Here is a 92,115-nt window from a genome sequence, read left to right as displayed (position 1 = left end):
AGGTCGCCAAAATCGGTCGTGCCGCGAGCCTTTTTGTTACTTTTGCGGCGAGGCAAAAGTAAGCCCCGCTGGCAGGCGACGAATCAAAATCAAAGCCTGCGGCAGCGCAGCTGCCGAAAGAAGCAAAAAAGCGCAGCTTTTTTATTTACGCTTCGAGAGTGGGCAAGATTTCCGGCCTCACAGGAAATTTATCAAGGAAAAAATTAGCGATAAACAATCTTATCGGACAAAAAAAAATGCGAGTCAGAAAAAACCAACTCGCACCTCAATATAAAAAAACTAAAAATTATTCCTTAACAAAACGTTTAGCAAAAAACTTACCATCGGCAGTAGCAGCCTGCAACAAATAAATCCCACTACCCAAACCAGAAACATCAATGCTGTTATCAAACTCCGAAGTAATCGTCTTCACAACAACCCCACGAATGTCATAAAAACTGATAGAAACGATATCCTGGGAATTCTCGATCTGGAAACTATTCTTAGCAGGATTCGGGAAAACCGAAAAAGTCTTAGCCTCGAAATCTTCGGCTTCAAGATTCGTAGAAAATTTCACCAAACCACCTTCCTGCGTTCCCGCCCAAACTGTGGTAGATGAAGTTGCGTCGATCGAAGTGATGTGAGGATTTGGCAGCGCTGAATTCTGCGGAGAATAAGTAATACAATCGGTGAAACGCTGCACGCCGCCATTCGCGCAATTCGGCATAAGACCAAGCCACAAATCGCCCGTGTTGTCTACATCTGCAGTTGACAGGCCGCAATCTGCAAGACAGCTGTTCCCGCCCATCCAATGCAAATATTCGTATTGGTTGCCCACGATTTTACCGAGTCCGTCGCCTGTGGAAATATAGATACCGCTGGTCGTGGCTCTCAGGATTTTGTACACGCCATCAGTAACGTCAGCAATAGCGCCGTTCGCGTTGATCTTGCGGAGCATTCCGTTGATCGCGAAATAAACATTGTCGCTTTGATCGATACCCAAACTGTTCACTTGCGCTCCAGACATGTAAGTCGTGAACGTCGTGCCGTTGAATTTGACAAGTCCGTTTGGACACGCGAGCCAGAGATTTCCGGCGCTGTCAGTGGCCATGTCGTTGATGCTGTTGTTAGGAAGTTGGGAATTCGACGTCGTATAAGTCGTAAAAGCCGAACCGTTGTACTTGATGAATCCCGTGGCATAAGTCGACATGAAAACATTGTTGTTCGTGCCGATCGCCACTTTGTTCAAAGGATCAGAACCAACCGGAACGTTGTTGTAGTTCGTGAAAGTCGTCCCGACCATTTTGGTAAGTCCGGCGTTGGTGACGATCCACATCGTTCCGTTCTTGAGCTTGAAATCCTGGATGTTGTTCGAGGCGATTCCCGAATTCTGAGTGTTGTAAACCGTGATGGTGTACGTTTGGGAAAACAACTGCAGGCAAATCGCCGACAGCAAAAGAGTAAAAGTTTTTTTCATTGATGATGATTTTAGATTGCGGGCGCGAAAGTAGGAAAAAGAAGATTAATTTTTTCTACTTGAGGCTTTTCGGATCCAAAAATAATCAGATGAAAAATGCTTTCTGATGCAAATGAACAAACGTGGCAATCGGGTTCACAAACGTCGGCTTTGGCCTAAAAAGCGTTTTTTAAGTTCAGAAAGTCCTTAAACGCTTCGGCTTCCAATCCACGAATTGCCCAAAATCACGTCGAGACTTTGCAGGATTTTGTCCGAGTCGAATTCGGGCGTAAAAATCCCGACGCTGCCGTTCCCGTAAGGTTTGTACTTGTCGATGTTGAGGAATTTGAAAAGTCCGATAACGGGAACATCGGTCGCGCTGGCCAAGTGCATCATTCCGCAATCGCCGCTGATGTAAACCTGCATGGCGTTCATGATCGCGGCCAATTCGCGCAAGTCTTTTCCGTAGAAACTCGTCGCTTTGAAGTTGATCTGCGATACATTTTCTATCGGAAGAATCTCGACAATGTTGAAACTCGTGCCGTATTGGTCAACCAGTTGGTTGTAAAATGCCGTCCAAGCTTCGGGCGAATAACATTTGTTCGACGTCGCAAATGTATAGATTCCGATGGTCGGTTTGTCGTTGCCGTTGAGTTCACGCAACTTCGCCTTTCCGATTTCGATTTCCTTTTCGGACAATTTCAGATCCATTTTCGGAACCGATTCGTCGCTTCGGTCGATGCCGTTTTCGACAAGAAATTCCCGGAAAGTGTAAACCGGTTTTTTGGCGAAGTGGAACTTGTCGAATTTGTCGTTGCCCGATTCCACGAAATCGAGATCGCCCGAACAAGAATTTTTCCCGCGTGCCACGAGTGTCGCCAATCGGCCGGAAGACGAGCCTTCATCGACATTCACGACTAAATCGTACTTTTTCCCGGACCTGATTTTTATCCACGTATACAAATACTGTCCGAGTTGCTTGAAGTGTTTCTTCGGAAGCAAAATCATTTTGTCCACAACCGAATATTCCTTGAAAAGTTCCAATCCGAGATTGCCCTTGAGGAAAAGATCGATCTTTGCGTTTGGAAAAACCTGCTCGATCTCGCGAACCAACGGCGTGATCAAAAGTTGGTTGCCAAGCCTGTGATTCGGACGGCAAACCAGCACATTCCGAACATTGTCGGCGTTGAGGTTTTCACACGAATCCGATTTCGCAGGTTCAAGCGCGCGCACGATTCTTTTGGTCAGGCCGCGTCGAAAGCTGTCGGTTCTCTTGAGGAACTTTTTTGTTTTGGACATATTTTGGGCGATTTGTCGTAAAACAAGCATGCGATTTGGGATTAATTTTGGAGAAGCGCACTCTGGTCGAAAAATTCTCGAAAAATTAACAATAGAGTAAAATTCCAATTTTCAAATCTCATCCCGATATCTGAAAATCCGCAAATCCAAAAAACAAGAAATCCGAACTTCTTATCTTTAGCCGATGAAAATCCTGATTGTAGAAGACGAAACCCTTTTGGCCGCGAGCATTGCCGAATATCTGCAAGGCAATGATTTCGTTTGCGAGTGGGCGAATACTTTTGCGTCGGCTCAAGCCAAGATTGCCGAATACGACTATGAATGTATTGTGCTTGACATCGGTTTGCCCGACGGAAGCGGTTTGCGGCTGTTGCAAAACCTGCGGGAAAGCGGAAAAAACGACGGCATCATCATCATCACCGCCAAAGATTCGCTAGAGACGAAAATCGAAGGATTCAACCTCGGCGCTGACGATTACATCGTGAAACCGTTCGCGTTGGCCGAACTTGCCGTAAGAATCCAAGCGCTTATCAGACGCAAGAAATTCGACGGAAACAATGTCATCCAAATGGACGGACTGGCGATAAACGTGTTGGCGAAAACGGTCAAGTTCGAGGAAAATCCGCTCGATCTGACCAAAATGGAGTATGTGCTTTTGTTGTATTTGGTAGGAAATTCGGGCAAAGTGCTCTCGAAAGGCGCGATTGCCGAACACTTGTCAGGCGATATGGCCGACATGCTCGCCAATTATGATTTCGTGTACAGCCACATCAAGAACCTCAAGCGCAAATTGCTGGAAGTCGGTTTCAAGGACAAGATCGCGACTGTTTACGGCGTCGGATACAAATGGGAAAATGACTAGGAAACTCTTACATAAAACCTCGTTTTACTACCTCGCTTACTTTTGCGCGATCATGGCCGCGGCTTCGGTTTTGTTCTATTTTGTAGCCGATGCGCTGCTCATGGACGATGCCGAGGACGAACTTTTGCACCTCAAACAAGATTTTATCGTGAACAGCGGAAAGTCACTTCGGGACGCGGAAATTGCCGATTGGAACCGCTACAACAGCGACCGAAAAATCAGCGAAATCGACGCCAATTTCAGCAAAGACACGCTTTTTTACCAGCAATTCTACAACATCGCCCAAAAGGAAAACGAGCCGTATCGCGTGTTGCAGACGCGGGTTTCTATCGACGGTAAAGATTACTTGCTGTCGGTGAAAAGCAATATCATCGAGCGCGAAGACTTGATCGTGAGCCTTGTCGGATTGTTTGTCGTCGTGCTGGGTTTGATCCTTATCGGACAACTTATCCTGACGCGCAATTTGTCGCTTCGACTTTGGCAACCTTTTTATCAGACGCTTGCCGCGATCGAACGCTTCGAGATCGATAAGAAGAATTTTCCCGCTTTAGGCCGAAACAGCATAGAGGAATTCACGCGATTGAACGCCGCGATCAACAAACTCGTGCACAAGAACCTGATCATTTACGCCAACCAATCGGAATTCATCGAAAACGCCGCCCACGAATTGCAGACGCCGCTCGCGATCTTCAAAGGCCAGGTCGACAATTTGCTGCAATCGGAAGACTTGACCGAAAGCCAGGCCGATCGTCTTGGCAACATGCTCGAAGCATCCGAAAGGCTCATAAAACTCAACAGAAACCTGCTTTTGCTGTCCAAACTCGACCAACAGGTACTGCCGACCGAAACGCTCCAATTGTCTGAAGCCGTAAGGAAACACGCGATTTTTTTCTCGGAACAGGCCGAAAGTTCAGGAATCGCCTTCAGGATCGAATGCCGAGGCGACCGCGAGATGGAAATCAACCCGGAAATGATGGAAGTCGTGCTCAACAATTTGTTCAACAACGCGATTCGACACAACCAAAAAGGCGGAAACATCGTGGTGACGCTCGACAGTAATTTCCTGCAGATCGCAAATTCCGGTTTGCCCGAAAAACTCGACGCAGATCTTATTTTCGAAAGATTTGCCAAAGGCCGAAGTGGTTCGGTCGGCAGCGGTTTAGGACTTGCGATCGTCGAGAAAATCGCGGCCGGTCGCGGTTGGGGCTTGTTTTACGATTACGTCGATGGCATGCATTGTTTTCGGATTGTCTTTTAGCGGATCAAATCCGGAAAGCGATTCCGCCTCTGAGGAAAAAGTCCGAAGTGTGAGTCAGCGCCGTTCCGCCGGCCAAGTCGAGTTGCAGGTTTGGCGTTAGCAAATACAGGATTCCCAAATCAGCCGTGTGAATCGCGTGCCGATTGACGGGCGCAAAACAATATTCCTCGGCATAAAACTTGACTTTTTTCGACACTTCGGCGTCGCCAGAAATAGTATACACATATTCCGGTTGCCGATTTTCCGAATTCCACAACATTCCCAAGTTATAGCCCAAATCGAGTTTGTCGGTCAATTCGTTCTTGAGCAACAGTCGCAGTTCGGGTTCGTAATATCGTTCGTGGAAGCGACCGTCGGCCAACCACGGAATTTTCACCATCGCCATTGCCGAAATTTCGGGCAACCAATTTTTTCCGCCAAACAAATGATATTTCGCGCCAAGCCGAATCGGGTCGAATCCCGCAGACGTCGTGTCGGTTCCGGCCAAAGCGATATCGGCCCGCAGTTCGAGATTCTTGAAAAGCCCGAAACGCAAAAGTGATTCGGGAAAATAGTCGGTGAATTCGCCGTTTTCGCGTTCGACCGCGATGTCGCTTTCGGCTTGGAATTTCATTGCCGTAATCGTGTGCGGTGCTTCGGTTTCAGACGTTCCGTCCGTATCGATTTCCTGGGATTTCGCTTGATGGACGATAGCAAAAATCAGCACGATCAAAATCGGTGGAAATTTAAAATTCGCGAACATGACAATTGGTTTAGGTCGACTGAAATTACTGTAATTGACGCGATTGGATGTTATAGGATTTCACGCAAAAACGAGTATTTTGCGGTAGGATTTCCGATGCGAAAAACAGAAATTCCTGAATCGGATGAGAAAATTTTTGCTTTTTTTTAATGGGATAATGATTTGGAAATGCAGTTTTCGGCGCGACTTTTGAGTTTGTTTTTTTTGGTTTTCCTTTTCGGATGCCAATTCGTACAAAGCCAGAAAAAAGGTGACAGAGATGTCGAGATAGCGATTCTCGACGATGGCGGCGTTTTCGCTCACGGCGATTCCCAAACGATGTCGATTGCGCCAAAAGACCTATATAAGTACAAGGAATTCAATTCGCTGGAAAAGGCTTTGAAAAATCCCGATGCTGTTTTTAGGCTCGATCTTTCGTCGAAATCGCTTTCCAAAATTCCCGAATCTCTCCGGAAATTCAAGAACCTGAAGTCGCTGAATCTGTCTTTCAACAAAATCGATAAATTGCCTATTTGGTTTTCCGAACTTGAAAATCTTGTGGAATTGCAACTCTCGTGGAATAAGTTAACGCAATTTCCGGACGCGATTCTCGAACTCAAAAGCCTTACGCATTTGTCGATCGAAGCCAACAGGATCCCGGAATTGCCAAGTGATTTTGGTAAATTGAAAGGTTTGGTCGTTTTCCGATGCAACAATAATCTGCTTACGACTTTGCCCGAATCCATCGGAAATCTTACGAAATTGCACATGCTCGAAGTCTATGCGAACAAGCTCACGAGTTTGCCGGAAAGTATCGCCGATTGCCAAAATCTCGTGACTTTGCACACTTCGTACAATAAGCTCAAAGCGCTTCCGAGCTCGCTTTCGAAATTGCCGAAACTGACTTGGCTTTATTTCGAGGACAATCAGGTTGAGGTTTTGCCCGAGAATTTCGGCGCGCTCAAAAATTTGGTTTACCTCGGATTCGAAAAGAACAAGATCAAGGTTTTGCCCGACAGTTTCGCGAATCTCAAGAAACTTTACGGCTTGAACATGAACGAAAACCAACTTGAGAATTTCGCTGATTCGTTTTACGAAATGCAGTCGATCGGCGATCTTCACATCCAAAATAACAAATTGTCAGAAGCGACCAAAACGCGATTGAAAGCGGTTTTTTCGAAGATTCCTTTGTATCTTTAATTCGCGTCGGAAATCAAATCTGAGCAAAAAAAAGCCCCACAATGTGAGGCGAATCTTTATCCTTTGTCTTCCTTGTCGTGGCCTTCGAGCTTGACGAGTTTGTTGTAAACGCCTAAAAGCAGAAACGGTGCCGCCCATTGTCCGACGAACAACGCCGTGTGTTTGTGTCCTGCGATTTTTAGTCCTGCCGAAACGCCCATCGACGCCAATGCAGTCCACAAAAATACGTCCGACGGCAATTTGGCCGTTTGTTTTTCTATCACTTTCGCAACTTTTCCTTCGCTTTGGTCTTGGTTCTGTAAATCCATGATTTTTAATTATTTGTGAGCAACGAAGCTACCATTTTGCATTCGCGTCAGCTTACAGCATTGCGTTATTCGGGTGTACTATTGTTATGATTTTCCAGATGCGAAATCAGTTGTTTTTCATCGTTTTGTCCTGAACGCTTGCAATCAGTTTGGGAAATAATTTGAGCAGCAAAATCGCAGTACATAATAAGGTAGAAATTGCGTTGGCGACCAAAATCGGAACGTCTTGTTTGAGAACGCCATAAACGAGCCAAAGCGCATTTCCCAAAACCAAAGCCGAATAGGTAAGCACGGAAATCGATTTGACATCGCCCGATTTGACGATTTTCACAACCTGCGGAACATTAGCCACCGTAATGAAAAGCGCCGCGGCGATTCCTATCCAAAAAACAAAATCATACATATTATTCGGTTTGGTTTGCAGTTTATTGAGGAGAATTTTCACCAAAAGTAGAATTCGAAACTTACCCTTGGTTACATTGCGCAAAAGGTTTGATACACAATTGCATAGCCTTTTAAAAGTACGACTTATAATCTTGGCGGTCAATTCTTCAATACTATATCGTTCGCCCCGAATTATGTAACCGCGTTGGCTCGAATAAACGTCCATTTGATTCACCATAAAACGCACATTATGAAGAATCAGCAAAACCCGTCAAGCGGACAAGAAGCCAAGCAGCAAGACTTGGGACAAAACAAGTCTGACGCCACAAACAAATTCATGACGACCGACCAAGGCGTCAAAATAAACGACGATACCAATTCGCTCAAAGCGGGCGAGCGCGGACCGTCTTTGCTCGAAGATTTCATTCTTCGTGAGAAAATCACGCATTTTGATCACGAGCGCATTCCGGAAAGGATCGTACACGCAAGAGGTTCGGGCGCTCACGGCTACTTCGAGGTCACAAATCCGATTCCGCAGTTTACCAAAGCCGGATTTTTGTCCGAAGTAGGAAAAAAAACGCCCGTATTCACAAGATTCTCAACCGTTGCCGGATCAAGAGGTTCAACCGATTTGGCTCGCGACGTAAGAGGATTTTCGGTCAAATTCTACACCGAAGAAGGTATTTACGATTTCGTAGGAAACAACATTCCGGTGTTTTTCATTCAGGATGCGACCAAGTTTCCAGATTTGATTCACGCCGTTAAACCAGAGCCTCACAACGAAATTCCACAAGCAGCCTCGGCTCACGACACGTTTTGGGATTTTATTTCGCTTATGCCAGAATCGATGCACATGATCATGTGGACGATGTCAGACCGCGCGATTCCCAGAAGTTACCGCATGATGGAAGGATTCGGCGTACACACTTTCAGGATGATAAACGAACAAGGCGAATCGCATTTCGTCAAGTTCCACTGGAAACCAAAATTGGGCACGCACGCAGTGGTTTGGGACGAAGCCCAGAAAATTTCGGGCAAGAATCCGGACTTTCACCGCGAAGATTTGTGGGAAGCCATTGACATGGGACATTTTCCGGAATGGGAATTCGGAGTGCAAGTGATTCCGGATGCCGATGAACACAAATTCGGATTCGATTTGCTCGACCCGACAAAACTCGTTCCCGAAGAACTTGTTCCGGTAACGATAATCGGAAAAATGGTACTGAACCGCAATCCCGACAACTTTTTCGCCGAAACCGAACAGATCGCGTTTCACCCGGGACATGTCGTGCCAGGAATCGATTTCTCGAACGATCCGCTTTTGCAGGGCCGACTTTTTTCATACACCGACACGCAGTTGTCGCGACTCGGAAGCCCGAATTTCCACGAAATCCCAATCAACCGAACCATCAGTACGATGCACAACAACCAGCGCGACGGCCACATGCGCCAGGAAATCAACATCGGTCGCGTGAGTTATCACCCAAATTCGCTCGGAGGCGGATGTCCGTACCAAGCCAAAATTGCCGAAGGTGGTTTCTCGAGTTTCAACGAGCGCATCGACGCCCACAAAATCCGGGAGAGAAGCGAGAGTTTCTCTGACCATTTCAGCCAGGCGAAAATGTTTTTGGACAGCCAGACGGAAGTCGAAAAACTGCACATCGTACGCGCTTTGCGATTCGAACTCGGTAAAGTCGAAACCACGGCAATTCGCGTAAGAATGCTCGGGCTTTTGTCGCAAGTCGATGAAAAACTGGCTTCTGATGTCGCTTTTGGTCTTGGCCTCGAAGTTCCGTCAAGTCCGGAAATGCCAATGAATCACGGCGTTTCGGCCGACGACGACCATACCAAACACGAACCGACTTTGCGCCAACAAGATGCGGGAACGTCCGACGCTTTGAGCATGATTAAAAATGCAACGATCGAACCTACTATCGAGTCGAGAAAAGTCGCGTTTTTATGTGCCGATGGCGTGTCCGAAGAACAGGTTGCAACCCTGAAATCGGCATTGCTTGTCGAAGGTGCGAAAGCTTGTATCATCGCGCCACACTTGGGTTACATTGATACGGACAAAGGCGGGCAGTTGCCGGTCGACTTCACTTTCCTGACGGCTTCATCGGTTTTGTTCGACGCGGTTTACGTGCCCGGCGGACTCGATTTGAACGAGCTGTCCGAAAACGACGACGTGCTCGATTTTTTGAACGAAGCTTTCAAGCATTGCAAGGTCATCGGAGCCGAATCGGAAGGAATCGAACTGATTTCGGGAACGCGATTCGCCCAAAAAGCTGACAGCGACGACGAAGGTTTGGTCTTTGGCGATTCTGACTTGGCGTCTTTTGTAGAAAATTTTATCGCTGCCATGTCGCAGCACCGTATTTGGGCGCGTGAAGCCCTGCAATAATTCATAAACACAATCATGGAAAACACAAATAATCCTGAAAAAGGAAAAGTAGTACAACCGGCAGACGACGCCGCAACAGATTTGAGACTTTTGTTCGTAGACGGATTGAAAGATATTTATTGGGCCGAAAACGCGCTGGTCACGGCACTTCCGAAAATGCGCGACAACGCCACTTCGCCCGCTTTGGCTTCGGCAATCGACGATCACTTGGCCGTTACGGTGAATCAGGTGGAAAGGCTCGAAGACATTTTTGACATCTTGGGCGAGGAAGCCGAAGGGAAAAAGTGCGAAGCGATGACCGGACTGATAAAAGAAGGCGAAAACATCCTCGAAGAAACCGTTCCAGGACCGGTTCGCGACGCCGGAATAATCGCCGCTGCACAAAAAGTAGAGCATTACGAGATCGCGAGCTACGGAACTTTGGTCTCGTTCGCCAAAACATTGGGTGAAAACGAGGCTGCCGAGCTGTTGACGCAAACGTTGGCCGAAGAAAAAGAAGCCGACACTTTGCTGAGCGACGTAGCTACGGGATCGGTGAACGCCGATGCGATGGAAGAAATAGAATAAATTATTCCCTTGAGTTGACTAAACCTGCTTTTCGAGGCGGGTTTTTTTATGGAACTCACTCAATGCTACTACTTTCGCCCTCAATTGTGTAAGCGAATGCCTTGGTCTCCGGCTTACATTTGTTTGCCATTTATGCCAAGACAGGCCTTTTTTCGCCTGACGGATTTTCCTACGCTTTCGCGCATTTCTCTCCTTTACTTCAAGCAAATCTGACGTTCCCGGTTCTGTCGGGATTTATTCGTTACACCAAAAACACACACTTATGAAGAATTTGCAAACCGCAGCGCCGGCGTTGCCTCACCGTGAATCCAAGCGAGAAAATCGCGGGTACGATCTGGTCGTTTTTTGTCATCTCAGATGGGATTTCGTCTACCAACGTCCGCAGCACATCATCTCTCGACTTTCCAACGATATGAAAATCCTTTTTGTCGAAGAGCCGATCGGTTTTTCGCCAGAAGAGGAGCATTCGGCAAAACTGACAGAGATTTCAGAAACGCTTCACATCTTACAACCGAAAGTCCGCAATATCGAAGCCATCGGTGCGATGTTATCCGATTTTCTCGACAGCGAAAAAATTTCCGTCGGATGGTTTTATTCCGCTGCATTCTCGCCAGTGATCGATGCGCTCGAATTCGGGACGATTGTCTACGACTGCATGGACGAACTCTCGCTGTTCAAAGGCGCGCCCCAAGCCTTGATCGATCAGGAGAAATTTTTGATCGGTCGTGCCGATGTGGTTTTCACCGGCGGAAAATCGCTGTATGACTCCAAAAAATCCTTGCACCAAAACGTGTTTTGTTTCCCAAGTTCGGTCGACCAACCGCATTTTGCGCAAGCGTTGAACGGGATTTTGGTGCCTGAGGATATTGCGTCGATCGCGCATCCGATAGTCGGCTATTTTGGAGTGATTGATGAAAGGATCGATTTGGAATTGATCGCAAAAACAGCGTCCGAAAACCAAAACGTGTCGTTCGTGATGATTGGTCCGATCGCCAAAATCGATGAAAATGAACTTCCGAAAGCCCGAAACATACAGTATCTCGGAATCAAATCGTATTCGGAATTGCCCAATTATCTCAAGGCGTTCGACATCGCGATGATGCCGTTTGCGTTGAACGATGCGACGAAATTCATCAGTCCGACGAAGACGTTGGAATACATGGCCGCCGGAAAACCGATCGTTTCCACGAGAATCGCCGATGTGGTTCGCGATTATTCCGAAGTTGTCGAATTGATCGAATCTGAAGCAGATTTTACATCGGCCATAGCCAGAATACGCTTGTCTGCCGATGCGAAAAATCCATCCGATTACTCAAAAATCCTCGAAAAAACATCTTGGGACGCGACTGTCTCGGCCATGAAAATCCATCTGAAACAACTCGCCTCATGAAAAAAGCAGACATCGTAATTATTGGAGCAGGCATTTCAGGATCGGTTTTGGCCGAACGTTATGCGTCGATCGGGAAGAAAGTCCTGGTCATTGAAAAACGCAATCACATCGCTGGAAATTGCTACGATTACGTCGACGAAAACGGAATTCTCGTCTCAAAATACGGAGCGCATCTGTTCCATACGAACGAAAAAGACGTTTGGGAATACGTAAACCGCTTTTCGGATTGGTACAAATGGGAACACAAAGTCATTGCGAGAGTCGGCGATAAAACCGTGCCGATTCCCGTGAACATCACAACTGTAAATACGTTGTTTGACGCCAAAATCGCATCGGAAACCCAAATGCAGGATTGGCTCGAGCACAACAGAACGGTTTTTGCCGAACCTGCGAATGGTCGCGAGGCGGTTTTGGATCGCGTGGGCGAGGCACTTTACGAAAAGATGTTCCGGCATTACACCAAAAAGCAATGGGACAAATATCCTGAGGAACTCGATGCATCGGTTTTGAATCGCATTCCGGTGCGCCATAATTTGGACGATCGCTATTTTTCGGATGAACACCAAGCTTTGCCAAAAGGCGGATACACGCAACTTTTCGAGAAACTGCTCCAAAATCCAAACATCGAGGTTTTGCTCGACACCGATTATTTCGACATAGCCGATTCGATTTCGGACTACGACAAATTGTTCTACACCGGTCCGGTCGACCGCTTTTTCAACTTCAAGCACAGTTTGGTCGAAAAACTCGAATATCGATCAATCAATTTCGTATCCGAAACGCATGAGATGGAGTTTTTCCAGGAGAATTCGGTCGTGAATTATCCCGGAACTGAGGTCGATTTTACGCGAATCATCGAATACAAGCACTTCGGAGACCAGAAATCCCCGAAAACCACTGTTGTCAAGGAATTTACAGTCGATGAAGGCGAGCCGTATTACCCGGTTCCGAATCCTCGCAATCAGGAAATTTACGCCAAGTACAAGGTCGAAGCCGACAAATTGCTCGACGTGCATTTTGTGGGAAGACTCGCCAACTACAAGTATTTCAACATGGATCAAGCGTTCAAGAATGCGCTCGATTTGTTCGAAACGCTGCAACTTTCCTCAAATCCTACAGCCGCATGAGCCTTTTCCAAACCTTCATCATGGGCGGTTACGAATGCGCCGACCACATCAACCGATCGGGAAACCGCGTGAATTTGCTGCGCGAAACCGAACATGACACGAGGGTTTACGAAGATTACGGATTGTTGACGCAGGCCGGCGTCAAGGTCGTGCGCGAAGGAATTTGTTGGAGCGAGGTCGAAATCGAGCCTTTTCAGTTCGATTTTTCCGAAGTACACAATCGCATGAAAGCTGCCGAACAACACGGCATCCAACAAATCTGGGACTTGATCCACTTTGGTTATCCCGATGGCCTGTATCCGACGCATCCGCATTTTTGCGACCGGTTCGTGGCGTTGTGCGAAGCGTTCGCGATCTTTTACAAAGCCAATTCGTATCAGCAATTGTTCGTGGTTCCAATCAACGAAATCAGCTTTCTTTCCTGGCATTCGGGTGAAGTTCGAGGCACAGTTCCGTTTGCTGAAAACTGCGGATGGGACATAAAATACCATTTGTGCAAAGCGGCGATTTTGGGAATTCACGCCTTGCGCGCCAACGACCGCGATTGCAAGATCGTGTTGGTCGAGCCTTTAGTCAAGATTCACCCAAGCGATTTTTGCGAAGACGAACATCTGCACGAAATAAACAGCCATCAATTTCAGGCTATGGACATCATTTTGGGAAGGATTTGTCCCGAATTGGGCGGAGCCGAAAACCTCGCGGACATTCTTGGGTTCAATTATTACTGGAATTGCCAATGGTACGAATATTTCGGTCCGCTTGACTGGCCGGACGAAGCAGGCGAGCGCACGCCGCTTTGGAAGTTGCTCAAGAAAGCATACGTTCGTTACGGAAAACCGATTTTTCTTTCAGAGACCGGACACTTCGGCTCCGGAAGAATCGAATGGTTGGATGAGGTCGTCGCCGAATGTCTTACGGCCTTGGACTACGGCGTGGACTTTCACGGCATCTGCATTTATCCCGTAACAGACAGACCGGATTGGGACGACCTTTCCTCATATTGCCAATGTGGCATTTGGGATCTTGACGCAGCAAAAAACCGCATCGTGCACCAGGAGTATTTCGACAGGATTTCGTCTTTGCAGTTCGAAACGGAATTGTCCAAAAAACAAGAAGACCGATAAATATCGATCTTCGTTTTAAATGCCTCTCCAAAAATCTTCTTCGCTTTGGGAGCAATGGTCGTCTGAAATCCGGTAGCTTATCATGGGTTCTTCCTCGTCGATTTCGATTTCTGGAATTTCCTCGCGATTTGGTTTCGGTTCCTGTTCGTAAGTTTGGTCATCGTCTTCTTCCGAGTTCGGGTCTGACGTTTCGCATAGAACGGTTCTCAACAACCCAAAATTACTTCTTGGATTTTTTTGCATCAGCTTTTGCGTCTGTTTTCGTGTCAGTTTTCGTATCGGCTTTGTCTGACGATTTCTCTTGTTTCTCAGCCTTTTGGTCGGCTTTTTTCGTACTTGTAGCAGGTTTTTTGCTGCTGTCGTTCTTCGAATCTTTCATGGTCTTATCTTTTGTGATTAGAGGTGAAGGTAGGCCTGAAATCTACTCAGAAGTTATACAATTCGGGTATGCTGATAGACAATTGAGACAAATACGGTTTTCCGTTTTTTCGCTTATGCGGACTCAGTCCAGAGCCAACACATAGCCCAAATTGAAGTAAGGAAGCAGTTCTTTGTTCAAATCCGAATACATCAAACTAGCTTCGATCGGACCCAAAAAAGTCTTGTAGCCGCCAGTCACCGAAAATCCCGTGCCATGCGAGGAATCGCGCAACTTGAGATTGCTGTCGATAAAATCGTGATATAAAGTATTGGCTTTGAAAATCAGGTAAAGATTGCTCACGACATTGTACTGGTAACCGATTTGTGCGCTTATTACGCTAGGCGAAAAAATCGAACCTTCGGGCAATCCGGCAAAGGTGATCTGGTTTCGGATAACGCTCGTCAACCCGCCGATAATGAAGTCGTTCATCACGAATTGCTTGTAGCCGAAATTCATGCCAGACTGCACGTTCAGCAACAAAGCATGCCGTCCGAAAGGGAAATATTGCTCAAACGAAAACTTGATCTGGCCGTAAGGATGCGTGTCGAAATAAGGCGAATTTTCATCGGCGACGATTTCTCCGTCCTCATAAATGCTGAAATCGTTTTTCTGGCCATAAATCACGCCGCCTTTGAGGTAAAACCGACGGCCTTTCGTAGGATAAACGTCGGCGTTGAGCGTGTTGTGATGCAAAGTCAAATAGGAGTTCAGGAAGTAAGTATTGCCTTTTGCCTGAATGTCAGACGCGATTTTGGGACGGTAATCCAAATTCGTCAACTCGCTTCCCAGCCCGATCGTCCAGCGATTTCCGGGTTGCCACAAAACCTGCAGGTCGCAATTCTGGTTCGACTGTTGGTAAAGTCCGTTTTCGGTAAAATTCGTGCCGTCGTAAGTCGTAAGGTCGATTGCCGAAAAATTGACTTCGGCCTGAACCGAAATGTTGCGTCGTGTGTTCAGATAATCGGAAACAATCGCCTGCCCACGCGGATTTTCTCCAATCGCAACCATAGCGAAAGCGGTAGAAAGCGGACTGAAAATGCCTCGTTTCTCGACTCCCGTTTTGAGTGCGATTCCGGTCGTGGTGTTGTAGTGCAAACCGAAAAGTGCCGTCACGCGAGTGGCTTTTTCCACCTCGAACAAAATCGTGGCTTGCCCGTTTCCGCTTGGTTTGAGCGAATATTGCAGCTTGTCGTAAATGCGCGTCGAAAAAGTCGATCGTACGCGTTCCGAAATTTGTTTGGCGTTGTAATCGCGTCCGGTTTCGAGCGCAAGCATTCTCAGGAAATAGTCTTTTTCGGATGCCGAAATTCCCGTGACTTCCACATTTGAAATCACGACGGTTTCCGGTTTTTTGACAAATTCTTTTTTGGGCAAACTCCCGAATTTCAAATCTAGCGAATCCTTTAGCCGCTTGAGTTTCGGATACAATTCCATCGCCTTTTTGTTCCCGATTTCAATGATCTTGTCAGACGCGGCAAAACTGCTTGTCCCAAATTTTTCCAACGGATAATTCACGTAGAAATCGACGAGTTTTTTCTGGGTTTCCAAATCGGTTACGGCGTTGTAGAACGGCAATCGGCTTATCACGTCCATGGGCGATTTGATCTGTTCGACAGGTTCCAAACTGCCCGAAACGTCGCTTCCTATGATAAAATCGGCTCCCATTTCCTTGGCGTTTTCGACCGGGAAATTCCGGATCAATCCGCCGTCGACGAGAATTTTGCCGTCAATCTCGACAGGTGTGAAAATCGACGGGATCGCCATGCTCGCGCGCACTGCCGAAACGATGTTTCCGTCTTTGAGAACGACCATTTTTCCGGTGGCCACGTCGGTTGCGATGCACTGGAAAGGTTTGTCGAAATGGTTGAAATCAGTGGTTTCGTAATACGGATAGAAAACCTCCGACAAAGCCAGCCAAAGCTCGTTCGATTCGATGAAACCGCGCTTGAGTTGCAGTCGGCCTTTTCTTATGGGTAGACCGATGTATTTGCCAAGGTTTTTCTTTTCGGACAAACTCAAAGCCTCGACGCTGGGTTCGTTCGACATCAAGGTCTGCCAATTGAGCGCGCCCATCATTTTTTCGATCTCTTTTCCCGTGTAACCCGCGGCATATAAAGATCCGACAATCGAACCCATACTTGTTCCGGTCACATAATCGACGCGAATTCCGGCCGAATCGATCGCTTTCAAAAGCCCGATGTGCGCCAAACCTTTCGCTCCGCCGCCGCTCAAAGTAAGTCCGATTTTGGGACGTTGTTGGGCAAATGACGAAAAGGAGCAAGTGAAAATCGTGAATAAGACGAAAATTGGGGCGAGGTTTCGGTTCATGCGCAAAATTTGCCTAAAGTTAAGAAATCGCGATTTGACGGGAATCGTGTTTTTGCGAAATCCGCAATCGTTTGAAACTGTAATTTTCGTTTGGATTTGCCTATATTTGAGAGTTAGCGTTTCCGTACAAAAAACGGTCAAGCCGACACTTTCCAACGACAAATCAAACCGCGACAATGACATTTTTCTCCCGATTCTACAATCGATCCGTCCAGTTTTGGCTGCTCGCGGCATTGGTCGGGATTTTGGTTTCGTGCTCCAAATCGGAACAGGAAAAACCGGAAAAAATTGTCGCTGCGAGCAAGATCCAAAACCTGCGTCAAGACACGAAAATCAAGTATTCGCTTGAACAACTTGACAATACGAAAGGCCTTTCCAACAGTTCGGTCAACTGCATTTTCCAGGACTCGCAAAATCTCATTTGGATCGGTACTTGGGACGGACTGAATCGTTACGACGGCAACAATTTCCAAATTTTCCGTCCGCAGCCTGATCCTGTCAAATCACTGAGTAATCAGGTGATTCTCAAGATAGGCGAGGATTTCCAAGGTCAGATTTGGGTTTTGACGATGCACGGAATCAATCGGTATGACAAAAAAACCGGAGATTTCCAACAGTTTTATTTCTCGAGAAAGAACAAGCCGCCGTTGTCAGAAAGCGAATTCAACATGGCATTGGATGCCGACAAACGCGTGTATTGCGCCGTAAAAGATTGGGGAATCGGGTATTTCGACGGACAGGATTTTCGTCAGCTGCAAATCCCGGGATTGCCCGCGGCCACGGTTCGAAAGCTCGAATTCTCGAAAAACGGGGAAATGCTCGCGCTTTTTGCCGACAACCGCTGTTTCTCGATCCCGATCGAAATTCCCGAAAACAAAATTCCAACCGCTTCCGAACCCAAATTGATCTCATCCGAAATGCGCACATTCGACATTGCTCCAAACGGAACGATCGCCGCGATTGGAACGTCGGGAAAAGTCGATTTCCTTACTTCGGATGTCAATCCAAAAGCTGACAAAACCCCGAAAATCGCCACTTCAATCGTCGGTCACGTGCCCGAAGGTTTCGTGTTTTCGGGTCGTTCGGGCTATTTTATTTCAGATGAAAACGGAAATCTAATAGCGAGTCCGTGGCTCGATTATCTCAAAAAACAAAAGGTAACCACGCTTTTGCAAGCCAGCGAAAACGTGCTTTGGACGGGAACGGACGGCGATGGCGTGTTCAAGATATATCCGCGAAAAAAGTCATTCAGTTTGGTGTCGGCTTTGCAAATTCCCGAACTCGACGGCGGAATCGTGCGCTCGTTTCTCGACGACGGCGACTCGTTTTGGGTTGGGACGAAAGGTCGTGGCTTGATCAAGATCGCATCTGATTTTTACCAAAATCCGGACAAACCGCTTGTTTACAAGACTTTTACCGAAGCGACTGACGCAATTGACAACGCCGTTTTCGCGCTGTGCAAAGGCAACGACAACCTCATATACATAGGAACGGACGGCGACGGAATGACGGTTTACGATCAAAAATCGGGTAAAATCGTAGGTTGGCGCGACATCGACGGCAGCAAAAGTGTCGATTATTTCAAGTCGACTTACGCGATTTATCAGGACAAAGAGGGATTCATCTGGCTTGGGACGAACGGCTACGGAATCGTGCGTTTGAAGATCGAACGTCTCGGCGACAATCTCAAAATCGTCGGTTCGAAGCGCTATGTTGGCGGAAACGGCGCGAACTCGTTGAGCAGCAACATCGTGTTTTCGATCGTTCCGAAAGGCGAAAATGAACTTTGGATTGGCACGCGCCTTGGCGGACTCAATTTGTTCGATAAAAATTCGGGAAACTTCAAGGCTTTCAAGAATGTGGCCGGCGATGCGAAAAGTTTGTCGAACAACGACGTTTTGTGTTTGATGAATGACGCGTCGGGGAAACTTTGGATCGGGACGAGTTTTGGGTTGAATCGGTTGGAAAAACTTACGTCTGATTCGAAAGCCGAATTCAAAAGTTACACGGTCAAAGACGGTTTGCCCGACAATACGATCCATGGCATCGTGTCTGACGGAAAGTCGAACCTGTGGATTTCAACCAATTTCGGACTGTCGAATTTTGTCGTGAATCCTGAGAAATTCATCAACTATTCAAGAGTCGACGGACTTCAGAACAACGAATTCGCCGACGGAGCTTTTTATTTCGACAACCGATCGCAACTCGTTTTCATGGGCGGAATCAAAGGTTTCAACTACTTTTTGCCGCAACAGATCACCGAATCGACCGTTGTTCCAGATTTGTTCATCGACAAGATTTCGGGACAGAACCAGGCCGAACCTTATTATGAAAGCTTGGTCGTTTCTCCAAAATCGGAAACGCATCCTTCGATCGTTTTGAATCACGACCAGAATTTCTTCGACATCCAACTTTCGGCCTTGACTTACATCAACAGCGACAAGTGCCGCTACGCCTACAAACTTGAAGGTTTCGACAAAGAATGGAACGCGATCGACAACCGCAAGATCATTTCGTTCACGAACGTTCCCAGAGGAAATTACGAGCTTTTCATGAAATGGTCGAACAGCGACGGCGTTTGGAGCGATCCGGTGCGCGCGATCGACATTCGCGTCAAGCCCGTGATTTGGCAGTCGAATGTGGCTTTGGCGATTTATCTGATCTTGGGAATTTTCTTCGTTTTGTTCGTTAGAAGTTATTATCTCAAGAAACAATCGCTCAAGCAGAACATCATTTTCCGACAGAAAGAGGAAGAAATCCACGAGAACAGATTGTCGTTTTTCACGAACATCGCCCACGAATTCCTGACGCCGCTTACGTTGATCGTCGGGCCAATCCAAAAGTTGTCCGAAACCTCGAATCTAGACGATCGCAGCCAAAAATTCGTGAACATGATCCAGCGGAACTCGTCGCGATTGTTGTTCCTGACGCAGCAATTGCTGGAATTCCGAAAAGCCGAATACGAATACCTCGAAGTCACGGTCAAAAAGTTCGATTTCGTGAATCTGATCGAACAGATCGCCGAGCTTTTCGACGATTGGGCTTTCGATAAGAAAATCGATTACAACCTCGAAATTCCGCAGTCGCTTTCGGGTTGGTTCGACAAGGACAAAACCGAGAAAATCGTGTTCAATTTAATGTCGAATGCGTTCAAATACACGCCAATCGACGGGAAAATTTCGGTCAAGGCCGAGTTCGAGGATGAAAATCGAAAACGCATCCGCTTGACGGTGACAAATACCGGGAAAGGCATTCCGAAGGAAAAAATGGACTCGCTTTTCGATCGCTTTTTCCTGTCGGATATTTCTTCGGACAACGAAATGTTCCGAACCGGAATCGGGTTGGCTTACATCAAGAAGCTTGTCACGGTTTTGAGAGGTGAGATTTTGGTCTCGAGCGTAGCCAACGAACAGACGGTTTTCACGATTTTGTTGCCTTGCGACCAAAGTGCGTTCACCGAAAAAGAGATCGATCTTGAGAGTTCGCCGGTTCAGATCTCGCACCATCTGAAAAACATCCTGGAAGAGATTTCGGACGCGCCAGACGAGAAATTGCCCGAGAAGATTTCGGCACTCGAACAGCTCGAGAACGACAAACAGACGATTTTGATCGTGGAAGACGAAAAGGAAATCCATGCGTTCTTGCACGATCTACTCTCGTCGAAATACAATATCACGACGGCTTACAACGGAGCCGAAGCCTTGGAAATCGTGGGCTCGGCGATTCCAGATTTGATAATCAGCGATGTGATGATGCCAATTATGGACGGCGTCGAACTTTGCCGAAAGATCAAGACCGATTTGCGCACTTGTCACATTCCGTTTATCATGCTTACGGCCAAAGATCAGGTCGTGCACCGCATCGAGGGCTTGGAAAGCGGCGCCAATTCGTACATTCCGAAGCCTTTTTATCCCGAACATCTGCTCGTGAGAATCCACAAACTGCTCGAGGAAAAGAGCTTGATTTTGAGACATTTTACCGAAGATTTGATTGTGGATGCGAGTCCGTCGGATGCGCCGGTGACTTCGCGCGAAAAAGACTTTATCCGAACTCTGATCGAACTCATCCGGAAAAACATCGACAGCGAAAACCTCCAAAGCGGCTTCATCGAACGCGAACTCGGCATTTCGGCTTCCCAACTTTTTCGCAAGACAAAAGACCTTTTCGGGCTTACTCCAACCGATCTCATTCGAAGCATGCGACTCAAATTTGCCGCCGAATTGCTTCGGAAAAACGTGTTGACGGTGTCTGAAGTTTGCTACAAATCAGGTTTCAACAACAGATCTTACTTCTACCGCGAGTTCAATAAGGTGTACAAAATGACTCCGAAGAACTATCAATTGCACTACAAATCGAAGACTGTCGCGTTTTCAAAAAACTGATTATCAATTTTTTAACGGCTTGTGTACACTTTTGACGAAATAGTGTACACCGGTTTTTGCATCCTCGGCCTACTTTTAACCTATCGACGAAAACGTTGTAGCAAACCAAAATGACAAATTAACTCTGCAAAATTTAGCAACATGAGAAAAAAAGTACGAATTATCAACGAATCAGGAATTTTGATATGAAGAGGAATTTTATCTGCCAACTATTCTTGATCTGCGCCATTGCCTTCTCTGGAGCGATGAGTGCGCAAACCGTAAAGGGAACCGTTTCGGATAAGGCCGGGCCGCTTCCTATGGTAACCGTTATGATCAAAGGAACGAATACGAATGCGGTTTCTGACATAAACGGCGAATACACCTTTTTGGAAGTTCCTGCGAATGCGGTTTTGGTTTTCAGTTATATCGGATACCAAACCAAGGAAGTCGCGGTAAACGGACAACCTATAGTAAACGTGGTTTTGGCCGATGACGCGCAACAACTCAACGAAGTTGTCGTGACGGGTTATTCGAGCCAGCAAAAGAAATCCATTTCGGGTGCGATCGTGCAGGTCGACCTCGAAGATATGTCGAAAACCCGCGTTCCAGACGTGACGCAAGCCTTGCAAGGGCAAGCGGCCGGTGTTTTCGTGGCGGCAAGTTCAGGTGCGCCGGGCGACGGGATCCAGATTCGGATTCGCGGCCAGGGCACACTTGGAAACAACGACGTGCTTTATGTAGTAGACGGCGTTCCGACGCGTTCCATCGGATTCATTCCCGGAGGCGACATCAAGAATCTTACGGTCTTGAAAGATGCAGCGTCGGCCTCGATTTACGGATCACGTGCGGCCAATGGCGTTGTGCTCATCACGACCAAAAAAGGTCAGGACGGAAAAGGAACGTTCGAGGCAGAAGCTTTCACGGGCGTCCATTTTGTGACGAATCTTCCGAAGTTGCTGAACACTTCACAGTATTTGGATGTTATGGAAACGTCTTACAACAATACGACGGGCAACGATCCGGCCCTTCCGAATCCTTACACGTCTTTGCGCGGCCGTTCAGATTTGTCCGATACGGACTGGCTTGACGAGTTGTTCACGACCGGTTACAGCAACAGCGCCCACGTTTCGGCAAGCGGCGGATCTGACAAACTTTCGTATTACATTTCCGGAGGCTATTTTGGCGTTGACGGCGTCGTCGTCGAGAATAATGACAAGTACAAAAGAGCGAACTTCCGCACGAATGTTCTCGGGCACGTAAGCGAAAGATTCACTGTCGGAAGTAATTTGCAGCTGACTTTCATCAAACAGGACAAACTTTCGTCTACGGGCGATGCGCCGGGCGTGATTCGCCATGCGATGATTCGTCCGCCGGTTCTTGGCGTTTACAAAGATCCGTCTGATCCTACCTGGTCTGCCGACGATCCTTACACCGATCTTCCGTTTTACATCGGGCCTGACAATTTCAACAAATTTCTGGAATACAGCTCGAATCCGATTGCAATCGTACATTTCACCAACGACAAACGCGAGTTGTTCAACACTTTCGGAAACGTGTTTGCCGAATATGCTTTCCTTGGAGACAAATCGCTTAAGTTCAAGACTTTGCTTGGCGTCGACGCGAAATTCATCCACAACAAACGATTTGCGCAGAATTATGGCGATCAACAAGCGGTATTGCCTGATGACAGCCCGTATATCGGAATGGGACGAAACAACATGCCAAACAATCTAAGTGAAGATCGCGGCCAGGACGTGACTTTCAACTGGAGCAACACCTTCAATTATATCAAGACTTTTGGCGATCACAGCATCAATGCGCTCGTAGGAACCGAATACATTACCAACAAATACGAGCAAATGGGCGGAACACGTTCGGCTTACGACATTACGCTCGACCCGTTTCTTTATCTCGATTACGGACAGGTCGGAGGCGGAACTACAGGTTTGCCACCGGCATACGCAGGCGGTTCGGGATCGGCTTGGACGTTGTTCTCTTACTTCGGGACAGCAACTTACGGTTTCAAAGAGAAACTGTTCGCCACGGCCACTGTGCGTGCTGACGCGTCTTCTCGATTTGGACCGAACAAGAAATGGGGTTATTTTCCATCGGTATCGGCAAATTACATCTTGACCAACGAAGATTTCATGAAAGACGTAACTTGGTTGAACAGCCTGAAAATCCGCGCCAGTTATGGAAAGAACGGAAACCAGGAAATTCCTAACTACGCTTACCAGAACCGATATGTGAACACGCCAAACGGCCCGCAACTCGCGCGTCTCGGAAATCCAAATCTGCAATGGGAAACGACTACGCAGACCAACGTCGGGCTTGACTTTACGTTCCTGAGCAACAAATTGTATTTCAGTGCTGATTATTTCATCAAAGATACTGACGATATCTTGCTGAGCGTAACACTTCCTGCCACGTCGGTTGGACAGCTGGAACCTTCTTACTTCAATACGGCATCGGTGAGAAACAAAGGCTTTGAGTTCGCTTTGGGTTACCAGAACAACGATCGTGATTTCAAATACGGATTCAACGCCAACGTGGCAACTTTGAGCAACAACGTCACGAAATTGTACACTTATGTACCTAATCTTGACGATCCGATCAATTACACACGTTCTGTCGTCGGTCAACCGATCAACGCTTATTACGGCTACCAATTCGTAGGAATTTACCAGAACCAATCCGAAATCGACACCCATCTTTTTGCCGATGCGGGAACGACGCAACCCGGTGACATGAAGTTCCGCGATGTGAACGGAGACGGACGCATCAACGCAAACGACCGCACGCACATCGGAAACCCAATTCCCGAAGTGACTTATGGTGTGAATTTGAACATGTCTTACAAAGGATTCGATATTTCCTGTTTGTTCCAGGGCGTATCCGGCGTAGACCGTTACAACGATTTGAAGCAGATTCTCGACTACGATTCGCGTCCGTTCAATTCCACGACTGCGGTTTTGAATGCCTGGGATGGAGAAGGCACAAGCAACACCATGCCGCGATTGACTTTCAATCCGAACGGAAGCGAGAGAATCTCCAGTGCCATGGTTGAAGATGCGTCTTACCTGAGACTCAAAAATCTTGAGATCGGATACACTTTCAATAAGGTATTCAAGGCCGTCGACAATTTGAGAATCTACGTTTCAGGTCAGAATTTGGTGACTTGGACGAACTATTCAGGACTCGATCCGGAATCTACATTGGTGAAAGATCAGGGAACTTATCCGCAAATGACATCGGTAATCTTCGGTGCCAAAATCAAGTTATAATAAAAAAAATCATGAAAAAGTACATACCAATATTTTTGCTCGTCGGTGCCTTGTCGCTGACAGCTTGTGAAGACGAATTGGATCAGGATCCGATTGGAAACCTCACGCAAGACCAAGTCGATTTGGCGCCAACATTGGTCGGAATCGAAAACCAGACAAGATCTTCGTACGACCTCTTGTCAAGCCGCCTCAACATTCTCGCACAATGGAACTGGAACGGCGGACTCGTCTTCCAAAACGACTACGTGCTTCAGGACGTGGCCAGTGACGACGCCCAGAAAAAATGGAACGTAGATGGCGACCAACCGTGGATAGACGAACTCAACAGTTTCACTTTCGTCTCGACCAACGGCGGCCCGAACGGACTCTGGAAATACAACTATGAAGGAATCAAGCGCTGCAACACGGTTTTGAAACACCTGACTAATCCTCAAATCGAGTCGTTGACAGGAATCACGACAGCACGCAAAACCCAGTTGACAGCCGAAGTCCTGTTTCTTCGTTCTTACTACTATTTTGCGTTGGTGACCAATTTTGGCGACGTGCCTTTGATCCTGCAACCGGTAACGAGCATTGGAGAAGCTTATGCCGTGGCAGTTCGCGCCGACAAAAATCTGGTTTGGGATCAAATCAAAGCCGATTTGAACGAAGCGGCGACATTGCTTCCGAACACTAAATATTCGTCCACGACCGAACCTTGGCGGGTATCGAAAGCCGCAGCGCTAGCTTTGTTGGCCAAATCTGAATTGTACACCCAAAATTGGGGCGCGGTTCCGGCGTTGGTCGATCAGGTAGGTGCTTTGGGTTATGCGTTGAACGCCAATTATTTCGACGCTTTCAACATGAACACCGAATTCAACGAAAACGAAGACGTTTTTGTGTTCGACCACCAAACGAATGTCGTTCCTGCAAGAGGAAACGGAATCTGCGCGCCACTTGGCTGGGGATTTTTCGCTCCGGAACAGAATTTCCTGGACGAGTTCGAACCTAACGATCCGCGTTTGTTTTATACAGTGAATCCGGCGGCGCAAAACGTCAACAAGATGTTGGGAACGCTCGACGGCACCAACAAAGGAAACGATGACGCGCCAAACAACAAAGTCTACATCCGTTTTGCCGATGTGTTGCTTTGGAAAGCCGAAGCCTTGCTTGAAACAGGCGATTACGCCGGAGCGGTTTCGATCATCAATCAAATCAGGACGCGCGCCAGAACAAGCCCAACGGGAGACGGATCTACAGTTCCGGCAGGCGCTTTGGCCGATCGTCCGGCTTCGACAAACGCAACCGAAATCAAGAATTGGCTAATTCACGAAAGACGCGTAGAACTTGGTTTCGAGAACCAACGCCTTCTCGATTTGAAACGTTGGGGAATCGCACAGGAAGTTTTGAACGCAAGAGGCATCAACTTCCAGGAATTCCACAATCTTTACCCAATCCCGCAATCTGAAATCGATGCATCAGCCGGAACTTTGACTCCAAATCCGGGCTATTAATAAAACGAGGATCGGCTTCGGTCGATCCTTTTTTACTTCAAAAAAACATGAAAGACATTGCAAAACGCTTTGACGGGAATCCGCTATTGTCACCGGCGGATCTCTCGCCAAGCAAAGACGGACTCGAAATTACGTGCCTGCTCAATCCCGGAACTTTCCGCTTTGACGGTAAAATCTGGCTGATTGTGCGCGTAGCCGAGCGTCCGAGACAAACACAAGACATCATTTCGTTTCCCATCTTGAGCGAAACCGGCGAAATGTCGATCGTCCAGATTCCGAAAGGCGATCCCGAACTCGACGACAGCGATGCGCGCGTAATCAACTACAAAGGCAGCGACTACCTCACGACTTTGTCCCATTTGCGATTGCTTTGCAGCGAAGACGGAACGAATTTTCACGAACCCGAAGGTTATCCGAGGTTGAACGGAATCGGGAAACAAGAAACATTCGGGATAGAGGATTGCCGCGTCGTCGAAATCGACGGGACATATTACCTGACGTTCACATCTGTTTCTTCAAGAGGCGTCGGCGTTGGATTGCGCACGACAAAAGACTGGAAAACCTTCGAAAGACACGGGCTTATTTTTCCGGCTCACAACAAGGATTGCGCGATTTTCGAGGAAAAGATCAACGGGAAATTTTATGCTTTGCACCGTCCGAGCAGTGTCGACCTTGGCGGAAATTACATCTGGATCGCCTCTTCGCCCGACGGAATCCACTGGGGAAATCACGAATGCATCGTCCAAACGCGTCCCGGAAAATGGGACAGCAAGCGGGTTGGAGCAGGCGCATCGCCAATCAAGACCGAAAAAGGCTGGCTCGAGATCTATCACGGCGCGAACGAAAACCACCAATATTGCCTGGGCGCGTTTTTGCTCGATTTGAACGATCCGACGAAAGTCATCGCCCAAACCGACGAACCTATCATGGTTCCAATGGCCGAATACGAACTCACAGGTTTCTTCGGACACGTCGTCTTCACCAACGGACACGTCGTGAACGGTGACGAAATCAAGCTCTATTATGGCGCTGCCGACGAATTCGTGTGCGGCGCGACGTTCTCGATAACCGAAATTCTCTCACGCCTAATCTACGCTTGATGGCCAGCAAATTCTCGACAGAAATCGACCACTTCAAAAGCCAGAGCCACAATTTCAAGATTCTCGTTTGGACGAACGTGGTTTATGCGTTGGTTCAGCCGGTAATCGACATTTTCGTGGCGGCATACATCATGCGGAACTCGAACGACACTTCGAAAGTCGTGATTTACCAACTTTGCATCTACACGGGAATTCCGCTGACTTTTTTGATCAACGGATGGCTGCTGAAACACATCAACATAAGATTTTTGTACGCCATCGGAATGATGTTGAGCGGCGTTTCGATGATTATCATGATGAGTTTGACCAATTTGACTTTGGTCGGGATTGGGGCGGCCGGAATCACGATGGGCTTGTCCTTCGGACTTTACTGGTCGAATCGCGACTATCTCGCGGTCTCAATCACGAACGACAACAACCGCAATTATTACTACGGACTCGAAACGTTCTTTTACACGATCATCGCGATCATGGTTCCGGCTTTGATTGGTTGGTTTATCCAGTCGCACAAAGGCGAAGCGCAAATCCATGTGGCTTATGAAGTCATCACGGGCGTCGTTTTCGTGATCACGATTTTGGCTTCGATCGTTTGCTTTCGCGGGAAATTCCACAATCCGACCGAAAAGAAATATGTCTATTTCAAGTTTCATCCGCTTTGGAAGAAATTGCTGACTTTGGCGTCGTTGAAAGGCATGGGACAAGGATTTCTGGTCACCGCGCCGGCCATGTTGATCTTCAAGATTCTGGGTGAGGAAGGCGAACTCGGCAAAGCGCAGTCGATCGGTGCGATTCTGGCCGCGATCATCATTTACTTTATCGGACGTTTCTCGAAACCATCCGACCGCATCAAAACCTTTTCCGCCGGACTGATCTTGTTCGCGATTGGCGCGTGCCTGAACGGGATTTTGTTCAACGAAATCGGGGTCGTAACGTTCCTGTTGTTGCTCTTGATCGCGAAACCACTGATGGATTTGGCGTATTATCCGATACAACTTCGCGTGATCGACATCGTGTCGAAGATCGAGAAACGATCGGAGTTCGCCTACATTCTGAACCACGAAGCCGGACTTTACCTCGGCAGATTGTTCGGAGCCGGAACATTCCTGGTTTTGTATTTTGCGGTTTCCGAAGACATCGCGCTGCGTTACGCCATCGGCCTGATCGCACTTTTGCAGCTCGCCTCGATTTGGGTGAGCAAGAAAATCATTTCGCAAGGAAACACAATCGAACCCGAAGCCGACGTCGAAAAAAAGACCGACCCCGAAGCGCTCGAAAAAACAGCAATCGAACTTTTATAACATGAATCGCATCCACATAAAATCTTATTTCCTATCCATTTCGGCTGTTCTGACTTTCGTCGCATGTTCGGCTCAGGTCAAGCAGAACGCCATTCCGCGTGTCGACCAAATGACGAATTCGCCAAAACCTTTTGGAATCATCGACTACAGAAAACTCGCGCTCGATTTCGACAAGACCGTTTACGATTTCAATTCCAAAGGCGAATTCTGGCCAATCGTTTGGGTTGACAAATCGCACAAGAATTTTGACCAAGACGTTGTGGGAATTTACACGGCGATGGGCGACGTGAGGCAAGGCCCGAACCACAACAAAGGCATGTTTCACGAGGCTTTGGCCACGATGGGCGCGACTTTGGGTGCAACTTTGGTGGGAATCGACAAGACGAATGCCGACGGAAGAAATTACGTCGGAATGCTCAAAAATTATTTCAACAAGGAAACCGGCTGGAACATCATGATGAACAACACCTGTCCCGAAGTTGCCTTGCTTGGCGGCGGTTACGGACGCGATTGGTGGTACGATGTGTATCCGAATCTGTTGTTTTACGCGATTTACGACAAGTATCCGAACGAACCCGAATTCGAGAAAATGGCGCGACAGATCGCCGACAAATTCTACGAAGCCGACGTAATCCTGAACGGAAATTACACCTATTCGTACTTCGACTACGGAAAAATGAAGCCGATGACGAACAACATTTGTGCACAGCCAGATGCGGCCGCCGGACACGCGTGGTTGTTGTACATGGCTTACAAAAAGTTCGGGGACGCGAAATATCTCATAGGCGCGAAGTCGGCATTGACCGCACTTCAAAGCCAAAAGGAAAATCCTACGTATGAACTTTTGATGCCTTTTGGCGCTTACTTGGCCGCGAGAATCAACGCCGAGGAAAAACAAAACTTCGACCTCGACAAAATGTTGCACTGGAGTTTTGACGGAACGCCGAAATGCCGCGAAGGTTGGGGCGTTCTGGTCGCAAATTGGAACGGTTTCGACATTTCGGGAACGGTAGGAAGCACGGTCGATCGCGGCGGTTACGGATTCTTGATGAACACCTACGACGCCGCGTGGCCATTGGTTCCAATGGTTCGCTACGACCAATCTTATGCCAATGGAATCGGGAAATGGATGTTGAATGCGGCCAACGCGTCCAAATTCTTCTATCCGGAACACATGCCTGACGAACACGAATCGATTCCCGAAAAAGCCGCGGCCGGCAAAGGTGTGATCGCTTATGAAGGCATCATCAAATCGTCGAACATGCCGCGCTATTCGAGCGTTCAGGCACCGGTTGCTCAAGGCGACGGACCGCTTTGGGTTGAAAACCAGAATCCGCCGGAGTCGCAACTTTCGGTTTACGGAAGCGGTCACGTGGGAATTTTCGGAAGTATCATCAAAAAAACCGATGTCGAAAATATCCTGCAACTCGACTTGCTTGCCACCGATTTTTTCCGCGACAAGGCTTTTCCGACCTCGCTGTTGTACAATCCATCGGACAAAGAAAAAACGGTGACGGTTTCCGTTGGGAAAAACGTCGATCTATACGACTTGATCTCGCAGAAATTCGTCTCGAAAAACGTTTCCGGCGCGACCAAAATCAAAGTTTCGGCTACGAATTCGGTCGTGATCGTAGAAGTTCCGACCAAAGGAAAAATGACACACTCGGGCAACATTATGTCGATAAACGGAATTCCGGTTGACTACCATGCCAAGAAATAGCATACATTATTTTGGGTTAGTTTTATTGATTTTTACTTCCCTGAACGCACAGCAATCGCGTTCGGGGAAACCCAAAATATGGTGGAAAGAAGCTGTTTTCTACCAAATCTACATGCCAAGTTACGCCGACTCGAACGCAGACGGTCTTGGTGATTTCAACGGCATCACATCCAAACTCGATTACCTGAAATCGCTTGGTGTCAAAGGCGTTTGGCTTACACCGTTTCTCAAATCGCCCAAAGTCGACAACGGTTATGACGTCGCCGATTATTACCAAATCGACCCAACTTACGGAACGCAGGCCGACTTCGAAAAGTTTTTGTCCGAAGCACACAAACGCGGCATAAAAGTCATCATGGACATGGTTTTGAACCACACTTCGACCGACTCGAAATGGTTCCGGGAAAGCCGGAAATCGAAGCAGAATCCGTATCGCGATTACTACATCTGGCAAGACAAACCCAACAATTGGGAATCTTTTTTTGGCGGATCGGCTTGGCAGAAAGATGAGGCGACGAACCAATTTTTCTACCACAAATTCGATGTCAGAATGGCCGATTTGAATTGGTCGAATCCGAAAGTTGTCGCCGAAATCCAGAATGTTTTGCGTTTCTGGCTCAAAGCCGGCGTTGACGGATTCCGTTTGGACGTGATCAATTTCCTGACCACAGACGGCATTCTGCAAGACAATCCGATGCAAAACGGCAACCAGAAACACGAATTCGACATCGACCAAAAAGGTGTGAAAGCCGCTATGAGAACCATCCGGAAAACCGTGAACGAATTTCCGGACAAGTTCTTGGTCGGGGAAATCGGAAGCGACAAAATCGAGGTCTTGAAATACTATCAGTCGAATGAACTACTCGATGTCGTGTTCAATTTCAACTTCGGAAGCATCCCGGAATTTTCGGCCGAACGCATTTTCTCTGAACTCAAAAGCATGGAACAAAACATGTCGAATTTCCCAACGCTTTTCTTCGGAAGCCACGACATGCCGAGACTTCTCGATAGGTTGGCAAATGGGAATATCGAACGTGCCAAAACGCTAGCAGCCTTGACTTTTACGGCCAAAGGCGTTCCGTTCGTCTATTTTGGCGAGGAAATCGGAATGAAGAATATCGTCGCTGAAAGTGTTGACGAAATCGTCGATATCCAAGGCAAAACGCAGTACAGGTTGGCGATCGAAAGCGGGAAATCATCCGCGGAAGCGCTCAAAATCGGCAACAAGCACAACCGCGACAAATCGAGAAGTCCGATGCAATGGAACGCGTCCGAATTCGCCGGATTTTCCAAATCGAAAAGTTGGATCAAGATCGCTCCCGATTTTGCGAAAGTCAATGTGTCCGAAGCCGAAAAAGATCCGAATTCCATCCTCGGTTTTTATCGGAAATTGATTGGCATCCGAAACTCAGAAAAAGCGCTGCAGTACGGAAGTTACAAGACTTTGGAACTCAAAGATGAGGTGATTTTGTTTGAGCGCGAACTCGATTCGCAAGTGATTAAAGTCGTAATCAATTTCGGGAATCCGATGAAAATCGATGTTCCGAAAAACGCCAGAATCCTGTTCGGAAAACCTGAAATCGCGGCAAACTCCATTTTGGTCTACAAACTCGAAAACACTCCGAAGGCCAAATAATTCGCGCATTCACAAAAATTTGACATTCGCTAGTTCGGATATTTTGTACCTTAAATCAAAATCCCAAACATGACCGGAAATTCCAAAATCGCCATTTACGGAGCGTTCGCCGCCAATGTCGCCATCGCGATCGTGAAGTTCGTCGCTGCGTCGGTCACGGGAAGTTCGGCCATGATTTCAGAGGGAATCCACAGCACAGTCGACAGCGGAAATTCACTGCTTTTGCTGCTTGGTATGAAGCGCAGCCAACGTCCGCCAGATCGCGGCCATCCGTTTGGGCACGGAAAGGAAATGTATTTTTGGTCGCTAATCGTGGCCATTTTGGTATTCTCGCTCGGCGGCGGAATGTCGATCTACGAAGGCATCACGCACATTCAGCATCCGGTGGAACTTCGCGATCCGTTCTGGAATTATATCGTTTTGTCGACATCGATCATTTTTGAAGGAAGCTCGCTGTTCTACGCCGTTCGCGAATTTAACAGAAGCCGCGGCAAACACGGGTTTTGGAAAGAAGTCAGCATGAGCAAAGATCCGGCGCTGTTTGCTGTGATTTACGAGGAAAGCGCCGCCATTGCCGGACTTTTGATCGCGCTTTTGGGTGTTTTCCTCGGACATTATTTTGGGAATCCGATGTTCGATGCGATCGCTTCGATTTTGATCGGACTGGTTTTGGTCTTCGTCGCCATCACGATGGTCAAGGAAAGCAAAGGTTTGCTCGTTGGAGAAAGTGCCGATTCAGCGATCGTGACCGGAATTTACGAGCTTGTGAACAACGAACCGTCGGTCGCGACTTTGTATTTTCCGCTCACGATGCACTTGGCGCCGAACGAGGTTTTGCTTGCGTTGGACGTCGAATTCCGTGGCGAAATGACAGTCGACGAACTTTTCGAGACGATTTCTTCCCTCGAGGAAAGAATCAAGACCGAATTTCCCGTCGTCAAGAAAATCTACATCGAGGCCAAGAATTTCGATGGACGCCAAAAACCTTGGAAAGTCGACAATTTGCCCGATACGGTTGACTGAATCTGCCGCAAATCAATCGTCGTCAAAACTCGGATCGACGTATTCCAGGATGAAAATCTCATAGTTGATATTACTCGCCAAAGGACGCGCATAGTTCGACTGCTTGACTTTTTCGAGCGCTTTCCATTTGAACGCATCCGATTTTTCTTCGCCTTCGGGAAAGTCCAGAATCACCGATGCATAAACGTTGTAGGCATTTGGTTCGTCCAGCAATTCGTGGACTTCGTTGCTCAAAACAAACCGGCCTTGTTGCACCAAAATCAAATTGTCCGCATTCAATTTTTTGACCGAATCGAAGAAAGCTTCGGGCACATGACCCGAAACCGCCTTGATTTGAGAGCCGCCCGAAAGTTTGAAAATCGCCTTGTACAACGCCATTATTTCGTTCTGTAATTCAACCATAACGCGCCTTTCGCGAGTTGTTTCACTTCTTTGAGTTCGAGCAATTCGACCTCGTTTTTTCCGGAATCGGACGTGTATTCGAAAACCGTCGGCGTATTTGGAGTCGTGTCGATTATCGGCAAAACGATCAGGCTCAATTCGTCCAGAAGTCCGGCTTCGTAAATCGATCCGTTCACGTGTCCGCCGCCTTCGAGCAGGATTTTTCCGATTCCGAATTCGGTATACAAAATCCCGAAAGCCGCTTTGAGATCGACTTCTGATTTCCCCGAAACGATGTACGAAATGCCTTTTCGCTTGAGGAAATGCAAGTACTCGTCGGACACTTTTTCCGACAGCATCGAAATCACGTGGTCGCCGTCGATGTTGTCGTCTTGCCAGCCCAATTTTCCGTGAGTGTCGATCGCGATCGCGAAACTTTCGGCATCCGAATTCGCCTTATAAATCGTGCGGGTTATGGCTTCGGACGATTTCACTAATTCTGGTTTCGCACCGTGGGTAAAGTCGATTTCGAGCGTATTTCGTCCGCACATCCAGGCTTGGGCGTCAAGTTTTTCGTGGAAGTCTTCGTACAGGTTTCCGAGTTCGCCGCTTTCGAGCACGTTGCCCCAATTTTCAGTGAGGATTTTGCCGTTTATCGACGACATCATGTGGCAAATTATATAAGGTCGGTTCATGGTAAAAAGTGTTTGTTTGCTTCCGAATTCGATTTTTTTCGGACTTCCGTAAAGTTAAGGCAGAACGACGAAACGGCAAATTGGTTTCGCATTGGGATTTTTGATTTCGCGATAGGATTTGTGAGTTGTCAAACAGATTCTCGGCCAAAGTCCACAAAAACTAAATCATTGGTAAATTTCTTACAGAAATTATTATTTTCGGATTCACAATCGATCAAAGACCAATCAAGCATGAAGAAAACTTTACTCGTCCCATTTTTGCTCGTCGCTTTTGCCTCATCGGCCCAGACTTATCAATGGCAATGGGCCAAAAAAGGTGGTGCGCTCGCGCAGACTTCGACCGAATCGGACATCGCTTACGGCTTTAGCAGCGAACAGATTCTCGACATCGCGGTCGATTCCGAAAACAATTATTACTTTGTGGCATTCGTCACCAAGCAATCGGCGGAATACGAAGGCAGTCCGCTTACGACTTACAATTGGAGCCAAGGCACGCTTTCGCCTACTGATGTTGTTTTGATTTCTACGGACTGTTCGGGCGCTTTGCGTTGGACACAAACCATCGGCGGTGGCAGCGATGACGATAGTTACAAGATTTCGGTCGACAATAACGGCGGTTTGTACCTGAACGCCAGCGTGTTGAATTTTTCCGGATTCGGAGCCGAATACGCGCCTCCACATTTTAGTCCGACGAATTTCATGCCCACGACCGTAGCCGATTTTGGCCAACCGCAAGAAGGCTGGAAAACGGGCGCAATCTTGAAATACAACACATCTAACGGCTCGCTCGCGTGGCGCGTAATGCCGCAAGGCGACGTAAACCAGTCGTTGCGCGCTTGCGGAATGTCGCAAATTGTGGTTCACCAAGACGGCACTTTGAGTTCGCTTGTGGGTTTCAGGACAGGCATTCACGCGAACGGATTGGCGGTGGTTTCGGATGAATTCAACGTAGATCCCAAGTATTTTATCCTTCGCCTGAACGCCAACGGGACAATTTTGAGCGCGATCGATATAAACATGAAAGGCTATCTGCTTCCAAATCACACCGATTTCCGATACGACGAGAATTTGCAGCGCTATTATGTGGCCGGATTCGGGACGAATGGCGATATTTTCATGATAAACGACTTATGGGTAAACGGAATAAAGCTTGAAAAACAGGCTTTCATGTTGGCTTTTTCGAATACCGGACAGGAAATCTGGCGAAAGGAAATGGGTTCTTCTGCGACACTTGAAGACAACAGGATTTACGATTTGCAGATTGATTCCGAGTCGAATTTGTACTTGTGCGGAAAGTATTTTCGCGTGAATCCGAATGTTGTGACGTTGGGCACTTACCAATTTCCGACAAACCTCGAAGGAAACATAAATTACGTGCTAAAAATGAATCCGGCGGGAGAAATTTTGTGGACGAAAGTGCCAACGGCTTACAACGTCGAGTTTTACACCGCGTCACACCAATTTCACGACATGGCCATAAACGGTGACGAAATCGCGATTGCAGGCCAGGCCGACAGCGAGATTTGGGACAATTTTCCGATAAACCGACCGCCGAATTTCAGGTCAGATCCTATTTTGTTGCGGCTGAACAAAAACACGGGAACGGCAATCGGTTTGCACGACATCATGAGTTTGCCGGGCTACGACGACGGATTGACTGCTGTCGCGGCAGACAAAGACGGCAATTATGTCGTAGGCGGATATTTTTACACCGATATGTTCACGCTTGCGAACGACAATGTTCCGACAATCCAAAAAGTGCAGAACGTAACCGATTACACCGATTTCTTTATGGCAAAACTCGCGGCGAGTCCGTGTGGAACGCTTGGCGCTATTGATTTTGAGTCGGAGAAAACAAGAATTTACCCGAATCCGACATCGTCAGTCGTCAATATTGAATTTGATGGCACATTGGAATCGTATGAAATCGTGAGCGTTCTTGGACAGGTTTTAGCCAAAGGAAACTTCAACGGACAAAATTCGGTTTCGGTAGAAAATCTCAGCAATGGCGTTTACATCCTGAATCTCAAATCGAAAGAGAAAGGAACTGAAAGTTTCAAGATCGTCAAGAATTGATGCGATTTGGCTTTCGCTGATTTTGGCTCGCACGCAAATTTGTGATGTCGTTTCCAAACGCTACATTTAGGCTCGGGAAACGCATCACAAAATGAACGACAGCAACGCCAGAAAGGTTTTCAGGGATTTGGATTTCACTGCTTCGGAACTCGTGCTCGTCGAATCGAAACTCGAGGAAATTCGCGTCAGGAAAGGCGATTTGCTACTCTCGGCCGGACAATCGGTGCCGTTTCAATATTATGTGGTCGACGGTTGCATGCGCACGTTTTTCATAACGGACGCGGGCAGGGATTTTACGTTGCAATTTGCTGTGAGCGATTGGTTCATCAGCGATTACACGGCGTTTTTTACTTCGGGGATTTCGATTCTTAACATCGAATGCCTGCAAGATGCAACTTTGCTCAAATTGTCGCATCAAAGTATGGAAGAACTTTACCGCGAAATTCCGGCGATCGAGACGTTTTTCAGGATAAAAATGGAGCGTTTTTTTGGAAGTTTCCAAAAGCGAATTCTGTCTGATCTGGCGATGTCGGCCAAGGAAAAATACCAGACTTTCCTAAAAACGTATCCCGATATCGAAAAGCACATCAAGAATTACCACCTGGCTTCTTATTTGGGAATCACTACTGAAAGTTTGAGCCGGATTCGGCATGAGCTGGCGCGGGCGTGATTCGATTCTGTGGTGTTTTTGACTTTACTTCGCCGTATTAGGAATTGTAGTCCAAATTCAATATTAATTTACTTTTCGTCGCTTGACATTCGGCTCTCCAACGTAATCAATAATTTGGAGTTCGTTTTTCTTACCATACATCAATTTTTTCCAAAACCGAACATCGCAACTTTGACAAAGATTTCAACAAGAAATAAAGTCAAAGATTATGGAAACCGAAGTATTAGTAAAATGGAAAACCAAGCCGGACGAAACCCAGAAAGTGCTCGAACTTTTGGAAGTCGCGGCCCAAAAAAGCAAACTCGAACCCGGAAATCTGCTATATGAAAGTTTTCAGTCCGAAGACGATTCGACAGTGATTTTCCTGCACGAACGCTACGCCGACAAAACCGCGCTCGAAGCTCACAAAAACTCGCAACATTACCTTGAAATCGTGGCCGGAAAAATTCTTCCGCTGCTCGAAATTCGCGAAGTCATTCCCGTCAAAAAACTATTCTGAAACAACACTTTTTTATCAAATCAAAACCTGGAAATCATGTCCAAAAAAATCCTGATCATCGTATCGAACGCCAACGCGATTGGCCCAAACAATAGAAGAACCGGCACTTTTTTGCCAGAAGTAGCGCATCCGTATGCCGAATTTGACCGTGCCAAGTACCAAATCGATTTTGCGAGTCTGACCGGAGAAACACCGTATCTCGACGCATTGAATTTGGCCAACGATCCGGACAATCTTTCGTTTCTAGTGGGAAAAGGTTGGGCCGATATGCAGAAAGCGACAAAACTGTCCGAAGTAAACGTTTTCCAATACGACGCCATTTTCATTCCCGGCGGATTGGCTCCAATGGTCGATATGCCCGAAAATCCTCATCTGAAACAAATCATCAGAGAAACTTATGAGCGAAATGCCGTGGTTGGAGCGGTTTGTCACGGCCCGGTTTCCCTTTTGAACGTCAGGTTGAGCAACGGTTCGTATCTCGTAAATGGCAAGAATATCGCATCGTTCACGAATGAGGAAGAAGACAATTATGCCAAAGCCGACGTGCCTTTCGAGTTACAGACAGCGCTTGAGGAACAAGGCGCGATTTTCCACGCGGCCGAACCTTGGTCAGCGAATTCCATCACTGACGGGCGTTTGGTCACGGGCCAAAATCCGGCATCGGCGAAAGGCGTCGCAGAGAAAATGATCGCTGTTCTGGAAGCGTGATCGAACGACAATCCAACAGTCCAAAAAACAAAACGTTTCCACGTCAAATTGATGCGGAAACGTTTTTCTGTTGGAGATTTGATTGCTGATTATTTGAGATATTTCGCGGTTTCGACCAATTCGTATTTCGGGCTGCGTTCCATCAATTCCTTGAAAAACGCGGTGTGCGTCGCGCCCATCAAGATAAAAACGCGGTCGTTCGGTGTGAGTTCGATTTGGTTTAGGTTGGAATACATCACGAGATTTCTGTGGTAGAATTTCGCTGCTTCGTCTGCGCCTTCTGATTTTCCCGGCGAGGCGATGTGCAACAACATATCGGCGTTGATGTTGATCAAAAAGTCGAGATAATTTGCGCTGTTGGTGATTTTCAGTTTCTCGAGAACGCTCATTTTTTCCTCAGGATGTTTCTTTTCGAAGGCTTCCATGACCGACATATATCTCTCGTAAGTCGCCATATCATTGCTTTTGACCGAATTCCCGATCATGTAATTGTAGCCTTCCTTGTAGTCGATTCCGTAGACTTTCGCGGTTTTGGAAAGGCGTCCGACCTCAAAGGCCAACAGCTCGATTTCTGATGGATTGTCGATTTTCATCTTCGGATTCGCCAGGTAATCCTGATACTGTTTTTGAAGCGAGACATCGTTGGCCACGGGCGATTCCACGATAATCACGGTCGGTTTGAAAGCCGCGATCATCTTGGCGATCTCGTGCACTTGTTTGACGTTTTCTTTGTTGTGTTCGTCGAATTCGGTGACGTTTGCATCTGATGAAAATCCCATGTGGAAAGTTCCTACGTTGAGTACTTTTACGGTTTGGTCGAATTTCGTCGGAATCTGGATTTTCTCGAATTGGGCTTGCGCTTGAGAAGCGACGAAAAGGGCAAGGGCGATAATTGCTTTCATGATAGTTGTTTTTTGTTGAAGCAAAGTTTGCATTTTGGTTTGTACCGACGAAAGTTTATCGACGAACCCGTTTGCGCGGTCGACGAACCCGCGAACACCGCACGAAAGGATTGGCTACTTTTACAGAAACGAAATCACGATGTATAGAAACCCGATCAGTTTGCCCAAGGAAATCGCCGTCCACATTGGTTTTTGGCTCATTTTCGGCTATTACAGTTTTGTGATGATAAGCAAGGAAGGACTTGTTTTTACATTCGAGACTTCGCTGTTTTCGATCACTTTGATCTCGATTTTCCTGGCGACTTTTTATCTGAATTACATCGTGATCATGCCAAAAGTGTTCAATCCTTTCCGATGGAAAAAAGTGCTTTTCGGCTATTTGACCGTGTTGGTTTTTTTTATCGCCTTAAGATATCTTGTCGAAGAAGTCGCCGCTTTGTACTTTTTCGGAACGACGAACTACGCGCCCGGAACCGGAATCGTTTTCTATTTCTACGACAATATTTTCTTCAGCAGCAAACCGATTTTATTGAGCGCAATTCTTTGGTCGGTTTTGTTCTTGATACGCACTTTGGATTACAACAACTTCGTGATCCGCGAACAGAAAAACACCGAAATCAAGTTCCTCAAAGCACAGATCAATCCGCATTTCATCTTCAATACGTTGAACAACATTTATGCGATGGTGAACGCGAATTCGGACAAATCTTTGCCTGCGATCGAAAAACTGAGTCACATTATGCGGTTTACGACTTACGAAGCGCAAAAAAACCAGATACGGCTTTCGGAAGAACTCGAATACATAAGGTCGTACATCGAACTTGAGGAATTGCGCCATTACGAAAAAGATTTCGTGAAATGGGAAATTGATATCGAGGACGAAAACCAGCAAATTCCGCCGTATCTGCTTTCGCCATTTATCGAGAATGCGATGAAACATGGCACTTTTTCGAACGGCGATCCGGTCTTTATCAAAATTTCATCCGATGAAAAACGATTGGGAATTCTCGTCGAAAATACGATCGGAAAACACAAAAAAGACAAAATCGGTGGTATTGGTCTCGACAATCTCAATAACCGTCTGGCCATTTTGTATCCGAAAAAACACAAACTCGAAACATCGGAATCCAACTCGAGATTCAAAGCCGAACTCCAAATCGACTTCTCATGAAAAAGATAAATTGCCTGATCATCGATGACGAACCGCTCGCCGTTCAATTGCTAGAAGCTCACGCTGGCAAAGTGCCGTCGCTCAATATTTTATTTGCCGGAAGCGACGTTTTCAAAGCGATCGAAGTCATAAAATCGAACGAGGTCGACCTGATTTTCGTCGACATTCAAATGCCTGAGATAACGGGTTTGGAACTCATGAAACTGTTTGACAACAAGCACAATTTCGTGATCACGTCGGCTTATATGGAATATGCGGTCGAGGCTTTTCAATACCATGTGGTTGATTATCTGGTCAAACCGATCTCGTTCAACCGATTCTTTCAGGCCGTGGAAAAATTCGCGCGCTGGCAGGAAACTTTTCGCGCCTCGAACGCGGTCGATCATTTGATGGTCAAGGCCGATCGGAAGCATTACAAGATCGCTTTCGCGGATATTCTGTACATCGAAGGCCTCAAAGATTACATCCGAATTCACACCAAAGACGAGAAAATCATGGCGCTCGAGAATATGAAAGACATTCTCGAAAAGTTGCCGAGCGACAAATTCATGCGCGTGCATCGATCGTTCATCATCCCGACGGACAAAGTGAAAATGCTCGACGGAAACCGAATCCAAATGCAGAATCACGAGTTTATCCCGATTGGTGAAACTTACAGGAAGCCCGTTTCTTCTTGGTTTGAGCAGAAATGAAGCGCGATAATATCCGAAGTTTATCAAATAGAAAAAGCCGCCTGTTATTCGCAGACGGCTTTTTGTTTTTGGGTTCTTACCAAATTTAGGCTTCGGCGTCTCTTAACGCTTTCACTTTGTCGTGATCGACTCTCAATTTCGCCTTTTGGTCCTGGATCATCGAGATTTGCTGCGATGTCAAGTCGTTTGCATACGTTTCCAGAACGTCTTCGTACGTTTCCTGGGCTTTGTCTTCCCCGAATTCGCAAGAGGACAAAATTTGATGGCGGTCGTTTCCGGTCAATGCGGCTTTGACGTCCATCCAGGCACGGAAGAATTTTCCGGTGACTCGCGTTCCTTCTTCAGGAGTTCCGCCTAGTGCCACGACTTCGCTTCTCAATTCAGAAACGATGTTCTCACTTGTGTCTCTCCAAGCTGAAAACAGGCCTTTCAATTCTACCGAATCGGTTTCTTTGGCCGCGGTTTCATAACCTTCAATACGGTCGTTGTTGATTTCGATAAGGTTATTCAGTGCTTTAGTTGCTTTTTCTGTGTCGATCGCTGTGCGTTCCATAATAGTTGAATTTAGTTGTGTTTTACAAAGTTCGCCAATGTTGTGGGCAATGTCTTACGCAATTCGAATTGGTCGTTGTACAGTTCGGTCACAACAAAAACTTAAATTCAACTAAAAAAATAGTTGGTGAACTAAAGTTTTAGTTACATTTGTTCCAATCATCATCAATTAATCAATCAGTAATCAGTATCAATCAAAAACACGCACAATGAAAAGACTGTTGTTTCTTTTTGTTTTGGCCGAAATCGCGATCTCGGTTCTCTTAAAATACTTTCCGGATCGATAGATTTGGGAGTTTCTTACTAACTTGGTTTCATGCAAAACGCAAGCGACCATTTTTACTCGCAGCTCAAAGCCCACGAAATGGCGTTGGCCAAATTGTTGGCCAGTCCGGATAAGTTTTCAAACGTGCCCCAAGATTGGACGATCGTGATAACCGACATTCAGAATTCGACCGAAGCGGTTTTTGGAGGACGTCACGAGACCGTGAATTTACTCGCCACGGGCAGTATCGTCGCGGTTTTGAACATCGCTTTCAAACACAAGATCTTGTTGCCGTTTTTTTTCGGTGGCGACGGCGCGACGTTTCTCATTCCGCCCAATTTGCTTGATGACGCTTTGTTGGCTTTGTACCAATTCCGCAAGAACACTTTCGAGAATTTCGGCCTGAATCTGCGCGTCGGGAAAGTTCAGGTTTCGGAGGTTTTCGCTCACGGAAGCCAACTCAAGATCGCCAAGCATTACAACTCGGCGGTTTTTTCGATTCCGATAATTCTCGGCGACGGACTGATTTTCGCCGAAAAGATCATCAAAGGAAAAGACTATCCGACAGAAGATTTCACGGGCGCGGCCGACAATCTCGACCTAAGCGGAATGCAATGCCGTTGGGACAGGATTTCGCCGCCCGAAGACAAGGAAGAAATCGTGACTTTGTTGGTTTTGGCTTCTGACAATTCGCGGCAGCCGCAGGTTTTCTCGTCGGTTTTGGACAAGGTCGAAACGCTTTACGGATCGCTCAAGAAACGCCAGCCCATTTCGGTCAACAAACTGCGCCAGAAAACGACTTTCGGACGTCTCGGAAACGAAATGCGAGTACAGATCGGAAAGATCAAATTGCTCGAATTGTTGCGCCAAAAGCTGATCTCGTTGTACTCGTATGTTTACCTAAGAACTTTCAAAGGCCAGAAATACCTCGAGCGACTCGTCGAAATGAGCGACACGTTGGTTCTTGACGGAAAGATCAATACGGTGATTTCGGGCCAGAAAATCCAGCGCGAAAAATTACAGGATTTCCTCGACGAACTTGAATCTGACAAGGAAATTTTATACGGAATCCATATCAGCAATGCTTCTATAATGTCTTGCTACGTGCGCGATCTCGACGACGGCCACATTCATTTCGTGGACGGATCGGATGGTGGTTACACCCAAGCCGCGCGAATGCTCAAAGCCAAGTTGGCCAAACAGAATGGTGACGTCTGACGCAAACCTACATTTAACAAAAACTACAGATTTTCTGTAACGAACCTATTTTCGGGAATCCGAACTTTGCCACTATGGGGAAGGGCCGGTGCATACCTACAAAAAAATCGCGACGCTCGGTTACAGAAAATCTGTAAGAATTGTTAAAGTTTCGCGTTACAGCTAAATAAACCAAATGCCGATGTTGAACAAAGTACTCGTCCTACCGCTGTTGATTCTTTCACTGATTTCTTGTCAGGACGAAAAATCGTTCACGCCCGCGAAGATCATTCCGACCAAAATCGATTCGCTAAAAACCAACGCCGAACTTGAAAAGTACATTGGCGATTCGGATAGTCTGTACCGAAAATTCACGCTCAAAAAGATTCAGGAGCTGGATTGTAACGGATGCGACTCGGTTCTCGTGAATTTCGCGAACAGGCTAAAAGTGGATTTCACGTACCAAAAAGTGGATTTTGACAACAATGGTTATACTGATTTGCTTGCGATTGGTGATAATAACACATATACTCCGCAGAATATCAAAAGTTTTGACGTTGTGCTCTCAAGGCCGTTCAATGTGATCGCGATCATGAATTTCGGGAACGAAACCAAGCTTAATACTTTTGGCGATGATTTTTATGGAGTTGTCCCGAAAATAGAATACCTCGGCTCCAGGCCGCTGCTTGCGATTTATTTTCCGCGGGTACAAACTGTATCAGGGTTCGTGAAACAAGAACAACACAAGGCATTACTTACTTTTTTGGATGGTGATTTCGTCGAGTACAATCCGAATCCAAAATCACATAAGATTGAAAAAATCGAATATTCGAACATTCTTTTCGATATGGAGATACTTGAAAATCAATCGGAAAAATTCGATGCGAAATACGAAAACTATTCCAAGCCTTGGCAACGCGGCGAGCAGAGTGAGGGAAAATTCGAAGGGACTATTTCTGACAAAAGTTGGAACGAGCTGAAAAGCTTGCTCGATTACGTGGATTTTGAAAGTCTCAAGCCTGCCTATCATGTGCCTTGGACGTGCGATCAAACGGCAAACGTGAAAATCACTTACGACAACGGCAAAACGATATCCATAAGTGATTACGGCCACAAAGGAACTTTCGCGCTCCAAAAATTCCACCGCCTGATGTGGGAATTAAGAACCAACCAAAACTGGAGGACTAAAGCTTGAACATGAAACCTTCCTTGACCTTCTTGGCATATTTTTCCTCGTCGAACATATAAAGGAAAGAACCTTTTCGAGACGATTTCATGTCTTTTTCCTCGGTTTTTTCGAGAATATCGAGCGAGTTGATCTTGTTGATGAAATTGCGTTTGTCCAGTTTTTCGTCCAAAATAGCTTCGTATAAACTTTGGAGTTGCTTCATCGTGAATTTCTTCGGAAGCAGTTCAAACCCGATCGGCTTGGTCAAAGCACGTCTCCTCAAACGAGCCATCGCATTCGTAACCATCGTGTTGTGGTCAAAAATCAGGTTCGGGGCTTCGTGCATGTTGAACCATTTTGCCGAGAAATCCTTGTTGAGTTCGCTGTCAGATTCAGAAGCGTTGATCAAGGCGTAATAAGACACCGAAATCGTGCGTTCCACCGGATCGCGATCTACTGCCGAATAGGCGCGAAGTTGTTCCAGATAAACATCGTGAAGTCCTGTCAAATCTGTCAGGACACGGTTTGCGGCTTCGTCCAGGGTTTCATCATTTCGGAGAAATCCGCCCATCAATGACCAACGTCCGCGCTCGGGTTCGAAGTCGCGTTTGATGAGCAAAATTTTCAGATTTTTCTTATCGAATCCAAAAATGATGCAGTCGACGGCGAGCAGTTGCTTGTCTTGATCCTGATAGTTTTCCATGTGTTTTTTCGTCTGAAATCTTGCGCAAGATAGCCACAAAGCCCGAATAAAACAAGGTTGTACACTTATTCGGCAAAATGCGAATATGGCAACAGGAAACGATGTAGTATTGAAGCCTTCTCAATTTATTAGTGTTAAAATTTCACTTATAAAAAATATTTTCTTGCTTTTCTTAAAACTTTAACTAAATTTGGAAGTGTAAAAAACACATTTATTTAATCAAACAAAACCTAACCAATTATGATGACATTAACCAGATTGCTTAAATGCGTTTCGGATAACCTCGCCAGTTCGAGGATCGCCGTGGTCGCATTGCTGCTTTCGGTTTGCGGAATGAACGCCCAAAGCCTCACGGTAGCGGGTAAGATTTTGGCTTCAGACAGCGGCATGCCGTTGCCAATGGCCAACGTAAACGTAAAAGGCAGCGCGACGGGAATCTCATCTGACATCGACGGTAATTATTCGATTGCCGCGAAATCAGGAGATGTTCTCGTTTTCTCTTACATCGGATTCGCTGCGCAAGAAGTGAAGCTTTCCAACCAAACCACTTTGAATATCAGTCTTGATCCAGATCAGAATACGTTGAATGAGGTCGTCGTAATCGGATACGGAAGTCAAAAGAAATCAGATTTGACCGGAGCTGTCGCATCTGTCAATGTCGAGGAAGCCAAGAAAACCGTTACGCACGACGTGGCCAAGATGCTTCAAGGTCAGGTTGCGGGCGTTACAGTGCAATCTTCGGGTGAACCGGGCGGTTTTGTCAATATCAAGATCCGCGGAGCGTCTTCGTTTACGAACAACAATCCGACATTTGTGATCGACGGCGTGATTGTCAACGATCCATATGATTTCGCTCCGGGCGATATCGAGTCGATTTCGGTGCTGAAAGATGCGTCTTCCACGGCGATTTACGGTGTTCGCGGCGCGGGCGGTGTCATTGTGATCACGACCAGAAAAGGGAAAGCCGGAAAAATGTCGGTCAACTTCAAATCTGTTGCCGGATTCCAGAACGTGGCCAAGAAAATACCGTTGACGAATCGCACACAATATCAAACGATCGCAAACGCAGCCTGGACAGCCGATCCTATCAACACGGCTCCGCTTCCGGGGAACGATCCGACGAATCCGGCCTACATCAGCAATGTCGATACTGACTGGCAAGACGCGGCGTTCCGCACAGGAACTTTGCAGAATCAGTCGCTTACGGTTTCGGGCGGAAGTGAAAACATCAACTTCAGCATGAACCTCGACAATTTCACAAACACGAGTTATGTCGACACGCCTCAGGAATACGACCGTAAAACGCTTAGCTTCAACATCGGCGGAAAAGTCGGAACGCGATTCAAGTTCGGAGGAAAATTCGCTTATACCGATGCCGACAGAGATCGTTTCAGCGAATATTTGCCGGGACAATCGAACATTCTGTTGTTGCTTCAGGCTATTCCTACGATGCCGGTTTACGATCCGAATCGCCTTGGCGGATACGGTGGCGCCGACAACCTCACACAACGCGCAATTACGCTGAACGTCATCGGATGGAACAATCTTGTCAAGAACAACGGCTACCGCAATCGCTTCGTAGGAAATGTTTGGGGAGAAATCGAACTTTTGAAAGGCTTGAAATACAGACTCAATGTCAGTGCCGACCAATTGCACTACGGCAACCGACTTTTCATTCCGCCGAGTGATTTGGGTTGGTATTACATCACCACAAACGCCGAATCTTCTCTCGACGTAGACAACGGACGCAACCAGCGCACGCTTCTCGACAACTTGCTGACGTACGACACGACTTTCGGAAAACACAGAGTAGAAGCGTTGTTGGGTTACACGACAGAGAAAAACAACGGATATCGCCACTGGTCAAGAGGCGTCGGATACGGCAATGACGAAATTGCACATATTGAATATGCCGATGCGATTTCTGCCGGAGAATATGAATCTGCCGAAAACCGCCGTTCTGTGTTTTCACGTTTGATCTACACTTTCGACGATACTTACATTTTGGCCGGAACGTGGCGTCAAGACCAAAGTTCTCTTTTTCCGAAAGCGATCAACAAAGCCGACTTCTATTCGGTGAGCGGCGCTTGGAAAATCGATAAGGCTTTCGAGCTTCCGCAGTGGTGGAGTAGCGCCAAACTTCGCGCAGGTTATGGCGAAGCAGGAAACAACGCGGTTCCCGTGTACTTTTTCTCGCAAACCGTAAACGCATTTGCCGGATACACTTTTGGAAATACACTTGCTCCCGGAACTACGAACGTTTCCCGTCTTGATCCAAACATCTCATGGGAAACGACGCGCACGAAGAATATCGCTCTTGAAACGACTTTCCTGAGAGACAAGTTGAATTTTTCGGTCGAGTATTATATAAAGAAGTCCGAAGACATCCTTGCAACAGTTCCACTCCCATTCTCGACAGGATCTTTCCCGGCGACAATAACTACAAACGCGGCGACTATGCAGAACAAAGGTTTTGAATTTGTTTTGGGCTATCAAAACAACGACCGCGAATTCAAATACGGGATTTCGGCCAACTTCGGAACCATCAAAAATGAAGTGCTCAAAATCGGGAACGATGATTTACCGGTTTTCGGAACCAATTCGAAAACAAGAGTCGGCGGATCGATAGGTGAACTTTTCGCCTACGAAACCGAAGGCATTTTCCAAAGCCAGGCAGAAATCGACGGCCACGCTTTCCAAGCCAACGCGCAACCGGGCGACATCAAGTTCCGCGATGTGAACGGCGATGGACAAATCAACGACGAAGACCGTACTTACCAAGGTGTGACGATTCCGAAATACAGCTATGGCGTCAACTTCAACGTGAGTTACAAAGGCTTCGATTTGAGCGCGTTCCTTCAAGGTGTCGGCGGAAACAAGATCTACAACGGAATGTACAACGCCTTGATGACAAGCGGATTGAACAACTACCACAGAGACATGACCAATTATTGGACGCCATCTAATACGGATACGAACGTGCCACGTGTGGATTACCGCGACCTGAACGGAAACTCGCGTCCGTCTGACCGTTTTATCGAAAAAGGCGACTACCTGCGCATCCAGAGCGTCGAACTCGGTTACACTTTGCCGTTGAAAGACATGCTTGTGAAACGCGCCAGAATCTACGTTTCGGGTCAAAACCTGTACACTTTTACGAAGTACAAAGGATTCGATCCTGACATCAGCTACAACGACGGATTGTTCTCAAGAGGTTACGACGGCGGTTCATTCCCGAACCCGCGCGGAATTCTCTTTGGAGCTGACATAACATTTTAATAAAAAACTGACATGAAAAATACAATCAAACGCCTGCTTGTGATTCCGATTTTGGGAATGCTCGCAACTTCATGCGTGAATGAGGAAGATTTGGTGCAGCTCGATCCGAACAACGAATCCGAAGGCACTTTTTGGCAAAACGACCAAGATGCGCTCGCCGGAGTCAACGCGGTTTACGGCAGCCTTTTAACCGACGGCACTTATATGCGAAGCACACCGCTTTTGCTGGATTTGAGAGCTGACGATACGCGAAGCAATAGTCCGTGGGCGGCGATGGCCAACGTGGGACGCTTCAACAGTTCGATCGCCGATGCGGCCATTTACGGCTGGGCTTACGAAACTTACTATCAGGGAATTTACCGCGCCAACCAAGTGATCGAGAAAGTTCCGACAATCACTTTTGAAGATGCGGCGCTCAAGGACAGGATTCTCGGCCAGGCCTATTTCCTTCGCGGACTTTACTTTTTCCACGCCGTGAATATGTTCAAGAGTGTTCCGCTTCCGCTGGATAACAGCCTGCTTTACAATCCGCAGAAAACCCAGGAAGAAGGTTGGGCGCAAGTCAAAGCCGATTTGCAGATGGCGGCAAGCCTGTTGCCAGATTCGTACGACAATGTATCCGGATTGGACGCGGGTCAAAAAGGACGCGCCACGAAAGGATCGGCTTGGGCTTACCTAGGAAAGGCGCACCTTTTCACACAAGATTTCGCAAGTGCCAAAACAGCTTTCGAGCAAGTGATCAATTCGGGTACGTATTCGCTTGTGGCCGATTATCGCGACAACTTTACGACCAATAACGAGAACAATTCCGAGTCGCTTTTCGAGGTGCAATTCAGCAGAGACGCCGGCGGAGTCGATTTGGGTTGGGGCGGAATTCCGGCTTCGGGCTGGGGAAAAACGTCGGCACGCGCCATCACCTACGCGCCACGTAGCTTCGGTTGGACAGACGTGCAGCCAACGTTCGCGCTTTTCAACGAATTCCAGCAAGAAGCCACAGTTGGCGGCGGCGTCGATCCGCGTCTCGATGCGACGATGTTCTACAACAAACCGGGTGGAATGCAACTTTACGGACAGGATTTCGCCACGCGTTACGCCAACAGTCCATCTGACCTGAACGATCTTTTTTGCAGGAAATACCAAAATTCCGACGGAAATTTCCCTGACGAATTCGACTGGCGTTCGGGAATCAACGAAAGACTTTTGCGCTATGCCGACGTCTTGTTGATGTACGCCGAATGTCTCAACGAATTGGGTCAGACTTCGGCCGCTTATCCGTATATCCAAATGGTGAGAAGTCGCGTAAATTTACCAGATTTGGCCGTTGCGCATCCGAACTTGTCACAACAGCAAATGCGCGACCAAATTGCCCACGAACGCTTCCTTGAATTTCCTTTGGAAGGTCACCGTTTCGACGACATCCGCCGTTGGGGTTGGCTTCAGGACGTGAACAAGCTCAATTGGCTCAAACAACGCGATCCGGAGTTCAATACTTATGTTCCTGGACATGAATTTTTCCCGATTCCGCAACTTGAAATCGACAACAACCCGGGCACGCAACAAAACGACGGGTACTGATATTTCTCATTTTAATCCTTTTTACTATCACTTGGCGGAATCGATCTCCCGTCAGGTGGTAGTAAATTTTTAAAACAAAGTCATGAACAGAAACACTGTTTCATTTTTCCGATTGCTTTTCGTGCTGCTTTCCACCGCGGCATTTTCACAGTCGCGCATTCTGGTCACTGCCGATGCAAACGCGCCAACAATCAGCAAGCACATTTACGGACATTTTGCCGAACACTTGGGAAGATGCATCTACGACGGATTCTACGTCGGAGAAAAAAGTTCGATTCCAAATACAGCGGGCGTTCGCAATGACATCGTCGCTGCGCTGAAAGATCTCGGCGTTCCGAATTTGCGCTGGCCTGGCGGTTGTTTCGCCGACACGTATCACTGGAAAAACGGAATCGGGCCAAGAGATGCGCGTCCGTCGATGGTAAACCAATGGTGGGGCGGCGTCACGGAAGACAACAGTTTCGGCACGCACGATTTTCTCGGGCTTTGCGAAATGATCGGAGCCGATCCTTATCTGGCGGCAAACGTAGGATCGGGCACGGTTCAGGAATTTACCGACTGGGTGCAGTACGTGAATCATCCCGGAAATTCGCCAATGAGCGAACTGCGCAAAAAGAACAACAGGCAAGCGCCTTGGGGCGTCAAATTTTGGGGCGTCGGAAACGAAATGTGGGGATGCGGCGGAAACATGACTCCGGAATATTACGCGAATCTGTACAAGCAATATTCCACGTTCATGACAGATTGGAACAATTCCGACAAGTTGTTCCGAATCGCATCTGGAGCAAACGTCGCCGATTACCATTGGACAGAAGTTTTGATGCGCGACATTCCAAGAAACATGATCGAAGGCGTGGCTTTGCACTCGTACTCGTTCGTCGAATGGGAAAAGAAAGGCTCGTCGACGGCTTTTGACGAAAAGCAATATTTCACCACGATGAAAACCGCGCTCAAAATGGACGAACTCGTGCGCAAGCATTCCGAGATCATGGACAAATACGATCCCGGGAAGAAAACGGCATTGGTCGTGGACGAATGGGGCGGCTGGTATGACGTTGAGCCGGGAACGAATCCGGGATTCCTGTATCAGCAAAATACGATGCGCGACGCGATGATTGCCGGAACAACGCTCAATATCTTCAACAACCACAGCGACCGCGTGCGAATGGCGAATCTCGCCCAAACCGTGAACGTGTTGCAAGCCGTGATCCTGACCAAAGGCGACAAAATGTTGCTTACGCCAACGTATCACGTGATGAAAATGTACAAAGTGCACCAGGATGCGAAGTTGCTTCCGATTGCGATCGAAAGTCAGAAATATACCGTCGGAAGTGAAAGTCTGGATGCGATTTCAGCTTCGGCCTCACAAAAAAACGGCAAGACGCACCTTTCGCTCGTCAACATCGACGCTTCTAAAAAAGTATCGGTTGAGGTCAAGATCGACGCTTTGAAAATCAAGAATTTCTCGGCACAAAGCCTTTCATCGGACAAACTGCAAAACCACAACACTTTCGAGAATCCAAACGCCATCACTCCAAAACCTTTCAAAGATTTCACTTACAAAAATGGAATGCTTACCGTGAATCTTCCGCCGTTTTCGGTGGTCGTACTCGAAGGACAATAATCTCCAATCATGAAAAAAACACACAACATCTGCCTAAAAATCGCGCTTTCTGTTTCGGTCTTCGCCGGATTGATTTCTTGTTCCGATGAAGACAGTGCGACGACATCTGTTCCGGTCGATCCGCAAAATCCACCTTACGTGGAAACGTTCGCTGGTCCGACCTATCCCGACAATTACACCTCAATTTCGAGTTGGGCAACGCGCAATCAATGGAATCTGGCCAACGTCCACGATCCGACGGTCGTCAAGGAAGGCAATTACTATTATATGTACCAAACCGATGCGTCCTACGGAAATGCGCACGAAGGCCATGGACATTTCCACGCGCGCCGTTCGACAGATTTGGTGAATTGGGAATATCTCGGTTCTACGATGGCCGCCGCGCCGGCTTGGGTCAAGGAAACCATGAATGCCAAGCGCGCACAAATGGGTTTGTCGCCAATCGAAAATCCGAATTACGGGTATTGGGCGCCCGTCGTGAGAAAAGTCGGAGGCGTTTACCGCATGTATTACAGCATCGTCGTAAACGAATTGATCACGGGCACGAATCCTGATTTGTCTTGGGGCGAACGGCCGTACATCGGATTGATGGAAACCACGAGTCTCGAATCGAACAATTGGGTCGACAAGGGAATGGTGATCTGTTCTGAGCCTGACGGCGTGACAGATTACGTGAGAAGCGGCGCGAACGACTGGAATTCGTACTACAAATTCAACGGCATCGACCCGAGTTACATCGTGGCGCAGAATGGCGACCATCACTTGGTTTATGGTTCTTGGATGACTGGAATCGCTTCGGTAAAACTCGATCCGGCAACTGGAAAACCTTACCAACTCAACACGATTCAAGATTACGGAACGCGAATCGCCGGACGCGGAAACATTGCCACAAACCGCTGGCAAGCTTTGGAAGGTGCCGAAATCATCTACAATCCAGACACCGGATTCTATTATTTGTTCATGGCCTACGACGAACTTTCGGTCGCTTACAACACGAGAGTCGCGCGTTCGACGAGTATAGACGGGCCCTATTTGGGTTACAACGGAGAAGATGTTTCTGCCGGAGCCGAATGTTGGCCGATGTTGACGCATCCGTATGCTTTTGGGACGCACACAGGTTGGGTCGGAATTTCGCATTGTTCGGTTTTCAAGGACGACGCTTCGGGAAAATGGTTTTTCGCGTCTCAGGGAAGATTGCCGGAAAACGTTCCCGGAATCAATGTTTCGAACGCGGTCATGATGGGTCACGTGAGAGAATTGCAATGGACGTCTGACGGATGGCCGGTCGTTTCACCGGAACGTTATGCCGCGGTGCCACAAGTGCAGATCACGAATGCCGATCTCACCGGAAACTGGGAAATCATCCAAATGGACTACCAATACAGACAAATTCAGCGTTCGGCTTCGGTTTTGTTCAGCTCGAATGGAACGATGACCGGCGCAATGACAGGAAACTGGAGTTACGATGATGCGACAAAAACCTTGCTGCTTAACGGACGCGAATGCAAAGTCTCTAACGGTTGGGATTGGGAAGCATCGCCACGCCGTCGCACGATAACAATCAGCGGATTTTCGGAAAGCGGAAAAGCGATTTGGGGAAAAAGAAAATACTGATGAGAAAGTGCGCTTACACTATTTTATTGGCCTTCGGACTCGCATCGGCACAAAACCCGATAATAAAGGACGTTTATACTGCCGATCCGGCTGCTTTGGTGTACAAAGATTCGGTTTATCTCTACGCCGGACACGACGAAGCGCCAAACGACTTCAACTTTTACAAGATGAACGAGTGGCTGGTTTATTCTTCTTCAGATCTGAAACATTGGAAATCGCATCCGGTTCCGCTTGACGCCAAGGCTTTCAAATGGGCAAAAGGCGACGCTTGGGCTTCGCAGGTCATCGAAAGAAACGGCAAGTTCTATTGGTACGTTACGGTCGAGCACGATGAAACGCATCCCGGAAAAGCGATTGGAGTCGCGGTCTCAGATTCGCCTCTCGGCCCGTTCAAGGACGCGATCGGCAAGGCTTTGATCACGAACGAAATGACCAAACAGGTCTCGATTGCTTGGGATGACATCGATCCGACGGTTTTCATCGACGACGACAAACAGGCCTATTTGTATTGGGGAAACCAAATGTGCAAATACGTGAAATTGAATGCCGATATGACTTCGTTTCCGGGAGAGATAACCGCACTAAAACTTCCGAATTTTACCGAAGCGCCTTGGTTGCATAAACGCGGAAATTGGTACTATTTGTCGTACGCGTCAGAGTTTCCCGAAAAGATTTCCTATGCCATGAGCAAATCGCCGACAGGTCCGTGGGAATACAAAGGAATCCTCAATGAGATCGCCGGAAATTCGAACACGAACCATCAGGCGATCATCGATTTCAAAGGCAAATCATATTTTATCTATCACAACGGCTCGATCAATACGCATGGCGGCAGTTTTCGCCGTTCGGTTTGCATCGACAGGCTTTATTACAACAAGGACGGCACGATGAAACGCGTCGTCATGACCTCGGAAGGTTTATGAAACTATTGAAAATCAGGGTTATATTTTTTGGTTTGTTATTCGTTTATGGCAGTGTTTTTTCGCAGGAAACGCTGCCCATAAACGAGACAATCGTGCACGATCCCGTGATGATCGAACAAAATGGGACGTATTATCTTTTCTGCACGGGCAATGGAATTTCGGTGTTTTCGTCTGCGGATATGAAGCAGTGGAAAAAGGAAAAACCGGTGTTTCCGGAAGCTCCGAAATGGGGAACGTCAGTCGCGTCAGATTTTAAGAACCACATTTGGGCGCCCGACATTTCGTTTCACAACGGACAATACTATCTGTTCCATTCGGTTTCGTCGTTTGCGAAAAATACTTCGGCTATCGGATTGGCCACGAATAAAACGCTGAATCCATCCGATAAAAACTACAAGTGGCAGGATAACGGAATAATTTTGCAATCTGTTCCGAATCGGGATTTGTGGAATGCGATCGATCCGAATTTGGTCATCGACGAAAAAGGAACGCCTTGGCTGTCATTCGGTTCTTTTTGGGACGGACTCAAAATAGTGAAACTCTCACCTGACCTGAAATCGATAGCAAAACCCGAGGAATGGCACACGGTCGCCAGACGCGAACGCGATTTCAAACTAGAAGATGAAAATCCCGGAAATGCGGCTCTCGAAGCGCCTTTCGTGTTTAAAAAAGATGATTTTTACTACCTTTTTCTTTCGTGGGATTTTTGTTGCCGCGGAGAAAATTCGACCTATAAAGTTGTCGTCGGACGTTCGAAAGAAGCGACCGGACCTTATTTGGATTCAGATGGAAAATCGCTGTTTCAGGGCGGCGGCACTTTGGTGATCGAGGGCAACAAAAACTGGTCAGGCGTCGGACACAACAGCGCTTACACCTTCAATTCAAAAGATTATCTGGTTTTTCACGCCTACGATTCGAAGGACAAGGGAAAACCGAAACTAAAAATAAAACAGATCCGATGGGAAAACGGATGGCCCAAAGTCGATCCGATGGATTGACAGCCGTAAATTGCTAAGTCAGATCCGTCACTAAACAAACGACATGATTACGAATTATCTCAAAATAACAGCAATCGCATTTTCGCTTATATTCTTTTGTTCGCAGCAGGATAAACGAACAAAAAGTGCGGTTAGCGATCCAACCGGAATGTATCCGATTTCGTCTGTTCCGATTGCCGACGTAAAAGTTACCGATGCGTTCTGGCTTCCGATCATCAAACGCGTACAGGAAAAAACGATCTATTATGCGATAAAGAAATGCGCCGACGAAGGGCGTTTCGACAACTTTTTGATCGCCGGCGGAAAGCTGAAAGGCGAGGTTAGAGGCCAAATGCCGTTCGACGATACCGACGTTTATAAAATTGTCGAAGGCGCATCGAATTCGCTGATTTCTTCCCCGAATCCGAAACTTGAAAAAACGCTTGATTCTATCGTCGGAATTATAAAAATCGGACAGGAAAAAGACGGTTATCTCACGACTTGGCGCACGATAAATCCGGCCAAACCACCCGCCGATTGGGTGAAAGTCGACAAAGGCGTGCGTTGGGAATTTATGTTCATGAGCCACGAAGACTACAACGCCGGACATTTGTACGAAGCCGCCGCAACACACTTTTGGGCAACCGGAAAGCGCAATTTTCTCGACATCGCACTCAAGAACGCCGATCTTTTCGTGAAGACTTTCGGTGACGAACCTGGGAAATTGCAGCGCGTTCCGGGACATCAGATAATCGAGACGGGTTTGATAAAATTGTACCAGATAACCGGAAAAAAAGACTATCTGAAACTCGCAAAATATTTTCTCGACAATCGCGGAAACGCCAAATCGCACGAGTTGTATGGCGAGTATTCGCAAGATCACATTCCTGTCGTCGAGCAGGACGAAGCCGTCGGGCACGCGGTTCGCGCTACTTATATGTATGCCGGAATGACCGATATTGCCGCGATCTACCAAGACAAAGCCTACCGAAATGCCGTCGATAAGATTTGGGAAAACATGGTTCAGAAGAAAATGTACCTGACAGGCGGAATCGGGGCGAAGCACGATGGAGAAGCTTTCGGAAAGAATTACGAACTTCCGAATCTTACGGCCTACAACGAAACTTGTGCGGCAATCGGCGATGTTTACTGGAACGAGCGCATGTTCAACTTCACCGGAAACGTCAGCTATTACGACATTGTCGAGCGCACAATGTTTAATGGCCTGATTTCGGGAATGTCGCTCACCGGAACCGAATTTTTCTATCCGAATGCCTTGGAATCAGACGGCGTCTACAAATCGAACCGCGGATCTTGCACGCGCCAAGGCTGGTTCGACTGCTCTTGTTGCCCGACGAATCTCATCAGGTTCATACCCGCGATTCCGGGATTGATTTACGCCAAACAGAAAGATGTTTTGTACGTGAATTTATATATGTCGAACAATGCGTCCGTAGACTTAAACGGCCAAAAAATTGCGGTTACACAACAAACGGAATATCCTTGGAACGGAAAAGTGAACGTAGGAGTAAATCCGCAAAAAGAGGGAAAGTTCACGATAAAACTCAGAATTCCGGGTTGGGCAAGAAACGAGGTTTTACCTTCAGATTTGTACGCTTATACTTCCAAATCGGGAGCAAAAGCGCAATTGAAGATCAACGGTAAATCGGAGAACGCAAAAATCGAAAACGGTTATTTCGTTGTGGACAGAACTTGGAAAAAAGGTGACAAAATCGAAGTCAATTTCCCTATGGAAGTGCGAAAAGTCGAAGCAAACAGCCAAGTTTCGGAAGACAAAGGAAAGCTCGCTCTCGAATACGGCCCAATCGTTTATGCTTTCGAGCAAATCGATAATGCGAACAATTTTGACGCTTTGGCGATTTCCAATACCTCGAAATTCAGTATCAAAAAACGTCCTGATTTATTGCTCGGCGTGCAGACTTTGGAAATGAAAAACGGGAACCAGAATTTTACTGCGATTCCTTATTATGCCTGGTCGAATCGAGGCGTTGGGAAAATGAAAGTCTGGTTGCCGAAGAAGTAAAATCCGCCTGGATTCAACAAAGTGACGCCGCCAAGTAATATAAAGTCTGAACCGCGAATTCGTGAATTTGATTTTCGTTGAGGTGCTTAAATTCGCGAATTCGAGGTTAAAACTATTTAAGAATAATTTGCAGCAAAAAACCAAAATGAACAACTTAAAAAAGTCAGTACTCCTAACGTTTGCGGCCACTGCGATTGCCCAAGCACAAAACAAATACGAGCTCGATTTTAAAGATACGGGCATCAAAATCCAACCCACGATGTACGGAATTTTCTTCGAAGACATCAACTTTGGAGCCGATGGCGGTTTATATGCCGAACTCGTCAAAAACCGCTCGTTCGAATTCGAAGATCCGCTTATGGGTTGGCTTCAGCCGAATTCCGACAGGCATAAACTCAACGAAAATTCGGGTTATGCGACCGTGATCGAATCTGGTGGAAAGACCAACAAATCGATTTGCCGCGTTCAGGTCAAGGACGACAAAGGCTACGTTTTGGTCAACGAAGGTTTCAAAGGCATCGGGGTCAAATCTGGCGAAACTTATGATCTTTCGCTAATGGCACAGAATGTTTCCGGAAGTATTTCGCGTATTATATTCCAATTTGTGGATGCTAACGGCAAAATGCTGGCAGAAACATCGGTCAAGGCGGATGCAAAAGACTGGAAGAAATATTCGGCAGTTTTGCAACCTAGCGCGACCGAGGCCAAAGCAAAACTTAAAATCACTTTTGAAGGAAATGGCGTCGTGAATCTCGACATGATTTCGGTTTTCCCGAAAGATACCTGGAAAGGCCGTCCCGGTGGAATGCGGAAGGATTTGGTTCAGAAATTATACGATCTGAATCCAGGATTTCTGCGCTTTCCCGGCGGATGCATCGTCGAAGGAAGAACGTTGGCGCAACGCTATCAGTGGAAGAAATCCATCGGGAAACCGGAAGATCGCGAGTTTTTGATCAACCGATGGAACACCGAATTTGCGCATCGTCCCGCGCCAGATTATTTCCAATCGTTCGGACTTGGGTTTTTTGAGTATTTTCAATTGGCCGAAGACATTGGCGCGAGCCCGCTCCCAATCTTGAGTTGCGGAATGGCGTGCCAGTTCAATACAGCCGAATTGGTTCCGATGAACGAACTCGATCCTTATATTCAGGATGCGCTCGATCTGATCGAATTCGCGAACGGCGACCAGACGACGGTTTGGGGAAAAGTGCGTGCCGAAATGGGACATCCGAAGCCGTTCGATCTCAAATTCATCGGCGTCGGAAATGAACAATGGGGACAAGATTACATCGACCGTTACAAGGTTTTCGAGAAGGCGATTCACGCGAAATATCCGAAGATCGAGATCGTTTCGGGTTCCGGACCTTTTCCGACAGGCGATTATTTTGACTTCGGATGGAAGCAGCTCAAGGAGCTGAACGCCCAAATCGTCGATGAACACTATTACAATTCGCCTCAGTGGTTCAAGGAGAATGCGAACCGTTACGACAAATACGACCGACGTGGCCCGAAAGTTTTTGCGGGTGAATACGCGGCCCAATCGAACGCGATCGCCTCGCCCGACAACAAGAATAATTGGGATTGCGCACTTGCCGAAGCCGCATTCATGACAGGTTTGGAGCGAAATGCCGATGTCGTGAACATGACTTCTTACGCGCCACTTTTCGCTCACGCCGAAGGTTGGCAATGGACGCCAGATTTGATTTGGTTCAACAATCTCGAATCTTACGCGACTCCGAATTATTACGTGCAACAAATGTACGGACAGAATCCTGGGACAGATTTGGTCAGGATTACCGAAAAAGGACAGCCGATTACGGGTAAAAATAATATGTACGCAACTTCGGTTATCGACCAAAACACGAAAGAAGTAATCCTGAAAGTTGTCAATACGGGAAATAAAGCGCAAAAAACCGACATTAACTTGAAAGGTAAAAAAGTCGCCTCCAAGGGAACGATGACGGTTTTGTCTGCCGACGATCTGAAATCTGAAAACAATTTCCAAAAAGAGAATATTACGCCAAAAACAAGCGAGTTTGCCACCAAAAACAGTGCATTAAGCGTAGAAATTCCCGCTTATTCGTTCGTCATACTCAAAGTAAAAATGCAATAACCAACTATATGAAAAACATTAAACAAACAGCTTTGTTCCTGATGCTGACTGCGACCTTGATCGGGTGTAAAAACGAAGAAAAATCAGAAGCCGTGACACAGAATCCTGAAGCGAAAAAGAGTTCGATAACAAAGTCGGAATACGCCAAAACGCCTGACGGTACGCCCATCGAGCAGTACAAACTTACGAATGCGAACGGCATGGAAATGGACGTGATCACATACGGTGGAATCATCACAAAATTAACCGCGCCCGACAAAAATGGAAAGTTCGAAGATGTTGTTTTGGGTTATACGACGCCCGAAGAATATTTCAACGGGAATCCGTATTTCTTTGGCGGAATCATCGGTCGTTATGGAAACCGAATCGCGAAAGGTAAATTCTCGCTAGACGGAAAGCCGTATCAACTCACGGTTAACGACGGCCCGAACTCGCTTCACGGCGGAAAAGGTTTCGACAAAAGAGTCTGGACAGCTGAACCGATTGAAGGCGACTTTCCTGCAATAAAGTTCGTTTATACTGCCAAAGACGGAGAAGAAGGTTATCCGGGCAACCTAAAAGTGTCCGTGACTTATAAGCTTACGAACGAGAACGGGCTTGAGATCGACTACGAAGCCGAATCGGATAAGAAGACAATCGTCAACTTGACACAGCATTCGTATTTCAACCTATCTGGAAACGGCAAGACAATCCTCGATCACGAACTGGTTTTGGCAGCCGACAAATTTCTTCCGGTAGACGCGACTTTGATTCCGACGGGCGAGTTGAAACCGGTAAAAGGAACGCCTTTTGATTTCACATCGGCCAAAGCCATAGGAAAAGACATCGACGCCGCCGACGACCAACTCAAGAAAGGCCAAGGCTACGATCATTGCTGGGTTTTCACCGATGCTAAACCGGACATGAAAGAAGTCGGGAGTTTGTACCACGCGGCTTCGGGGCGTTTGATGACGGTTTCGACAAACGAGCCCGCCGTGCAATTTTACAGTGGAAATTTCCTCGACGGAACGCACGCTTCGAAAAACGGAGGCAAGTACGAGAAGCGCTCGGGACTTTGTTTGGAGACGCAACATTTCCCGGATTCTCCGAATCAGCCAAAATTCCCGACTACTACGCTTGATGCTGGGAAAAAGTACAGTTCGAAGACGGTTTATAGGTTTTCTACGAAATAAAAATTTTGGGTTAGTTAGTTTTAGGAAGTCGGTCTTTGGATCGGCTTTTTTTGTTTGGACATCACGCATTATCGTTTACTGTCAACACATATATTTACTTTTATAGGAAAAAGTCAATCTATAAGTTGACAAATTTTTTAATAAGTCAACTATTTAGATGACATTATTTTATATTTGTAAACAGATTACTTTACTTTTACTAGATGCGAACCCAAAGAAAATTGATTACCGAACAACTTGACAAAAAGATCAGACCATTTATAGGAACTCAAAATGTTGTAATTCCTGATGTCGGATGGATATATAGTATCAGAACAACGCTTAATATGACCTTGGAACAATTAGGGAAAAAATTGAATATCACTAAACAAGGCGCGAAACAAATTGAACATCGCGAGGTTTCTGGTTCCTTAAGTTTAAAGTCTTTAAAAGAGATCGGGGAAGCACTTGAAATGAAGTTCGTTTATGGATTTGTTCCTTATAATGGATCAATCGAAAATTTAGTGGATGTTAAGGCAACCGCACTCGCTAAAAAGATCGTGATGCGTACCAATCAAAATATGAAACTTGAAAATCAAGGAAATTCGAATGAGACGATAGAAAATGCGATCAAAGACTTAGCGCAGGAAATTAAAAGAGAGATGAATAAATCCTTATGGGACTGAATTTAAAATATGAAGATGGACAAACACCTTTGAGCGAAGAGGAGAAAAATGGTTTACTCCTAAAAACAATTACAACTCATGGTGAGCTCGATGAACACGAACAACTGAATATCGAAAAGGCAATAGCGTGGACAATTAGCTCGCGGTTCAAGAGCGATCAAATACTCACGGAAGGATTCGTCAAAAAACTGCATAAAAAAATGCTGGGCGACGTTTGGTCCTGGGCTGGCGAATTCCGAAAGTCAGAAAAAAATATTGGAATTTCGTGGTACAAAATTGGCAGTGAACTTAAAATGCTGCTCGACGACACAGAGTATTGGATTCAAAATGAAATATTTCCCAACGATGAGATTGCAATTCGATTCAAGCACCGTCTTGTGAACATACATTGTTTTGCAAACGGAAATGGCCGTCACTCGAGGATTATGGCAGATATTATTATGGAAGCTATATTCGGCAAAGATCCATTTACCTGGAACAATTCCAATATGGTCAAACAAGATGAAACAAGGCGAAATTACATCAACGCGATTCGAGCGGGAGACAACGGCGATATAAATCCCTTAATTGACTTCGCAAAGAATTAGAAGAATAAAGCTTACGCTGACCTAGTTGAATTTACAAGTTTGATTTTCCAAATTCACACTTAGAAACGTTCGACCATAAAATGAAAAACACACTAATTTTTGTATTTCTGAGTTGAACGACGACAACGGACGCCTAACTTATCCACAATTTGGAAGTCAGTTCCAATGGTGTACCAAACGCTATCACTGGAGATATCTGGACAAGCGAAGATTAAAAAAGAACTTCGGCGCCGAACAAGCGTCTGGATTTTTAAAAAGCAGAATCGACAAAAATAAGATGATTTTTCGGGATTGCCGAAGACAAAAAAGGCGACATTTGGTTCGGCATGATGGAGGGCGTTTTCCGATATGACGAAAAAGCTGTCACTCCAATGTGAAACATCGAATGCCCTAAAAAGCTTTTTTCGACAACAACAGCAAGTTTACGAAACGGAAGAATCCTGACAAGAACAACAATTCAAGCCGCCACCCGAGCCTCATTCCCAAACTTCTTCAAAACCTTATAATGCGAACGCAAAGCGCACAAGAACGTGCGGTGCTCGATGTAAGGAATCCCGAATTCGGTGGCCGTTTCTTTCAGGATTTCCCCAATTTTTGGGTAGTGGATGTGACATATCGTCGGGAACAAATGGTGTTCGATCTGACGGTTGAGTCCGCCGAGCAAAAATCCCGCTACGCGACTCTGTGTAGAGAAATTCGCCGTGGTCTGCATTTGGTGTTCGGCCCAATTTTCCTCGATGTTGCCCGAATCGTTCGGAATCGGGAAATCTGTGCCTTCTACTACGTGCGCCAACTGGAAAACCAAGCCCATCGTCAAACCTTGGGCGAAGTGCAAAGCGATGAATCCGAAAATAAATTGATACCAGGTGACGTCGAGGAAAATCAAAGGCAAAACGATGAACAAAAACACGTAAACCGCTTTGTAGAAAAACAGGTTGAAGTATTCTATTTTCGGATGGTTCTTTACGATCGGACCAAGCGTCGGCTGAAAGAATTTCTTGAAGTCCTTTCTGAACAACCAAGACAACGAAGCCAGGCTGTACAAAGGAAACGCGTATAAATGCTGGAATTTCTGGACTTTGAAAATCGGTTCGTCAGACGTTATTCTGATCAAACCCGGCGCAATCTCGATATCTTCGTCGTGACCTGGAATATTCGTGAAATTGTGGTGTACCATATTGTGGGAAATGCTCCAAACATAAGGGTTCGCGCCCAAAAGGTAGAAAATCGAGCCAAGCATTTTGTTCACCGTTTTGTTTTCGGAGAACGAGCCGTGAATCGCATCGTGGCAAACGTTGAATCCGACGCAAGCACTTACGATTCCCAGCGCAACGGCGAATCCGAACATAGCCCAAGGCGTGAAGGCGTTCGAGATGATCAAGGCATACAATCCGAAAAACGCAACAAGGTAAACGCCGGCTTTCACCCACATTTCAGCGTTGGCCTGTTTGGAAATATTGGCCTCACGGAAATAAGCGTTGACACGGGAATTGGCAACAGCCAAAAACTTAGACCTTGCGGCGCCTTGAAATTTTAATATTGGATTTGACATTGAATTATGCAGAAAACTGCATCGTATTGAGAAATGGGGATTAAACTATTGTGGCAATATAACTCCATATTACGGGTAATAGTGCCGTAGGGTTTTATATTTCCGATATTTAACAGAAAGACGTCGTTTTTTGGCAATAATATGACATTTGGCAAAATGAATTCGCACCTTTGGAAAAAGTAATACAAATTATGGACAAACCCAATTTCAATATAGCCGTGCTGATCGACGGCGACAATGCCCAACCGAAATTGCTCGGGGCGATGCTCGAGGAAGTTTCCAAGTACGGAAAAGCGACGATCAGAAGAATCTACGGCGACTGGACGCAACAGCAAATGAACGGCTGGAAAGACATTATCAACCAATATTCGTTCAATCCGGTTCAGAAGTTTTCTTATACAAGTGGCAAGAATTCAACCGATGGCGCACTCATAATCGATGCGATGGACATCTTGCACGGCGACAAAGTACACGGTTTCTGCATCGTCTCGAGCGATAGTGATTACACCGGATTGGCCAAAAGAATCCGCGAGGAAGGCATTTTCATGATGGGAATCGGGCAGAAGCAAACGCCGAAAGCTTTCGTGCAGTCTTGCGAGATTTTTACGTTCAGCGAGAATATTCTGGGCGTTCAGGTGAAATCTCAAGATCCCGAAAATACCGAAACATCGGCCCAAGCCAAACCCGACAAACTCGACATTTCTTTTATCGACAAAGCTTTCGACATATCATCGGTTGAAGGTGAAGAAGAAGTTTATGTGTCAAAATTGGGATTGACCTTGAGAAAAATCGATCCGAGTTTCGATGCGAGAGCTTACGGGTTCAAGAATCTGACGCAGCTTTTTCAGAGCCTTCCGCACTACAAAGTCGTTCGCAATGAGCAGAATCCGGTTGTTCAGAGAGAGATCAGTACAGAGCCGAAACGCGCCCCAAAAAGGCGTCCGAAAAAACTAAATGGATAATTTTTAAAATACTTTTGTAAAAAACTGACAATCTTCAAATTAAAGACTATCTTCGCAAAAATATTTTTACAATTTTACAAGATGAAAGAAGGTACAATCAAATTTTTCAACGAAGAGAAAGGCTTCGGATTTATCACTCCTAACGACGGAGGCGACGATATTTTCGTGCACATCACAGGCCTTAACGGTCAAGTTCGTGAAAACCAACAAGTCACTTACTCTGTAGAGCAGGGAAAAAGAGGACTTAATGCAGTAAACGTAACAGCTATCTAAACGATATATTTGCTACCTGTACAAAAGCCAGTCTTTATTAGGACTGGCTTTTTTGTATCTTCTATTTTGATTTTCCTTCTAAAGATTTTGTGCGATCAAACGAATTGTCGTTCAAAATTGGCGATGTTTTCCAACAAATGCATGCGAGTCGACTCGTTCACATCCTTGCAATAAGCCGACATGGAATCCTTGAGATTTTCCTTGCTCTTCGCCTCGCGTTCCCTATCGTTTACAACGTAGCGAAGTTTTGGGTAACTCGTCAGGATTTTTCGCTTCAACGAGTTTCTTTCGACGCTGTCTTTCTCGGCCAAAAGCTCTTTGAGCCACTTCAGCATGTCTTTCTTCATGTTTTTTGGTGAAGGTAACCCTAGTTTCCGCGATTGGTCTCAAACTGCGACAATATTGGGAAAAATATGGGTTTATGTGAGAGAAAGGCTACGATCGAGTCGATTTCAATTATACGAAATAACCAGTTACGGAAAACCGTAAAATCGATCGTAATTGCAGTTTTACATTTGACAGAAAAGTCGAATAGCCGACACTAAATCGAAATTATGGCAAATTGTATCGTCTGCACTAAAAAATTGGGAATGTTCAACACACCTTTGTTCAACAAAGGTCTTACGAAGGATTTTGCCGTCGTCTGCACTTCCTGTCTTCTCAAACTGAACAATAACGGAAGAATCGACATGGCAAGCAAGCCAATCATGTTCACAAATGGAGAATTCAAAGCGGCGGTCGATAGCATCAATTCGCTGAAGCAACAAATCAAAGCCGATAAAAAGCAAGCCTTTGACAAGAAAGTAGAAGATTACAAGGGCAAGATCAATTCGCAAAACGAAAGGCTTGCCGAAATCAAGTTAATCGTGGCAAAATTGAATCCGTCGGTAGTCAACAAAAGAGAAATAGGAGAGTTGCCCGAAATTCTCACATCTGACGAAGTAATCGAAAAACTGGAATCGGGATATTTGGACGAAGGAAAAGGCTCGGGCCACGGCCTTTTGATCGCCACGAACCAACGTTTGATTTTTATCGATAAGTCGATGCTGAGCTTCGGAATCAAGATGGAAGACTTTCCCTACGACAGGATTTCTTCGGTTTCCGTAGAAACAGGCTTCATGAAAGGAATTCTAAAAATCATCTGTTCCGGAAACACCGCAAAAATCAATATGATTGTAGGAGCAAAAGATTTCTCTGAATTTATCCGACAAAAAACAGCCGTAAAACCTTCGTCTCCAACAATTGTTCAGGCCGAACCCGACATTCTCGGTCAAATAGAAAAACTTGCTGACCTGAGATCGAAAGGTATTTTGACCGATGATGAATTCAGCTCCAAAAAAGCGCTGCTATTGGAAAAACTCTAGCGGTCAAGCGGATATTTCCCGAGTCAACCAACCACGTTTGGCGGCAGTGGCAACCGCGTAAGGTGTGACCCAAAACAATCCGAAAGTATAAAGAATGCTATAAGAGTAAGCCCACAAAGCTTGAGAAAACGTGTATTTTTTTGCATAGAACAATACCGGAAAAGTAGACATCACAAGAATCCCGGCAAGCGTTGAGGCAAAGAACAAAGCCGGATAAGTCACGGCAAAAAATAAGGTGAAAAACGCGAGCGGATAAGTCATCAGGATTTTCGAGCATTGGTTGATGAACAAAAGTCGCGTCCCGATTTTATTGTCCTCGCGGAAGTTCTTGAAAACAAATTTCGCCATCATGAGATTTTCGCGAACGTTACTGCGATCCCATCGAATGAACATCTTGTAAAGTCCGCTGTATTTTTCGGGCGCCGTCGTGTAAGCCACGGCATTTTTCTGGAACAGCACGCGTTTGCCTTGTTTCAGGATCATGTTCGTCATGGCGCGGTCTTCGCCGATATCACTCGGTTGTCCCATAAAAGTCTGGTTGATCCAATCCTCAAGACAAGCAAAAACAGATTCGCGACGGTAAGCTGCCAAAGCGCCAGGCGTACACATCACAGAATTCAGCGTACCTTCGGCCGAACGCATAAACTCGAAACTCATCACGAAACTCACGTTCAACATCTTCGGAAGAATCGCTTTCTGATTGTTCAAAACCCTGATATTTCCGGCAACAGCGCCACATTTGTCATCCTTGATAAACGGACTGACCAAGTTGCGAAGCGTGTTTTTCTCCACTACCGAATCGCTGTCGACAGTCACGAAAATGTCTCCGGTTCCGTTGTGGAAGCCGTAGTAAAGTGCGTGTCTTTTTCCCATGTTTTTGGGTTGCTGATGCACGGTCAAACGCTCGCCCAGCTTGATTTTCGCCTGTTGGATCCAATACCAGGTATCGTCCTTGCTTCCGTCGTCAATGGCCAACAGTTGCAATTTTTCCTGCGGATAATCACTTTCGGCCAAACTCATCAATGTCTGGAAAACCAACTTTCCCTCGTTGTATGCGGGAACAATGATTGTACAAATGGGAAGTTCTTCGCTCGAAACAGAATCGGTCGGCTTGTACTTGAAATACAAAACGGCGTTGTAGATAAAAAACAGGAATTTGAATGCGAAAAGTATTGATGTCACAATTAAAAACCAAAAACTCCAACTCGATTCCAATCGTTCGGAATTGAATTGGGTAAAGTCATCTTGAAGCGAGAAAAGCGCCACCGAAGCCGCGATCATGGCGATAAAACTTCCAACGAGCACCAAAGTTCCCCATGGCGTTTTAATCGGCATCCGTCTTTTGAGATCGAAAACCTGGGCGGTTTCGGCTTTTAATGTTCGGAACTGAGAAGATGTAATTGTTTCGGCTTTCATGTCGTACTGTTTATGTGTTACGATGATGTAGAAAACAATGACCATGCCTGTGTCAAATTCACCCTATTTTCAAGGGGTTACAAGGTTTCGAGGCGCATTTTAATGGGGATTTTCCACAATTTGATGTGCGATTCCACACTCTGTATGATGTGGAGATGATGTGGTAAGAGAGGATTTGGCGAATATCCGTTTAACCCAAAAGGAAATCTGCAATTGAAGTCGTTTTTTGGGCTTTCTGATACCAATCGTTACAGACCAATTCGATCCGTTCGACCTTAAACTTTCCAAAGTGCTGTTCGCGATAAGACGAAACCACACGAGCAAATTCCGAAGAATTTTGAAGTTCGGAAGCAAATCTCGCCGCGGTGATGTGTGCCGTGAAAATCTTATATCTCGCGTCAATCGTCTGGAATAACTCAGATTTTTTGAAGTTCATCCGAAGGTTTTCGCGTATCGTTTCCAAAGTTCCGCCTGACGGAAAACCTTGTATCAATATTGCTTCCGCGGATGCAGTCACGCCTTTCAGCTCCATCTCGAATGCCGAAACGTTTTCAAGGCTTTTCCTGACGATTTTCACGTACTCGGAAAGGTTGATTTCCGAAAGCTCAAATCCCGAACGACCGGAAATCAGCGATAAAACCGTGACATGCAAATCAGAATCCGGATAATAATATTGCTTTGGATCGATCGTTTTCAAGTTTGCCAAAAATGCCGAAACCTGTGCGCGGGTAGGCGCGTCCGGACGCAAAACCACAGTGATTCCGAATCTATCGTCGTCTGCGATTTTTCGATCCACGGAAATCACTCCGTACTCGATTCTCCCGATCGCGCTCTCGAACATTTCATCATATCTGGACTGCAGATCGGTCATTTTTGCTTTTGAAAGTTTTAACGATTTTTACAGAAAATCTGTAATTGAAAATTCTGTTTTCGAGGTAACTTTGCCAGACCTAACAAATCTCAGAGATTTGTTAGGTCTTAGAAAAATGCGGCTTCCCGACGATTTTGCGTCCTTCGAAAAATCTGGATTCACCCGCGAAACTTCATGACGAATCCGCCAAAAGCCTTCAATTTCACTTTCATTTTCCCGGCTTTCACATCTGCTTTTTCAAACAAAGAACTGTCACCATCGGCAATAAAAATGCCCGATTTATTTCCAATGAAACTCAAATCGACCTCAATTTCCTTTTCAGATTTTTCGCCGTTGATTCCGGTAACGAACCAATCGTTTCCGCGTCGTCTGGCCATCACAACATCTTTTCCTGGAAAGCCCGCAACCAAACGCGTCTCGTCCCAAAGTGTCGGCAAATCCTTGCAATATTCCTGAACAAATTCGGGCATTTTCGCCATGGCGTCCGGCGTTTCTACTAAGTGTTGGATGCCTGAAACGAACAAAGTCGGAAGCGCCAATTCGAAGCCCGAAGTCGTCACGCGCTTCACGTTTCCAGGAATTTTGTCGAGACACATAGGCGTAAAATCCATAGAATCGAACAGGTTTCTGGTGAAAGGAATCGTCGCGCAATGTTGCGGTTGAGCGTCGGCGCCTTCTTGCGTAAAAGTCACGAATTCAAAGCCTTTGATAGCTTCCGAAGTCATAAAATTCGGATACGTTTTCTGTAAACCTCGTGGCAAAGTCGATCCGTGGAAATTCACGAGAATATCGTATTTGGCGGCCGTTTCCAAAATGTCGATGTAGTAATCCATGAACGATTGGCCGTCACCGCCGAAAAAATCGATTTTCGTTCCCGCAACGCCCATGTCAGCAAGCATTTTGAACTCCGATTCGCGACCTTCGGCAGTCAGGAATTTCCCTCGTGGGCCATAAGGCGTCGTGTTCCAATCGCCAGCAGAATTGTACCACAAAATCAGTTTCACGTTGCGCTCTTTCGCATAGGCGACAAGTTCTTTCACGCGATCCATGCCGATTCTCACATGCCAATCGGCGTCGATCAAAACGTACGGCCAAGTCATTTTTTGGGCATATTCGATGAACTTTTTCTGAAGCTCGAAATTCGTGCCGTCGTCCTTGTAAAGCGCCCAACTCCAAGCCGCGTTTCCGCTTTTTACAAATGATGGATTCGCGATTTTCGATTTCTCGGACAAATCTGTTCCCAAAGTAGATTTTGTAACGGTCGCCAAATTTCCGATCGCAATCACGCGCCAAGGCGTTTCCCAAGGCAATTTCGATTCGGGATAGAGTGCGGCATTTGCTGAAAACTTCTCTTCGGGCTGCGGAAAAACAGTGCGCAAAACCTTTCGGTTGTCGTCGTAATCGAGATGCGAAGCGCAATAATTCCGTTCGGCGGTTTCCGAAATCGCGACCCAATTTTGTCCTTCATTGATCAAGGCCGGAAAAACCCAACCGTAACCAATGTTCGATTTCGTGTTCACGGGAACGCCGTTTTGGTAATATTCTTCGTATGACGGATGGCATTTTTCCCAACCTGTTTTCGCCTTCGACATCGGTTGCAACCACGCTTTCGCGGATGTGGAAAAATTGTAGGTCGAGATTTCCTCGGTAATATATTTTACGTCTGATGTGGTTTCCGGAAAAATGTATCGAAACGCCAATCCGTCATTCGAAACATTGAAAACGATGTCGATTTTTTGTGCCGATGCGTTTTTGAGATGCAGGATTTTCTGGTTCGCCACATAACTGATGTTTTTTTGTTTTCCGACGTACATCTGATAATTGTCAGTGATTTTCTTGTCGGATGAAATCGACACGACAGACAGCTTTTTCGAGAAATCGCCGTCTTTGCGGACAATTCCCAAAGCCGAATTCCCAATCACCAAAGTGCCGCTTCTCGCCACGGAATAAAACGGTTTCTGTTCTTTGTCAAGTCCGAAAGTAACTGCGATCGAGCCGTCCGGACTTTTGACGACCGCACTTTTTTGAGCCGAAATCGATATAGTGAACAGCAAATAAAAACTCAGGGAAAACGCTTTCATATTTAGAAGTTTTAAGGTCAGATTTTGGCGCGGGTCGTGAAAAAGACCACGCAAATTGCCATTGTGGCGAGAAAGAGGAAAGATATTTTAAGGCTGAAAAGTTCACCGATAAATCCGATCATCGGCGGACCGATCAAAAATCCAGCGAAGCTGATTGTAGAAACTGCGGCAATTGCAGGTCCGGGTTTCATGGTTGTCGATTTTCCGGCGACGCTGTAAATCATCGGCACGACAGACGAAATTCCCGCGCCAATCAGCAAAAATCCTAACAAAGCCGGAATCAGCGTCGGAAAAACGACAACTGTCACGCAACCCAGAAAGCTCAAAATCCCGCTGGTTTGCAAGGTCGTTTTGAGTCCGAATTTATGTGAAAACCAGTCGGCGACGAATCTTCCGGAAGCCATCGCGCACATTCCGGCCGTGTAACCCGCGCCAATCCAGCCTTTTTCGGCCATTACGACTTTCTTGAAATAGATCGTGCTCCAATCGAACATCGCGCCTTCGATAATCATCGAACAGAATGCGATTGCGCCCAAGGTGATCAGGAATTTGTCGGGTTTCACGAATGCCGGTCCAGGCTCTGATTTTCCGGTGTCATCGTGCAAAAATCCCCAACAGATGCCAACGGCGACCAAAACGATTCCACCGATGATGAGAAAATGCGTCACTGTTTCGACATTGTTTCCGATCATGAAAGTTCCGATTCCCGCTCCGACGAATCCGGCCAAACTCCACAATCCGTGAAACGAGGCCATAATCGGTTTCGGGTAAAGCGTTTCGGTTGCGACGGCTTGTGTATTGACCGAAATGTTCACGGCGTTGCTCGCCATTCCGAAGAAAACCAAACATAAAACCAGCACTGAAACCGAATCGACCAATCCGAGGAAAACCAAAGTCGTGCCATATAAAGCGAGAGACGCAGCAAGCACTTTCCTGCTTCCGATTTTCGAAACCGCCCAACCAGAAATTGGGAGCGAAAGCATCAATCCGACGGGTAAGGCCAAGAGTACGCCGCCCAATTCCGCTTCGTTCAAACCGAGTTTCTCCTGGATTGTCGCGATTCTCGACGCCCAACTCGCAAAGCACAATCCGGCCATAAAAAATAGCGTGGAAACCGTGATGCGATAGGTGCGTGGCGAGTAAGTCATCGGCCAAATATACGAATAAGTGTTATTGTTACACGTTAATAAATGCTTCTCAAGCAAGCGACTGAGAATTCTGCACTGAACTTTTCGCGCTTTCTATAATAATGTCAATTATTTACGTGCAAATTACACGATTGTTAATTTTTGGGCGTCATATTTGTTTATGTGAAAATATTAGTGTTATTTTGACACTTATAGAAAAGTATCATGAGTAAAAACTATGTCATAGGTGTCGATTACGGTTCCGACTCTGTTCGTTCGGTAATCGTCGACGCCGCGAATGGAGCAGAATTGGCCTCATCCGTTTTCAATTATCCGCGCTGGCAGCAAGGTTTGTATTGCAAGCCTTCCGAAAACCAATTCCGTCAGCATCCGCTCGATTATATTGAAGGTCTGGAAGCGACGATCAAGGAATGTCTACAGCTTGCCGGCGGCTCTGAAGTCGCCAAAAACATAAGAGGAATTTCTGTGGACACGACGGGTTCAACTCCGGTTGCCGTCGATGCGAAAGGCACGCCATTGGCACTTTTGCCCGCTTTTTCAGAAAATCCGCATGCTATGTTCGTGCTTTGGAAAGACCACACAGCCACTGCCGAAGCCGCCGAAATCAACGAACACGCCACAAAATTCGATACCAATTACCTTAAATATGTAGGCGGAATTTATTCGTCGGAATGGTTTTGGGCCAAATTGCTCAGAACGGTTCGCGCTGACACAGCCGTCAAGAACGCACTGCATTCGTGGGTCGAGCATTGCGATTGGATCCCGTTTTTGCTGACTGGCGGCAATGACGTCAAAAAAATCAAGCGTTCCAGATGCGCCGCGGGTCACAAAGCCTTATGGGCTGAGGAATTCGAAGGTTTGCCGCCACAGGAATTTTTCTCATCGCTAGATCCGATCCTGAACGGGATCACCGATAAATTGTTCTCCGAAACCTTCACGTCCGATATTTCTGCCGGAAACCTTTCTGCAGAATGGGCGCAAAAATTGGGTCTTTCCACTGATGTCGTAATCGGCGTCGGAGCCTTCGATGCCCACATGGGCGCAGTTGGCGGACAAATCGAACCTTACCATCTGTCGAAAGTCATGGGAACTTCCACTTGCGACATTCTGGTTTGCCCGAACGAAGACGTCGAAGGAAAGCTCGTCAAAGGTATTTGCGGACAGGTCAACGGTTCGGTAATTCCTGGAATGGCGGGACTTGAGGCCGGACAATCGGCATTTGGCGACGTTTATGCGTGGTTCAAAAAACTCGTGCTTTGGCCGTTGGACAATTTGCTGGCGAGTTCGGCAATTCTCGACAAGAAGACCGCCGACGCCCTGAAAGAAGAAATCGCCGATAAAATCATACCTGAACTTTCGCGTCAGGCAGCGCTGTTGCCCGTCGATACGCATAACGAGCTTGCGATCGACTGGCTGAACGGCAGGCGGACGCCAGATGCGAACCAATTGTTAAAAGGCGCGATTTCGGGCTTGAATTTGGGTTCGGATGCGCCGAAAGTTTTCCGCGCTCTAGCCGAATCGACTTGTTTTGGCGCAAAAGCGATCGTTGACAGGTTCATCGAGGAAGGCATTCCCGTAAAAGGAATCATCGGGATTGGAGGCGTCGCCAAAAAGTCACCGTTCGTGATGCAAATGATGGCCGACGTTCTCGAAATGCCCATCAGAATCCATCAGTTCAAACACACTTGCGCACTTGGAGCGGCAATGTTCGCAGCGGTCGCGGCCGGAATTTACGAAACGGTCGAAGAAGCGATGGAAGCGATGGGACGCGGTTTCGATGTCGAATATCATCCGAACGAAAACAATTCGGCGATTTACAGAAAGCGGTACGAAAACTACAAAGCTCTTGGCGGATTCGTCGCCGGCCAAACATCCGCGAAAGCGCAAAAATTGGTTTCTGCATGAGCAAATACGATCCTATAAAAAAGGCGGCTTACGAGGCGAACATGCAACTTCCTAAGCTCGGTTTGGTGCTTTTCACTTTCGGAAACGTAAGCGCCGCAGACCACGATTTGCAGGTTTTTGCCATCAAGCCATCGGGCGTTCCTTATGAAGATCTGACGCTCGAAAGTATGGTTATTGTCGATTTTGACGGAAATACGGTCGAAGGCAATCTGCGTCCTTCATCTGACACAAAAACACACGCGGTCTTGTACAAACACTGGCCAAAAATCGGAGGAATCGTGCACACGCATTCGGTTTACGGAACGGCTTGGGCGCAATCGCAGCGCGACATTCCAATCTTCGGGACAACGCACGCCGACCATTTGACGGTCGACATTCCTTGCGCGCCGCCAATGGCCGACAAATCCATCCAGGGCAATTACGAATACGAAACCGGCTTCCAAATCATGAACTGCTTTGAGGATCGCGGTTTGAATTATGAGGAAGTCGAGATGATTCTGGTAGGAAACCACGCGCCTTTCACTTGGGGGAAATCGCCCGAAAAAGCAGTTTACAATTCGGCAGTTTTGGAAACGGTCGCGAAAATGGCGCTCTTGACCGAACAGATCAATCCGGGCGCGCCACGTCTCAAAGATTCGCTCATCAAAAAACACTTCGAAAGAAAACACGGGCCAGATTCTTATTACGGCCAATAAACCAACAACATTACATCTGAATTATCATGACAAATCTCAAGACCTTTGAAGTTTGGTTCGTCACCGGAAGCCAACATTTATATGGTGAGGAAACGCTCAAACAAGTTGCCGAACATTCAAAAGCCATAGCCGCCGGACTCGATTCCTCGGCCAACATTCCGGTTCGCGTCGTCTTCAAACCGACGGTAAAAACCACCGATGAAATCTATGAAACCTTGCTCGCGGCGAATTCTGCCGAAAACGTAATTGGCGTCATCACGTGGATGCACACTTTTTCACCGGCCAAAATGTGGATCCGCGGACTGTCGATCCTGAACAAACCCCTGTTGCATCTGCATACGCAATTCAATCGCGACATTCCTTGGAATTCGATCGATATGGATTTCATGAACCTGAACCAGTCGGCTCACGGCGATCGTGAATTTGGGTTTATGGTTTCAAGGATGCGCAAATCGAGAAAAGTCGTCGTAGGACATTGGGAAGCGACTGACGTGCAACAACAGATTGGCGATTGGACACGTGCTGCCGCCGGTTGGAACGATTGGCAAGGTGCGAAATTCGCGCGTTTTGGCGACAACATGCGTTTCGTTGCCGTAACAGATGGCGATAAAGTCGAAGCTGAATTGAAGTTCGGATTTTCTGTAAACTCTTACGGAATCGGCGATTTGGTCCACATTATTTCCGAGATTTCCGAAAACGATATAGAAAAACTGGTAGGGGAATATGAAAACCTTTACACCGTTTCAGATAACTTGCGCCGCGGTGGAAAAGACCACGCATCCGTTTACGAAGCGGCCAGAATCGAACTTGGACTTAGAAAGTTCCTCGAAGACGGCAATTTCAAAGGATTTTCCGACACGTTCGAAGACCTTCACGGAATGCTTCAACTGCCAGGCCTCGCCGTTCAGCGTTTGCTTGCAGACGGATACGGATTCGCCGGAGAAGGCGACTGGAAAACCGCAGCCTTGGTTCGCGCTTTCAAAGTCATGGGCGCCGGACTCGAAGGCGGAAACGGATTCATGGAAGATTACACCTACCATTTCGATCCGAACAACGAATTGGTTTTGGGTTCGCACATGCTCGAAATCGACGCGTCTTTGGCCAGTACGAAACCGAGTCTTGAAGTGCATCCGCTTGGAATCGGTGGAAAAGCCGATCCTGCGCGCCTGGTGTTCAACGTCGCCGGTGGAGAAGCTTTGAACGCATCGCTTGTCGATATGGGAAATCGCTTCCGGATGATCGTCAACGAAGTGAAAGCCGTCGAGCCGCAAAACGAATTGCCCAATTTGCCGGTTGCCCGGGTTTTGTGGAAACCGTATCCGGACATGAAAACCGGATGTGCCGCGTGGATTTACGCCGGAGGAGCGCACCACACGGCTTATAGCCAAAACTTGTCGAGCGAGATTATTCGCGATTTTGCCGAAATGGCCGGAATCGAATTCTTGCTTATCGGGAAAGACACGAGATTGGCCGAGTTCCGCAACGAAATTCGCTGGAACGATGCAGCTTATAGGTAATTAATAGTTAATAATTAATAATGAATAATTGTGGTGGAGTCAGATTAGGCTCTGAACTTGTCACAAAGCAAATCATTATTAATTATTACTTATTCATTATTAATTCGAAAGATTAGTTATTATTGATAGTTGTCGGAAACCTTGAACCACTAGGGTTTCCGACATTTTTTGACCAAACCAAACTACAGCTCATGAATAAGTTCGCTACCGTCGACTACATCATTTTTATCGTTTATTTTTTCGTGGTCGCGGGCTACGGATACTGGATTTACAAGAAGAAAAAAGGCGACGGGGTTTCTGATTCCAAAGACTTTTTCCTGGCCGAAGGGTCACTCACTTGGTGGGCGATCGGTGCTTCTTTGATCGCATCGAACATCTCGGCCGAGCAATTCATCGGAATGTCCGGAAACGGATTTTTCGCAGGAGTCGCTGTCGCCGCCTACGAATGGGTCGCCGCAGTCGCGTTGATCATCGTCGCGGTCTGGTTCATTCCGGTTTATCTGAAGAACAAAATCTTCACGATGCCGCAGTTTCTCGAGAACCGCTATAACGAAACCGTAAGTTTGATCATGGCCATTTTTTGGCTTTTCCTTTACGTTTTCGTCAATCTGACCTCGATTTTGTACCTCGGCGCAATCGCCATCAACAGCATGGCCGGCGGAGGCGAGGGCACTTTCCACCTGATTATCATCGCAATGGCATTCTTCGCTTTGGTGATTACGCTTGGCGGAATGAAGGTAATCGGTTTTACAGATGTAATTCAGGTTGTTGTTCTCGTAATTGGCGGATTGGCAACAACTTACATTGCCTTGACGATGGTCGCGGAACACTTCGGATTGGGTTCCGATGCGATCGCCGGATGGAACAAAATGATGGAAGCCGCTCCGGATCACTTCAAGATGATGATCGACAAACCCGGACCGGGCGCGAGTCAGGATCACGTGGACAAATACCTGATGTTACCGGGATTCGCGATGTACTTCGCCGGACAATGGATCGTAAACCTCAATTATTGGGGTTGTAACCAATACATCACGCAACGCGCACTTGGCGCCGATCTGAAAACGGCGCGCACCGGAATTTTGTTCGCTGGATTGATGAAACTCGCCATGCCGATCATCGTGATGTTGCCGGGAATCGCGGCTTACGTAATCTACCAAAACGGCGGACTTCAAGCCGAAATGGCGCCAAACGGAACCTTGGTTTATGACAACGCTTATTCGGCGGTTCTAGGTTTCCTTCCGACAGGATTGAAAGGACTTTCACTGGCGGCACTAACAGCGGCGATCGTGGCATCTTTGGCCGGAAAAGCCAACAGTATCTCGACGATTTACACGCTTGACATCCACAAAAAATACATCGACAAAGAAGCGGGCGAGAAGAAGCTCGTCATCATCGGACGTCTTACGATTCTGGCGGCTTTGATCGTCTCGATCGGACTTACCTGGAACGACACTTTGGGAATTGGCGGCGCTGGCGGATTCACGTTCATCCAAAAATACACAGGCTTCATCAGCCCGGGCGTTTTCGCGGTTTTCTTCCTCGGAATGTTTTGGAAACGCACCACGGGAACGGCAGCAATCGCCGGAATCCTTGCCGGTTTCGCGCTTTCGGTGTTGTTCAACAACTACGCTCCGGAATTGTTCGGACACGAAACTTGGTTGTATTCGGCCTTCAAGAGCTCAAAAGGCGTTTGGGAAATTCCGTTCCACATTTGTATGGGTTGGGCGTTTTTCTTTACGATGGTGCTCATGATCGCCATCAGTCTGACTGGTCCGAAAGTGAGCGCGAAAGCTTACGTGCTCGACAAATCGATGTTCAAGGTCGCTCCGTCGACAATGGCTTTGATTGTTGTGACTTTGCTTTTGGTCGTGGCTTTATATGCGAGATTCTGGTAAATTTTTTCCGACATAAACAAAAATGGCCTTCGATTCGTCGAGGGCTTTTTTTTGCTTTGGATTTTCCTTTTCGGATACAATACGGCGACTTTTGGCTACATCGGTTTAGCGTCTGAGGCTGAACTTTGTACCATCAAAGCATCAGAAAAAATGGATCTAAGAAACAACACGATTTTGATAACGGGCGGAACTAGCGGTTTCGGGCTCGAATTCACGAAAAGATTCCTCGAATTGGGAAATACAGTAATCATCACCGGAAGAAATTCCCAGAAATTGTTGGAAACCAAAGACAGTTTTCCCGAAGTGCATTTCATCCAAAGTGATGTGAGCAAACTCGGCGACATCGAGGATTTGTACGAGAAAGTCATCCGCCAATTCCCGAATCTGAACATCATCATCAACAACGCAGGAGAAATGCGCAAGATCAGTCTACATCAGCCGCACGAACTTTCTGACATCACACGCGAAATCGACATCAACCTGATTGGTCCGATCCGAATGACGCAACAATTTTTGCCGCACCTCAAATCGCGTCCGAAAGCGGCAATCGTAAACGTGACCTCGGGAATCGCGTTGTTGCCGTTCGCTTTGTCGCCAATTTACGGAGCGTCGAAGGCCGGACTTCGGTCTTATACACAGTCGCTTCGCATCCAACTTGAGAAAACGAACATCAAAGTCATCGAACTCGTCGCGCCCGGATCGTCAACGCCATTGAACGACAAATTCAAGGACGTGGGCAATTTCAGCGAGAAAATGCTGATGGCGCCCGAAAAAATCGTCGACGCGGCTTTGAAAGGTTTACAGAAAGACAATTCGGAAATTTTCCCGGGAATGGCCAAACTGATGCGAATCTTGAGTAGATTGGCACCGAAGTTCATGATCGCGCAAGCCGGAAAAATAGGAGCGGAAACCATTCATTCTTCAGACAAAAATCAACCAAAATGAAAATAGTAGGTATAATTCTCGTGCTGGTTTCGGCCTTTCTGAGTTTCAAACACGGTTGGGATGCGTTCCAACCCGCGAATGCCGCGCAAGCCAAAATGATGTCGGAACTTGGGATTTCAGCCGTTGCGATGCCTTATTTTGGGGCCTTTTCGATTCTCCTCGGATTGCTGTTGCTTTTTCCGCAAACGTTCGTCTTGAGCAATATCTTGAACGCAATTACCATCGTGCTCATCATGGCTTTGTCGCTCAGTGCCGGAAATTGGAAAATGGCGCTTATCGAAATTCCGTTTCTTGCGCTGCCTTTGTTGCTGATCTGGCTCAAATATCCGTTTCGGTTTTGATTTGCTTTTGGTTTATCCGAAATTGACTAACGAATAATCTTCTCATGGCGAACACACCTTACAGAATTGGTTCCATTACCGAAATTTACAGGCTGGCCGGACTTTCGAAGCCTTTTCATCCGCTTATCGGAATTGTCGATTTGGCCGGAATGAAACCCGAAACGAATGTCACTACCGTGATTTTCGACCTTTATGTCGTCTCGCTAAAAAGAGGTTGCGACAAATTGCTTTACGGACAACAGAAATACGATTTCGACGAAGGACTGATGGGTTTTATGTCGCCGGGACAAGTCTTGAGGCACGAAGACACGGGTTCGCCAGACAATCTCGAAGGCTGGATGCTTTTCATTCATCCCGATTTTTTGTGGAATACGCCGCTTGCCCAGAAAATAAAGAAGTACGAGTATTTTGGGTATTCGGCAAATGAGGCTTTGTTTTTGTCCGACAAAGAAGAATCGATCGTGAACGGCATCGCCGAAAATATCAGGAACGAGTACAAAGCCAACATCGACAACTTCAGCCAAGACGTGATCATCGCCCAACTCGAGTTGCTTTTCACTTACGCGCAACGGTTTTACCAACGCCAATTCATTACGCGCAAGATTGCCAATCATGAAATCCTGACGCGTTTCGAGAACGAACTCGAAGGGTATTTGGCCAATGCCGACTTGCTTTCAAGCGGACTTCCAACAGTGAAATATCTGTCGGATAAACTCAACATTTCGACCAAATACCTAAGTAGTCTTTTGAAACAATTGACCGGACAGACCGCTCAGCAACTCATACACGAAAAGTTGATCGAGAAAGCGAAAGAAAGACTTTCGACGACCAATTTGTCTGTCGGCGAAATCGCGTTCGGGCTCGGGTTCGAGCATTCGCAATCGTTCAGCAAGGTTTTTAGGAACAAGACAAATCAGTCGCCTTTGGAATTTCGGCAGTCTTTTAATTGAGAATTATTTTATTAAACTTTAACGATTTTTACAGATTTTCTGTAATCACTTTTGGTCGTACTTCCTTACTTTTCTAACCCTGTCAGGGTTATAAACCCTGTCACCGTTTTAAACAGTGACAGGGTGTTTTTTTTCAGATTTGAATTTTCCATTAAAACACACGTCATTACAGCAGCAAGCGCCGTGAATTGCAAGCCAAGCTAAAAACACTAACCGCAACGGCAATAATCGTCGAAAAACCCTGCGCCAAACCACTAAAAAAACCAAGAAATACACCGCTTCAAAAATTTTCGTGTCGTAACTTTAAGGCACAAAAAATCTTCGCCATGGACAACCTCGACGCCGCAAGGCTCCAGATGGCTTTCACCTTGATGTTCCACATTGTTTTTGCCTGTATCGGGATGGTCATGCCTTTTTTCATGGTCGTTTCGCACTACAAATGGCTCAAAACCCGTGACCCGATTTATCTCAAACTGACAAAAGCCTGGCAAAAAGGCGTCGCGATTTTCTTCGTCACCGGAGCGGTTTCGGGAACGGCACTTTCGTTCGAACTCGGACTTTTGTGGCCCGAATTCATGAAACACGCCGGCCCGATAATCGGAATGCCGTTTTCGCTCGAAGGCGCGGCGTTTTTCGTCGAAGCGCTTGCAATCGGGTTTTACCTTTACGGATGGGACAAAATCAGCGAGCAATTTCATTGGATAACGGGCGTGATCATTGGCGTTTCGGGCGTCGCATCGGGAATTTTGGTGGTTTCGGCAAACGGTTGGATGAACGCTCCGTCGGGATTTGATTATGTCGATGGCAAATTCCTCAACATCGATCCTGTCGCGGCTTTTCTCAATCGGGCTTGGTTTTCACAGGCTTTGCACATGACTTTGGCCGCGTTCGCCTCGACAGGTTTTGCCGTCGCGGGAATCCACGCGTGGCAGGTTTACAAAAAACGCAATCCGGAATTGCACGCCAAAGCGTTTCACATCGCCATTATTTTCGGTGGAATCGCGGCGCTACTTCAGCCAATCTCGGGCGATATTTCTGCCAAAGATGTTGCCGAACGCCAGCCGATAAAGCTCGCGGCAATGGAAGCGCATTACGAAACCGGAAAAGGCGTCCCATTATTTATAGGCGGAATCGTAGACGAGAAGAACAAGACTGTTTCTCATAAGATCGAGATTCCGAAAGCTTTGTCGTTTCTGGCTTTCGGCGATTTTGATGCCGAAGTCAAAGGCTTGAACGATTTTCCGCAAGACCAGATTCCTCCGGTCGCGATACCGCATTACGCTTTCCAGATCATGGTTTCCATGGGCGGAATCATGGCGTTGGCTGCGGTTTTGTATTTCGTAAGCGTCAGAAGGCGAAAGTGGTGGCAAAATTCAAAATTCTGGCTGCTGTTCGCGGTTCTCGCGCCGACGGGTTATATCGCGCTCGAAGCAGGTTGGGTTGTCACGGAAGTCGGTCGCCAACCCTGGATCATCTACCATATTATGCGAACCAAAGATGCGGTTACGCCGATGCCCGGAATGGTCGTGAGTTTCTGGTTTTACGTGCTTTTGTACACCATTTTGACTTTGACCGTGATTTGGCTGATGCGCAGACAGATCAAAGTTCTCAACCGAAAAATCGTGTGATATGCTATATGTCGTTTTAGTCTTTTTGGTCGTATCATTTTTCTTGTACGTATTGCTCGGTGGCGCCGATTTCGGAGCCGGAATCATCGAATTGTTCTCTTCGAAAGACAACCAAAAGCCGATCAAGAAAACCGTTTACGAAGTCATGGGCCCGGTTTGGGAAGCCAACCACATCTGGATCATCATCATGATCGTGATTTTGTGGATCGGATTTCCTGCGACTTACAACATCGTGGTCGTTTATTTGCACATTCCGTTGACGCTCGTCTTGCTTGGGATTACCTTGCGTGGTGCGGCTTTTATATTCCGGCATTACGACGCGATCAAAGGCGATTCCCAAAAATTATACGACAGGCTTTTTCGGATTTCGTGTCTGATAACGCCGATTTTTCTCGGAATGACTTTTGGAGCGTTGGTCGCAGGCGATATCTCGCTGTTGGAAAACACTCCCAATCTCGGATTTTACGAGGCCTACATTCATCCGTGGTTTCAGGTTTTCCCGGTTCTGATCGGATGTTTTTACGCGACTCTGTGTTCGTTTTTGGCCGCGGTTTTCCTAATTGGCGAAGTCGCTGACGAAGAGCGTAAAATGTACATCAGGAAAGCGACGGCCGCGATTATCGCTGTTGTAATCGTCGGATTCTTGGTGTTGGTTACGGGTTTTGTCGAAGGACGCGAATTCGTGGTCGATTTCGTGAAGAATCCGTATGCGGTCGCGGCTGTCGGATTGTCGTCGATTTTGCTTTACCCGTTGTTTCGTGCAATCCGACTCGGACGCGTCAAAAGATGTCGTTTTTTCGGAGCTTTGCAGATTGCCCTGGTGTTGTTTGCGGCGGCGATCACTCATTTTCCGAATGTTATCGGAACGACTTCAGGCAAATTGGATTTTATGGAAAGTCTTGCGCCCGAAAGCGTAATGAACGTTTTGGGTTGGTCTCTAATCATCGGCGGAATCTTGATCATTCCGGGATTTCTGCACTTGCTCGCATCTTTTCATCGGTTGAAGATCTTGGAAAAAGAAAAGCAGTAAAAACTCCGTTAGCCCGCATTTTTCTAGACCTAACAAATCTCTAAGATTTGTTAGGTCTGGCAAGGTAGCGCCAAAAAATTGAATTGAATTACAGAAAATCTGTACTTTTTGTTAAAACTCATGTCACACCTCACATACATAAAAGCCGATTCCGAAGACTGCGAAATGCTGTCCAAAATCGCCAAGCATTCCAAACAAAATTGGGGTTATCCGATCGACCGGATGCTATTGTGGAATGACGACCTGACATTGACATCGGACTACATTTCTCAAAATCACGTCTACAAAATTTACGACCAAAGCCAACTTATCGGCTTTTATTCGATCATCGACGGCGAAATTCCAGAGGTCGATCATTTGTGGCTAACGCCCGAAAATCAGCGAAAAGGGTATGGTTCATCTGTTTTCGCACAAATCCGAAAGACGATCCAGCAATTGGGGAAACCGGTTTTCCAGTTGATCGCCGAACCTCACGCCAAAGGTTTTTACGACAAGATGAACGGCATCGCAAAATCGCGGTTCGAAAGCAAAATTCCGGGCAGATTTTTGGAAATCTACGAATTCAATACAAGTCCAAATTGATTTATCTCGGCTGACCGTCTGTCTTTTCGGCAATACGTTTTTTGATGCGACTCAACGATTGGTTTTTGATTCCGAGAAACGATGCAAGGTGAAAAGACGGCACGCGCTGCGCAATATTGGGGTGCTGTTTAAGCAGATTCAGATAGCGTTGTTCGTGCGTCAGGAAAAGAAATTCTTCTGTTCTGCCTTGCGATTGGTTGAAGAAATGTTCCGCGAGAATTCGGCCGAATTTTTCCCAGGATTTGTGCGATTCGTACAGTTGGTGAAGATCGGAATAAGTCAGAAAAAGAATCTCCGAATCTTCGAGCGCCTCGATATAATACGCACAAGGATATTGAAAAACGAAGCTGCGAAACGAAACGATGAACTGTTTTTCAGAAAAGAAGAAGATGTTTTTTTCCTGATCGGAATCGCCGTCGTAATAAAATATCCGGAACAAGCCCGAGACGACGATTCCCAAGTCCTTGCACACGATATTCTGTCGGTTGAAAAAATCGCCTTTCGCTATTTTGCGTTTCTGCCAAAAAGGAAGGCTTACCTCGATTTCATCGTCCGTAAGACCGGAAAATTGGTGCACGACTTGCCGCAGCGAATCGAAGTGTTCATCGGTTTTGTTCATCGGTTTGGCTTTGATCCAAAGTTAGCGATTGCGTTTTTTGTGAAGCCGAAATCCTATTTGTTTTTCGCTGTTTGACGAATTGGTAAACGCTTCCGCAGATGAACATCACCAAAATCACAAGCAAGGTTTTGGCAATTATCGGATCTTTTGGCGAAGCCGCAATCGGATGGTGCAACGGAACGCGCGTGAAGGTTTCGTTGACAGTCGGCAGCATCGAAAGGAAAAAGCTGAATGACAGACAGAAATTTTCCCAGTATCGCGCCGTGCTGCTTTCGCGTTTTTTCAAGAACAGATAGAACGCCAAAATGACTAGCAAAATTACCAATAAAGACAGCACGTGTCCTGGGTTGAAACCGTGTTTGGTAAGTCCTAAGGCGGTGATTGCCGAAATCAGTGTTCCGTAAAAGTAAATTTTACCCGAAAGACGCGATAGATCGATTTTTCCGAATTTCACGAAAGCGATCAAGCCTGCAATTACGGCTGCAAAGCCAATCAAAGTGTGGAAAATGCCCAAAGATGAAAGTCCCATAATGTAGTTTTGAGTACAAATTTGCAAGGAACTCGTTTCGCGATTTTTCACTTAAGTTAACTTGGGTTTCGAATTTTCGCATAAGTAGTCGCAATATGAAAAATATCGTGACCGGAAAAGTCTCCCACTAATTTCCGGTTAATTTTTTGATCCAATAAGGCGAGTCGTTCCACCTTATTTTTTTGAACGACAAATCGTTTTTTAGGCTGTCAGGAAGGCAATTCCAGATTGCTTCGTTCATTTTTTCGAGTGCCAGTTTTTTCGAGAACGTGTCGGTAACGACCAAGCTTATTTCCCGTATCGGTTTTGGCTCCTTGAACGGTTTGAACAGTTCCGTGTGGTTTTCGTTGGCGATCGAAAGTTGCGGAATGATCGCGAATCCGAGTCCGGCGCGCACGAGGTTTTTGAGGGTTTCGATCGAACTGATGTCGTACGTAAACTGTTCCTTGATTTTTCGCGTATCCTTGATTCCGCAAATGTCGAGCAGTTGCGCATTGTAACAGAATTCGTCCTGAAGCAGCAGCAATTCCGGTTTGTCCGTGGGTTGAAGCTCGTAGAATTCGTCGGCGGCTTTCGGATGATTCTCGTTGAGATAAGCTACAAAAGGTTCGTTGAAAACCACGTGTTCGATAAGGTCAGGATTTCCCGTCGGAGTTGCCATCAAAGCCACGTCTATCGCGCCACTTTCCAGATCGCGCATCAAATGATAAGTCGATTCTTCCTTGATTATAAAGTGCATTTTGGGAGCCAATTCGCGCATTTGTTGAATAAAAAGCGGAATCAGATAAGGCGATAAGGTCGAAATCACGCCAAGTTTGAGTTCGCCTTCCAAAGTGTTTTTCTGGTTGATTACGAATTCGCGGATGTCGTCGGCTTCGCGCAGGATCTTTTTTGCCCTTTGGATAATTTCGGCTCCGGCCAGAGTTGGCGTTAAAGGCACTTTACTTCGGTCGAAAATCTTGATTCCGATCTCTTCTTCCAGATTTTTCAGTTGAATTGTGAGTCCAGGCTGCGTAACCATGCAAGCTTCGGCCGCCCTTGCAAAATGGCGTTCCTCATCTAACGCGACCACATATTTCAATTGCTGCAAAGTCATGGTTATAATTTTATTTTATAAAGGTACAAAATTATCAATTTGATTTATGATGTTGTATTCCCATACATTTGTCCTATCAAAACGGTCGAATTCCGAAAATCAGATTTCGAACAACAACAACAACAACAAAATCTAACAATCAACACATTCCATATTCATGAAAACAGCAATTCTCACATCAGTCGCCTTGTTCAGCACAATACTAGCCACAAGCCAAATCGATCCTTCACTCGCCGGAAGTTATTCGGTCGAAAACAAAACCCGCGAATTCCTAAAAGCGGTGCACGGCGACGGAACCGGAAAACAACTATACGAACTTTCATACGACGATGCGAGAAAAGTCCTCATCGGCGCACAAACCGGAAACTACAAACTACAACCCGCCGACGTATCCGAAAAAACGATTACCCAAGACGGCAAAACCGTAAAATTGACCATCGTAAAACCGAAAGGCGCAAAAGACAAACTGCCAACCGTAATGTACTTTCACGGTGGCGGATGGGTTTTGGGCAACTTCTTCACGCACGAAAGGTTGGTTCGCGAACTCGCCTCAGGAGCGAATGTCGCCGTCGTTTTCGTGAATTACACGCCGTCGCCTGAAGCACTTTTCCCTATTGCGAACGAAGAAGCGTACGCAGCCACGAAATGGATCAAGGAAAACGGAGCTTCCATCGGCTTGAATACCGCTAAACTTGGAGTTGCCGGCGATAGCGTAGGAGGAAACATGGCCATCGCGGTGACCTTGATGAGCAAAGACCGAAAAGGTCCGCAAATCGACTTCCAACTTTTGTTCTATCCGGTAACCGACAACAACCTCGACACGGCCTCGTACCAACAGTTTGCCAACGGACATTTCCTGACCAAAAACGCAATGGATTGGTTCTGGAAAACGTATGCTCCAAAATCCGAGGACCGCAACTCGATTTACGCATCACCGCTTCGCGCCGACATCGACCAGCTCAAAGGTTTACCACAAGCACTTGTGATCGTAGCGGAAAACGATGTCCTTAGAGACGAAGGTGAAGCTTACGCCAAAAAGCTCAATGCCGCCGGAGTCAAGGTCACCGCAACCCGTTACATAGGAACGATACACGATTTCGTGATGCTCAACCCGATTACAGAAACGCCAGCGCCGAGAGCCGCGATCAAACAAGCGATAGACTTCCTGAAATCGGAAGCCAAATAACGAATTTGAATCCAAGCCACCAAAAATTAGCCGACAGTAAACGAGAGTAAACGTTTACAAACGACAGTAAACGTTTAAAAACGGCTAGCAAAATCCCAAAACCCTTATAAACACTCACTTTAATAATTTAAAACCAGAAATCATGAAATTCATCAGAAAAGCAAACGCAAATTGGAAAGGAACAGGAATGGAAGGAAAAGGAACCATTTCAACCCAAAGCAAAACTTTAGAAAACACACAACTTTCTTTCAAGACAAGATTCGAGGACGGAAGCATCGGCACAAACCCAGAAGAATTGATCGCCGCGGCACACTCCGGATGTTACACCATGCAATTGAGCTTCCTTTTGAGCGAGGCAGGTTACGTTCCGGAAAACCTCGACACAGAAGCGAGATTGACCTTCGAAGACGGAACGATCACCAAAATCCACCTGGAATTGCAAGCCCAGGTTTCAGGCTTGGCAGAAGACAAATTCCAGGAATTGGCCGCGAAAGCAAAAGCGATCTGTCCGGTTTCAAAGGTCTTGAACGCCGAGATTTCGCTAACCGCGACACTGAGCTGAAAAGTAGTTTCAGTTGATGATTGGAACAGGCTTTCGGGCCTGTTTTTTTATGCGATGACTTCCGATTCAAAGAACTCCAGGATTGAATCCCAATCGTCGAAACGCTGGTGATGCTTGACGTCGTGGTTGTGAAAAGCCGTAAAAAGCAACCGTTTTCCAAGACAATGATCGAGATTTTTGCACATGTCGTCAACCATATAATCGGTTTTGATGATGCTCTTTTTTCCGCAAAAAACGATGTTGTGCCAAGTGACGAAAGAGAAATGCTCGTTCAACCAAGCGAGTTTTTCGCCAAACGACAAAGGAAATTCGGTCGCCGCCGATACGATGTAGATTTCAAAATTTTGGGACAATTTCCGCAAAGCTTCGACCGCGCCGTCCATAACCGGAACCGTCCTGAAAAAGTGGGGTTCGTTCAAGAATTCCACTAGCAGATTTTCGGGAAAAAGCGTGTCGTCATTTCGCCCGATAATTTGTTGTTTCGTAAGTGAGATTCCGCTTCGCAGTTCGTATTTTTCCAAAAGGTGCGTTTCGACGTCGGCGATTACGCCGTCCATGTCTATCGCGATTGATTTTTTTGTTGTTGCCATTTTGCAAAGTTATCAATGCTGTATTTTGAAGCGAAAGGATTTGGTGGGTTTAACTTTGTTTTGGCGCGGAGTTTTTAACTCCGTGCAGTGTGTGGCGGAGTCTGCGACTCCGAAGAATGCAACCAAAGCGCCCAATAGAACCCTGTTTTTTTATTTGGGCGTGCCGGCGGCGAGCAATAAAGAAAGTAAGACCAAAACAGCGACCATTGATCGTTTAACTATAGCATTCACTGGTAATTCCAAGTATTGCTGGCGTGCAACCTGCATCTGCTACGGCCACTATTCAGAGGCCGCCGTCGGGCAACAGGCACTCGCTTTTTGCCGCCAACTTTTGAGGAAACAACCAGTGAAATTTAGGCAAAAGAGCTCAAACAATGCCAGTGTCCCTCACGCGCGCGCAACAACCTTTCAATCGAGAATTAAAATGCCGTCCCGCGTTCAAAACCGAATCACCAAACCCGCACCAGTGTGTTTTCCATCGTAAAAAGGCACAAACCCAGAACTCACTTTTCCCGATTCCTTTTCGCCAAAAATGTGTTCCTTCAGCCAGGGATTGATCCAATAAGCAGCCTTCGTACTCAAAATCCCGATTCCGGCTCCGGCCGCAACATCAGTGAGCCAATGCCGATTGTTGTACATTCTGAACAAGCCCGTTCCGGTGGCCACGGCATAACCCGCAACGCCGTACCAAATCGACTTGTCTTTATATTCCTGCCACAAAAATTCCGCGCCCATGAACGCTGTAGCCGTGTGCCCTGATGGAAATGAATTTTTTGAACTGCCGTCGGGACGTTCTTCCTTGGTGATCGATTTGAGCGCGATTACCGTAGAACTCATCATTATATATGAAGTTGCGAGCAAAATCGTGCGGTCCTTGAAATCGTGTTTTCCTTTGACGCCCAAAGCATTCAACGCATAAACCGATGCGAAAGGCGAGTACTGCGAAAAATCGTCGATCGTGATTTTTTGGTCGATGTCTTCGGTGACTTCCTCGCGAATCTGAGTATTGAAACCTTTGAGTTGGTCGCTCTCGAGCCCGAGGACGCCATAACCGACGAGCGCCGCCGGAATCACAAGCGCCTTGTAATTGAACTTCGAGGAATCTTTCGCCAATACAAGCGAATCGGCAGTTTGTGGGAAAGCCTTGGTCGCGCCGAGCGAAAGGCAAAGCAACAACAAATGTTTCATTTCGGTCTTTTTCAAAAAAACGGCTGCCCAATTAGGATATTGGAGCGACTTTGTTCGTTTAAGTCAATCTTAAGGCAAGGCCTCGCCGCGATTTTTTGTATTTTTAAACCGATAATTCTGCTTATGAGATTCTTCGCGTCCGTTTTCTTTTTGCTGATGACTTTTGGCGTTCTCGCCCAAACCGATTCCACGATGGTCATCAAGCCGATGCCAGAAATTCCAGGTTACACCGACCGCGATTCGCTCTATCGCGAAGACCAGTTTTACGTCAGTTTCACGTACAACATTTTGTCGGGCGTGCCCAAAGACATCAGCCAAAACAAATTTTCAGCCGGATTCACGATAGGATTTTTGAGGGATTTCCCGATAAATGACGACCGAACTTTAGCCATAGCGCCAGGTTTCGGATACGCCTTGCACAACTTCAATTACAACCTGATAGTCAACGGAGACGGACAAATTCCGCAATACGAGATCATTTCGGACACAACTTATTACGAAAAAAACAAGCTCTCACTCAATTACATCGACATTCCAATCGAGTTCAGATGGAGAAATTCGACGATAGAAAGCCACAAATTCTGGAGAGTTTACCTCGGTGTCAAGTTCAGTTATCTGTTCAACAGCCGATCGAAATTCGTGGGCGACGGCGGAAAAACGCTCGTAATCAACAACGACGACCTGAACAAAATGCGTTACAGCGTCTATCTTTCAGGCGGTTACAACACGTGGAACGCTTATTTCCAATACGGCCTGAACCCGATTTTCAAGAACGGTTCGATAAACGGCAACAGAATCGACATGAGTTCGTTGAACGTTGGCCTGATTTTTTATATTCTGTAATTAAACCCAGCAATAATAAAGTGCGATTTGCGGAATGAGTCCGCAGAAAAAACCAATGGCGAGTTCGCTCGCGGTATGCGCTTTCATTTCCAAACGCGAACTGGCAACGATTCCGTTGAGCGCGACCAACCCGACGACCAGCAACAAAATATTCGTTTGGTTGTGAAAACTCAGTCCGATCACGAAAGCCGTCAAAGAACTCATTCCGAGCATGTGCAGACTGGCTTTTATCCGCAGAAAAACCAGCACCAAAGCAAAAAACGAACTGATCATCGCGCCTCCGAAAAAGAAAAACAACTCCGGAATCGCGTCAATCGTTATGCTTTTGGAAATCAGGATGTAAAATAAAATGCATTGCAAAAAAAGCGGGATTTTCCGCTGCGACAATTCTGCCAACATCACCGAATCAATCTTTCCCAACGACCTGAGAAGTAAGAAAATACATATCGGAATAAAAAAAGTGATGATGGCAATCTGAAGCAAGATCAACCACTTTTGTGTCGCGTTATAGGCGTTGAGGTCAATCAGGAAATAGAACAATGTCGCATAGACCGAAACAAAAATCGGATGCAACAAATAGGAGAAAAACGGCAGGACTTTTTTCAAGGCGAGAATTTGCACAAATATACAAGCGAAGTTTGCCAGAAAAAATTGTACTCCGGCGCAACCGATCGATTTTTTTTGAATCTTTCCAAAACAACCAATAGTTAAAGCTATGAAAAAGTTGATCCTATTTTCGCTGATTTCACTTTTGTTTATCTCGTGCAAAGACGACGACACTCAAGAAACCTGCAACTCGAATTGCACTACGATCCAAGGTCGATTCAGGACGATGGGAGACGAACCCTTGGCCAATGTGCGTGTGAAATTAGATTACCGACGCTCACTCAATCCGGGCGCCCAAACGCGACGCATCGTCAACGTCAAAAGCGATTCACAGGGCGATTTTCAGAAAGATTTTTATATTCAGGATGATGAGCTCGGCGCGCAATCGGGGATTTTTCGACTCAATATAGAAGATTCGCATCTGTCAGATGACCTTTACATCAAGATTGGCGAGTTGGGTTACGACGAGGGTATTTTTCCGTCAATCGGAACACGTGACACGACGTTGAACCTCAATTTTTACATCCCAAAAAAGGCTATCATAAAAGTGCGTCTGAACAATTTCGTACCATTACTTGCCGGCGATTATTTCGAAGTTCAGACGCGTTTCGATTCCGGATACGAGATTTCTCCGGGAATTTTCCAGCAAAAAACGTTGGCCAGGGATGAACCAAACACACAACAAAATCAGTTTTACACAGACGTGATCGTGTCTCAAGGCGCCGAAAATACGGTGCTGATCACCAAACGAAAAAATGGCGTAGTTACTTTAGATGAGTATCCGATTTCGGTTCCTGCCGGAAGCAACAACATCGAACTTACTTACGAGTATTAGATTTTCTTGCGCATCCGAGCCACCGGAATATCGAGTTGCTCACGGTATTTGGCAATCGTCCGACGCGCGATCGGATAACCGCGTTCTTTCAGGATATCGGCCAACTGATCGTCCGGAAGCGGTTTTGACTTGTCTTCATCGGCGATCACATCCTGCAGGATTTTCTTGATTTCGAGCGTCGAAACTTCCTCGCCTTGATCGTTCATCATCGCTTCAGAGAAAAATTCCTTGATAAGTTTCGTGCCGTAAGGCGTGTCGACATATTTGGAATTCGCAACGCGGGAAACTGTGGAAATATCGAGTCCGACGGTATCGGCAATATCTTTCAGGATCATCGGACGCAACTTGGTTTCGTCGCCCGTCAGGAAAAACTCTTCCTGATAATGCATTATCGAATTCATCGTCACGAACAGCGTTTCCTGGCGTTGACGGATCGCATCGATAAACCATTTCGCCGAATCGAGCTTCGATTTGATAAACGTCACAGCATCTTTTTGCTGTTGCGATTTTTCGCGCGAATCCTTGTAAGTCTGCAACATTTCCTGATAATCTTTTGACACATGAAGCGTCGGCGCATTGCGTCCGTTCAAGGTCAATTCGAGTTCGCCATCAACCACGCGGATCGCAAAATCAGGGACAATGTGCTCGATCAAACGCGTTCCACTCGCAAAAGAGCCGCCCGGTTTCGGATTCAATTTCTCGATTTCGTCAATCGCCTTTTTGAGCTGTTCCTGAGATGCGCTGAACTTGGCGCGCAATTTATCGTAGTGTTTTTTGGTAAACGCATCGAACTGATCGTCAATGATTTGTGTTGCCAATTCGACCGATTCCGTTGGCGTTTTGTGCTTCAGCTGCAACAAAAGGCATTCCTGCAAATCTCTCGCACCAACACCCGACGGTTCAAGTTCGTGCACGATATGCAACACGCGCTCCACCGTTTTCTCATCGGTATAAATGCCTTGTGTAAAGGCCATGTCGTCGACGATATCGGGAATCGAACGGCGAATGTATCCGGCTTCGTCAATGCTTCCGATTAGGAATTCAGCAATTTCGCGCTCCTCATCGCCAAGGATAAAAGTATTCAGTTGGTTGATCAGATCCTGATGAAAACTCACCGACGCGGCCAAAGGCGACTCGCGTTGTTCCTCATCTGAATAATTGTTCGCCGACAACTTATAGTCCGGCGTATCGTCATCCGATAAATATTCGTCTATGTTAATGTCTTCAGCGTCAATTGATTCGCTGTCGTCATAATCGTCATATTCATCGGTTTCGTAATCGTCTTTTTCGTATTCATCCTCGTCCTGTCCGCCCTCGAGCGCCGGATTTTCGTTCATTTCTTCCTTCAAGCGCTGTTCAAAAGCCTGAGTTGGCAACTGAATCAGCTTCATGAGCTGGATTTGCTGTGGCGAGAGCTTTTGTTGGAGTTTGAGATTTAACGATTGCTTCAGCATTTTGTCTTTTGTTGATGGTAGTCAAATTTACGCATTATCTACAAACTGCCGTTTGGTTTAGCTTTTTGTTAAAGGGATTCTTTTTTCTTTTTTTGGAGCTTTTTCCGGCTAACCTGGCACTAACTTTCTTTAAAAAACCGGTTTTTCTAGAGGTTGCAACGAGCTTCCTTCGGTCGCTGTTTCAACCTAAGAAAAATTTGGTTTTTTCTGCGAAAGGCTAGTTGCCGTGATCCGGGCTATTTCTTTTAGCCGCAAAATCTTTTTTCTTTACTATTTTAAATGAAACCGGAAAGTTTTTCTCACTATTCCTGATATAAATGAGCTTCGCTCATTTTGTGTTTGCGGCAGCTTCGCTGCCGGATGTTGTAGTTCGTCGCCTTCCGCGGGACTACTTTTGCCTGGCCGCAAAAGTAGCAAAAAGGCCTTGCGGCTGAACCAAAAACGCGACCTGACA

At 46.6% G+C, this 92,115-nt stretch carries 80 protein-coding genes; 53 read left to right on the top strand and 27 right to left on the bottom strand.

The window, feature by feature from the left end; all coding sequences use genetic code 11:
- On the top strand, positions 1-274 hold a 274-nt coding region (locus EOO49_RS13450; RefSeq protein ID WP_290846523.1), incomplete at its 5' end, for a hypothetical protein.
- A 12-nt stretch (positions 275-286) separates the two neighbouring features.
- Here EOO49_RS13450 and EOO49_RS13445 read toward each other — a convergent pair.
- Together EOO49_RS13445 and EOO49_RS13440 are read right to left on the bottom strand one after the other, a co-directional pair.
- Positions 287-1,456, bottom strand: coding sequence for a T9SS type A sorting domain-containing protein (locus EOO49_RS13445; RefSeq protein WP_290846521.1), 1,170 nt, complete (start codon positions 1,454-1,456; stop codon positions 287-289).
- 186 nt (positions 1,457-1,642) lie between these two features.
- Positions 1,643-2,734 (bottom strand): glycosyltransferase family 9 protein, encoded by a 1,092-nt coding sequence (locus EOO49_RS13440; RefSeq protein WP_290846519.1) that lies wholly within the window; start codon positions 2,732-2,734, stop codon positions 1,643-1,645.
- Between the two features lie 184 nt (positions 2,735-2,918).
- On the opposite strand from EOO49_RS13440, the gene EOO49_RS13435 reads away from it, so the two are divergent.
- Both EOO49_RS13435 and EOO49_RS13430 read left to right on the top strand, forming a co-directional pair.
- On the top strand, positions 2,919-3,596 hold the full coding sequence (locus EOO49_RS13435) for a response regulator transcription factor (protein WP_290846517.1): 678 nt from the start codon (positions 2,919-2,921) through the stop codon (positions 3,594-3,596).
- Positions 3,589-4,854 carry a HAMP domain-containing sensor histidine kinase gene (locus EOO49_RS13430; RefSeq protein ID WP_290846516.1) on the top strand — a complete coding sequence of 422 codons (1,266 nt, stop codon included), beginning with the start codon at positions 3,589-3,591 and terminating at the stop codon, positions 4,852-4,854. Before EOO49_RS13435 ends, EOO49_RS13430 begins: the two co-directional genes overlap by 8 nt.
- A 4-nt stretch (positions 4,855-4,858) precedes the next feature.
- On the opposite strand, the gene EOO49_RS13425 is transcribed toward EOO49_RS13430, so the two are convergent.
- On the bottom strand, positions 4,859-5,596 hold the full coding sequence (locus EOO49_RS13425; protein WP_290846514.1) for a transporter: 738 nt from the start codon (positions 5,594-5,596) through the stop codon (positions 4,859-4,861).
- A gap of 168 nt (positions 5,597-5,764) precedes the next feature.
- On the opposite strand from EOO49_RS13425, the gene EOO49_RS13420 reads away from it, so the two are divergent.
- Positions 5,765-6,775: a leucine-rich repeat domain-containing protein gene (locus EOO49_RS13420; protein ID WP_290846513.1), complete on the top strand. Its 1,011-nt coding sequence runs from the start codon at positions 5,765-5,767 to the stop codon at positions 6,773-6,775.
- Positions 6,776-6,831: 56 nt separating this feature from the next.
- Here the strand turns inward: EOO49_RS13420 and EOO49_RS13415 are convergent, their stop codons facing one another.
- Positions 6,832-7,083, bottom strand: a complete 252-nt coding sequence (locus EOO49_RS13415; protein ID WP_290846511.1) for a hypothetical protein — start codon at positions 7,081-7,083, stop codon at positions 6,832-6,834.
- Between the two features lie 106 nt (positions 7,084-7,189).
- Positions 7,190-7,486 carry a SemiSWEET family sugar transporter gene (locus EOO49_RS13410; RefSeq protein WP_290846510.1) on the bottom strand — a complete coding sequence of 99 codons (297 nt, stop codon included), beginning with the start codon at positions 7,484-7,486 and terminating at the stop codon, positions 7,190-7,192.
- Positions 7,487-7,717: 231 nt separating this feature from the next.
- Here EOO49_RS13410 and EOO49_RS13405 point away from each other — a divergent pair, with 231 nt between their 5' ends.
- The 5 genes from EOO49_RS13405 to EOO49_RS13385 all read left to right on the top strand — a co-directional run bounded on the left by EOO49_RS13405 (position 7,718) and on the right by EOO49_RS13385 (position 14,076).
- Positions 7,718-9,868 (top strand): catalase, encoded by a 2,151-nt coding sequence (locus EOO49_RS13405; RefSeq protein WP_290846509.1) that lies wholly within the window; start codon positions 7,718-7,720, stop codon positions 9,866-9,868.
- Positions 9,869-9,883: 15 nt separating this feature from the next.
- Entirely contained in the window at positions 9,884-10,435 is a 552-nt protein-coding gene (locus EOO49_RS13400) for a ferritin-like domain-containing protein (RefSeq protein WP_290846507.1), read from the top strand.
- Positions 10,436-10,697: 262 nt separating this feature from the next.
- A complete protein-coding gene (locus tag EOO49_RS13395) occupies positions 10,698-11,825 on the top strand; it encodes a glycosyltransferase (RefSeq protein ID WP_290846506.1) in 1,128 nt (375 codons plus the stop codon).
- Complete coding sequence (gene glf, locus EOO49_RS13390) at positions 11,822-12,952, top strand: UDP-galactopyranose mutase (RefSeq protein WP_290846504.1); 1,131 nt, start codon at positions 11,822-11,824, stop codon at positions 12,950-12,952. The genes EOO49_RS13395 and glf overlap by 4 nt, the downstream gene beginning before the upstream one ends.
- Positions 12,949-14,076 carry a hypothetical protein gene (locus EOO49_RS13385; RefSeq protein WP_290846502.1) on the top strand — a complete coding sequence of 376 codons (1,128 nt, stop codon included), beginning with the start codon at positions 12,949-12,951 and terminating at the stop codon, positions 14,074-14,076. Before glf ends, EOO49_RS13385 begins: the two co-directional genes overlap by 4 nt.
- A 15-nt stretch (positions 14,077-14,091) precedes the next feature.
- On the opposite strand, the gene EOO49_RS13380 is transcribed toward EOO49_RS13385, so the two are convergent.
- From EOO49_RS13380 to EOO49_RS13370, 3 genes are all read right to left on the bottom strand, one after another.
- Positions 14,092-14,286, bottom strand: coding sequence for a hypothetical protein (locus EOO49_RS13380; protein ID WP_290846500.1), 195 nt, complete (start codon positions 14,284-14,286; stop codon positions 14,092-14,094).
- Between the two features lie 10 nt (positions 14,287-14,296).
- A complete protein-coding gene (locus EOO49_RS13375) occupies positions 14,297-14,455 on the bottom strand; it encodes a hypothetical protein (protein ID WP_290846499.1) in 159 nt (52 codons plus the stop codon).
- Positions 14,456-14,578: 123 nt separating this feature from the next.
- Positions 14,579-16,825, bottom strand: coding sequence for a patatin-like phospholipase family protein (locus EOO49_RS13370; protein ID WP_290846498.1), 2,247 nt, complete (start codon positions 16,823-16,825; stop codon positions 14,579-14,581).
- A 176-nt stretch (positions 16,826-17,001) separates the two neighbouring features.
- Here EOO49_RS13370 and EOO49_RS13365 point away from each other — a divergent pair, with 176 nt between their 5' ends.
- The 8 genes from EOO49_RS13365 (at position 17,002) to EOO49_RS13330 (ending at position 32,743) form a co-directional block, all read left to right on the top strand.
- The gene (locus EOO49_RS13365) at positions 17,002-21,207 is read left to right on the top strand and encodes a hybrid sensor histidine kinase/response regulator transcription factor (RefSeq protein ID WP_290846496.1); all 4,206 of its coding nucleotides are present in this window, start codon (positions 17,002-17,004) and stop codon (positions 21,205-21,207) included.
- Between the two features lie 185 nt (positions 21,208-21,392).
- Positions 21,393-24,473: a TonB-dependent receptor gene (locus tag EOO49_RS13360; RefSeq protein ID WP_290846494.1), complete on the top strand. Its 3,081-nt coding sequence runs from the start codon at positions 21,393-21,395 to the stop codon at positions 24,471-24,473.
- Between the two features lie 11 nt (positions 24,474-24,484).
- A complete protein-coding gene (locus EOO49_RS13355; protein ID WP_290846492.1) occupies positions 24,485-25,966 on the top strand; it encodes a RagB/SusD family nutrient uptake outer membrane protein in 1,482 nt (493 codons plus the stop codon).
- Between the two features lie 47 nt (positions 25,967-26,013).
- Positions 26,014-27,066 (top strand): glycoside hydrolase family 130 protein, encoded by a 1,053-nt coding sequence (locus EOO49_RS13350; protein WP_290846490.1) that lies wholly within the window; start codon positions 26,014-26,016, stop codon positions 27,064-27,066.
- Entirely contained in the window at positions 27,066-28,364 is a 1,299-nt protein-coding gene (locus EOO49_RS13345) for an MFS transporter (protein WP_290846488.1), read from the top strand. The genes EOO49_RS13350 and EOO49_RS13345 overlap by 1 nt, the downstream gene beginning before the upstream one ends.
- A gap of 1 nt (position 28,365) precedes the next feature.
- Entirely contained in the window at positions 28,366-30,084 is a 1,719-nt protein-coding gene (locus EOO49_RS13340) for a hypothetical protein (RefSeq protein WP_290846486.1), read from the top strand.
- Positions 30,071-31,720, top strand: a complete 1,650-nt coding sequence (locus EOO49_RS13335; protein WP_290846484.1) for an alpha-glucosidase — start codon at positions 30,071-30,073, stop codon at positions 31,718-31,720. The genes EOO49_RS13340 and EOO49_RS13335 overlap by 14 nt, the downstream gene beginning before the upstream one ends.
- Positions 31,721-31,789: 69 nt before the next feature.
- Positions 31,790-32,743 carry a cation diffusion facilitator family transporter gene (locus EOO49_RS13330; RefSeq protein ID WP_290846482.1) on the top strand — a complete coding sequence of 318 codons (954 nt, stop codon included), beginning with the start codon at positions 31,790-31,792 and terminating at the stop codon, positions 32,741-32,743.
- A 12-nt stretch (positions 32,744-32,755) separates the two neighbouring features.
- Here the strand turns inward: EOO49_RS13330 and EOO49_RS13325 are convergent, their stop codons facing one another.
- Positions 32,756-33,121, bottom strand: a complete 366-nt coding sequence (locus EOO49_RS13325; RefSeq protein WP_290846480.1) for a hypothetical protein — start codon at positions 33,119-33,121, stop codon at positions 32,756-32,758.
- Entirely contained in the window at positions 33,121-33,819 is a 699-nt protein-coding gene (locus EOO49_RS13320; protein ID WP_290846479.1) for a dihydrofolate reductase family protein, read from the bottom strand. The genes EOO49_RS13325 and EOO49_RS13320 overlap by 1 nt, the downstream gene beginning before the upstream one ends.
- Positions 33,820-34,050: 231 nt before the next feature.
- Between EOO49_RS13320 and EOO49_RS13315 the strand changes: the two genes are divergently transcribed.
- The 4 genes from EOO49_RS13315 to EOO49_RS13300 all read left to right on the top strand — a co-directional run bounded on the left by EOO49_RS13315 (position 34,051) and on the right by EOO49_RS13300 (position 37,772).
- Positions 34,051-35,895: a T9SS type A sorting domain-containing protein gene (locus EOO49_RS13315; protein ID WP_290846477.1), complete on the top strand. Its 1,845-nt coding sequence runs from the start codon at positions 34,051-34,053 to the stop codon at positions 35,893-35,895.
- Positions 35,896-35,986: 91 nt separating this feature from the next.
- Entirely contained in the window at positions 35,987-36,565 is a 579-nt protein-coding gene (locus tag EOO49_RS13310) for a Crp/Fnr family transcriptional regulator (protein WP_290846475.1), read from the top strand.
- Between the two features lie 208 nt (positions 36,566-36,773).
- A complete protein-coding gene (locus EOO49_RS13305) occupies positions 36,774-37,064 on the top strand; it encodes a putative quinol monooxygenase (RefSeq protein WP_290846473.1) in 291 nt (96 codons plus the stop codon).
- Positions 37,065-37,100: 36 nt separating this feature from the next.
- Positions 37,101-37,772, top strand: a complete 672-nt coding sequence (locus EOO49_RS13300; RefSeq protein ID WP_290846471.1) for a type 1 glutamine amidotransferase domain-containing protein — start codon at positions 37,101-37,103, stop codon at positions 37,770-37,772.
- Positions 37,773-37,861: 89 nt separating this feature from the next.
- Here EOO49_RS13300 and EOO49_RS13295 read toward each other — a convergent pair whose 3' ends face one another.
- Complete coding sequence (locus EOO49_RS13295) at positions 37,862-38,674, bottom strand: DUF5694 domain-containing protein (protein ID WP_290846469.1); 813 nt, start codon at positions 38,672-38,674, stop codon at positions 37,862-37,864.
- Positions 38,675-38,813: 139 nt separating this feature from the next.
- Here EOO49_RS13295 and EOO49_RS13290 point away from each other — a divergent pair, with 139 nt between their 5' ends.
- Positions 38,814-39,845 carry a histidine kinase gene (locus EOO49_RS13290; RefSeq protein WP_290846468.1) on the top strand — a complete coding sequence of 344 codons (1,032 nt, stop codon included), beginning with the start codon at positions 38,814-38,816 and terminating at the stop codon, positions 39,843-39,845.
- Complete coding sequence (locus tag EOO49_RS13285) at positions 39,842-40,537, top strand: LytTR family DNA-binding domain-containing protein (RefSeq protein ID WP_290846467.1); 696 nt, start codon at positions 39,842-39,844, stop codon at positions 40,535-40,537. The genes EOO49_RS13290 and EOO49_RS13285 overlap by 4 nt, the downstream gene beginning before the upstream one ends.
- A gap of 85 nt (positions 40,538-40,622) precedes the next feature.
- Here EOO49_RS13285 and EOO49_RS13280 read toward each other — a convergent pair whose 3' ends face one another.
- The gene (locus EOO49_RS13280; RefSeq protein ID WP_290846466.1) at positions 40,623-41,090 is read right to left on the bottom strand and encodes a PA2169 family four-helix-bundle protein; all 468 of its coding nucleotides are present in this window, start codon (positions 41,088-41,090) and stop codon (positions 40,623-40,625) included.
- A gap of 315 nt (positions 41,091-41,405) precedes the next feature.
- On the opposite strand from EOO49_RS13280, the gene EOO49_RS13275 reads away from it, so the two are divergent.
- Both EOO49_RS13275 and EOO49_RS13270 read left to right on the top strand, forming a co-directional pair.
- Positions 41,406-42,572 (top strand): DUF3095 family protein, encoded by a 1,167-nt coding sequence (locus EOO49_RS13275; RefSeq protein ID WP_290846465.1) that lies wholly within the window; start codon positions 41,406-41,408, stop codon positions 42,570-42,572.
- A gap of 181 nt (positions 42,573-42,753) precedes the next feature.
- Positions 42,754-43,746, top strand: a complete 993-nt coding sequence (locus tag EOO49_RS13270; protein ID WP_290846464.1) for a DUF6438 domain-containing protein — start codon at positions 42,754-42,756, stop codon at positions 43,744-43,746.
- Here the strand turns inward: EOO49_RS13270 and EOO49_RS13265 are convergent.
- On the bottom strand, positions 43,736-44,422 hold the full coding sequence (locus EOO49_RS13265; RefSeq protein WP_290846463.1) for an NUDIX domain-containing protein: 687 nt from the start codon (positions 44,420-44,422) through the stop codon (positions 43,736-43,738). The genes EOO49_RS13270 and EOO49_RS13265 overlap by 11 nt on opposite strands.
- A 240-nt stretch (positions 44,423-44,662) precedes the next feature.
- Between EOO49_RS13265 and EOO49_RS13260 the strand changes: the two genes are divergently transcribed.
- From EOO49_RS13260 to EOO49_RS13210, 11 genes are all read left to right on the top strand, one after another.
- Positions 44,663-47,701: a TonB-dependent receptor gene (locus tag EOO49_RS13260; RefSeq protein ID WP_290846462.1), complete on the top strand. Its 3,039-nt coding sequence runs from the start codon at positions 44,663-44,665 to the stop codon at positions 47,699-47,701.
- Between the two features lie 12 nt (positions 47,702-47,713).
- Complete coding sequence (locus tag EOO49_RS13255) at positions 47,714-49,276, top strand: RagB/SusD family nutrient uptake outer membrane protein (protein WP_290846461.1); 1,563 nt, start codon at positions 47,714-47,716, stop codon at positions 49,274-49,276.
- 82 nt (positions 49,277-49,358) lie between these two features.
- On the top strand, positions 49,359-50,900 hold the full coding sequence (locus EOO49_RS13250; protein ID WP_290846460.1) for an alpha-L-arabinofuranosidase C-terminal domain-containing protein: 1,542 nt from the start codon (positions 49,359-49,361) through the stop codon (positions 50,898-50,900).
- 9 nt (positions 50,901-50,909) lie between these two features.
- Entirely contained in the window at positions 50,910-52,514 is a 1,605-nt protein-coding gene (locus EOO49_RS13245; protein WP_290846458.1) for an arabinan endo-1,5-alpha-L-arabinosidase, read from the top strand.
- A complete protein-coding gene (locus EOO49_RS13240) occupies positions 52,514-53,437 on the top strand; it encodes a glycoside hydrolase family 43 protein (RefSeq protein ID WP_290846457.1) in 924 nt (307 codons plus the stop codon). The genes EOO49_RS13245 and EOO49_RS13240 overlap by 1 nt, the downstream gene beginning before the upstream one ends.
- Complete coding sequence (locus EOO49_RS13235) at positions 53,434-54,435, top strand: arabinan endo-1,5-alpha-L-arabinosidase (RefSeq protein ID WP_290846456.1); 1,002 nt, start codon at positions 53,434-53,436, stop codon at positions 54,433-54,435. Before EOO49_RS13240 ends, EOO49_RS13235 begins: the two co-directional genes overlap by 4 nt.
- 43 nt (positions 54,436-54,478) lie before the next feature.
- On the top strand, positions 54,479-56,458 hold the full coding sequence (locus EOO49_RS13230; protein WP_290846454.1) for a glycoside hydrolase family 127 protein: 1,980 nt from the start codon (positions 54,479-54,481) through the stop codon (positions 56,456-56,458).
- Positions 56,459-56,603: 145 nt separating this feature from the next.
- A complete protein-coding gene (locus tag EOO49_RS13225; RefSeq protein WP_290846452.1) occupies positions 56,604-58,571 on the top strand; it encodes an alpha-L-arabinofuranosidase C-terminal domain-containing protein in 1,968 nt (655 codons plus the stop codon).
- An 8-nt stretch (positions 58,572-58,579) separates the two neighbouring features.
- Positions 58,580-59,743 carry an aldose epimerase family protein gene (locus tag EOO49_RS13220; protein ID WP_290846450.1) on the top strand — a complete coding sequence of 388 codons (1,164 nt, stop codon included), beginning with the start codon at positions 58,580-58,582 and terminating at the stop codon, positions 59,741-59,743.
- Positions 59,744-59,964: 221 nt separating this feature from the next.
- On the top strand, positions 59,965-60,408 hold the full coding sequence (locus tag EOO49_RS13215; RefSeq protein WP_290846448.1) for a mobile mystery protein A: 444 nt from the start codon (positions 59,965-59,967) through the stop codon (positions 60,406-60,408).
- Positions 60,399-60,995 (top strand): mobile mystery protein B, encoded by a 597-nt coding sequence (locus EOO49_RS13210; RefSeq protein WP_290846446.1) that lies wholly within the window; start codon positions 60,399-60,401, stop codon positions 60,993-60,995. The genes EOO49_RS13215 and EOO49_RS13210 overlap by 10 nt, the downstream gene beginning before the upstream one ends.
- A gap of 457 nt (positions 60,996-61,452) precedes the next feature.
- Here EOO49_RS13210 and EOO49_RS13205 read toward each other — a convergent pair whose 3' ends face one another.
- A complete protein-coding gene (locus EOO49_RS13205) occupies positions 61,453-62,547 on the bottom strand; it encodes an acyl-CoA desaturase (RefSeq protein ID WP_290846444.1) in 1,095 nt (364 codons plus the stop codon).
- Positions 62,548-62,738: 191 nt separating this feature from the next.
- Here EOO49_RS13205 and EOO49_RS13200 point away from each other — a divergent pair, with 191 nt between their 5' ends.
- Together EOO49_RS13200 and EOO49_RS13195 are read left to right on the top strand one after the other, a co-directional pair.
- Positions 62,739-63,509, top strand: coding sequence for an NYN domain-containing protein (locus tag EOO49_RS13200; RefSeq protein ID WP_290846442.1), 771 nt, complete (start codon positions 62,739-62,741; stop codon positions 63,507-63,509).
- Between the two features lie 81 nt (positions 63,510-63,590).
- Positions 63,591-63,782 (top strand): cold-shock protein, encoded by a 192-nt coding sequence (locus tag EOO49_RS13195; RefSeq protein ID WP_290846440.1) that lies wholly within the window; start codon positions 63,591-63,593, stop codon positions 63,780-63,782.
- 95 nt (positions 63,783-63,877) lie between these two features.
- Here EOO49_RS13195 and EOO49_RS13190 read toward each other — a convergent pair whose 3' ends face one another.
- Entirely contained in the window at positions 63,878-64,129 is a 252-nt protein-coding gene (locus tag EOO49_RS13190) for a hypothetical protein (protein WP_290846438.1), read from the bottom strand.
- 243 nt (positions 64,130-64,372) lie between these two features.
- On the opposite strand from EOO49_RS13190, the gene EOO49_RS13185 reads away from it, so the two are divergent.
- Positions 64,373-65,146 (top strand): PH domain-containing protein, encoded by a 774-nt coding sequence (locus EOO49_RS13185; RefSeq protein ID WP_290846436.1) that lies wholly within the window; start codon positions 64,373-64,375, stop codon positions 65,144-65,146.
- A 3-nt stretch (positions 65,147-65,149) separates the two neighbouring features.
- Here the strand turns inward: EOO49_RS13185 and EOO49_RS13180 are convergent, their stop codons facing one another.
- From EOO49_RS13180 to EOO49_RS13165, 4 genes are all read right to left on the bottom strand, one after another.
- Complete coding sequence (locus tag EOO49_RS13180; protein ID WP_290846434.1) at positions 65,150-66,562, bottom strand: glycosyltransferase; 1,413 nt, start codon at positions 66,560-66,562, stop codon at positions 65,150-65,152.
- 190 nt (positions 66,563-66,752) lie between these two features.
- On the bottom strand, positions 66,753-67,433 hold the full coding sequence (locus tag EOO49_RS13175; protein ID WP_290846432.1) for a mutarotase: 681 nt from the start codon (positions 67,431-67,433) through the stop codon (positions 66,753-66,755).
- A 158-nt stretch (positions 67,434-67,591) separates the two neighbouring features.
- Positions 67,592-69,514, bottom strand: a complete 1,923-nt coding sequence (locus EOO49_RS13170) for a glycoside hydrolase family 97 protein (RefSeq protein ID WP_290846430.1) — start codon at positions 69,512-69,514, stop codon at positions 67,592-67,594.
- A 17-nt stretch (positions 69,515-69,531) separates the two neighbouring features.
- On the bottom strand, positions 69,532-70,662 hold the full coding sequence (locus tag EOO49_RS13165; protein WP_290846428.1) for an MFS transporter: 1,131 nt from the start codon (positions 70,660-70,662) through the stop codon (positions 69,532-69,534).
- Between the two features lie 204 nt (positions 70,663-70,866).
- On the opposite strand from EOO49_RS13165, the gene EOO49_RS13160 reads away from it, so the two are divergent.
- The 10 genes from EOO49_RS13160 (at position 70,867) to EOO49_RS13115 (ending at position 82,153) form a co-directional block, all read left to right on the top strand.
- The gene (locus EOO49_RS13160; protein WP_290846426.1) at positions 70,867-72,567 is read left to right on the top strand and encodes a ribulokinase; all 1,701 of its coding nucleotides are present in this window, start codon (positions 70,867-70,869) and stop codon (positions 72,565-72,567) included.
- On the top strand, positions 72,564-73,262 hold the full coding sequence (locus tag EOO49_RS13155; RefSeq protein WP_290846424.1) for an L-ribulose-5-phosphate 4-epimerase: 699 nt from the start codon (positions 72,564-72,566) through the stop codon (positions 73,260-73,262). Before EOO49_RS13160 ends, EOO49_RS13155 begins: the two co-directional genes overlap by 4 nt.
- A gap of 26 nt (positions 73,263-73,288) precedes the next feature.
- On the top strand, positions 73,289-74,779 hold the full coding sequence (gene araA / locus EOO49_RS13150) for an L-arabinose isomerase (RefSeq protein WP_290846422.1): 1,491 nt from the start codon (positions 73,289-73,291) through the stop codon (positions 74,777-74,779).
- 191 nt (positions 74,780-74,970) lie between these two features.
- Positions 74,971-76,677 (top strand): sodium/solute symporter, encoded by a 1,707-nt coding sequence (locus EOO49_RS13145; protein WP_290846420.1) that lies wholly within the window; start codon positions 74,971-74,973, stop codon positions 76,675-76,677.
- Positions 76,678-76,827: 150 nt separating this feature from the next.
- A complete protein-coding gene (locus tag EOO49_RS13140) occupies positions 76,828-77,622 on the top strand; it encodes an SDR family NAD(P)-dependent oxidoreductase (RefSeq protein WP_290846418.1) in 795 nt (264 codons plus the stop codon).
- Complete coding sequence (locus EOO49_RS13135) at positions 77,619-77,963, top strand: hypothetical protein (protein ID WP_290846416.1); 345 nt, start codon at positions 77,619-77,621, stop codon at positions 77,961-77,963. The genes EOO49_RS13140 and EOO49_RS13135 overlap by 4 nt, the downstream gene beginning before the upstream one ends.
- Before the next feature lie 44 nt (positions 77,964-78,007).
- The gene (locus EOO49_RS13130) at positions 78,008-78,913 is read left to right on the top strand and encodes a helix-turn-helix transcriptional regulator (protein WP_290846414.1); all 906 of its coding nucleotides are present in this window, start codon (positions 78,008-78,010) and stop codon (positions 78,911-78,913) included.
- Between the two features lie 326 nt (positions 78,914-79,239).
- Positions 79,240-80,541 carry a cytochrome ubiquinol oxidase subunit I gene (locus EOO49_RS13125; protein ID WP_290846412.1) on the top strand — a complete coding sequence of 434 codons (1,302 nt, stop codon included), beginning with the start codon at positions 79,240-79,242 and terminating at the stop codon, positions 80,539-80,541.
- 1 nt (position 80,542) lies between these two features.
- Positions 80,543-81,571, top strand: a complete 1,029-nt coding sequence (locus tag EOO49_RS13120; RefSeq protein ID WP_290846410.1) for a cytochrome d ubiquinol oxidase subunit II — start codon at positions 80,543-80,545, stop codon at positions 81,569-81,571.
- Positions 81,572-81,691: 120 nt separating this feature from the next.
- Positions 81,692-82,153, top strand: a complete 462-nt coding sequence (locus EOO49_RS13115; RefSeq protein WP_290846408.1) for a GNAT family N-acetyltransferase — start codon at positions 81,692-81,694, stop codon at positions 82,151-82,153.
- 1 nt (position 82,154) lies between these two features.
- Here the strand turns inward: EOO49_RS13115 and EOO49_RS13110 are convergent, their stop codons facing one another.
- The 3 genes from EOO49_RS13110 to EOO49_RS13100 form a co-directional block, all read right to left on the bottom strand.
- Positions 82,155-82,772 carry a Crp/Fnr family transcriptional regulator gene (locus tag EOO49_RS13110; protein ID WP_290846406.1) on the bottom strand — a complete coding sequence of 206 codons (618 nt, stop codon included), beginning with the start codon at positions 82,770-82,772 and terminating at the stop codon, positions 82,155-82,157.
- Positions 82,756-83,301 (bottom strand): hypothetical protein, encoded by a 546-nt coding sequence (locus EOO49_RS13105; RefSeq protein WP_290846404.1) that lies wholly within the window; start codon positions 83,299-83,301, stop codon positions 82,756-82,758. Before EOO49_RS13105 ends, EOO49_RS13110 begins: the two co-directional genes overlap by 17 nt.
- A gap of 127 nt (positions 83,302-83,428) precedes the next feature.
- Positions 83,429-84,397 (bottom strand): hydrogen peroxide-inducible genes activator, encoded by a 969-nt coding sequence (locus EOO49_RS13100; RefSeq protein ID WP_290846403.1) that lies wholly within the window; start codon positions 84,395-84,397, stop codon positions 83,429-83,431.
- A 157-nt stretch (positions 84,398-84,554) separates the two neighbouring features.
- Between EOO49_RS13100 and EOO49_RS13095 the strand changes: the two genes are divergently transcribed.
- On the top strand, positions 84,555-85,583 hold the full coding sequence (locus EOO49_RS13095; RefSeq protein WP_290846401.1) for an alpha/beta hydrolase: 1,029 nt from the start codon (positions 84,555-84,557) through the stop codon (positions 85,581-85,583).
- 142 nt (positions 85,584-85,725) lie between these two features.
- On the top strand, positions 85,726-86,145 hold the full coding sequence (locus EOO49_RS13090) for an OsmC family protein (protein ID WP_290846399.1): 420 nt from the start codon (positions 85,726-85,728) through the stop codon (positions 86,143-86,145).
- A 47-nt stretch (positions 86,146-86,192) separates the two neighbouring features.
- Here the strand turns inward: EOO49_RS13090 and EOO49_RS13085 are convergent, their stop codons facing one another.
- Together EOO49_RS13085 and EOO49_RS13080 are read right to left on the bottom strand one after the other, a co-directional pair.
- Positions 86,193-86,735 carry a 5'(3')-deoxyribonucleotidase gene (locus tag EOO49_RS13085; protein WP_290846397.1) on the bottom strand — a complete coding sequence of 181 codons (543 nt, stop codon included), beginning with the start codon at positions 86,733-86,735 and terminating at the stop codon, positions 86,193-86,195.
- A gap of 438 nt (positions 86,736-87,173) precedes the next feature.
- Positions 87,174-87,923, bottom strand: coding sequence for a phosphatase PAP2 family protein (locus EOO49_RS13080; protein ID WP_290846395.1), 750 nt, complete (start codon positions 87,921-87,923; stop codon positions 87,174-87,176).
- A 123-nt stretch (positions 87,924-88,046) separates the two neighbouring features.
- Between EOO49_RS13080 and EOO49_RS13075 the strand changes: the two genes are divergently transcribed.
- A complete protein-coding gene (locus EOO49_RS13075) occupies positions 88,047-88,766 on the top strand; it encodes a porin family protein (protein WP_290846393.1) in 720 nt (239 codons plus the stop codon).
- Here EOO49_RS13075 and EOO49_RS13070 read toward each other — a convergent pair whose 3' ends face one another.
- Entirely contained in the window at positions 88,767-89,372 is a 606-nt protein-coding gene (locus EOO49_RS13070; RefSeq protein ID WP_290846392.1) for a hypothetical protein, read from the bottom strand.
- A gap of 109 nt (positions 89,373-89,481) precedes the next feature.
- Here EOO49_RS13070 and EOO49_RS13065 point away from each other — a divergent pair, with 109 nt between their 5' ends.
- A complete protein-coding gene (locus EOO49_RS13065) occupies positions 89,482-90,207 on the top strand; it encodes a hypothetical protein (protein WP_290846389.1) in 726 nt (241 codons plus the stop codon).
- On the opposite strand, the gene rpoN is transcribed toward EOO49_RS13065, so the two are convergent.
- Positions 90,204-91,661: an RNA polymerase factor sigma-54 gene (gene rpoN / locus EOO49_RS13060; RefSeq protein ID WP_290846387.1), complete on the bottom strand. Its 1,458-nt coding sequence runs from the start codon at positions 91,659-91,661 to the stop codon at positions 90,204-90,206. The genes EOO49_RS13065 and rpoN overlap by 4 nt on opposite strands.
- Before the next feature lie 270 nt (positions 91,662-91,931).
- A partial coding sequence (locus EOO49_RS13055) for a hypothetical protein (RefSeq protein ID WP_290846385.1) occupies positions 91,932-92,115 on the bottom strand: 184 nt, incomplete at its 5' end.

Origin of the sequence: Flavobacterium sp., from assembly GCF_004295795.1 — a bacterium.
In the GTDB taxonomy this organism is placed as follows: Bacteria; Bacteroidota; Bacteroidia; order Flavobacteriales; family Flavobacteriaceae; genus Flavobacterium.
The sequence above is the reverse complement of the archived record's forward strand: the minus strand, read 5'-3'. Positions and strand labels throughout refer to the sequence as shown.

Bases quoted from the DNA above. Each gene is read 5' to 3' on its own strand.
- EOO49_RS13425 (WP_290846514.1), bottom strand. From the start codon at position 5,596: ATGTTCGCGAATTTTAAATTTCCACCGATTTTGATCGTGCTGATTTTT.
- EOO49_RS13195 (WP_290846440.1), top strand. From the start codon at position 63,591: ATGAAAGAAGGTACAATCAAATTTTTCAACGAAGAGAAAGGCTTCGGA.
- EOO49_RS13300 (WP_290846471.1), top strand. From the start codon at position 37,101: ATGTCCAAAAAAATCCTGATCATCGTATCGAACGCCAACGCGATTGGC.
- rpoN (WP_290846387.1), bottom strand. From the start codon at position 91,661: ATGCTGAAGCAATCGTTAAATCTCAAACTCCAACAAAAGCTCTCGCCA.
- EOO49_RS13435 (WP_290846517.1), top strand. From the start codon at position 2,919: ATGAAAATCCTGATTGTAGAAGACGAAACCCTTTTGGCCGCGAGCATT.
- EOO49_RS13095 (WP_290846401.1), top strand. From the start codon at position 84,555: ATGAAAACAGCAATTCTCACATCAGTCGCCTTGTTCAGCACAATACTA.
- EOO49_RS13250 (WP_290846460.1), top strand. From the start codon at position 49,359: ATGAACAGAAACACTGTTTCATTTTTCCGATTGCTTTTCGTGCTGCTT.
- EOO49_RS13420 (WP_290846513.1), top strand. From the start codon at position 5,765: ATGCAGTTTTCGGCGCGACTTTTGAGTTTGTTTTTTTTGGTTTTCCTT.
- EOO49_RS13115 (WP_290846408.1), top strand. From the start codon at position 81,692: ATGTCACACCTCACATACATAAAAGCCGATTCCGAAGACTGCGAAATG.
- EOO49_RS13170 (WP_290846430.1), bottom strand. From the start codon at position 69,514: ATGAAAGCGTTTTCCCTGAGTTTTTATTTGCTGTTCACTATATCGATT.
- EOO49_RS13200 (WP_290846442.1), top strand. From the start codon at position 62,739: ATGGACAAACCCAATTTCAATATAGCCGTGCTGATCGACGGCGACAAT.
- EOO49_RS13125 (WP_290846412.1), top strand. From the start codon at position 79,240: ATGGACAACCTCGACGCCGCAAGGCTCCAGATGGCTTTCACCTTGATG.
- EOO49_RS13100 (WP_290846403.1), bottom strand. From the start codon at position 84,397: ATGACTTTGCAGCAATTGAAATATGTGGTCGCGTTAGATGAGGAACGC.
- EOO49_RS13395 (WP_290846506.1), top strand. From the start codon at position 10,698: ATGAAGAATTTGCAAACCGCAGCGCCGGCGTTGCCTCACCGTGAATCC.
- EOO49_RS13375 (WP_290846499.1), bottom strand. From the start codon at position 14,455: ATGAAAGATTCGAAGAACGACAGCAGCAAAAAACCTGCTACAAGTACG.
- EOO49_RS13145 (WP_290846420.1), top strand. From the start codon at position 74,971: ATGAATAAGTTCGCTACCGTCGACTACATCATTTTTATCGTTTATTTT.
- EOO49_RS13315 (WP_290846477.1), top strand. From the start codon at position 34,051: ATGAAGAAAACTTTACTCGTCCCATTTTTGCTCGTCGCTTTTGCCTCA.
- EOO49_RS13105 (WP_290846404.1), bottom strand. From the start codon at position 83,301: ATGGGACTTTCATCTTTGGGCATTTTCCACACTTTGATTGGCTTTGCA.
- EOO49_RS13295 (WP_290846469.1), bottom strand. From the start codon at position 38,674: ATGAAAGCAATTATCGCCCTTGCCCTTTTCGTCGCTTCTCAAGCGCAA.
- EOO49_RS13220 (WP_290846450.1), top strand. From the start codon at position 58,580: ATGAAAAACATTAAACAAACAGCTTTGTTCCTGATGCTGACTGCGACC.
- EOO49_RS13230 (WP_290846454.1), top strand. From the start codon at position 54,479: ATGATTACGAATTATCTCAAAATAACAGCAATCGCATTTTCGCTTATA.
- EOO49_RS13120 (WP_290846410.1), top strand. From the start codon at position 80,543: ATGCTATATGTCGTTTTAGTCTTTTTGGTCGTATCATTTTTCTTGTAC.
- EOO49_RS13080 (WP_290846395.1), bottom strand. From the start codon at position 87,923: ATGAAACATTTGTTGTTGCTTTGCCTTTCGCTCGGCGCGACCAAGGCT.
- EOO49_RS13285 (WP_290846467.1), top strand. From the start codon at position 39,842: ATGAAAAAGATAAATTGCCTGATCATCGATGACGAACCGCTCGCCGTT.
- EOO49_RS13430 (WP_290846516.1), top strand. From the start codon at position 3,589: ATGACTAGGAAACTCTTACATAAAACCTCGTTTTACTACCTCGCTTAC.
- EOO49_RS13280 (WP_290846466.1), bottom strand. From the start codon at position 41,090: ATGGAACGCACAGCGATCGACACAGAAAAAGCAACTAAAGCACTGAAT.
- EOO49_RS13255 (WP_290846461.1), top strand. From the start codon at position 47,714: ATGAAAAATACAATCAAACGCCTGCTTGTGATTCCGATTTTGGGAATG.
- EOO49_RS13090 (WP_290846399.1), top strand. From the start codon at position 85,726: ATGAAATTCATCAGAAAAGCAAACGCAAATTGGAAAGGAACAGGAATG.
- araA (WP_290846422.1), top strand. From the start codon at position 73,289: ATGACAAATCTCAAGACCTTTGAAGTTTGGTTCGTCACCGGAAGCCAA.
- EOO49_RS13410 (WP_290846510.1), bottom strand. From the start codon at position 7,486: ATGTATGATTTTGTTTTTTGGATAGGAATCGCCGCGGCGCTTTTCATT.
- EOO49_RS13325 (WP_290846480.1), bottom strand. From the start codon at position 33,121: ATGGCGTTGTACAAGGCGATTTTCAAACTTTCGGGCGGCTCTCAAATC.
- EOO49_RS13355 (WP_290846492.1), top strand. From the start codon at position 24,485: ATGAAAAAGTACATACCAATATTTTTGCTCGTCGGTGCCTTGTCGCTG.
- EOO49_RS13235 (WP_290846456.1), top strand. From the start codon at position 53,434: ATGAAACTATTGAAAATCAGGGTTATATTTTTTGGTTTGTTATTCGTT.
- EOO49_RS13075 (WP_290846393.1), top strand. From the start codon at position 88,047: ATGAGATTCTTCGCGTCCGTTTTCTTTTTGCTGATGACTTTTGGCGTT.
- EOO49_RS13445 (WP_290846521.1), bottom strand. From the start codon at position 1,456: ATGAAAAAAACTTTTACTCTTTTGCTGTCGGCGATTTGCCTGCAGTTG.
- EOO49_RS13165 (WP_290846428.1), bottom strand. From the start codon at position 70,662: ATGACTTACTCGCCACGCACCTATCGCATCACGGTTTCCACGCTATTT.
- EOO49_RS13415 (WP_290846511.1), bottom strand. From the start codon at position 7,083: ATGGATTTACAGAACCAAGACCAAAGCGAAGGAAAAGTTGCGAAAGTG.
- EOO49_RS13365 (WP_290846496.1), top strand. From the start codon at position 17,002: ATGACATTTTTCTCCCGATTCTACAATCGATCCGTCCAGTTTTGGCTG.
- EOO49_RS13260 (WP_290846462.1), top strand. From the start codon at position 44,663: ATGATGACATTAACCAGATTGCTTAAATGCGTTTCGGATAACCTCGCC.
- EOO49_RS13345 (WP_290846488.1), top strand. From the start codon at position 27,066: ATGGCCAGCAAATTCTCGACAGAAATCGACCACTTCAAAAGCCAGAGC.
- EOO49_RS13335 (WP_290846484.1), top strand. From the start codon at position 30,071: ATGCCAAGAAATAGCATACATTATTTTGGGTTAGTTTTATTGATTTTT.
- EOO49_RS13385 (WP_290846502.1), top strand. From the start codon at position 12,949: ATGAGCCTTTTCCAAACCTTCATCATGGGCGGTTACGAATGCGCCGAC.
- glf (WP_290846504.1), top strand. From the start codon at position 11,822: ATGAAAAAAGCAGACATCGTAATTATTGGAGCAGGCATTTCAGGATCG.
- EOO49_RS13245 (WP_290846458.1), top strand. From the start codon at position 50,910: ATGAAAAAAACACACAACATCTGCCTAAAAATCGCGCTTTCTGTTTCG.
- EOO49_RS13305 (WP_290846473.1), top strand. From the start codon at position 36,774: ATGGAAACCGAAGTATTAGTAAAATGGAAAACCAAGCCGGACGAAACC.
- EOO49_RS13290 (WP_290846468.1), top strand. From the start codon at position 38,814: ATGTATAGAAACCCGATCAGTTTGCCCAAGGAAATCGCCGTCCACATT.
- EOO49_RS13320 (WP_290846479.1), bottom strand. From the start codon at position 33,819: ATGAACCGACCTTATATAATTTGCCACATGATGTCGTCGATAAACGGC.
- EOO49_RS13155 (WP_290846424.1), top strand. From the start codon at position 72,564: ATGAGCAAATACGATCCTATAAAAAAGGCGGCTTACGAGGCGAACATG.
- EOO49_RS13190 (WP_290846438.1), bottom strand. From the start codon at position 64,129: ATGAAGAAAGACATGCTGAAGTGGCTCAAAGAGCTTTTGGCCGAGAAA.
- EOO49_RS13130 (WP_290846414.1), top strand. From the start codon at position 78,008: ATGGCGAACACACCTTACAGAATTGGTTCCATTACCGAAATTTACAGG.
- EOO49_RS13330 (WP_290846482.1), top strand. From the start codon at position 31,790: ATGACCGGAAATTCCAAAATCGCCATTTACGGAGCGTTCGCCGCCAAT.
- EOO49_RS13350 (WP_290846490.1), top strand. From the start codon at position 26,014: ATGAAAGACATTGCAAAACGCTTTGACGGGAATCCGCTATTGTCACCG.
- EOO49_RS13240 (WP_290846457.1), top strand. From the start codon at position 52,514: ATGAGAAAGTGCGCTTACACTATTTTATTGGCCTTCGGACTCGCATCG.
- EOO49_RS13160 (WP_290846426.1), top strand. From the start codon at position 70,867: ATGAGTAAAAACTATGTCATAGGTGTCGATTACGGTTCCGACTCTGTT.
- EOO49_RS13265 (WP_290846463.1), bottom strand. From the start codon at position 44,422: ATGGAAAACTATCAGGATCAAGACAAGCAACTGCTCGCCGTCGACTGC.
- EOO49_RS13405 (WP_290846509.1), top strand. From the start codon at position 7,718: ATGAAGAATCAGCAAAACCCGTCAAGCGGACAAGAAGCCAAGCAGCAA.
- EOO49_RS13340 (WP_290846486.1), top strand. From the start codon at position 28,366: ATGAATCGCATCCACATAAAATCTTATTTCCTATCCATTTCGGCTGTT.
- EOO49_RS13310 (WP_290846475.1), top strand. From the start codon at position 35,987: ATGAACGACAGCAACGCCAGAAAGGTTTTCAGGGATTTGGATTTCACT.
- EOO49_RS13225 (WP_290846452.1), top strand. From the start codon at position 56,604: ATGAACAACTTAAAAAAGTCAGTACTCCTAACGTTTGCGGCCACTGCG.
- EOO49_RS13185 (WP_290846436.1), top strand. From the start codon at position 64,373: ATGTTCAACACACCTTTGTTCAACAAAGGTCTTACGAAGGATTTTGCC.
- EOO49_RS13370 (WP_290846498.1), bottom strand. From the start codon at position 16,825: ATGAACCGAAACCTCGCCCCAATTTTCGTCTTATTCACGATTTTCACT.
- EOO49_RS13360 (WP_290846494.1), top strand. From the start codon at position 21,393: ATGAAGAGGAATTTTATCTGCCAACTATTCTTGATCTGCGCCATTGCC.
- EOO49_RS13135 (WP_290846416.1), top strand. From the start codon at position 77,619: ATGAAAATAGTAGGTATAATTCTCGTGCTGGTTTCGGCCTTTCTGAGT.
- EOO49_RS13400 (WP_290846507.1), top strand. From the start codon at position 9,884: ATGGAAAACACAAATAATCCTGAAAAAGGAAAAGTAGTACAACCGGCA.
- EOO49_RS13205 (WP_290846444.1), bottom strand. From the start codon at position 62,547: ATGTCAAATCCAATATTAAAATTTCAAGGCGCCGCAAGGTCTAAGTTT.
- EOO49_RS13210 (WP_290846446.1), top strand. From the start codon at position 60,399: ATGGGACTGAATTTAAAATATGAAGATGGACAAACACCTTTGAGCGAA.
- EOO49_RS13085 (WP_290846397.1), bottom strand. From the start codon at position 86,735: ATGGCAACAACAAAAAAATCAATCGCGATAGACATGGACGGCGTAATC.
- EOO49_RS13180 (WP_290846434.1), bottom strand. From the start codon at position 66,562: ATGAAAGCCGAAACAATTACATCTTCTCAGTTCCGAACATTAAAAGCC.
- EOO49_RS13065 (WP_290846389.1), top strand. From the start codon at position 89,482: ATGAAAAAGTTGATCCTATTTTCGCTGATTTCACTTTTGTTTATCTCG.
- EOO49_RS13275 (WP_290846465.1), top strand. From the start codon at position 41,406: ATGCAAAACGCAAGCGACCATTTTTACTCGCAGCTCAAAGCCCACGAA.
- EOO49_RS13175 (WP_290846432.1), bottom strand. From the start codon at position 67,433: ATGACCGATCTGCAGTCCAGATATGATGAAATGTTCGAGAGCGCGATC.
- EOO49_RS13270 (WP_290846464.1), top strand. From the start codon at position 42,754: ATGTTGAACAAAGTACTCGTCCTACCGCTGTTGATTCTTTCACTGATT.
- EOO49_RS13140 (WP_290846418.1), top strand. From the start codon at position 76,828: ATGGATCTAAGAAACAACACGATTTTGATAACGGGCGGAACTAGCGGT.
- EOO49_RS13440 (WP_290846519.1), bottom strand. From the start codon at position 2,734: ATGTCCAAAACAAAAAAGTTCCTCAAGAGAACCGACAGCTTTCGACGC.
- EOO49_RS13110 (WP_290846406.1), bottom strand. From the start codon at position 82,772: ATGAACAAAACCGATGAACACTTCGATTCGCTGCGGCAAGTCGTGCAC.